This is a genomic window from Micrococcus luteus, assembly GCF_022664405.1.
In the GTDB taxonomy this organism is placed as follows: domain Bacteria; phylum Actinomycetota; class Actinomycetes; order Actinomycetales; family Micrococcaceae; genus Micrococcus; species Micrococcus luteus.
Map to the genome: position 1 here is coordinate 1 of NZ_JAKRLB010000001.1, position 110,949 is coordinate 110,949.

Consider the following 110,949-nt stretch of genomic DNA (forward strand, 5'->3'; position numbering starts at 1 on the left):
GTTAGCGTGAGTCATGAGTGGGTCTTTTCGGGCAGGTGGGTTGTTGAGGAACTTCCATCCTGCGGGAGAGGCCCGCTCGTCTCATCTCAGCCCGGCCCTCGTGCCAAGAACCTCATGACCCACAACACCTAGGCTGGCCCGCGTGAACCCCCTGCGCCGCCTCGACCAGTGGACGCGCCTGCACCCCGTGCGCACCGACGTGATGGCCGCCGCGGCACTGTTCACCGTGCTCGTGGCGCTGCCGTGGATCGCGCTCGGGCCGATGGTCGCCCCGGACCCCCAGGGCCGGCAGACGGCCGTCTCCCTCCTGGCCGGGGCCGGCATGGTCCTGCCGTGGGCCGTGCGTCGGGTGCGCCCGGTGGCCTCGGCCGCCGTCGTGACGGCCGCGGCCGTCCTGCACCTGCTCGCCGGGCCCGAGTTCAGCCTGTCCCTGCTGATGGTGCCGCTCACCGTCTACAACCTCGCCGCGAACGCGCCCCGGAGCATCTCCGTGGCCGGGCTCCTCACGGGGCTGGTCGGCGGCGTGGCCAACGGGGTGAAGGTGTGGCTGTTCCCGGCGCAGTTCGTCACCCCCGACGGCCTCACCGTCCGCTCCCCCGCGGAGCCGCTGGCCATGGTCATCATGGCGATCGGCTGCGGACTCATGGTGCTCACCGCGTGGGCGTTCGGCGACGTCGTGCGCAACCGCCGCCTCACCGTGCGCGCCCTCGAGGACCGCGCCCACCGCCTCGAGGTGCAGTCCCGGCAGGAGCGCGAGCTCGCCGCCGCCGACGAGCGCAGCCACATCGCCCGGGAGATGCACGACATCGTCGCCCACTCCCTGCAGGTGATCATCTCCCAGGCCGACGGTGCCCGGTACGCCGCCGCCGCCAAGCCCGCGCTCGCGGTCACCGCGCTCGAGACCATCGGCCAGACCGGCCGCTCCGCGCTCGCGGACATGCGCCAGCTGCCCGGCGTGCTCCGCGAGACCGGCGAGACCGTGGCCGGGGTGCCCGGCGTGACGGACGACGACACCCGGCGACCCGCCGACCCCGCCCCGGACCGCGCGGACCCCACCGGGACGCGTCCCGACGTCGTCGCCGCCCCCGACGGCCGCGGCGCCCGCCTGCCCCCGGGCCGCCGGCCCCAGCCGCGGCTCGCGGACCTGCCCGCGCTCGTGGAGACGATGCGGCTGTCCGGACTCGAGGTGTCCCTGCTGGAGACCGACACGCCCCGCCGTGCGCTGCCGGCGGGCGGTGAGCTGGCCGCGTACCGGATCGTGCAGGAGGCGCTCACCAACACGCTGCGCCACGGCGGGCCGGACGCGGATGCGTTCGTCACGCTCGCCTGGACGGCGCGCGGCCTGGACCTGCAGATCGACGACGACGGCCGCGGCGCCGCCGCCGACCCCGCCACCCGGGGCAGCGGCCAGGGTCTGCGGGGGGCCGCCGAGCGGACGGCCCTGTTCGGCGGGACGCTCGAGACGGGGCCGCGCGTCGGGACCGGGTACCGCGTGTCCGCCCACCTGCCGTACTCGGCGGTGTGAGGGGTGGCCGCCCCCGCCCGACTTGAGAGGATGACCCCATGAGCTCCGAGGAGACCGCCCCCGTCCGCGTGGCCCTGGTGGACGACCAGGCGTTGATCCGGTCCGGGCTGGCCATGCTCGTGGACTCGCAGCCGGACCTGACGGTCGTGGCGGAGGCGGGCAGCGGGCGCGAGGCGGTGGCGTCGGTGTCCGTGGCGGGCGCCGACGTCGTGCTGATGGACGTGCGCATGCCGGAGATGGACGGCATCGAGGCCACCCGCGCGCTGCTGCGCCGGCCGGATGCCCCGCGCGTCGTGGTGCTGACCACCTTCGACCTGGACGAGTATGCGTTCGACGCGATCGAGGCGGGCGCCAGCGGCTTCCTGCTCAAGGACGCCCCTCCCGAGGAGCTGCTCGCCGCGATCCGCACGGTGCACCGGGGCGACGCCGTGATCGCCCCGTCCACGACGCGCCGGCTCCTGACGCACATGGCCCCGCGTCTGCGCTCGGACCAGGTCCGCAGCGCCGAGTGCGAGGAGCAGCAGGCGGCCGTGGCGTCGCTGACCCCGCGCGAGCGCGAGGTGCTGGTGCTCATGGCGCAGGGCGCCGCGAATCTGGAGATCGCCGCCGAGCTCGTGCTCTCCGAGGCGACGGTGAAGACGCACGTGGGCCGGGTGTTGGCCAAGCTCGGCGCCCGCGACCGCGTGCAGGCCGTGCTCATCGCCCACCGCGCGGGCCTCGTGCAGTTCTGACCCGCCGTTCCGGCACGCCCTGCAGCCCCCGCCCTAGCCCCTGCCCCACCCCTCGTCGAGGCCCGCAGACGCGCCGCTACGCCGTCGTCGTAGCGGCGTGTCTGCGGGCCTGGGCGGCGGGCCTCGACGGCCGGCCTCGGCGGTCGGCCGGGGCGGCCGGCCTCGGCGGCCGGCCTGGGCGGCGGGGCCCTTCCCTGAGCCTCTCCCCAGGCGCCTGTCAGCACAATCACAGGTCATACCTGGGTATGAGTCGGACGCCCCGAGGTTCATCCTCATGGCCCTGCCGGTGCGCCCACCCCCTCCGCGATGCTGGACGCAGGCCCCGCAGCGGGTCCGCCGCCGCGGTGCACGCGCCGATGGCCGCCCCGGCCCGACGCGCACTGGAGGAGAGGCACCATGACCGGCAGCATCCTGGACCACCCCACCCCGACGACGTCCCGCGCCTCCGACCCAGCCGCCGAGCAGGCGCAGCGGGACAGTGAATGCGTGGCCTTCTTCGTGGCGCTGGTGACGGCCGCCGTCGTGATGCTGGGCCTGAGCCTGTTCACGGGCGTCGAGGGGCTGCTCCGCCTGGCACTCACCGCGGGCGCCGGCCTGCTCGCCGGCGCCGTCGCGTGGGCCACCGCCCGCCCCGCCCTGGAGGACGACACCCCGGGCGACTGACCCGGCCGCGCCCTCAGGGCCGCAGACCGCGCAGGTACGTGTCCAGCAGCCAGCCCCGCTGGTCCGGGCCGTGGCCCAGCAGCTCGCACTCCGGCGACCGGGTGACCATGAGCAGGCCGAACAGGTAGTCCGCCCCGGTCACGTCCGGGCCCACGAGCCCGGCCCGCCGCGCCTCGGCCACCACCTGGTCCGCGAGCTCGAGGATCACACGCTCGGCCTCGGCGATGAGGGCCTCGGGCGGCCGGTCGGCTGGGTCGAAGTCGTCCCGGGCCGCCGCGAGCGAGGCCAGGTTCACGGCCCCCAGGTCCTCGGCGAGCCGCCGCCACCGCGCCTCGGCCCCGCCGCCGTGCTCGTCCCCGCCCACCCCGTCGAGGAAGGCCTGCAGGATCCCCCCCGGTGCGGGCCACGACGTCCTCGAGCACGGCGTCCAGCAGATCCCGACGCGTGGGGAAGTGCCGGTACAGCGTCCCCACGCCGACCCCGGCCTCCTGCGCCACCCCGCGCAGGGACATCGCCGCCCCCTGGGTGGCGATGAGACGGCCGGCGGCCGCCAGCAGGTCCTGGCGGTTGGCGCGGGCGTCGGCTCTCATGTCCCCATCATCCCACTCCGCCCCGCACCGCCCGGCGGCGGGGGCCTGACGCCCTCGGGTCCACGCCTCGCCGGCCCGCCTCATCCCCGGGCATGACCCGCCGCCCGCGGAGGTGGTCCCGTCCTCCGATCCGCTCCGCCGGGTCCGCGCGGGAGAGTGGCCGCCATGGACACCGCTTCCCCCGCACACCCCGCCTCCCCCACGACCCCCGGCCCCGTCGCGCCGGGGCCGGGCACGCCGTCGTCGTCCGCCACCACGACGACGGCGCCCGCCGTCTGCGCCCGCGGCCTCACCCGCGCCTACGGGCGCGGTGACGCGCAGGTGCACGCCCTGCGCGGGGTGGACGTGGACTTCGCCTCGGGCGCGTTCACCGCGATCATGGGGCCCTCGGGGTCGGGCAAGTCGACGCTCCTGCACTGCCTGGCCGGGCTGGACGCGCGGACCTCGGGCTCCGTGAGGATCGGCGGCACGGAGATCACAGGACTGGACGACACCGCCCTGACCCGCCTGCGCCGCGACCGCGTGGGCTTCGTGTTCCAGGCCTTCAACCTCGTGCCCACGCTCACGGCCGAGCAGAACATCGTGCTGCCGCTCGAGCTGGCCGGCCGCACCCCGGACCGTGCGTGGCTGGACGAGATCACCCGGGCCCTGGGCCTCGCGGACCGGCTGGGCCACCGCCCGCACGAGCTCTCGGGCGGTCAGCAGCAGCGCGTCGCCGTCGCCCGCGCCCTGCTCACCCGACCGGACGTCGTGTTCGGGGACGAGCCCACCGGCAACCTGGACACCGCCACCTCCGCCGAGGTGCTCGGCCTGCTGCGCCGGTCCGCGCGGGAGATGGGCCAGACCGTCATCATGGTCACCCACGACCCCGTGGCCGCCTCCGCCGCCGACCGCGTCGTGCTGCTCGCGGACGGCCGGCTGGCCGGCGAGCTCGTGGACCCCACGGTCGAGTCCGTCACCGCGGCCCTGACCGCCCTGTCCGCCCCGGCCGAGGGCGGGGTGCGCTGACCATGTGGACCGTCGCCCTCTCCCAGCTGCGCACCCAGCCGCGCCGCTACGTCTCCCTGGTGCTGGCCATCCTGATCGGCACCCTGTTCCTCGCGGCCTCCTTCCTCGTCTCCTCGACGGCGCAGGCCACCCTGCGCGCCACGCTCGGCAGCACCTACGCCGGCGCCGACCTCGTGGTCCTGCCGGGCGGGTCCGAGGACGTCTGCGACCTCGCCGGCACCGGTGCCGAGCCCGGCCCGCTGGCCCGCCTGGACGGCGTCGAGGAGGCGTACGCCCTGCGGATGGCGTGGGCGACGGCCCGCGCCGCGGACGCCGAGTTCGGCACCACGGTGATGCCCCTGCCCCGCGACCCGGCCCTGGCGGGCCTGACCGTGACCGCCGGCACCCTGCCCGCCGCCGACGACGCCCGCGGCGTCACCCTCGACGCGCAGACCGCGGACCGGCACGGGGTGGCCGTGGGCGACGTCGTCACGCTGGCGGGCGAGTCCGGGCCCGCCCCGGCCACCACGCCGCTCGACGCGGTGGTCACGGGCCTGACCCAGCCCTCCCCCGACCCGATGCTCTCCGGGCAGGCGCAGGTGTGGGCCTCGTCCGCGGCGCTGACCGCGGTGCAGGGCCAGGACGGGGAGGCCGGGTTCACCCCCCATCTGCTGCTGCGCCTGGCCGACGGGGCGGACGTCCCCGCCGTCGCCGAGGCCGCCCGCGCCGAGGCCGCCGCGGCCGGGGTGGACGTCGACGTCGCGACCCCGGACGAGGCCGTGCGCTCGGCGGTGACGCAGCTGAGCGGCGGCACCGACCTGCTGGGCTGGGTGCTCGGCGGCTTCGCGGCGCTGGCCCTGCTGGTGACCGCGCTGGTCATCGCGAACACCTTCCAGGTGCTCGTGGCCCAGCGCACCCGTGACCTCGCGCTGTTGCGCACCATCGGCTCGACGACGGCCCAGGTGCGGGCCTCCGTGCTGACCGAGGCCGCCGTCGTGGGCGTGGTGGGCTCCGTGCTGGGCGCCGGGCTCGCCGTGGCGATCGTGGCCGGCGTGGCCGCGGCCGCCCGCGCGATGCTGGACCTGCCGTTCCTCACGTTCGGGCTGCACCCGGCAGGGCTCGCCGTCTCGGTGGCCGTGGGTGTGGCGGTGACGGTCCTGGCCGCGCTGGCCCCCGCGGTGGCCGCGACGCGCGTCGCCCCGCTCGAGGCCCTGCGGCCCAAGGACGAGGTGACCGCCGGATCGCGCGGCGGCCGGGTCCGCGCGGCGATCGGGCTGGTGCTGGCCGTCGGCGGCACCGCGCTCATGCTGGGGGGTGTGTCCGTCCGGGAGCCGGTCTCAGCGATCGGCGGCGGCGCGCTGTGCTTCGTGGGCGTGCTCCTGCTGGCACGGCTGTTCGTGCCCGCCGCGGTGCGAGGGGCGGCCGTGCTGGCGCGTCCGGCCGGCGTCCCCGGGCACCTGGCCGGGCTGAACGCGGTGCGCCACCGGTCCCGGACCGCTGCCACCGCCGCGGCCCTGCTCGTGGGCACCACCCTCGTGGCGCTGTTCCTCACCGGCGGGCGCACCGCCCAGGAGCAGACGGCCCTCGCCCTGGACACCGCCTACCCGGTGGACCTCGTGGTGCAGCTGCCCGCCGACGCGGACCCGGCCCGCGCGGCCGAGGCCGTCGCCGCGACGGAGGACGTGCAGGCGGTGGCCCTGGCCACCCCCGTGGGCACCACGGAGAACGGGTCCCCCGTGCTGGCGACGCCGGCGGCGGACCTGCGCGCCGTCGTCGCGCGCCTGCCCGAGGGCGTCACCGGCCTCGGCGACCCCGGCACGGCGCTCGTGCCCGACTGGGTCGAGGCGGATCCGGTCCGCGCGGAGGTGGCGGGGGCCGCGCAGACGTTCGCCCCGGTGCGCGCCGGCTCGCTGAGCTCCGGCGTGTACGTGGCGGCCGAGCCGCTGCGCGAGGCCGGGTGGGACGGAGCCGCGGACGCCGCCGTGCCGGGCCAGCTGCTCGTCGCCCTCGACCCCGGCGTCCCCGTCGACCGCCTGCAGGGCCTGAGCGAGGACGTGACCCGGGCCGCGGGCGACGGGGCGGCCGTGATCGACGGCGGGGCCGGCGAGCGCGCGCTCTACGCCCGGATCATCGACGCGATGCTCGGGATCGTGGTGGCGCTGCTGGCGGTGTCCGTGCTGATCGCGCTGATCGGCGTGGCGAACACGCTGAGCCTGTCCGTAATCGAGCGGACGCGCGAGAACGCGCTGCTGCGGGCCCTCGGCCTGACGCGAGGCGGACTGCGCGGGGCGATCGCGATCGAGGCCGTGCTGATCGCGGCCGTGGCCGCCGTGCTGGGCTGCGCCCTCGGGGTGTGCTACGGCTGGGCGGGGGCGCAGCTGGTCCTCGCCGACCTCTCCGCGACCGCGGGCGCCGGGACCGCGGTGCGCCCGGTCGTGCCGTGGCTCGAGCTCGGGCTGGTGGTGGCCGTGGCGGCGCTGGCCGGCCTGGCGGCGTCGCTGCTGCCCGCGCGTCGGGCGGCCCGGCTGAGCCCCGTGGCGGGCCTGGCCGCGGTGTGAGCGAGCGGGGCGCGGTGTGAGCGGGCGGGCCACGGTGTGAGCCGGGCCACGCCACGGCCCTCACTCGCGCGCTGCCCGGCGGCCGGCGTCGTCGTCGACCGTCCGGAATCGTCTGCGGAACTGACCCTTCTGGGGGGTCTGATCCCGCCTCAGAAGGGTCAGTTCCGCAGACGATTCGCCGGGGCCGAGCCGGGGGCGCCCGCGGCCCTGCGGCCGTCCGCACGGCGGTAGGCCATCGCGAGCACGGCCCCGGAGAGGTTATGCCAGATCGAGAACACGGCGCCCGGCAGGGCTGCCGCCGGCGAGATGTACTGCGCGGCGAGGCCCGCGGCCAGGCCCGAGTTCTGCATGCCGACCTCGATCGAGACCGTGCGCGCCACGGGCGTGGGCAGCCGGAACAGCTTCGCCGCGCCGTAGCCGAGCAGGTAGCCGAGCCCGTTGTGCAGCACCACCGCAGCGAACACCAGCAGGCCCGCCGACAGCACGCGCGAGGCGCTGTTCCCGACGACGGCGGCCACCACCAGCGCGATGAACACCACCGAGACCCACGGCAGGGCGGGCAGCACGCGGTCGACGACGCGGCGCAGCAGCAGGCGCACGACGAGTCCGCCCAGGACCGGCAGGAGCACGATGTTCACGATGGACTTCGCCATGGCGCCACCGTCGACGGCCATGTACTGGCCTGCCAGCCACAGGGTGAGCAGCGGCGTGAGCAGCGGAGCCAGGAGCGTGGACACGGAGGTCATGGCCACGGACAGGGCGGTGTCGGCGCGGGCGAGGTAGCTGACCACGTTCGAGGACGTGCCGCCCGGGGCCGAGCCCACGAGGATCACGCCCGCCGCGAGCTCGGGTGGCAGCTGGAGCACGACGGCGACGCCGAGCCCCAGCAGCGGCATGATCGCGTACTGCGCCACCACGCCCAGCAGCACGGGCAGCGGTCGGCGGGCGACGAGGCCGAAGTCCGGAAGGGTCAGCGTCAGGCCCATGCCGAACATGATGATCCCGAGGAACAGGTTGACCTGGGGCAGCAGCGTCTTCGCGGCGGTCGGGGCGAGGAAGCCCACGAGCGCGGCGGCGAGCACCAGCAGCGGGAAGACGGTGACGGCGATGCGTGCGGAGCGGTCTTCCGCGCGGCGGGCGTCGGTGGGGGCGGGATCCGGTGCGGTCATCCCGTCATGGTAGGAGCGCGACCGCGGTGCGTCGTCGCGTGACGCGGCGCCGTCGTCGGCCTTCCGGAATCTTCTGCGCCTCTGACCCTTCTGGACGTCCGCTCCCGCCCCAGAAGGGTCAGGTCCGCAGACGATCCTCCGCGCCACCGGCGTCGAGACCGCCTCGCTCCGCGATCGCGGCCCGCACCAGCGCCACCGTCTCGACGAATCCCCGCCACCGGTCCGTCCCCGCCACCCGGATGTTGAGCCAGCCCTGACGCAGGAACACCGCGTCCCGGCGGGTGTCCTTGCCGACCTGCGCGGCGCCGTCGTGGGTCTTGCCCTCGTAGTGGATCGCGATCCGCCACCGCCGGTAGCCGAGGTCCGCGCTTGCGGGGTGCCACAGCGAGTAGTCGGGGTCCCAGAGCTCGATCTGCAGGTCCGGCTCGGGCAGCCCCGCGGCCATCAGCGCCAGGCGCAGCTCGGTCTCGACCGGGGAGTCGGACCCGGTGCGCACGAGCGCCAGCGCCTCCCGCGCCCGCACGATCCCGGCCTCGCCGGTGTGCCGCTCGAGCGCGGCGCCGAGGTCGCGGCGGGTGGCCAGCGCGACCTTCCCCCGCCGCTCGTCCTCCCGTGCCAGCCGACCCCCCACCGCCACGAGCGCGTCCCGGTCCAGGACGGTGGCCAGGTGGAACCAGGTGTCGGCGTGCGAGGTCCATCGCAGCCCGTGCAGCCGGTCCCTCCGCACGAGGACGCGGTCCAGGTCCACGAGCCGGGTGCGCACGCCGGGCTCCCGTAGCACCCGGCGGGTGCGGGACCGCAGGACGGTGGGACGCACCCGGGCCTTCACGTCGTCCGGGAGGGGCCAGCCCAGCAGCCGGGCCACGGACTCTCCGGTCACCACGACGTCGGGACGCATCGCCGCCAGGTCCTGCAGCCGGGACAGCTCGGTGGCGAGGGGACGCGCGGGCGGCGTCGCCCCGGTGACGGGGCCGATCCAGCGGTAGTGGCCGTGCGTGACGCGTTCGACGTCCCGGCTGCGCAGCCGCGACCCGGACACCCCGGCGGCCAGCGCCTGCGCCCGCGTGAACGGGGCGTCCTGGAGGTGGGCGGGGAAGGGTCCGGGCACGCGCATGGCCCCGATCCTGCTCGCTCCCGACGTCGGCGGGTCGGGTTGTCCACAGGCCATGCGGCGGAGTCGGGGCGACGTCGTCGTGGGCGTCCTGCCGCGCGCGGGGAATCCGTTGCACATCTGACCCTTCCGGGCCGCCGCGCAGCGCTCGGAAGGGTCGGATCCGCAGAAGATTCCGGGATCACCCGCTCAGCCCGTACTCCTTCAGCATCTTCCGGGCCTCCTGGGTGCCGGCCCTCTGCAGCTCGAGCAGCTGCGCGTAGATCCCGCCGGACGCGGCCAGCTCGGCCGGGGTCCCGATCTCCTGCACCTGCCCGCCGCGCAGCGTGACGATCCGGTCCACGGACGCGATCGTGCTCAGCCGGTGCGCCACGATCAGGCTCGACCGCCCCACCATCAGGTCCTCGAGGGCCGCCTGCACGAGCCGTTCGGACTTCGTGTCCAGTGCGGAGGTGGCCTCGTCCAGCACAAGGATCGGCGCGTCCTTCAGCACGGCCCGCGCCACCGCGATCCGCTGCCTCTGCCCGCCGGACAGCCGCAGCCCCCGCTCGCCGATCACCTGCTCGTAGCCGTCGTCGAACGCCTCCACGAACCCGTCCGCGAACGCCGCCTTCGCCGCGGCCCGGACGCGTTCGTCGGAGGCGTCGGCGTCCGCGTAGGCGATGTTCTCGCGCACCGTCCCGGAGAACAGGCTCGGCTCCTGGAACACGGTGGCGATCCGCCCGCGCAGCGCGGCCAGGTCCAGCCCGGCGACGTCCTGTCCGAACACCTCGATGCGTCCGCTCGTCACCGGGTACAGCCCCAGCAGCAGGTGCGCGATGGTCGACTTCCCGCCGCCCGACTCGCCCACGAGCGCCACCCTGGCACCCTGAGGGATGTCGAAGGACACGCGGTCCAGCACGGGGCGGGAGGCGTCGGCGTCGTAGGCGAAGGAGACCTCGTCGAAGCGGACTGCCGGCACGTCCGCGGGGACGTCCGGCGCACCCGCCACGACGTCGGCCCGCGGCTCCGCCGGCGCGCGCGGTGCGTCCGCGCCCGCCACCGCGAGCGCCGCCCCGCCGGCCCGCTCGCGCTCCTCGGCGAGCACCTCGAAGTAGTCCTTCGACCCGGCGACGGCCCGCTGGGCGGAGTCCACGAGGAAGCTCATGGAGAAGATCGGCTGCCGGGCCATGTTCATCAGCTGCAGGAGGATCACCATGTCGCCCACGGAGAACAGGCCCTGCGCGGTGCGGACGAACACGATCAGGTACATCGCGCCGAAGGCCACGTTCAGGGCGAGCCGGCGCCCGGCGTCCATGCCGTGCCAGAACCGGGACTGCTGCCGGGTGATTCCCACGGTCCGCAGGAACCGGTCGCGGAACCCGCTGAGCTCGTGGTCCTGCCGGTTGTAGGCCCGCACCACAGACATCTGGGAGACCACCTCGGCGAACCGCCCCGAGGCGATGTCCACCTCCGTGTTCTTCTCCCCCTCCCACACCTGCCACTTCGTGGAGGTGCGCGCGGTGAGCCACATGTACACGGGGAAGACGACGGCCAGCAGGATCGCCAGCGGCCACCAGTAGAACGCGGTGATCACGAGCACCGCGGCGGTGGTGATGAGCATGGTGAACGCGTTGTTCGCGAAGAACTGCAGGAACTGGGTGAGCTCGTTGATGGTGCGGTTCAACCGGTTGACGACCCGCCCGGTGATCGCGGTGTCGAAGTACCGCTGGGGCAGGTGCAGCAGCTGCTCGAAGTACCGCGTGGAGAGGATGGTGCGCATGCGTGCGGCCATCACGTCGCCCCAGTAGCCGCCGACGCTCACCACCAGGGTGGTCGCCACCTCGACGGCGAGGAACGCGACCGCCAGCCAGGTCACCGCGGTGACGGCCTCGGCCACGTCGGTCTCCCCCGCGACGGCGGCGACGATCCGGTCCGTGGCCGCACCGATCAGGAACGGGGTGGCCAGGGCCAGCACCGCGGCCAGCACGGAGCTGACGGCGATGCCGAGGTAGAGGCGGTTGAGCTGGGGCGCGAAGCGCAGGATGCGGAGCAGCGACGTCACCGGGCCAGGCTAGTGGCCGGGGCGGACGTCAGCGCGGGCCGGTCGGCCCGCGCTGACGTCAGAACGGGGGCGTGGCGGCGACGGCGGCCAGCACGGGGTGCAGCAGCGGGGCCACGCCGTGCCCGCCCGGTGCGGCCGGGGCGGCGGGGTCCATCCAGTGCAGCGCGACGATCTCGTCCGTCGGCTCGGGGACCTCGTGCCGGGCGACGGGCCGCCACAGCGCGAACACCTCCGAGTGCAGGGCGGCGCCGGGCTCGTTGGCGGCGGCGGTGTCCCACGCGCCGAGGCGGGTCAGCTCGTCCGGGCGCAGGCGCAGCCCGGTCTCCTCGGCCACCTCGCGGACGGCGGTGTCCACGGGGGCCTCGCCGGGCAGGTGCTTGCCGCCGGGGAACATGAACATGGCGGTGCCGGCCTTGCGGACGGTCAGCACGCGGCGGTCCGGGCGGGCCAGCACGACGGCGGAGACGCGGATGACCTCCCCGGCCGTGACGGTCGGGGTGCGGGCGGAGTCGGAGGGGGAAGGACTCATGCCCCCATCATCCTCCCCGCGCGGCTCAGAGGAGCGTGAGCCCCACCTTCACGGCGATTCCCAGCATGAGCACGCCCACCACGGCGTCCACGATCCGCCACGTCCGCGCCGAGTCCATGGACGGGGCGAGCTTGGTGCCGCCCCAGCCGAGCGCGGTGAACCACACGAGCGAGGCCGCCACCGCGCCGCCCACGTACGCCCACTTCGCTGCCCCGAATGTCTGCGCGAAGGTGCCCATCATGACCACGGTGTCGAGGATGGCGTGCGGGTTCACCAGGGAGACGGACAGCGCCAGCAGGATGATCCGCGGCAGCGGCGTCTGCGGGCGGTCCAGCGCCACGCGGCGCGGCTGCACGCGCTGCCGCACCGTCACCGACCCGCCGCCCGAGGGGGCGCCGAAGCCGGGCGCGCCGTCGTCGTGATGCCCGACGCCGGCCCCGGCCGGCTCGCGCTCGGCCAGGCGGCCGGTCACCGGGTCGATCAGCGGCAGCTCACCGGTGAGGACCGCGAGGTCGATGCGGTCGGGGCCGTGCCCGGTCCCCTCGACGTCCGCGGCCGCGGTGCTGAGGGTCCGGTCCCCGCGCCAGGCGGAGCGCAGCGCGCCCGCGGCGAACCCGAGGAGGTAGACCACGCCGGCCACGGTCAGCGCGGGCACGAGCCACGGCCAGCGCTCGGCCACCACGCCCACGCCGCCGGCGCCGAGCACGAGCAGCGCCACATCGGCCACGAAGCACACGGTCAGGACGGTCCACACGCGGTCGCGTCGGACGATCTGGCGCAGCAGGAACAGGGTCTGCGCGCCGATGGCGACGATGAGGGCGAGGTAGGTCAGGAATCCGGTGGCGAAGATGGTCACCGAGCGAGGATAGGAGCCGTCCCACGTCCGTGCCATCGCGATCTTCTTCAGGATCTGAAGACATCCGTCATGGCCACCCCTACCCTGGACCGCATGAACTCCGACCACCTGCGCGCCCTCGTCGCGGCCGTCGACCACGGCACCTTCGACGCCGCCGCGGACTCCCTGCGGATCTCCGGCTCGGCCTTCTCGCAGCGGATCAAGGCCCTGGAGCGGCAGGTGGGCCAGGTGCTCCTGGCCCGCACCGTCCCCGTCCGGCCGACCGCGGCCGGAGAGCGCATGCTCCGTCTCGCCCGGCAGACCCTCGCGCTCGAGGACGAGACGCTCGCCGCGCTCGGCCGGGGTGACGGCGGCCGCGTGCCGCTGCGCGTGGCCCTCAACGCGGACTCCCTCGACACGTGGTGGGAGCCCGTGCTGCGCGAGGCGGCGACGTGGGACGACGTCGTCCTGCAGATGCAGTCCGAGGACCAGGAGCACACCGCCGTCCTGCTGCGGGACGGCGCGGTCGTGGCCGCCGTGACGGACGACCCCACGCCCGTGGCCGGGTGCACCTCCACCCCGCTGGGCACGATGCGCTATCACGCGGTGTGCGCGTCCTTCCTGCTGGAGCTGCACCGCGACGCGCGGGGCCGGGTGGACTTCGGCTCGCTGCCGATCGTGGACTACGGCCCCCGTGACGGCCTGCAGCACACGGTGCTGCGCCGCGTCACCCGCGGCCGGCCCGTGGCCGACCCGCCGACCCACCTCGTGCCGTCCGTGCACGCGTATCTGCGGGCGGTGGAGCTCGGGCTGGGCTGGGGCATGCTCCCCTCGGTGCAGATCCCGCCGGGCGTGCTCGAGGGCCGGCACCCCGACCTCGAGACGATCCCGGCCCTCGGCGCGGCCGACGTGCACCTGCACTGGCAGCGCTGGACGGCCGGGACCGCGGCTCTGGACCGCCTCACGGACGCGGTGCTGCGCGCCGCGCCCTCGGCGGGGGACACCGCGGACTGACGGGCGCATTCGAGACCCGCCCCGGACACACCGCGACCCCCGCCGGAGGGGCGGGGGTCGCGGTCACGGGCCGCTCGGGGCGGCCGGGGTCGGGTCAGCGGGCGTCGCCGGTGCCCGGGCGGCGGGTGGCGTCGCCCAGGGTGCCGTCGGCCTCGCGACGGCGGGCGTCCGCGCCCTCGGTGCGCACGTCGCCGGCGCGGTCGTCCACGCGGTGCACGTCATGGTCACGGTGCGCGCCGGCCACGTGGTGGTCGCGGCGCACGGGCTCGGCGTGCACCTCACGCTTGCGGCGACCGGCCAGGCCCGCGAGGCCCAGCAGGCCGGCCAGGCCCCACAGGCCCCAGTTGCCGTTGTCGTCCTTCTCCTCCTCCTGGGGGGCGGGCGACTCGGAGGCCGGTGCCGTGGTGGCGGTCTCGGTGGCCGGGGCCGTGGTCTGCGCGACGGCGGCGGGGGCACCGAGGCCGGTGACGACGGCGGCGCCGAGGGTCAGGGCGGTGGCGGTGCGGCGGATGTCAGTCATGATCGTGCTCCTCTCACCGGCGGCCTGCGCCGACCGGCGTCGGGGTGGATCGGCCGGAAGTCCCGGACGACCCTGTCGGTCATACACAGGCACCGTACGCATAGGGGGGTGGGGATACGTCAACGGTTGCCGTCCCGGGGTCAGGGCCGGCCGGCCCGGGCGGAGCCGCAGCAGGAGCCCGCAGCCCCCGGCCCGGCGCGCCCCGGGGTGCAGGGCACGACGACGTCGAAACGCGTCCACCCGCCCTCGGACGCCACGGTCACGTCCCCGCCGTGGCTGCGCGCGATCGAGCGCACGATGGCCAGACCCAGACCCGTGGACGGCTCCGTGCCCGGGGGGCCCGTCCGGCCCTTCCCGGGGCCGCGGACGAAGCGGTGGAAGAGGGTGGCGTGTCGGTCGGCCGGGATGCCGCCGCCGTCGTCGTGGACGCTGACGAGCATGAAGCCGGGCCGGGGCTGGTCCTGCCGCACGGAGGCCGTGACGGTGGTCCCGACGGGGGTGTGCTTGGCCGCGTTGGAGAGCAGGTTGCCGACCACGCGGGCCAGCTGCGACCGGTCACCGGTGACGGACCGCTGGGTGCCCGGCTCCACCCCCTCGGGCAGGTCCACCACCCACGTGTGGTCCGGCCACGCCGCGCGGGCGTCCATCACCCCCTCGAGGACCACCTCGGACAGATCCACCCGTTCGGCCAGCGCCACCTCCTCGGAGGGCTCCAGGCCCATGGCCCGGCCGCGCGAGACGGACTCGAGCCGTTCGAGCAGGAGCATGTCGTCCACGAGGGCGGCCATCCGGTCGGCCTGGAACAGCACCCGGTCGAGCGACCGCCGGCCGGTCGCGGAGAGCTCCTCCGTCATCGCGATCATCTCGGCGTAGCCGCGCACCGAGGCGAGCGGCGTGCGCAGCTCGTGGGAGGCGTCCGCCATGAACCGGCGCATCTGCTGCTCCTGCACGCGGCGCTGCTCCAGGGCCGCCTCGACCGAGCCGGTGAACCGGTCGAGCGCCTGGGCGACGACGGCCACCTCGTCCGGCCCCTGCAGGAGCCGAGGCGGCATGCGTGAGTCCTCCGGATCGAGCCCGGCGCGGGCCATGTCCACCTGGGCGACCCGCTCGGCGACGGCGGCGACCTCGCGCAGCGGGGCCAGTCCCCGACGCAGCCACAGGGTCACCAGGATCGCGGTGGTGAGGACGGTGACGGACAGTCCGACGGCGACCGCGAGCAGCGCCTGCCGTGTGACGTCGGACATGGCGCCCGTCGGCGCCCCCACCACGAGCACCTGGTCCGCGGCCACCCAGGGGCCCGGCGCGGTCAGGGTCTGGGCCTGGACGCGATAGGAGACGTCGCCGACGACGGCGTCCAGCATCGGCCCGCCCGGCCGGTCCCGGAGGGCGTGCAGAAGGTCGTGGGCCTCCCGCGCCGTGAGCGGCACGGACTCCCCGGCGTCACCGACCCGGTGCCCGATGAGGGCGTCCTGCTGATGCTCCTCCAGACCGGAGAGCGGGACGAGCGCGACCACCGTGCCCTCGGGCTGGCCGAGGGTGCCCGGCACGCGGAGGTCCCCCTGCCCCGGGCCGCCGTCGCCCCCTCCGCCCGGCGAGGGGGCCGTCAGCTGCTCCGAGGCGCGGATCCATGCTTCGGAGGCGTCCCGGGAGGCGGATTCGGTCAGCAGGGCCTTCGTGATGCCGGCCGCGTAGAACGAGTAGGCCAGGATGGTGGCCATCAGGATCAGAAGGACGCCGGCGCCGATGCGTCGGGCCAGCGACGTGGGCCGCCTGCGGCGGGTGCTGCCGTGCCCCGACGGGACCGCGGCGGTCTCAGGCAGGCCGGATGACATACCCGGCGCCGCGGATGGTGTGGATCATGGGATCCCGGTCCGCGTCGATCTTCTTCCGCAGGTAGGAGATGTACAGCTCGACGATGTTCGCGCGGCCGCCGAAGTCGTAGCCCCAGACGTCCTGCAGGATGCGCTCCTTGGAGAGCACCGTGCGGACGTTGGCCATGAGGAACTTCAGCAGGTTGTACTGCGTGGCCGTCAGCTCGATCTCGTCGCCGCCGCGGGTCACCTCGTGGGTGCGGGTGTTCATCACCAGGTCGCCGACCACGAGCACCTCGGAGCCGCCCGAGACCACGCCGGAGCGCTGCACGAGCCGGTGCGCGCGGATGAGCACCTCCTCCATGGAGAAGGGCTTGGTCACGTAGTCGTCGCTGCCGGCGGCCAGGCCCGCCACGCGGTCCTCGGTCGCGTCCTTGGCGGTGAGGAACATGGCGGGCATCTCCGACCAGTGGGCGCGCAGGCGATCCAGGACGTCCAGGCCGTCCATGTCCGGCAGCATGACGTCCAGGATCGCCAGGTCCGGACGGCCGGCGGTGCCCAGCTCGGCGGCGGTCGCGCCGTCGTGGGCCACGATCACCTCCCAGCCGCAGAGGGTGAAGCCCATGGAGAGCAGGTCGGCGATCATCGGCTCGTCGTCCACGACGAGCACCCGCACCGGCGCGCCGTCCGGGTGCGAGAGCTCGGGCAGGACCTTCTTCAGCTCCGCCATGGATGACGGGCCGGTGGTGCTCTGGATGGGGCTCACAAGGTTCCTCTACGTTCAAGAGACGGTTCACGGTGCCCACGCGGACGTCGCGGGCTGCGGGGGACGAGCGCCTCGCGACGGAGGGGCGACGCCGTTCCGGGGGATGGCGGACGGGCGGCGACCGGAGGCCGGGGGGTGCGCGGATCCCCCCTCGACGGAGCCCCATGCTACGCGGATCAGCCGGGTCGGCCCAGAGTCTTCTCGGATTGCGGACATCAGCGTGACTCGTCACAGCCCTGACGCATCCGGCGGCGCCACCGGGGCCGCCCTGTGCTGACGCCGCGCCGCGTGGCCCGCGTCAGTCGACCGGCTTCATGGCCCAGTGCGTGGCCAGGGTGCCGAACATGTGGGTCTCGTGCCCGATGTTCACGAAGCCGGCCTCGGCGAAGAGGTCCGCGACCTCGTCCGGCGTGTGGAACGCCTTCGTCGAGGAGGACAGGTACGCGTAGGCCTCCGGCCGGTCGGCGATCAGCTTCGCCAGCTGTGGCATCACCCGGTGGATGTAGAAGGAGGAGAAGGGCTTGAGCACGTTGTCCGGCGCCGGCGACGTCTCGAGGGCCGCGACCCAGCCGCCCGGGCGCAGCACACGGAACTGCTCGGCGAGGGTCGCCGGGATGTCCGCGACGTTGCGCAGCAGGTAGCCGTGGGTCACGGCGTCGAACGAGCCGGCCTCGAACGGCAGGTCCGTGGCGTCCGCGACGACCCACTCGATGCGGTCCCCGCCCGCGCGGGCACGGCCGACCTCCATCATCTCGGCGGCGATGTCGGCGCCCACCACCTGCGCGTCGGGGTGCTGCTTGAGCACCTCGAACGCGAGGTCCCCGGTGCCGGTGGCCAGGTCGAGCACGCGGGCCTGCGCGGGGATGTTGGCCCGCGCCACCGTGCGGCGCACCAGGCGCGGCTCCTGACCCCATGTCATGACGGCGTTCATCAGGTCGTAGCGGCCGGCGATGGCGTCGAACATCGCGGAGACCCGGTCGTGGTGGTCGGCGGCGCCGCGCTGCGCGTCGCCGCGCGGGGCGGGGAGGGGGTTCTGGCTCACCAGGCCACCGTATCCCGCCCACCTCCCCCGACGACGCCCCTCACCGGGATTGCACAGGGGAGTTAGGTTGCCCTAATCTTCCAGAGTTACCTCACGTCGGTGTTTGCTAATACCGGCCCGGCAGGGCCGACGCATCCTCCGACCGCAGACCCGACCCCCTCCGCCCGGCGCCCGCGCGTCGCGACCGTGAAAGGCCACCACCATGGCACCGTCCCCCCTGTCCCGCCGCTCCCTCCTCGCCAGCGGGGGAGTCGGGCTCACCCTCCTGCTCGCCGCGTGCTCCACCGGCCCGGCCGGAGGCTCGGCCTCGTCCTCGTCGGCCGGTGCGTCGTCGTCAGACGCCGCGGGCGGGGACGCCGCGTTCCCCCGCAGCATCGAGCACGTCTACGGCACCACCGAGATCCCGCAGCGCCCGACCCGCGTGGCCACCGTGTCCTGGGTGAACCAGGACGTGACCCTCGCCCTCGGGGTGGTGCCGGTGGGCATGGCCGCCGTGGAGTTCGGGGGGAACGCGGAGAAGTCCACCGACTGGTTCGACGCGAAGCTCGCCGAGACCGAGGGCGCCCAGAAGCCCGTGCAGTGGTCCGAGGCCTCCGGCATCGACGCCGAGGCGATCGCCGCCGTGAAGCCGGACGTCATCCTCGCCGTCTACTCCGGCATCACGCAGGAGGACTACGACCGCCTCTCGAAGATCGCCCCCACCGTGGCCTACCCGAAGGACGTCCCCGCCTACGGCACCTCGTGGCAGCAGTCCACGGAGGTCATCGGCCGCGTGCTCGGCAAGGAGCAGGAGGCGGAGGAGCTCATCGCGGACCTCGAGCAGCAGATCAAGGACGCGGGCGAGAAGCACGCGGACCTCCAGGGCGCGTCCTTCGTCTACGGCACCATCGACCCCGCCGCCGCGGACCAGATCAGCATCTACACGGACGTGGACAACCGCCCGAAGTTCCTCGAGCTGCTCGGCATGGAGCAGGCGCCGGTGGTGACGGAGAACTCCCCGGAGGACCAGGCGTTCTTCTTCACGTGGTCGCCCGAGCGCGCGGACGAGCTGGAGTCGGACGTGTTCGTCTCCTGGGCCGCCCAGGACTCGGTCCGCGAGGCCATCGAGTCCGACCCCCTGCTGGGCTCGATCCCGGCCGTGAAGGCCGGCGCCCTCGTCCTGCAGACGGACGAGCAGGAGGTCCTCTCCGTCTCCGCGATCTCCCCGCTGTCCATCCCGTTCGCGCTCGAGAAGGTCGTCCCGCCGATCGCCGAGGCCGCGAAGACCGCGCAGGGCTGATCCCTCCCCATGCCGTCCACGGCCCTGGCCTCCCCGGCCCGCGTCCGCGCGGGCGTGCTGATGGGCGCCCTGCCCGCGGCGCTGCTGCTGGCGGCGCTCGTGGCCGGCGTCGCCCTCGGCGCGCGCACCGTGCCGGCGACGACGGCGCTCGACACCCTGGGCGCGATCCTCACCGGGCACCCCGTGCCGGAGGGCATCGAGGCGGCGGCCGTGGCCTCCCGCGTGCCCCGCGTGGTGACGGGGGCGCTCGTGGGGGCGGCGCTGGCCGTGGCCGGCGCCGCCCTGCAGGGGGCCACCCGCAACCCGCTCGGCGACCCGGGGCTGCTCGGGCTCTCCGCCGGCGCGGGGCTGGCCGTGGCGGCGGGCATGGCGCTCGGCGTCGCCGGCTCCACGTTCGGGGTGCTGGCGCTGGCCGCCGTCGGGACGCTGGTCGCGGCCGCGCTCGGCTACGCGGTGGCGGCGGCCGCCACACGGAGTGGCCGGACGCCCGGCGCCCCCTCCCCCATGGCGCTCGTGCTGGCCGGCGCGGCGCTCACCGCCGGCGCCACCGCCGGCACCACGGCGCTGCTCGTGCTCTCCCCCACGGTCCAGGACCGACTGCGGTTCTGGGCCGTGGGCACGGTGGCCCGCGCCGACCTCGGCGAGGCGCTCGCCCTGGCGCCCGTGATCGCCGTCGGGCTGCTCGCCGCCGTCGCCGTGGCCCCCGGGCTCGACGCCCTCGCCCTCGGCGACGACCTCGCGCACGGCCTGGGCGGGCGCCCGGAGCGGGTGCGCGCGGTGCTGCTGGGCGCGGTCGTGCTGCTCACGGCCGCGGCGGTGGCGCTGGCCGGGCCGGTCGGGTTCGTGGGACTGCTCGTGCCCCACGCGCTGCGCCGTCTGCGGCCGCCGAGCACGCGGGCCCTGATGGTCGGCTGCGCCCTGTGGGGCGCCGTCCTCGTGATCCTCGCGGACCTCGCCGGGCGGCTCGTCGTGGCGCCCGGGGAGATCCACCTCGGGGTGACCACCGTCCTGCTCGGCGTGCCCGTGCTGCTGGCGCTGCTGCGCCGCCCGGGGGTGGCCGCATGAGCCTCCAGTGCACCGCCCCGGACGACGTCGTCGCCCGCCTGCGCCGCGCCGACCGGCGCCGCCTCGGAGGGGCCTGCGCGGGCCTCGCCGTGGCCGTGCTGGTCCTCGCCCTGCTGCGCGTGGTGTGGGGCACGTACCAGGTGACCGTCCCGGACCTCGTGCGGATCCTGGGCGGGGAGACGATCCCGGGAGCGAGCTTCATCGTGCTGGAGGAGAAGCTGCCCCGCGCCGTGGCCGCAGTGCTCACCGGCGCCGCCCTGGGCGCGGCCGGCGCGCTCTACCGGCGCACGCTGCGCAACCCCCTGGCCTCGCCGGACATCCTGGGCGTCACCCAGGGCGCCGCGGCGGCGGTCGTGCTGGGGATGCTGGCGACCGCCGGGCAGACCGGCGGAGGATCGGACCTGATGCGCGCCGCCACGGCACTGATCGGTGGCCTCGCGGCGGTGGTCGCCGTGTTCGCCACGGCCCGCTCGGTGGGGGGCGAGCGGTTCGTCGTGGCCGGCATCGCGGTGGCGGCGGCGGGCCAGGCCGTGGTGGCCGGGGCCATGCTCTCGCTGGCCCAGCACGACCTGCAGTCGGCCACCGTCTGGATCGCCGGCTCGCTCAACGGGGTCACGTGGGGCCGCATCGCGCTGCTCGCGGGCGTGCTCGTGGTCGCCCTGCCGCTGGCGGGGGTGCTCCACGCGCGGCTGGCCCCCGCCGACGTCGGCCCGGACCTCGCGCACGCCCTCGGCGCCCGGCCGCGTCCCACCTCGGCCGCGGCGCTGGGGCTCGGCGCGGTGCTGGCCGCCGTGGCGACCGCCGTCGTGGGGCCGCTGGCGTTCGTGGCGCTGCTGGCCACCCCGGTGGCGCGCGGGCTCACCCGCGGCCTGCCCTCCCTGCCCGCGGCGGCGCTCACGGGCGCCGCGCTCGTGCTGCTCGCGGACCTCGTGGCCGGCGAGGCCGTCCCCCTGCTCACCGGCGCCGCCCTGCCCACCGGTGTGCTCACCGGCGCCGCCGGCGCCCCGCTCATGCTCTGGCTGCTGCTGTGCCAGGGCCGGACCCCAGGAGGCGTGCGCTCCGCATGACCGCTCCCCCGCTCACCGTCCCGTCCCCCGCCGCACCGCGCGCCGGGGCCGCCGACGACGTCGCGATCCGCCTGCGCGGCCTGACGCTCGGCTACGGCCCGGCCTCGGCGCCGCCGATCGTCGCGGACCTCGACCTGGACGTGCCCGCCGGGCGCGTCACCGCGATCATCGGCGCCAACGGCTGCGGCAAGTCCACGCTGCTGCGCGGCCTGACCCGCCAGCTCGCCCCGCGCGCCGGGAGCATCGAGGTGCTCGGTCGGGACGCCGCCCGCGTGTCCGCGCGCGACTACGCCCGCACCGTGGCGCTGCTGCCCCAGCATCCCGTGGCGCCCGAGGGCATGACGGTGGCGCAGCTCGTGGCGCGCGGCCGTCACCCGCACCGCGGGCTCCTGGGCGGCCGGGCCGCCGGCGACGACGCCGCGATCGCCTCGGCGCTCGAGCGCACCGACCTCGTGGAGCTCGCCGACCGCGAGGCCGGCACGCTCTCCGGCGGGCAGCGGCAGCGGGCGTGGCTCGCCCTCGTGCTCGCCCAGCAGACCCCGGTGGTGCTCCTCGACGAGCCCACGAGCTACCTCGACCTCAGCCATCAGGTGGAGGTGCTGGACCTGGTGCGCGCGCTCCCGGACCCGCGCGGCGGGGGCCGGGCGACCGTCGTCGCGGTGCTGCACGAGCTGAACCTGGCGGCGCGCAGCGCGGACCACATCGTGGCGATGGCCGCGGGCCGGGTGGTGGCGCAGGGCACGCCGGGCGAGGTGATCGTGCCGGAGGTGCTGGCCGAGGTGTTCGGCCTGGACGCGGACGTGGTGGCCGACCCGCTGCTGGGCCACCCCGTGGTGCTGCCGCGCGGGGACGGGGACCGCCGATGAGCGCCGACGGCATGATCGTGGCGCACACGCGCGTGGTGTCCGTGGAGCAGCCGTGCCGCGGGTTCCGGCGGATCGTGCTGGCGGGCCCGGACCTGGAGGCCGCCAGCGGGGACCTGCTGGGACTGCTGCCGCCCGGCGTCGCCGACCTGCACGCCCTGTACCGGGGCGCGCGGCCGCGCCGGGACGCCTATGTGAAGCTGCTGATCCCCCCGCCGGGCGGGACGTCGGCGGACCCGGACCTGTCCGCCGGGTTCCGCGCCGGGTTCCTGGCCATCCCCGAGGAGGAGCGCGGCTGGATGCGCACGTACACGGTGCGCTCGGCCGGGCTCGTGCGGCTCGACGGGCGGCAGGTGCCCTCGCTGACCGTGGACGTGGTGCTGCACGGCGACCCGGACGACCCCGCCGACCCGCATCAGGGGCCGGGCCTGCGCTGGGCGCGCGCCGTCCAGGCGGGGGACGCGGTGAACGTGCTGGTGCCCTCGGCGGAGGCGCCGGCGTGGTCCGGGTGGCGGCAGACGGGGGCGCGCCGTGTGCTGGCCGTGGGCGACGAGACCGCCGTCCCCGCCCTGGTGTCCGTGGCGGAGGAGCTCGCGGACCCGTTCGGCGGGTTCGACGGCGAGGCGGACCTCGTGCTCGAGCTGCCCCACGACGGGCAGGCCGCCGACCTCATCGCCGAGCGCCTGGCCGTCCCCGAGCCGTGGGACTGGCGGGCCGTGACGGAGCTGGCGGACCGGGGCCGCGTGCGCCTGCACGTGGGCCGCCGGGCGCCGGGGGCGCCGTCGGGGTCCTGGGCGCACGCCCGCCTCGCCGCCCTGCTGGGCGTGGACCCCGACGACGCCGGCGGGCCGGTCGCGCCGCCCGCGGCCTCCGTCGAGCGCGAGTGGACCGTCGCCGCCCTCGAGGCCGACGAACGGCCCGAGGCCTACGTGTTCCTCGCCGGGGAGTCCGCGATGGTGCGCGCCCTGCGCCGGCTCAGCGTGGGCCCCGGCGGCGTGCCGAAGAAGCACGTCTCCTTCATGGGCTACTGGCGGGAGGGTCAGGCGGAGAGCTGAGGAGTGGGGTGGCGGTCGCGCGCCGCTCCACCCTCGCACCGGCGGCGGGCTCTCCCTACTGTGGAAGTCCAGCACCCGATCGAACCGAAGGAGAGATCCCCATGACCCGCACCGTGATCATCGGCGGCCACGGCAAGGTGGCCCTGCTCGCCGCACCCCTGCTGGCGGAGGCCGGCCACGACGTCGTCTCCCTCATCCGCAACCCCGACCACGCCGAGGACGTCCGCGCCGCCGGCGCCGAACCGCTCGTCCTGGACATCGAGAAGGCGGATCAGGAGGAGCTGCTCCACGCGCTGCGCGACGCGGACAACGTCGTGTTCTCCGCGGGCGCCGGCGGCGGGGACGCCCAGCGCACCCGGGCCGTGGACCACGACGCCGCCGTCGCCAGCATGCGCGCCGCCGAGGCCGCGGGTGTGCGGCGCTACGTGATGGTGTCCTACCTCGGCGCGTCCCTGCACCACGACGTGCCCGAGGACGACCCCTTCTACACGTACGCGCAGGCCAAGGCCGAGGCGGACGAGGCACTGCGGGACTCCGGGCTGGCCTGGACCATCCTCGGCCCCGGCGCCCTGACCGAGGAGGAGGCGTCCGGCCGCATCACCGTGGACCCGGACCTGTCCGACTCCGACGCCTCGCAGCGTGAGGCCAGCCGCGGCAACGTCGCTCGGGCGATCGTGGCCGTGCTCAACGAGCCGGGCACGGTGGGCCGCAAGATCGACTTCGTGGACGGCGACGTGCCCGTGGCCGAGGCCGTCCGCGGCGACTGACGCGCCGCCGCCGTCGTCGGCCCCTCCCACCCGCGCTTTCGAACGTGAAAGGGGGCGAATGGGGGCTTTCGAACGTGAGATAGGCCCTCTCTCACGTTCGAAAGCGCCGGGGACGGCCCCTCAGGCCAGGCCGAGGCGGCGGTCCACGGTGCCGAGCACGCCCATGAGCCCGGTGAAGCCGGCCAGGATCCCGGCGAGCACGACGCCCACGCTGCGGCGGCCGAGCCGCGGCACGTCGAGGAACGGGTACGGGTACCAGTCGATGCGGGGCCCGCGCGCCATGGTCACCGCCGCCCACATCAGCGGGATGACCGAGGCCAGCCCGGCGCGCCGCGGCGTGATCTGCCCGCGGGGGTCGAACAGCGCCCACACCGCCGGGGCGAGCACGGGGTTGACGATGTGCTGCAGCGCGTCGTTGAACCGGTAGAGGAAGGTGTCCTGTTCGCGGCCGCGCAGCACCGCGTTGTAGACGATCCCCGTGACCATCACCGAGCCGAGGCCGGCGGTGCGCACGGCCCAGAACGCGTCCGACGTGGGCGCCTCACGACGCGCGGCCAGCGTCAGCGACGTGCCCGCGACCAGCGCGTTGGACAGCCACGTGAAGTACGCCGGCTGGTTGAGGGCGTGGGACCAGCCCGCGGGGAAACCGCCCTGATAGCCGACGCCCGGGATCACCATGGAGTCCTTGGACATCCCGATGGGGAACGAGGTCAGGCACCCGATCAGCGGCAGTGCCCCCGAGACCTGCCACGCCAGGCGGCTCCGACGGTCCACCGGCGGCACGGGACGCGGCTGCAGCCGGGACACGACGGCGTGCGCGATCCGCCCACGGACCCCCTGCGGGGCGGGGCGGGTGCGGCGGACGGAGGGCAGGCTGACGCGGAGGGTGGAAAGGGGCATGGGGGGTCGTCCTCGAACGGCGGGGTCAAGGGATGAGACCGCCCATTCTCACATGAACAGCAGTTGAACGAAAGGGGGCGAGACGGAGAACACCGCCGCGCCCCCCCTCCTGCCCGCCCCGCCGCCTCAGTGGGCGCCGGCCTCCTCCAGCGGCAGGATGCGCTCCGGATCCTCGACCTCCACGCGCACGCCGTCGGCCTGCAGCCGGCGCACGCCCTCGGCGATCAGCCGTCGGCCGACGTCGTCGATCCAGTCCACCCGCGTGAGGTTGAGCACCACGGTGCGGATGGGCCCGTCGTTCTCATCTCGGGCGGCCACGGCGGCGGCCTCGTGCACCGCCCCGCCGCCGGTCGCGGCCGAGAGCGCCGCTCTGTCCGCCGCGGCCTCCTGCCACCGCGGGTAGACGGCGGCGTCCCACCCGGTGCCGGGCTTCTCCGCACCGGTGCGCAGGTCCGTGAGCGCGTCCAGCACCGCCTCGGCGCCGCCGAACCGGATCACGCCCTGCAGGTGCAGGAACACGCGGTCACCCTCGCGTTCCACGAAGCGCACGGCGGTGCCGCCCAGGCTGTCCCCGTCCATGAGATGCAGCCGGAAGTCCTCGGAGAGGCGGCGGCACGCCAGCACGCCGCGCGCCGAGTTGCCCACCTCGTCCAGGCGCGGCGAGAACACGCCGATCCCCACGCGGCCCGGCAGCGCGCCGAGCACACCGCCGGCCACCCCGGACTTGGCCGGGATCCCGACGTCGGCGAGCCACTGCCCGGCGGCGTTGTACATGCCGGAGGAGGTCATCACGGACACCACGCGCCGCACCACGATGGACGGCAGCACCCGCTCGCCCGTCATCGGGTGGATGCCGCCGGTCGCCAGACACGCGCCCATCACGGCGAGGTCCTTGACGGTGACGCGCACGGCGCACTGCGCCACATACCCGGCCACGATCTCCTCGGCGGAGTCCTGCAGCACCCCGTAGCTGCGGAGCATGTGCGCCAGGGCGAGGTTGCGGTCCGAGACCGCCATCTCGGATTCGTACGTCTCCCGGTCCACCGAGAGCCGACGCCCGGCGAGCAGGGACATGATCTCCACGGCCCGGTCCAGCCGCTCCTCCCGGCTCGCCTCCGGTCCCACGAGCAGCTGGTGCACCGCGAGCGCGCCGGCGTTGATCATGGCGTTGTCCGGGCGGTGCGACTCCGCCTCGAGGGAGAGCTCGTTGAAGGCCTCGCCCGAGGGGTTCAACCCCACCTGCCGGTCCACGGCGGCGAAGCCCCGGTCCACGAGCGCGGCCGCGTACGTGAACGGCTTGGACGCGGACTGGATGGTGAACTCCACGTCCGCGTCCCCCGCGCAGTGCAGCCGCCCGGTGGGGGTGGCCAGCGCGATGCCGAAGCGGTCCGGGTCCGCCTCCGCGAGCACGGGGATGTACTGGGCCGTCTCGCCCGGGTTCACGGCGCCGAGCTCGGTGATCAGGCTCGCCAGGTAGTCGGGGATCGGGTGTCTCATCTCAGGCCTCCCAGCGCAGGCAGGTCAGGGGCTCGCCCCCGGGCACGGGCACGTGGCCGGTGGCACGGAAGCCGAGCCGCTCATAGAACGGGACGGTGGCGGGCACGGACGCCTCGAGGTGCACGGGCAGGCCCGACGCGCGGCGCTGGCCATGGCGCACCAGCGCACTCGCCGCCCCGCGTCCGCGGGCGGACGGGACGGCGCCGACCTCCTCAAGGTACCAGTGCCGGCCTGCCGGGCGGGCACGCTCGCAGGCGGCCTGGATCCGCTTCAGGGCGAGGGTGTGGCGGCCGTGGACGGCGACCGCGGTGGGCAGCCCCGCCAGCAGGCCCGGCACGTCGACCCCGCGGGGGGCGGCGGGGGAGGTCCACACGGCGGCGCCGAGCAGCGTGCCGTCGTCGGCGTCCACGGCAACGTCCACGGCGCCGAGCGGGGCGCCGTCGGCCCCCGTGCGCAGCCCGTGGCGCACGGCGGCGGTGAACTTGCGCTCGAGGCGGGCCTCGCGCCGGTCCTCGGGCACGAGCCCGAGCGTGTACGGGTCCGTGGCGAAGGCCTCGGCGAGGACGATGCCCACACGGCGGGCGGTGTCCTCGCGGGCTCCATCCGGGCGCAGGGTGAGCACGTGGACGCGGGGGCGCGGGGGCGCGGGGTCCGGGGAGGTCATGGCCCCCAGTCTAGGGACGGGGCCGGGCGCGTCATCGGACCGGCCGACGCACGTTCCGCCCCGTGTGATCGGCGACACTGGTGGGCATGGACTTCTCCGCGCCCCTCGACCCGACCCCCGCCGCCCCGCCTGCCGCGGACGCCCCGCCCGCCGACGTCGTCGCCCGTCTGCAGGCGGAGCTGCCCGGCCGCGTGGACGTCTCCGCCGCCGCACTCGAGGCCGCCCGGGCGGACCGCTCGGGGCATCGCTCCCCCGCCGCGCCGCTGGCCGTGGTCCGCGCGCGGACGGTGGAGGACGTGCAGGCCGCGTGCCGGATCGCGCACGGGACCCGCACCCCGCTGGTCACCCGCGGAGCGGGCACGGGGTTGGCCGGCGGCGCCGTCGCGGGGGCGGGCGAGATCGTCCTGGACATGACCGCGATGGACCGGATCCTGGAGGTCTCCCCCGCGGACCGCGTGGCCGTCGTCGAGCCGGGGATCCTCAACGGGGCGCTGAACGCCGCGCTCGCCGAGCACGGGCTGTGGTGGGCCCCGGATCCCGCGTCGAAGGACATCTCCACGGTGGGCGGCAACATCGCGATGAACGCCGGCGGGCTGCTGTGCGCCAAGTACGGCGTCACGCGCGAGGCGGTGCTGGGCCTGGACGTGGTGCTCGCGGACGGCACCCTGCTGCGGCTGGGCCACCGCACCGTCAAGGGGGTGACCGGCTACGACCTGGTCGCGCTGATGATCGGCTCGGAGGGCACGCTCGGCGTGATCGTGGGCGCGACGCTGGCGCTGCGGCCGGCCGTGTGCGGCGTGCCGGTGACGCTCGGCGGGTTCTTCCCGGACGTCGTCGCGGGCGCCGCCGCGGCCGAGGCGATCACCGGGGCCGGTCACGTGCCCGCCCTGATGGAGCTGATGGACGAGGCGACGCTCGCCGCGGTGCGCGCGCACGCGGGGCCCGAACGCGGGGCCGCCCTGCCCGAGTCCGGCGCGTTCCTGCTGGTGCAGGCCGACGGCGCCGGCGCCGAGGCGGACGGGGAGGCCATGGCCGCCCTCATGCGCGCCCACGGCGGGGACGTCACCGTGACCGTGGACCCCGCCGAGGGGGAGGCCCTCATGGCCCTGCGCCGCACCGCGTTCCCCGCGCTCGAGCGCCTCGGCACCCCGCTCGTGGAGGACGTGGCCGTCCCGCGCAGTCGCATGGCCGAGATGTTCGCGCGGATCCGTGAGATCGAGGCACGCACCGGCGTCGCCATCCCCACCACGGCCCACGCCGGGGACGGCAACCTGCACCCGATCCTGCTGTTCGGCGCCGCGGCGCAGGTGGGCGGCGCGGCCGAGGACGCCGCGTCGATCCCGGCGGACGTGTGGGAGGCCGCCGGCGAGCTGTTCCGCGCGGGCCTGGAACTCGGCGGCACGCTCACCGGCGAGCACGGCGTGGGCCTGCTCAAGCGCGCGTTCCTGCGGGACGAGCTCGGCGACGCCCAGCACGACCTCCAGCAGCGCATCAAGGCCGTGTTCGACCCGCACGGCATCCTCAACCCAGGAAAGGTGTTCACCCCGTGACTCAGCCGACCACCCCCGAGACCCCCGCCGACGCCGGCACGCCGACCCCGTTCGAGGTCGGGCTGCAGCTGCGCTGGTCCGACGAGGACCGCTACGGCCACGTCAACAACGCCCGCCTGCTCACCCTCACCGAGGAGGCGCGCGTGCGCGCCCTGGCCGCGTGGGCCACGACGACGGCGTCCCCGGACGTCCAGCGCGTCGTGCGGTCCATGGAGGTCCAGTACGAGGCGCCCGTGGTCTACGCCGGGCCCGAGGTGACGGCGCGGGTGTGGATCCTGCGGATCGGCCGGACGTCCTTCACGCTGCGCCACGAGCTGTGGCAGGACGGGCGGCGCTGCGTGCTGTGCGACGCCGTGTTCGTGCAGGTGGACCCGGCGGCCGGGCGGCCCGTGGCCGTCTCCGACGAGGAGCGCGCCGCCTTCGAGCGCGTGCTGATCCCCGCCGAGGACTGACGGGCCGCCGTCGGGCCTGTGGACGGCCAGCCGTCTCGCAGGATCCCGCCGTAGGCTCTGAGGCCATGGAGCAGGACCCTTCCCCGGACGCGCCCGTGCCCTCGGCGGACGTCGAGGCGCTGCGCAGCACCCCCGTGTCCGAGTTGACGCAGCTCACCCCCGCGGCGTCAGGGGCGCTGGAGCGGCTGCGCCGAGACGTCGAGCGCTTCGACCTCGAGTACCGCTCGGCCCTGCTCCAGGTGGAGGCGCGGCTCGAGGTGCTGCGGGACGAGTTCACGCACCTGCACGACTACAACCCCATCGAGCACATCGTCACGCGGGTGAAGTCGCCGGAGTCGATCCTGCGCAAGGCCTCCGCCCGCGGGCTGTCCCTGGACCTGGACGCGCTGCGCACCAACGTCACGGACATCGCCGGGGCGCGCGTGATCGTCAGCTTCGCCCGGGACGTGTACCGCGTGTTCCGCCAGTTCACGCAGCAGCCGGACATCCGGGTGCTCGAGGTGGAGGACTACATCTCCCGGCCCAAGCCCTCCGGCTACCGCAGTCTGCACTGCCTCGTGCAGGTGCCGATCCACCTGTCCACCGGCACGATCCCGGTGACCGTGGAGATGCAGTTCCGCACGAGCGCCATGGACTTCTGGGCCACGCTCGAGCACAAGATCAACTACAAGTTCGACGGCGGCGTGCCCCCGGACATCGCGACCGAGCTCGTGGCCGCCGCCCGCGTGGCCGCGGATCTGGACACCCGCATGGAGCGCCTGCACGACCAGGTGCAGGAGACCGACAGGGACGACGACGCCGCCGCGGCCTGGGAGGACGACGGCGGTCCCGCCTTCGAGGACGAGCCGACGGTGGAGCCGGGCGAGGCGCGGCCGGGCGACGCGGAGCCGGGCGACGACGCGCCCGGCGCGTCCACCGTCTGAACCCCTCCGTCCACACCCGGCGGGCCGCGTGCACAGGGTTCTCCACAGAGTTGTCCACAGGTGTGGATGAGTCACACGCGTGTGATCCAGCGAAGCAGAGCAGGGCGTGACCGCAGACCAGGGAGGACATGCGGAGGGAGCGGCTGCCGGTAGCCTGAGCCGATGCCCTCCACCGCCGTGCCGCCGCGCGACTCCGGCGCCGCCTCCACCCTGCCCGCCCGCACCGGGCACCGCGGGGTGTCGAGCCTGCGCACCGCCGCCCTCGTCCTCGTGGTGGCGGCGTTCGTGTGGCTCGCGCTCACCGTGCGCCTGCCCGGCGTGGACGAGCTGCGCGCCCAGCTGGACGGCTTCGGCTGGTGGAGCTGGCTCGCGTTCACCGTGCTGTACGCGGCCGTGGCGCTCACCCCCATCCCCGTGACGATCATGGCGGTCACCGCCGGTGTGCTCTTCGGCGCGATCGAGGGGACGGTGCTGTCCGTCGTCGGAGCCCTGCTGGGCTCGCTCGGGGCGTACGGCATCGCGCGCGCGGTCGGACGCGAGGTGGCCCTGCGCTGGCTCGGCCGCCACGCCGAGACCGTGGAGCGGCGGCTCGAGGACACCGGGTTCCTCGCCCTGCTGACCCTGCGCGTCGCCCCGGGGCTGCCGTACTGGCCCGTGAACTACGGGGCGGGCGCGCTCGCCGTGCCGCTGGGGATCTTCGCCGGCTCCACCGCGGTCGGGGTGATCCCCGGACAGCTCTCCCTCGTGGCGATGGGGGCGTTCGCGGTGCGCCCGGGCGTCGTGAACGGCGTGCTGCTCGGGGTGGGCTGGCTCACCGTGGGCGGTCTGACCCTGTGGGCGGTGCGCCACTGGCGACGGGCGGCCCGGTCCGCGGAGGAGCCGGCGGGCTCGGAGGGGCCGGAAAGCCCGCGGAGTGGTCACGACACGCCGTCTCCCCGTACGCGACGCGGCGTGTCGTGACCACTCTGCGCCGGACGTCAGCCGACGGCGCGGCGCACCAGATCGGCGATCCGGGCCCGGGCGTCGTCGTCGAGGGCGGTCAGGGCGAACGACGTCGGCCACATGACGCCGTCGTCGAGCTTCGCCCCCTCGTTGAAGCCGAGGGTCGTGTACCGCACGCCGAACTTGCTGCTGACCTGCAGGAACACGAGCACGTCCGTGCCGCGCGTGTAGGCGGGCATGCCGTACCAGGTGCGGGGTTCGAGCTCCGGGGCCACCTCCGTGACGATCCGGTGCACCCCCACTGCCATGGCGCGGTCCTGCTCGGGCATCTCCTCGATCGTCGCCAGCAGGTCCTGCAGGGCGTCGGCCTTCTTCTTGCCGCCGCGCTGGGCGCGCAGCTCCTGCGCGCGCTCGGCGATCGCGGCCTGCTCCGCAGCGCTGAAACCGGTGGACTCGCTCACGGTGCCTCCTGGGGTGCGGGGACGGGTCCTGCCCGGGTCTCAGCTCCGACGGCCCAGGCGCCCGAGCAGGCGGGTCTGCCGGTCGGCGTCGTCGGCCACGGGGACGGGCTCGCCCAGGATGCCGGGCGTGTAGGCGGCGTCGCCGAACAGCTCCAGCGACTCCTCCACGCAGTCGATCTCCGCGTCCGTGAACTGCGCGTCCACGCCCTGCGAGCGGGCCAGGTCCCAACGGTGCACGATCAGGTCGAACGCGTGGAAGCGGATCAGCGCCTCGCCCACGGTCATCTCCCCCAGCGCGGTCTTCATGGGCCGCAGGATGAACTCCTCGTCACCGGCGAGGGCGGACATGGCGGCGGCGTGCTTGGCCCACTGGGTGGCCAGCTGCTGGCGGGAGCCGTCGAAGAGGGGCACCTCCCGGCCCTGGCGGGCGGCGAAGTCGCGCTGGCCGGCGATCACGTGGTCCAGCAGGTCCAGCGCGTCCCAGCCCTCGCACGGGGTGGCTGCGTCCCAGTCCCGCACCTCCCGGACGACGGCGGTGAACGGCTCGGCGGCCGCGTTCCAGCGGGCCTCGACCTCGGTGGCGGGGATGGACATGGTGCTCTCCTCAGGGTCGCGGGGTTCTCGGGGCCGCGGCGGACGACGACGGCGCCGCGCTCGGCTTCTTCGGGCCGCGGATGGACTCGGGGCGGGCCGGGTCCAGGACGGACCGGGGGTCGAAGAACTCCTCCAGCACGGGCCGCTCGCCCGAGACGGCCGCGGCGAGGCTGATGCCGTCCACGTTGATGCGCGAGCCGCGGTAGTAGCCGGGCTCGAGCTGGCCCCACGCCTTGGAGGTGCCGTCCACGAGGAAGAAGGAGCGGTAGCCGAGCTCACGGAAGTAGCGGTACCGCTCGTTGTCCGCGGTGTACTTGCCGGGGCCGGTGACGTCCGCGCCGAACGGGTAGATGAGCATGTCCGTGGGGCCGAGGATCGGCTCCACCTCGGCGTGCCACAGGTCCATGTCGAACTCGAGGTCCTCCCTGTCCAGCTTCGGCACCGTCCGGTGGCCCCACGTGTGCGAGGCGAACTCCCATCCGCTGTCCTTGAGCGCGTCGGCGACCTCGGTGGCGGCCGCGACGTCGGCGTCGAACGTGGGGCTGTCCCCGAACTCGCGGGCCGAGGTGCGGTAGCCGAACACGCCGTCGTAGCCGGTCATGGCCAGCACGCCGCGGGCGCCGTTGAGGCTGAAGTCCGGGTGCTCGGCGAGGAAGTCGTCCAGGCGCGGGACGACGTCGAACGCCCCGACGTGCGTGGTGCCCTCGGCGTCCGTGTACTCGTTGCGGACGCGGCCGTCCTCGGCCACGATCAGGCGGTCCGCGAAGCCGTCGCCGTCCATGTAGAGGTAGTACGAGCAGTCGTCCAGGGAGAGGATCAGCGGGGTCCGGCCCTCGGGGACCATGAGGGTCTTCGGGCGGACGACGTCGTCCTCGCCCACCTCGTACAGCTCGTGCGGGGAGACCAGCACGTAGCCGCGCTCGTAGACCTGCCGGATGACGGCGTCGAACTCGTCCACCGTGACCATGAAGTCCAGATAGCCGCCGGCCTTGTCGTCGCCGTCGAAGGCGCGGGCCGGGTCCACCACGAGGGAGTGGAAGAACAGGTGCGGCACCCGGGCCACGTCCGGCCAGGCCACCGGGTCGCCGGCGGGCGGCGGTCCAGCGGGGGCGGCGGAGGTGGGCGCGGACGAGGCGGGCTCGGACGACGACGACGGCGCGTCCTCCCCGTCCTGCCCGCAGGCGGTCAGCAGTCCCGATCCGAGCAGGGCGGAACCGGCCAGGAGCATCTGTCGGCGGGTCAGCTGCGGCACGGGCGGGGGCATCGGGCACCTTTCTCCGGGGGCACCCATCATGCCAAGGCCGCCCGGCCCGGGACCACCCCTGCCGGGCGTGGGGCGGGCGGTGGGGACGGCGCGGCATGGGAGGCCGGCCGGCGGCGGGGGCTCGATCCGCCGCAGACGGCCCAGAGTGGTCACGCGGACGACCCGAGCTCGGCGCGGACCGTGTTCGACCGCTTCGTGTTCAGCAACCACATCCGCAGCTTCAGCGTCGACTGAGCCCCGGCTGGGAGGCGCCTTCGACGCGCGCCGACGCACGCGCCCCTCGCGCCGTGCCGCGTGCCACACTGGCGAGCGTGACCCGACGTCCGGATGCACCGCCCCCGGCCGACCCGCGCACGCGTGCGGCCCTGCGCGCCGTGCTCACGGTCCTGGCCGTGATGGCGGTGCTGTTCGCCGCCGTCGTGCTGACGCTGGCCTACGGACCCGCCCGCTGAACCCGCCCTTCCCCGATCCAGGAGCAGCCATGTCCCCCGCGGACCCCACCGCCGACGTCGCGGCCCGACCGACCGGCCCCGCCGCGGTGGCCGAAGCCTTCGCGGCCGCCTGGAACGCCGCCGACGCCGACGCGCTCGCCGAGCTGTTCGCCGAGGACGCGGACTTCGTGAACGTGGTGGGCGTGTGGTGGAGGCGGCGTCGGCAGATCCGGGTGAACCACGCGCTCGGCTTCCGCTGGATGTTCCCGCACTCGCGGCTCGAGCTCGGGCGCGTGCGCGTGCGCGAGCTCGGGGACGTGGCGGTGGTGCACGCGCCGTGGACCATGACGGGGCAGACCGCGCCCGACGGCGACGAGGTCGGCGAGCGCACCGGCGTCCTGCTGCTCGTGGTGCGCCGCACCGAGGCCGGGGCGTGGGAGGCGGTGGCCGGACAGAACACGGACTCCGTGCCCGAGGCGCAGACCCACCTGGCCGACGACGACGGGCTGGCCGCGGTGCACTACCACCCGTCGGCGTGGATCGATCCCGACGACGACCCCGACGGCCCGGAGGCCTGCTGAGGCCGGACGACCGGCCGCACCCGGCGCTGCGGACGGTCAGGGCGCCACACAGTGGTCACGACACGCCGTCTCCCGGAGAGCCACACGGCATGTCGTGACCACTTTCCGGCAGTCCGCGGTGGTCGCCGCCGGCGTTCCCGCCTCACTCCAGGCTCTTCAGCCGCACCCAGTCGTCCTCGACCCGCTCCCCGCCGACCACGAACTGCCGCGCCCCGATCGTCGCGAAGCCGAGACGCTCGTAGAACCGGTTGGCCCGCGCGTTCTGCGCGTTCGTGCCGAGCCACACGTGCCGGAACCCCAGCCGCCGCAGCCGCTCCACGCCGTCGTGCACGAGGGCCTCGGCCAGCCCGGTGCCGCGCCCCTCGGCGAGCACGTACAGCTTCGAGAGGTGGCCGGCCAGCACGTCGCCGAGCCGCTCCGTGACGGGTGCCTCGGGGGTCGCGGCGGTCTCGTACATGGCGTAGCCGAGCAGGGTCTCCGGGGCGTCGGCCGCGGCGCCCACGAGCACGATCCGCTCCGGGTCCGCGATCCACGCGGCCACGGCGGCCTCGCTCAGGTGCAGCGCGATGTGCGCGTCCACCGCGGCACGCGGCAGCGAGGCCGGGGAAGCGTCCGGGAAGGTGGCCGCGGCGATCGCGGCGATCGCGGGCGCGTCCTCGGGGCGGGCCGGACGGACGACGGCGGCGCGGGGTGCGGAAGTCATCCCCGCTCAGGCCTGCAGCGCGGGGTGCAGGTCCTTCATGCGGAACCGACGCCGGCGCCGCACCACGAGCACGTCCAGGGCGAGCGCCGCCGCCCCGATGCCCATCAGCACGACCACCGGCACCCAGAAGCGCTGGTCCGGACCGCCGGAGATCGCGTTGCGGAACGCCTCGATGGAGTAGCTCATCGGCATGAACGGGTGCAGCGCCTGGAAGAAGCCGGGCAGCACCTCGGCCGGGTAGGTGCCGCCGGTGGAGGCCAGCTGCAGGATCAGCAGGACCAGCAGCAGCGCCGAACCGGGGGTGCCGAGCGCCGTCTGCACCAGGTGCGCGATGAGGGAGAACACCACGGCCACGAGCACCGTCAGGGCCACGGCCCGCACCGGGTGGACGGGGGCCAGGCCCAGCGGCAGCGTGGCGGCCAGCATGAGCAGACCGCCGCCCACGGCCACGATGCCCACGGGCAGCCACGCGGCCAGCGCGATCGCCACCGGGTTGCGGCGCCCGGCCAGCAGCCGCCCGCTGATGGGCCGCATGATGTTGAATGCGGCGATGCCGAACACCCACAGCGCGATGGAGAAGAACATCGGCGCCATGCCGCGGCCGTAGACCTCTGCGGAGTTGTCCACCTGCATCACGGCCTCCACGGGCCGGGACATCACCAGGGCGGCCTCGTCCCGCTGATCCTCGGTCAGGGCGGGGACGCGGTCGACGCCGTCGGAGAGCCCGGAGGCGAGCTCGTGGGCGCCGTCGTCGAGGGTGCCGAGGCCGGCGCGCAGCTCCCCGGCGCCGTCCTGGAGCTGGGCCAGGCCGCCGTCGAGCTCGGTCGCGCCGGACTCCAGCTGCCCCGCACCGTCCTGCAGGGTCAGCGCCCCGTCGTGGAGCGCGGCGTTGCCCTCGGCGAGGGTGGTCGCCCCGTCCGTCAGCTCGCCGAGGCCGGACTGCAGCTCCCCGGCGCCGTCCTGGAGCTGGGCCAGGCCGCCGTCGAGCTCGGTCGCGCCGGAGCCCAGCTGCTCGAGGCCGTCCGCGAACTTCCCGGCGCCGTCGGCGAGGGAGTCGGCCCCGTCCTTCGCCTCACCGATCCCGCCCTGCAGCTTCTCGGCGCCCGCGGCCACGGCGTGGGCGCCGTCGTTGAGGTCCGTCAGATCCGCCTTGGCGGAGGCGGCGACGTCGTCCTCGACGAAGCCCTGGACGCGCTCGTTGGCGGCCGCGGAGGTCGCGGCGGCCTCCTCGGCGCGGCCGGCGACGGCGGTCACCCGCTCGTCCGCGCCGGTGAGCGCCTCCTGGAGCGCGGCGTACTGCTCGGACTCGGCGAGCGTCGGGTCCTCTTCGGCGAGCTCGGCCAGGGCGGCCTGCGCGTCGGCGATGCGGGCGCCCGCGCCGTCCTCGGCCGTGCCGGCCACCTCGGCGACCCGCTGGACGTCCTCGTCCACCGCGGCGACGTCGGCGGCCACCGCGTCCTGCCGCTCGATCACCTGGTCCAGGCCGGGGATCACCGTGTCGTAGAGCTGCTGGGTGCCGTCGGCCACCTGCGTGGCGCCGTCGGTGAGCTCGGCCGATCCGGTCTGCAGTTGGGCCAGCCCGTCGGAGAGGTCCGTGGCGCCCTGACGCAGGGCGGGGGCGTTCTCGGCGAGCTGCCCGGCACCGTCGGCGAGGGCCTGGGAGCCCCCGCGCGCCTGGTCGAGCCCGTCGGCCAGGCGCCCGGCCCCGTCCTGCGCGGACGCGGCGCCCGCGGCGAGTCGCTGGGCGCCGTCGTCGGCCTGGGCGGCGCCGTCCGCGAGGTCACCCGCACCCGTGGCGAGCTGGCCCGCGCCCTCGGCCAGCTTGCCCGAGCCGTCGTGGGCCTGGACGATCCCGTCCTCCAGCTGGCTCGCGCCGTCCTCCGCGGAGGCCGTGCCGTCGGCCAGCTGCGCGGCGCCGTCGGCGGCGTCCACCATGCCCGACCGCAGCTCGCCGAGGCTGGAGAAGACGGCCTCGAAGTACGCCTCGATCGCGGACCGGTTCACGGCGGCCTCGACCTTGGCCTGGCTCGCGTTCGTGACGGAGCCGATCACGAAGCCGTTGGCGTCGTCTCGGCGCAGGGTGATCTGCGCCTGCTGCGGTGTCCCGCCGCCCTCGGGGCTGACGAGGTCACGGCTGAGCTCGGCGGGGATCTCCAGGACGAGGTAGTACCGGCCCTCCCGCAGTCCCTCCTCGGCCTCCTCGCGCGTGGTCTCGCGCCAGTCGAAGGCGCGGTCGTCCTTGAGGCGTTCGGTCATGTCCGCGCCGGTGCGCAGCGTGGTGTCGCCGCGCTGGACGGGCTCGTCCTCGTTGACGATCGCCACCGGCAGCCGGTCCATGGCCCCGTAGGGGTCCCAGTTCGCGGACAGGTACAGGGCGCCGTAGATGGCGGGGACGAGGAAGATGAACAGCAGGGCGAGCAGGGGCAGGCCACGGCGGAAGCGTCGCAGCTCGTAGCGGAACAGCATCAGTTCTCCCGGACGGGGGGCAGGGTGAGGACGACGGCGTCGCGCGGCACGGGCGCGGAGGCCACGGCGCTCACCGCGAACGGGTGGCCGTGGTCCTTGAGGACGTCCAGGGCCGCGTGGAGCGCGACCAGCTCATCGATGGTCAGGGTGGCGTCCACGTCGTCGAAGGTGACGAGGCGGGCCGGGCGCAGGCAGGCGACGACGGCGGCCAGCAGCGCGCGCTCGGGTGCAGGCAGCTCCCCGACGACGGCCTCCGGCGCCACGCTCAGCCTCACCGCGTCCGCGAGGAGGGCGAAGCGCGCGCGGCCGGCGCGGCGGCGCACGCCGTCGGCGAGGCAGCGCTCGTCCACGACCTCGGCCGCGGTCAGCGCCGGCTCGAGCTCCACCACGTCGGTGGTGTGGGCGACGGCGGTGCGGGCGCGGAGGGCGTGCGGGTGGCGCGCGGCGTCGATCGGGGGCCGGTACGCGCGGGCGGCGGGCCGCTCCGGCCCGTCCAGGGCGACGTCCACGGGGCCGCCGGTGAGCACGAGCTCGCCCCGCACGCCCTGCAGGCGCCCCGTGAGGGCGAGCAGCAGGGCCGAGCGGCCCGAGCCCTGGGTTCCGAGCACGGCCAGGTGGGTCTGCGGGGGCAGCACGAGGTCGAGGGGGCCGAACACCGGCCCGCGACCGCCGCGCAGGGTCAGACCGCGCGCCACGAGGGTGGCGGGCGGGAGGTCGTCGAGGTGCGCCGGGACGGGGGCGGGCCCGGGGCCATGGTGATCGGCGTCGGTGGGAGTGGAAGACATAGGCCCTCTTTGCCGAGTCGAGGCGGATTCAATACCATCGGTATTCAATACCATCGGCATCGAGAGGGCAACATGGCCACCCGACCCCGCCGCGAGGATGTCCGCGCGGCCATCCTCGACCACGCGGCCCGGGTGTTCGGACGGGAGGGCTACGCGCGCTCCTCCCTCGCCCGCATCGCGGCGGAGGCCGGCTACACGAAGGGCGCCGTCTATTCCGGCTTCGCGGGGAAGCCGGACCTCTTCGCCGCCGCCTGCACCGTCCAGTTCGAGCGGGCGACCACCCGAGCCATGGACGGCGTCGCCGACGCCCTGGACGACCCCGACCTGCCGCGCGAGGACCTGGTGGCCCGCGTGGCGGAGGCTCTGGCCGACGTCGTGCTCGAGACCACGGGCTCCTGGCCCCTGCTCCTCCACGAGTTCCAGGCCGTGGGCCTGCGCGAGCCCGCCGTGGGGAGAGCCTACCGGACGCTCACCGTCCGGCGGCGGGACTTCCTGGCCGGCCTGCTGCGTGAGCACCGCGTGCTGGCCGACGTCCCGGACGAGCAGGTCACGCACACCGCGGCCATGCTCCTGATGCTCGTGCACACGCTGTCGGTCGAGCGGCACCTGGCCCCGGAGGACCTGACGGTGGACGACGTGCGGGACACGCTGGCCGCGGCCGTGCGCTCCCTCCTGCCCTGACGCCTGCGCGCCGGCCCCGCCTCAGCCCAGAGTGCCGGCCACACCGCGCACCAGCGCCACCGTGCCCCCGACGCCGGCCAGGCAGATCGCGAGGACGCGCGCCTTCTCGGGGTCCACCCGGCGGGCCACCACCGAACCGAGCAGCACACCCAGCGGGCCGCCCGCCACGACGGCGACCCACACCGGCCACGGCACGTGCAGCCCCGCGGGCACGGCCGCGCCGAACAGCGACTTGGTGACCAGCGAGGTGAGATTGGCCAGCAGGAACACGGGCTGGAGGGTGGCCGCCCACGAGCGCTGGTCCCACCGGCTCGCCACCGCGTAGACCGCGAGCGCCGGCCCGGCGATGCCCGCGGTGGTGTTCATGAACCCGGCCACGGCGCCGGAGGCGAACACGGCCCCGTTCCCCTGGGCGGTGAAGCGCTGCTGCAGGCCCAGGACGGCGGCCACGGCCACCAGCACGGAGGACCCCAGGAGGATCTCGAGGGCGTGGGCGTCCAGGACCCGCACGGCCCACGCCCCCGCGAACGAGCCGGCCACGAGCAGGGGTGCGAGGCGGACGAAGCGCGGCCAGTCCACGTGCCTGTGGAGCACCGCGAACAGCAGCACCGCGGACACCGAGGCGGCCACGTTGGACAGCGTCACCCCCGCCACCGGGCCCAGGAGCAGGGACAGCGTGGGTGCGGCGATCATGCCGACGCCCATGCCGCTCACCCGCTGGAGCGTGCCGCCCACGGTGATCGCGGCCAGCGCGACGACGGCCGGCAGCCACACCAGGGAGGGGTCCATGCGGGCAGTATGCCGGAGCCGGGGGTGTCCGTCGGCCCTGGCTTCCGCCCGTGACGGGTGCGCATGCTGGCCGTATGGCCCAGCACAGCTCCACCCCGTTCCCGCTCGTGATCGTGGGCAGCGGCCCCGCCGGGGTCAGCGCGGCCCGCGCCTACCTGGACGCGGACGGCCCCGGGCCCGTCTTGATGCTCACCTCGGACGCCGACCACCCGTACGAGCGCCCGCCCCTGTCCAAGGAGGTGCTGCGCGGCATGGCGGCCCCCGAGGGCACGCCGATCGCCGGGGAGGAGCTGCCGGACGGCGTCGAGCTGCGCCGCGGCACCACCGTCACCGGCGCGGACCTCGCCGCGCGGACGCTGCGGGCCGGCGAGGAGCCGGTCCGCTTCGAGCGCCTGATCCTCGCCCTCGGCGCGCACCCGAAGCCCCTGCCCGTCGCGGACGACGACGCCGAGGTGCACCTGCTGCGCTCTCTCGACCACGCCCGCCGCCTGGTGGCCTCCGCCGGGCACGCGCGCTCCGCCGTCGTGATCGGCTCGGGGTTCATCGGCTGCGAGGCGGCCGCGTCCCTGGCCCTGCGCGACGTGGCCACCACGCTGGTCACCCCGGACGAGGTGCCGCAGCAGAAGCGGCTCGGCCGCGAGGCGGGCGAGCGGATTGCGCGGTGGCTGGTCGGCGCCGGCGTCGAGCTGCGCACCGGCGTGCGGGTGGGGCAGGTGCGCGCCCCGCGCACCGTCCACCTCGACGACGGCGCCACGCTCGCCCCGGACCTGATCCTCGCCGCGGTGGGGGTCGAGCCCGGCGGCGGCTGGCTCGAGGACTCCGAGCTGACCGTGCACGAGGGGCGGATCGTGGCGGACGAGCACCTGCAGGCGGCCCCGGGCGTGTGGGTGGCCGGGGACGTGGCCCGCGCCCACCACGCCGTGGCCGGCCGGCCGATCCCCGTGGAGCACTGGGGCGACGCCCTGGGCATGGGCGAGGTCGCCGGGCACAACGCGGCCCGCACCGAGGTGAGCGTCCCGGACGGCGCCGGCCAGGCCTCCGCGCAGGCCCACGCGGCGACGGCGGACCCGGAGTCGCTGCGGCGGTGGGAGGCCGTGCCCGGGTTCTGGAGCACCATCGGCGAGCACACGCTCAAGCACGCCGCGTGGGGCGACGGCCACGAGCAGGCCCGCATGGTGGAGCGCACCGGCGGGTTCACTCTCTGGTACACGGACGCGCAGGACCGCGTGGTGGGCGTGCTGACCTACAACGCGGACGAGGACTACGAGCGCGGGCGGGAGCTGGTGGCGGGCCGGGATGCCGTGGGCGAAGGCCGGGGCCGTCCCGACCCTGCATGACAGACTGAGGGGATGACCACCCCGACCCCCGGCGCCGGCTCCCCGGGCAGCGGTGTGGCCGGGGGCGTGCTGGCCGCGGTGGGGGCGCTGGCCCTGATCGCGACCGTCCTGGCGCTGGTCCTCGCGTTCGGTCCGGCCGGCCGGGACGACGCCGGCGCGGGCGCCGAGCGGCGGCGCTGGAACGGCGGCTTCACCCCCGCCCCGCCCACGGTGAACACGCAGGGGTACGCCGAGCCCGTGCAGGGCCGCGTGACCTCCCGCTTCGGGCCCCGCCCCAACCCGTTCGGCGAGGGCGTGGTGCCCTCGGGGGTGTCCGAGGAGGCCCTGACCCGCCACGACGGCGTGGACCTCGGCGGGGTGCCGGAGGGCACGCCCTTCCACTCGGTGTCCGACGGCCGGGTCCTGTTCGTGGAGGCCGGAGGGGACGCGGGCGGCAACCTGCTCGCCGTGGACGCCGGGGACGGCCACGTGTGGCGCTACCTGCACGCCGCCCCGGACTCCACCGTGGTGGACGCGGGCCAGCGCGTCTCCGCCGGGGACCACCTGGCCGGCGTCGGGCAGACCGGCGCCGCCACCGGCGTGCACCTGCACCTGGAGCTGCGCGTGGACGGCGAGCCGGTGGACCCGGAGGCCTACCTGGCCGAGCGGGGCGTGGAGCTCGGCGGCTCCTACCCGGAGCGGCGCCGCGGCCTCAGCCGGTGACCGGGCCGCCGCCGTCGTCCACGGACCCGGCCCAGCGGACCTCCCCGTCCACGACCTCGTCCGTCGGCGCCAGGCCGATCGCCTGGGCGACCCGCTGGGAGGCCGTGTGCTCGGGGTGGACGTCCGCCACGAGGCGCCGCACCCCCCGGTCCCGCAGCTCGCCCTTGAGGAGGCCGGCGGCCTCCTTCGCCAGCCCGCGGCCCTGCCACGGCGTGCCGATCAGCCAGGCGATCTGCGTGGGTCCCCCGTCCACGGGGATGGTGGCCTGGACGTAGCCGACCGGCCGGCCCTCCGGCTCCAGCACCACGATCCAGTTGGCCCAGTCCTCCGCGCCGTCCTCGGAGCGACCGCGCGTGAAGATGGCGTACCGCTGCCGCAGCTCCTCCTCGCCCGGCGGCGTCCCGCCGGTGTACGTGTACAGGTCCGGGTCGGCGAGGACCGCGGCCATGGCCTCGGCGTCATCCACCCGCAACGGGCGCAGGGAGAGGGAATGCGGCATGGGCACAGTCGACCAGCCCGGCCCCGCGCAGACAAGAGGCGGGGCGCATCCGCCCGCCGCGCTAGCCTGGGCGCATGCCGCCCGCCCCCACCGCCCGTCTGCGCTTCCGCGAGATGGCCGACGCCGACCTCGACCACCTGGCCGGCCTCCTCGCCGATCCCGTGGTGATGCGCTTCTACCCCGCCCCGCGCACGCGCGCGGAGGCGGCGGCGTGGATCGCGGGCAACCGGCGCAGGACGGGCACGGGCTGTGGATCATCGAGACCCACGACGACGCCGGGCCCGGCTTCGTCGGGGACTGCGGCCTGACCTGGCAGGAGGTCGACGGGGAGCCTCGCCTGGAGGTCGGCTACCACGTGCGGTCCGACCTGTGGGGGCGCGGTTACATGACCGAGGCGGCCGCCGCCTGCCGGGACCACGCCCGGGACGTGCTGGGGCACCACGAGCTCGTGGCGATCATCCACCCGGAGAACACGGCCTCGCGGCGGGTGGCCGAGCGGATCGGGATGACCGTGGTGGGCGAGGACCGCACCGGCGCGCCCGAGGCCCGGGCGGCCCTGGGGATCGAGTCGCGGACCGTGCTGGGGATGGCGCTGCGGCCGGGCGCCTGAGGCCCGGGCCGTCCGCCTCAGCCCCGTCCGCTCACTTGGCGTGGCGGGCGAGCAGCTCGCGGGCGGCGTCCAGGCCGCCGGCCTCGACGTCGTAGGAGCCGGTGGACGCGTGGTGGGCCTCGACCGCGTCGGTGATCCGGTAGTGGTCCGGGTTGCCGGGCGGGTCGGAGGTCTCCAGCACGCGGATCAGGTAGGTCTCGCCGGCGGCCAGGGCCTGGCGGTCGTCGCGCTCGTGATGGGTCATGACGTCCTCTCGGGTCGGCGCCCGGCGGGTCTGTCCCACCGGGGCGTGCGCACCAGGGTGGCGCATCGACGGCGTCGGGGCCCAGCCCTGCCCGGCCGGCTCAGCGGTTGCCGGGGTGCTGCGGGTCGGCCGGGATGCCGCGGCTCAGGGGCTCCACGGGCGGGCCGCTCGTCTCCGGGGTCACGGGCGAGCCGGTGCGGGAGCCGCCGACCTCCGGGGTGTCCGGCACCTGATCGCCGGAGGGCTGGGCGCCGGAGCGCAGCGCCTCGAGCCGCGTCTCGAGGACCTGCACCACGGGCAGGCGGTCGCCGTGGGCGCGCTCGTAGGCGAGCAGCTGCTCCACCTGCGACTCGTCGAGGCCGGTGATCCGGGTCGGCAGCGTGCCGTTGGGGATGTGGTCGTAGTCCGGCAGGGGGAGCTCGTCGCGGTTCGGGGCGTTCGTCATGGCACTGTCCCTCTTCTCTCGTCGGGGTCCCTCGTCGGGATGCGTGGTCCACCCACGCTAGTGAAGGCCCCCGTCAGACGGCACCCCCTGCCGCCCCGCTCAGCCCACCCCGTCCCGCCGCGCCCGCAGCACGATCTCCAGGTCGAACCGCGCGTCGGGGTCCTCGAGGGCCTCCCCGAACAGCTCGCGCAGCCGGCCCACCCGGTACCCCACGGTCTGGGGGTGCACGCCGAGCTCCGCGGCGATCGGCGCCCGCTGGCCCCAGTGCGTGAGCCAGGCGAGCAGGGTCTCCTCCAGCACCGCCCGCTTCGCCTCGCTCACCTCGTCCAAGGGCGCCAGCACGCGTTCGGCCAGCTGCGTCACGACGCGCGGCTCGGCCCCCAGCACCACACGCGCCAGGTGGTCCGCGGCGAGGATCGGGGACGGGGCGCCGTCGTCGTCGTCCTCCCCCGGCGCGGGCTCCGCCGTCCGGCCCGCCGCCTCCTGGACGGCCAGCGTGCGGGCCACGCGGTAGGAGTGGGGCACGAGCGGCCAGTCCACGGCCGGCCCGACGACGGCGGCCGTCCCCGCCAGCAGGCGCAGCATGCGCTCGCGGCGGCCCTGGGAGGGGGTCGCGTCGATCACGGCGACCACCTCCGAGTCCCGCTCCACCACGAGCCCGGCGCGGCCCAGCCTCTCCCGGACGGCGACGCCGGCGTCCGCGGGCAGCACCACCACGGCGAGCCGGCGAGGCAGCCGCCAGTCCGCGAGCGCGGCCAGGCGCTGCACCTCCTTCTCGTCGGTGCCGCCGCGGACCAGGGCGGTCGCGAGGGCGGCGCGGTGCAGCTCGAGCACGCCGGCCTGCGCGGACTGCGCCTCCGCGTACGCCTGGGCGCTGACGGAGGAGAGCTCGTCGATGTACGCCCAGATGGACTCGCCCAGCTCGATCACCACGGACATCTCCAGGCCCAGGCGCGCGCACTCGGCGGAGAGCTCGCGGAACACGATCCGCGCGGAGGTGCGGTACGCGCCGAGCAGGGCGTCCATGGAGCGCCCCTCGCGGAACTCGCCGGCCCCCAGGCGGGCCATGAGGACGCGGGACTCGCTGTTCAGGGCCGGGCGGGTGGTGCCGGGCAGGCTCATCAGCTGCTCGAGGGCGGTGGTCACGCCGGCGGTGAGGTTCTTGCCGTAGTGGCCGTCGCGCGCCGCCGCGTAGGCGGGGATCTGGTCCGGGACCGTCTCGATGATGCGCTCCATGATCCCGGGGATCGCCGGGGCCAGGCGCTCCGCGAGGTCGTCCGGGAGGGACTGCCAGGGCGGGCGCCAGTCGGGGGCGGGGGTGGTCTGCGTCACACTCAATCTTGTCTCCTCGCGATGAAGTGATGGCCCAGATCGTACGCTGAAGACGAAGAACTGCGGCATGCCGAGCCATAGACTGGAGCCATGGTCGGCCGATCTCTGTTCTCCCGTCCGGCGTCGACGCTCCTGCACCCGCTCACCCCGCAGGACGTCCTCAGCCTGCTCGACCCCGTGCACTCCTCGCGGCAGCTGCGCGGCGTGGTCACCTCCGTGACGCGCGAGACGCCCGGCACCGCCACCATCGCCTTCCGCCCGGGCCCGGGCTGGCGGGCCCACGACGCCGGCCAGTGGGCCCGCATCGGGGTGGACGTGGACGGCGTGCGCCAGTGGCGCTCCTACTCGCTCTCCGCTCCCGCGGGCGCCGACCCCGAGATCACGGTGTCCGACATCGGCCTCGTCTCCGGCACGCTCGTGCGCCGCACGAAGCCCGGCGACGTCCTGTTCCTCGACGTCCCCGAGGGCGACTTCACCCTCCCGGACGAGCCGCGCGCCCTGCTGATGCTCACGGCCGGCTCGGGCCTGACCCCGGTGATGTCCATGATCCGCACGCTCGTGCCGGCCCGCGCGGACGCCGACGTCGTGCTCATCCATTCCTCCCGCACCCCCGAGGACGCCCTGTTCCGCGAGGAGCTCGCCGAGCTGGCCGACCAGTTCCCGGGCCTGCGCGTGGTGCACCGCCACACCGCGGACGAGGGCCGCCTGGACCTGTCCTCCCTCGCCGAGCTCGAGGACCTGTGCCCCGACTGGCGCGACCGGGCCGCCTACGCGTGCGGCCCCGCCGAGTTCCTCGACGACGCCGAGGACCTCTGGCGGCGCGAGGCCGGCGAGGACCTGCGCATCGAGCGCTTCCGTGCGGACTTCGCGGCGGGCGTGGCCGGCGCGGGCGGCCGCGTGGTGTTCGAGCACGCCGACGCCGAGGCCGACGCCCCCGGTGACGTGCCGCTGCTGATCGTGGCCGAGGAGGCCGGCGTCGCCGCCCCGTCCGGCTGCCGCATGGGCATCTGCCACGCCTGCCTGACCCCCTGCGCTCCGGCCAGGTCACCGACCTGCGCTCCGGCGAAGTCCACGGCGAGCCCGGCGAGCTGATCCAGACCTGCGTGAGCGCCGCCGCCGGACCCGTGAGCCTCGACCTCTGACCTCCCGCGCCCCGCGTTCCGGCCGACCGGACCGCGCCCCCGACCTTCCTCCCGCCTCCCGATCCCGAAGGAGCACCTCATGACACAGACCCTCCCGACCACCGATCGCCCCGGCGCCACCGCCCCGGACGACCTGCGCCTGGCCATCCCGGGCACCACGGTGCGCGGCCGCACCGCGCGCGTCCTGCCCGCGGACTCCCCCGCCGACGCCGCCACCGCCGACGTCGCCCCCAGACCCCCGACGCCGCCACCCGCCCGGCCGCGAACGCGAAGCCGGGCCTGCTGGGCGAGGTCGGCAGCCCGGCCGTGCGCCCCCCGGGCGCCGCGCACCTGACGGACGAGCAGGTGGCCGAGCTCGGCCGCGAGCTCGACGCCATCCGCGACGACGTCCTCTCCCGCCGCGGCGCCTCCGACGCCGCCTACATCCGCCGCGTCATCCGCCTGCAGCGCTGGCTCGAGATCGGCGGCCGCGCCGCCCTGCTGAACGCCAAGCACCCGGCCGCGTTCGTGGCCGGCACCGCGATGCTCACGGTCGCGAAGATCGTGGAGAACATGGAGATCGGGCACAACGTGCTCCACGGCCAGTGGGACTGGATGCGCGACCCGGACATCCACTCCACCACGTGGGAGTGGGACTTCGTGACGCCGTCGCGGGCGTGGCAGAACACCCACAACGACCTGCACCACCGCTGGACCAACGTGGTGGGCAAGGACCGCGACGTGGGCTACAACGTGCTGCGCATGGACGAGTCCGAGCCGTGGCGGCCCCGGCACCTGCTCAACCCCGTGATCAACGCGGGGCTGGCGCCGATCTTCGAGTGGGGCATCGCGCTCTACGACCTCGAGCTGGACCGGGTGCGCACCGGCGAGAAGTCCCGCGAGGAGCTGATGACGGATCTGCGCTCCGTGGGCGTCAAGGCCGCACGGCAGTTCGCGAAGGACTACGTGGCCACGCCGGCGGTCGCCGAGGTGCTGACGGGCTCGGGCAAGGCTGCGCTCGTGGGCACGCTGCTGGCCAACGGCCTGCGCAACATCTGGGCGCACTCGGTCATCTTCTGCGGGCACTTCCCGGAGGGTGCGGAGACGTTCTCCGAGGAGATGGTGGACGGCGAGACCCGCGGCGACTGGTACGTGCGGCAGATGATCGGCTCCGCGAACATCTCCGGTTCGAAGCTGATGCACTTCATGACCGGCAACCTCTCCCACCAGGTGGAGCACCACCTGTTCCCGGACCTGCCGTCCAGCCGGTACGCCGAGGTGGCGCCCAAGGTCCGCGAGATCTGCGCCCGCTACGGCCTGCCGTACACGACCGGCCCGCTGCTGCGGCAGGTGGGCTCCGCGTGGAAGAAGGTGTTCCGGCTGGCGCTGCCGTGAGGCGGGAGGGGCGGGCGCCCCTCCCACCGCCGTCGTCGGCTCAGCCCTTCACGCCGCCGGCCGTGAGGCCGGAGACGATGTACCGCTGCAGGAACAGGAACAGCGCCATCACGGGCAGGGCCGCCAGCACGGCGCCGGCCGCGAACACGCCCCAGTTCTCGGAGCGGGTCTCCGAGACGTAGCCGTAGAGGCCCACCGCGAGCGTCTGCGCGGACGGGTCCGTGAGCACTACGGAGGCGATCACGAACTCCGAGACCGTGGTGATGAAGGACAGCAGGGCCACCACCGCGAGGATGGGGGTCACCAGGCGCAGGATGATCGAGAAGAAGATCCGCGCGTGCGAGGCGCCGTCGAGCTTGGCAGCCTCGTCCAGCGACGGCGGGATGGTGTTGAAGAACCCGTACATCAGGTACGTGTTCACCCCGAGCGCGCCGCCCAGATACACGAGGATGAGGCCGAGCTGCGAGCCGATGCCCAGGACGGGCACCAGGTTGCCGATGTAGGTCAGCAGCAGGAAGATCGCCACCACCGCGAGCAGCTGCGGGAACATCTGCACCAGCAGCAGCGTCAGCAGCCCCACGCGGCGGCCCGTGAACCGCATCCGGGAGAACGCGTAGGCGGCCAGGGCACCGAGGAACACCGTCATCACGGACGTGATGACGCCGATGACCATCGTGTTGAGGAACCAGCGGCCGAAGGGCCGGTTCGGGTTGCTGAACAGGTCCACGTAGTTCTGGCCGCTGAACGAGGAGAACAGCCGGTTCGAGCTCGCCATCGTGCCAGTCGGGTCGAGCGACGCGGACAGCACGTACAGCAGCGGGAACAGTGCGAACGCGCTGGCCAGCACGCCCACCGCGTGGCGCCAGCCCAGCTCCCGCATCCAGCGGCCGAACGAGCGGCGGCGTCGTGGCGGGGCCGGGTCCTCCTCCCAGCGCAGCGGGTCCGTCTCCTGCTGCGCCAGGGCGGCGGCGAGGGGCGAGGTCGGGGCGTCCGGCCGGGGCCGTCCGGAATCCTGGGGGATGCTCACTTGTCGATCTCCTCGAGCGCCTTGGTCTGCCGGAAGCTGATCGCCGAGATGGTCGCCACGATCAGGAAGATCACGATGGACAGGGCGGAGGCCAGGCCGTAGTCGCGCCCCACCCCGCTGAACGCCGTCTTGTAGACGACCGTGATCAGCAGGTCCGTGGCGCCGATGTTCGAGCCCGCGTCCGGGAATCGCGGTCCGCCGCCGGTCAGCATGTAGATGATGTTGAAGTTGTTGAAGTTGAACGCGAACGAGGAGATCAGCAGCGGTGCCACCGAGACCAGCAGCAGGGGCAGCTTGATGGAGCGGAAGATGCGCCACGGGCCGGCGCCGTCCATGCGGGCCGCCTCGTCCACGTCCTCGGGCAGGGACTGCAGGGCGCCCGTGGTCACCAGGAACATGTAGGGGAAGCCCAGCCACAGGTTCACCACGAGCACCGAGAGCCGGGCCAGCCACGGGTCGGTGAGCCACGGGATGTCCGCGCCGCCGAAGAACACGGTGTTGACGAAGCCGAACTCCGGGTTGAGCAGGCCGGCCCACACGAGGCCGGACAGGAACGCCGGGAACGCGTACGGCAGGATCATCATCACCCGGTAGACCTTCTTGCCGCGCATGTCCGAACGGTTGAAGGCGATCGCCAGCAGCAGCCCGACGGCGAACGTCGTGGCCACGCTCAGGAACGCGAAGGCGAAGGTCCACACGGTGACCCGCAGGAGCGGGTCGCGCAGCTCGGGGTCGGTGAACGCGCGCGTGAAGTTGTCCAGGCCGACGAACACCCGCCAGCCGGTCTGCAGCGTGCTGCCGTCGTCCGCCTGGAACTGGCCCTCGCCGTTGTCCCGGTACTCCACGCCGCTCTCGAGGTCCGTGAAGGTGTCCCGGGCCTCGTCGTACTCCAGACGCGGCGCGTACACGTACCCGCGGGAGCCGTCGCGCGTCTCCAGGGTGCCGTCCGCGGCGTCGTCGCTCAGCGGGACCTTCAGGCGGGCGACCTGGTCCTGACGCTGCAGCAGGTCGCCGAACCGCAGGGTGGTGTATCCCTCCACCCCCACCGGCTGTCCGTCCTGCATCTGGGCCTCGACCGGCTCCAGCTCCTGGTCCGCGCCGCCGAGGACGGGCTCCCCGTCCCGCAGGGTCAGCAGGTAGAGGTCGCCGCCCTCCTCCAGCACCGTGATGTCGTACACCGGGGAGTCCGGCACGCGGATGGAGGAGGAGCGCTGGATGATCTCGATCGCCGCGGCCTTGTCCGAGTTGTGCCCGGCACCGTAGTTCGTGAAGGCGACGTAGGAGGAGTAGACCACCACGAACACCTGGAACAGCATCAGGAAGATCAGGCCGGGGGCGAGGTACTTGGCCGGCAGGCCGCCGCGGCGCAGGTAGATCCAGTTGATGCCGATCGTGACGGCCAGGGTCAGCGTGAACACCACCCAGTCCCCCGCGGCCGCGAGCTGGAACAGCAGGAACGCCGCGAAGGCGTCCACGAGGCCCAGCAGGACGATCTTGGCCAGCGTGCCACCGAGGCCGTCGGTACCCCGGGCGTCCGCACGACGACGGCGGCCCGGGCCGGTGCGGCGCGCGGCGTCGTCGAGGGCGGCGGTGGCGGCGTCGGACCGGTCCGACGCGGTGGAAGACGGGCTCATAGTTCCTCATCCGGCCCGAGGGCCTGCCGTGGAAGGGGGGTGCGCCCCGAGGGCGCGGGGCCACGGTCCGCCTCCGGCGTCCCCGCGGGGACGCCGGAGGCGGACCGCGCCGGATCACTGGCCGATGCGGCCCTCGATGTCGGAGATCATCTTCTGCCAGGTCTGGACCGGGTCGCCCTCGCCCTTGATGATGCTCATCTCGGCGCCGCCCCAGAACTCGAACACCGCGCCCATCTCGGGGGCCGCCGGCATGGGGACGCCGTTCTCGCCGATCTCGCCGAACGCCTTCACGGTCTCGTCCGAGGCCGCCTTGTCGAAGGAGGCGGTCAGCGCCGGGGGACGCTTGCCCTCGGCGTAGAGCGCGTCCTGGGCCGCCTCGGTGGAGAGGTAGTTGACCACGAACTCGTTCGCGGCCAGCTGGTTCTCGGACTCCGAGGAGACGAAGAAGGCATTGACGCCCACGAACGGCTGCGCCGGCTGGTCGCCCATGGACGGGATGGCCTCGACCTCGAAGTCGACGCCGGCCGCCTCGGCCTCCTCGACGTTCCACGGGCCGGTGACGAAGTAGGCCGCGTTGCCGGAGTTGAACTGCTCCTTGGCGATGTCCGCGGTCATGTTCGGGTTCAGCACCCCGGACTCGCCGTACTCGGCCAGCTTCTCGGCGAAGGCCTCACCCTCCGCCCCGCCCATGGCCAGCGAGCCGGTGTCGTACGAGCCGTCCTCGGCCTGCTTGAACACGGGGGCGCCCATGGAGGTCTGGAACGGGTACAGGTGGTACGGGTCGCCGTTGACGGGGTCGAGGCCCACCACGAACGGGTACTCGGCCTCGCCGGCGTCGACGGCCTTCCGGCCCTCCGCGATCATCTCGTCGAAGGAGGCCGGGGTGGACTCGGCCAGCTCGGTGTTGCGCAGGACGGCGATGTTCTCCACGGAGTACGGCACGCCCCAGGTCTGGCCCTCATAGGTGACGGCCTGCACGGAGGACTCCACGAAGTCGCCAGCTCTCTCGCCCAGCTCAAGGGGCTCGATGGTGCCGTTCTGCACGAGCGAGCCGATCCAGTCGTGGGCGCCGACGATCACGTCCGGGCCCTCGCCCGTGGGGTTCTGGGTGATGAAGTCGTCCTTCATCGTGGAGTTGTCCTTGACCACGAGCTCCACCGTGATCCCGGTGTCCTCCTTGAAGTCCTCCGCCACGGCCTGCAGCGGCTCCTGGCGGTTCTGGTCCACCCACATGGTGATGGTGGTGGCGCCGGCCTCGGAGAGGTCCTGGCTCGGGGACGCGGCGGCCGTGCCCTGCTCGGTGGCGCCGGCCGGGGAGGAGGACGCCGGGGCGGAGGAGCCGCCGCCGCACGCGGTGAGCGCGAGGGCGGAGAACGCCGCGGTGAGGGTCAGGCTGAGCGGGCGGCGGAGGAGGCCGGTCGTCGTCGACTGCATGGTGTGCCTTTCACGAGGGGTGGCGGCCCGCGGCATGCGCCGGCCGTTGCGTCGCCGACGTGGGCTCCGCGGTGAGACGGCGCCTGCCCCCGGCGGCTGAAGGAGTCAGTCCCCAGGAGTGTAAACGCTTCCACTGTGATGTGCCACACAGACGTGCACTCCCGCATGAACACGGCCATGCGGGAGTGAGGGCGGCGGTCAAGACCGGCTGAAACGGGAATGGAAGCGCTTCCACCACCGCGCCTGCCGTGCCGTACTCTGGTGCCACGCATCGACCCCCGGCCCGCCGCCGTCGTGCACCCGCCCCGCCGCAGAACCCCACGAACCGGGAGGAGGACCGCCGATGGTCGGCATCAAGGACGTCGCCCGCATGGCCGGGGTCTCCACCGCCACCGCCTCCCGTGCCCTCACCGGCTCCGGCCCCGTGGCGGTCGCCACGCGCACCCGAGTCCAGGAGGCCGTCGCCACGCTCGGCTACGTGGCGGACTCCGCCGCTTCTTCGCTCGCCTCGGGCCGCACCCGCAACATCGGGCTGGTGACCCCCTCCGTCCACCGGTGGTTCTTCGCCGCCGTGCTCGAGGGCGCCGCGGACGAGCTCGTGCGACACGGGTACGACCTCACGCTCTACGACGTCGGCCAGGACCCGGAGCGTCGGTCCACGGTCATCTCAGACCTGCTGCCTCGACGGCGGCTGGACGCCCTGATCACCCTCTCGTTCCGGCTGAGCATGTTCGAGCTCGCCGGACTCGAACGCCTCGACCTGCCCGTGATCGCCGTCGGCGGCCGCCTGCCGGCGGGTGAGACCCTGCCGGACTGGTTCACCGCCGTCCAGGTGGACCACGCCCGCGCCGCACGGATGGCCACCGAGCACCTGCTGGAGCTCGGACACCGGGACATCGCCTACGTGGGCCGCGTGGACGAGGACATCGAGTTCCAGGTCAGCACCGAGCGCACCCGCGGGTTCCTGCACGCCCTCGCCGCCACCGGGGTGCGCACGCCGGCCGACTGGATGGTGCCCGCGGACTTCACCATCGGCGGCACCTACCACCAGGCGCGCGCCCTCCTCGCCGACCCGCGGCGCCGGCCGACGGCGGTCATGTGCATCTCGGACGAGATGGCCATGGGCACCTGGATGGCAGCCCACTCCCTGGGGCTGCGTGTGCCCGAGGACGTGTCCGTGATGGGCCTGGACGGCCACCCCGAGGCCGCCCGCCTGGGCATCAGCACCGTGGACCAGAACCCGCTCGAGCAGGGCCGCCGCGCCGTCCGCCTGGCGCTCGGCGCCCTCGACGGCGCCGCCCACCCCCACCGGATCATGCACCACCTGGCCCTGCGGCCGAGAGCGAGCACCGCGCCGCCGTAGACCGTCAGCTCCGACCCTCACCCACCCCTCTCCTTCACCTTGGATCGTCGGGCACGTACCTGCCCGTGAAAGGAACCCCACCATGGCCTCCGTGACCTTCCGCTCCGCCAGCCGCCAGTACCCCGGCTCCCCCCGCCCCGCCGTCGACTCCCTCGACCTGGAGATCGCCGACGGCGAGTTCCTCGTGCTCGTGGGCCCCTCCGGCTGCGGCAAGTCCACCTCCCTGCGCATGCTCGCCGGTCTCGAGGAGCTCTCCCACGGCAGCATCCTGATCGGCGACCGGGACGTCACCGACGTGGACCCCAAGGACCGGGACATCGCGATGGTGTTCCAGAACTACGCCCTGTACCCGCACATGACCGTGGCGGACAACATGGGCTTCGCCCTGAAGATCGCCGGCGTCCCCGCGGACGAGCGGCGCCGCCGCGTCGAGGACGCCGCGAAGCTGCTGGACCTGACCGAGTACCTGGACCGCAAGCCGAAGGCCCTCTCCGGGGGCCAGCGTCAGCGCGTGGCCATGGGCCGGGCGATCGTGCGCGACCCGCAGGTGTTCCTCATGGACGAGCCGCTCTCCAACCTGGACGCGAAGCTGCGCGTGCAGACCCGCGCCCAGATCGCCAACCTGACCCGCCGTCTGGGCACCACCACCGTGTACGTGACCCATGACCAGACCGAGGCCATGACCATGGGCGACCGGGTGGCGGTCCTCAAGGAGGGCCGCCTCCAGCAGGTGGACACGCCGCGCAACCTCTACGAGCGCCCGATGAACGTGTTCGTCGCCGGGTTCATCGGCTCCCCCGCCATGAACATCTTCCGCATGCCCGCCACGCACGAGGGCGTGCACTGGGGCGAGACGGTCATCCCCGTGCCGCGGGAGGATCTGGCCGACGCCGGCACGGCGGTGGACCTCGGCGTGCGCCCCGAGAACCTGGTGGTCAGCGACGACGCCGCCGGCCTGCCCGTGGAGGTGGACACCGTGGAGGAGCTCGGCGCGGACGCGTACGTGTACGGTCACGCGACGATCGGCGGCGAGGAGCGGCTCATCACCCTGCGGACGGTGGGCTACACGGCGCCGGAGAAGGGGTCCGTGGTGCACGTGGTCCCGGACCCGGAGCGCGTGCACCTGTTCCACGCCGAGACCGGCGAGCGACTCAACCGCTGACGGCGGCGCGGGGCGCGCGACGGCGGCGGGCGGCGCCTGCCCTCAGCCCTGGCGCTCGGCCAGCTCCGCGAGCCGGTCGATCGACGCGCGGAGCTGCCCTTCGCCGGTCCGCAGCGCCTTCTGGACGCGCTTCGGGTCGGTGAGGGCGGTCCAGTCATAGGTGTGGGTGACGCGGCAGCCGCCCTCGTCGTCGCCCTCGACCTCCCACCGCCACAGCTGGCCGAACGGCTCCCCGCCGACCTCGGAGGGCTTCCAGGCGATGCGGCGGCCCTCCTCGAACTCGACCACGTGGTTCGCGCGGTCCACGCCCTTCTGCAGGGTCATGACGAACACGTCCCCGACGGCGGTCACCCGCTGCCCGGGGGCGGCCTCGGCCAGGTTGTCGTTGCCGTCCCACTCGGGCTGGCGGGAGGGGTCCGCGATCAGCTCGAAGACGACGCCAGCCGGCGCGTCGACGTGACGGGTCGCGGACACGACGCGGTCCTCAGGGGCGGGCAGGGCGGTCTCGTCGATGTGCTCCATGGGGAGAGCGTAGACCCCGGTGCGCGCCCACCGAGAGCGCCGGCGGGGCTCGCGCCGGGGGCGGCCCGACCTCAGATCAGGCCCAGCGCGGTGAGCTTGGCCGCGGTCTCCTCGTTGGTCGGCTCCACCTGGTGGTCGCCGTCGGGGAACACGACCACGGGGATGTTCTTCCGGCCGGAGATCCGCTCGGCGGCATCGGCCTGGGCCGGGTCGGCGACGAGGTCCACATAGTCGTAGGCGACGCCGAGCTCATCGAGCTGGCGCTTGGTGCGCAGGCAGTCTCGGCACCAGTCGGCGCCGTAGACGGTGACGTCGTTCTGACTCATCCGTCCAGCGTACTGAGGGGTGGGATGCTGGGGGCATGCCCGCCCAGCCCTCCCCCTCCGGCCGCACCGTCCACCTGTCCACGTCGGGCGTGGACGCCCGCATCGCCCCCGACGAGTTCGGCGGGTTCGTCCTGGAGATCGGCGGGGCCGTCCAGTCCCACGTGGACCTGGCCGACCCCTTGCGCATCCGCTACGAGTACCTGCGCCGCATGGCCCACGTGCTCGACGGCGTCGCTCCGGCGGGCGCGCCGGTGCGGGTCCTGCACCTCGGCGCGGGCGCGCTGACCCTGCCGCGCTACCTCCAGGCGACCCGACCCGGCTCGGAGCAGACGGTGGTCGACCTGGACCGGGAGCTCGTGTCCTTCGTGCTCGCCGAGCTGCCCCTGCCGGCGGGCACGGACCTCGTCTCCGTGGTCGCGGACGCGCGCCTGGCCGCCGTCGACCTCGCGATGGACGGGGAGCGGTTCGACGCCGTCGTGCTGGACATCGGCACCGGCGAGGAGGGCGCCGAGCACCTGCGCGGCGCCGCATTCTACGAGGAGCTGCTCGAGCTGCTGACGGCGGGCGGGGTGCTGCTGGTGAACATCGGCGACGACGCCGGCCTGCGTTTCCTGGGCGCCGAGCTGGGCGCCCTCGAGGAGGCGGCCGCCGAGGCCGGGGTGCCCGGCCCGTGGACGCTCGCGGACCAGAGGATGCTGGAGCGCCTGGACTGGGGCAACGTCGTGCTGGCCGCGGGGGCGCCGCTGGGAGAGGCCGGCTGCCCGGAACGCCTCGCCGCGGCGGGGCCGCATCCGGCGGCCGTGCTGGACCCGGCGGAGTCGGCCGCGCTGGCCTCCCGCATCCGTCGCGCCTGAGGGCGGGAGCGGTGCTCAGGGCCGGGGGTCCTCCGCACCGGGGCCCGTCTGCGGCCGGGGCCACGGGTGGCCCCGGCGCTCCTCCGCCCCCTCGTTGAAACGCCGCAGGAGCCTGCTGAACTCGACGACGTCCTCGGCGGGCCAGGAGGCGACGATCTGCGCCACGTTGTCCGCCCGGGAGCTCAGCTCCGCGGCAAGGCGGGCGCGTCCCTCCTCCGTGGGACGGTGCAGCCGGGCGGAGCCGCCGTCGGGGTCCGCCACCCGCTCGACGAGGCCGGCCTTCATGGCGGCGGCCACCTGCCGGTGGACGGTGGAGACGTCGAGGTCGAAGGCCTCGGCCAGCTCGGCGACGCTCATGGCCCCGCCCGCCTCCAGGCGGGCGAGCAGCACGGTGGCGCTGCGCTCCAGCGCGCTCGACCGGCCATAGGGGGCCACCCCCTGCGTGGCCACCCGCAGCAGGAGCATGTGCTCGTACATGATCCCGCGGACCGGGTCGACCCACGCCCCCTCAGATGATTGCATCATGCAAACGATGCTACCTTTTGCATCATGCAAATCGCCGAGCAGGAACGCATCGCCTCCCCCACCTTCGTCCTCGCCTGGGTGGTCTCCTTCCTCCAGTTCCTCGCGTTCTACGCCCTCGTCACCACCATGGCCGTGTACGCGGTCCGGCAGTTCGCCGCCTCGGACGCCGGGGCGGGGCTGGCCTCGAGCGCCTTCGTCATCGGCGCCACCCTCAGCCGCGTGGTCACCGGCCACGTGGTGGACCGCTTCGGCAAGCGCCGCGTCCTGGTGGCGGCCCTGGTCGCCGTCGCGCTGTCCTGCACGCTCTACCTCGTCGCCTCCTCACTGCCGGCCCTGGTGGCGGTGCGCATGCTCCACGGCGCCAGCTACGCCTTCGCCAGCACCGCCGTCATGGCCCTGGCCCAGGCGGCCATCCCCGACGGGCGACGCGCGGAGGCCACCGGCCACCTCGCGCTGGGCACCACCCTGGCCACCGCGATCGGCCCCGCCCTGGGACTCTTCCTCGCCGGCTCCATCGGCTACGCGTGGCTGTTCCGGGCGACTCTGGGGATCACGGTGGTCAGCCTCGTGCTGGGCCTGCTGCTGCGCGAGGCGCCCGCCGCGGCGGACGTCGACGGCGAGCGCGCCGCCGGCGAGGTCCCCCTGGAGCACCCCGCCCCCGCGGTGGGCTTCCGCCTGCGCTCCGTGCTGCACCCGGCGGTGCTGCCGATCAGCGGCTTCATGCTGCTGGTGGGCCTGAGCTACGCCGGGATCCTCACCTACCTGAACGCCTACTCGGTGGAGCGCGGGCTCACGGCCGGCGCCGGCCTCTTCTTCCTGGCCTACGCCGCGGCGATGCTCGTCATGCGCCTCACCCTGGGCACCCTGCAGGACCGCCGGGGGGACGACGCCGTCGTCTACCCCGCCCTCCTCTGCTTCACAGCCGCGCTCCTGGTGCTGGCCTTCGCCACGCGCGACTGGCAGGTGGTGCTGGCCGGGGCGCTGAGCGGCCTCGGCTACGGCACGCTCATGCCCGCGGCCCAGGCGATCGCCGTGAACGCGGTGCCCTCCCACCAGCTCGGCGCCGGCATCTCCACCCTCATGCTGTTCGCGGACGTGGGGCTGGGCCTGGGCCCCGTGCTCCTGGGCGGGCTCGTGGCCTCGGCCGGATACGGCACCATGTACGCGGCCCTGGCTGGCGTACTCGTGATCGCCGCCGGGTACTACTTCGTGATGCACGGACGGCGGGGAGCCGTGGCCCGCGCCTGAGGGCCGGGCGGCGGCGGCCCGTCGCCAGGCGGCGCTACCGCCGCCGTGCAGGCCAGGATGCGAGCGTGACGGCGGCGAGGGCGCCCAAGGTCCCCAGCACCGTCGTCATGGTGACCACGGATCCGTCAGTGGGGGCCACCAGGTCCACCACGAGAGAGCCCAGGAGGTTGCCCGAGACCAGGCCGAGAGTGGCGGCGAAGACACCCAGGCGCGGGACGACCATGGCGCCCACCCCGATGAACACGCACCCCAGCGGGCCGCCGAGGTAGAGCCGCCAGTCGTGCGGCAGCGCGGGCATGCCGTGGCCGGAGGCCAGGGTGATCCCGCCCCACACGATCCCGAGGAAGAGGACACCGGCGGTGAAGTTGACCAGGGTCGCCGGGATGGCGGTGCCGTAGGCCGTGGTCTGACGGGCGTTGAACACCTGCTGTCCGGCGGTGGCCAGGCCGGCCAGCAGGGGCAGCAGGGCCAGCAGCGCCCAGCCGGGCCCGCCGCCGGCCTCGCCGAGCGAGGGCCGCACCACGAGGGCGACCGCGGCCAGGGCGAGCGCCGCCCCCGTGAGGCGCCGCGGCGTCAGGCGCTGCACCCCGGCGGGGCTGAGCCCGAACCGGTCCACGACCATCCCGCCGACCACCTGCCCGGTGACCACGGCGACCGTGAACACGGCCACGCCGAGGGGGCCGATCGTCGCGGACTGGGTGAGCACCAGGAGCCCGCCGATCACGCCCGCCACCGCGTACCACGGGCGCACGGACCCCGCGGCGAGGGCCGGACGGATGCGGGCCAGGCCCCGGCGGCCCCGCGGCGTCAGCACGCTCACGAGCACCATGACGGCCAGGCCCGCCGCGAAGGAGCACAGCGCGGCGAGGACGGGGTCGCCCGTCAGGTGGGCGAGGCGGGAGTTGATGCGGCCCTGCAGCGGCATCACGGAGCCTGCGGCCACCGCGAGCGCGAACAGCAGGGCGGTCGCCCGCGGGGAAGGGACGTCCGGGCGGGCGGCGACGTCGGCCGGGCGGGGGCGGGCGGGTCCGCGCTCGGCCGACGGGGCAGAGGATTCGGGTGGCATCCCCCCGTTGTACACCTCTAGGCGGTCAGGCGCGCCTCGAGCCCGGCGCGCACCGCGGGCCACTCCTCGCGCACCACGCTGAAGTAGTCGACGTCGGCGATCGTGCCGTCCGCCGCCGGGCGGAAGCGGCGCAGAGTGCCCTCGAACGCCGCCCCCAGGCGGGCGATGGCGGCGTGCGAACGGGCGTTGCGGTGGTCGCAGCGCAGGGCCACCCGCTCCAGCGTCCATTCCTCGAACGCGTGCCCGAACAGCAGCAGCTTGCAGCCGGGGTTCACGGAGGTGCCCCACACCCGACGGGCGTAGACCGTGTGCCCCACCTCCACCCGCAGCCCCGGCACCAGGTCATAGAGGCTCGTGCGCCCCACCAGCTCCCCGCCCTGCTCGACGGCGAACGCGAAGGTGCCCTCCCGCTCGATCAGCTCGGCGAGGTGTGCGGACATGGCCGCGCCGTCCACCGGCAGGGGCGCACTGTTCCCCGCCCACATGGCCGCGTCGACGAGCTCGCGCAGGGCGGGGCCGTCATCGGGGGTGAGGGGGCGCAGGGTGAGGTCCCCGCGGGTGAGGACGATCTCGTGCTTCATGCACCCATCCTGTCAGCGGACTGGGGGCGATCTCCCGGCACGACGAGACCGAGCGCCACGGATGAGGGCGTCGCCTCCGGCGCCCGGCCGGCTCAGAGCGTGGCGGAACGGCGGGCGGAGGCCCTCATGGCCGCGACCCGCTGCGCCACAGGGGCCTCCAGAGCGCCCGGCTGCAGGGCCGGGGCGAGATCGGCGGCCACCTCTCGGGCGACCCCCTCGAGGGCGGAGGCGTCCTGGGCGACCCAGGCGCGCAGCGTCAGGTGCTCCCGCATCCACGCCGTGAGCGTCTCCTCGGACTCCGGGGTGAGGGCGAAGCCCACCCCCGCCGCACCCGGGCTGGTGCGCTCCACATCCAGGCCGAGCTCGCCCGCCAGCAGGGCGGCGAACGCCTGGCGCAGCGGTGAGACGCCGGTACGACCGGACTGGAAGGCGGCGCGCACCTCGCGGCACTGCAGGCTCTCGTCGGCCACGTCGACGGCGAGGACGTCACCGGCGGCGGGGGTGAGGCCCAGGGCGGCACGGGCTGACTCCTCGGCCACCACGGCCACGATGCCGGGCACTGCGGGGGCGGCGGTGAGGAACTCGGCGTACCGCATGCCCGGAGTGGCGGCGAGCACAGCGGCGGCCTCGGCGGTCAGGGACGGGGTGTCGACGGCGGTGATGGTCATGGATCCAGGGTGAATCGCGATTCACTGAGACGGGGAGCGGCGTCCATATTCTGAGATTTACAGCCACATGGTGAGACTCACGCCTCCCCCGACGTGCAGTACGCTGGCCCCATGCAGATGCACGCGCAGCAGTGGTGGACCGCCTGAGGGCGGCCCCGGTCATGCGCATCTGACACGACGAGCCGCTCGCCTGCCGGGCGACTCGGTCATGAGCGGCTCCGGCGCGCCCCATCCCAGGAGGACCCCCGATGACCCACCGCAACCCCGAGGACAACGCCCTGAGAGGCGCCGCCGAGCCCCGCACCCTCGCCGAGGCCTGCGACCTCGTCACCACCCCGGACCTGGACGTCTCCGCGGACGGCATGTTCGGCCAGTACGGCGGCGCCCACCTGCCCCCGCAGCTGGCCGGCCCCATGGCCGAGGTTGCCCGCGCGTACGCCGAGGCGCGCACCGACCCCGAGTTCTACGCTGAATACCGACGCCTGCTGCGCGACGCCGTCGGGCGTCCCTCCCCCCTGACCCCGCTGGACCGCCTCTCCGACGAGCTCGGCGGCGCACGGATCGTGCTCAAGCGCGAGGACCTGAACCACACCGGCGCCCACAAGATCAACCACACGATCGGCGAGGCGCTGCTCGCCAAGCGCATGGGCAAGCGCAGCCTGATCGCGGAGACCGGCGCCGGCCAGCACGGCGTGGCCCTGGCGACGGCGGCCGCGATGGTCGGCCTCGACTGCGAGATCCACATGGGCGCGATCGACGTGGCCAAGCAGCACCCCAACGTGGTGCGCATGCGCCTGCTCGGCACGAAGGTCGTCTCGGTGGAGCGCGAGGGCCGCTCCCTGAAGGAGGCCGTGGACTCGGCGTTCGAGGTGTACGCGGCGGACCCGGAGAAGTACCTCTTCGCGATCGGCTCCGTGGTGGGACCGCACCCGTTCCCCACGATGATCCGCGACTTCCAGTCCGTGGTCGGCCGCGAGGCCCGCGCCCAATTCCAGGAGCGGTTCGGGGCGCTGCCGAGCGCCGTCGTCGCCGCGGTGGGCGGCGGCTCCAACGCGATGGGCGCGTTCACCGCGTTCCTCGACGACGCCGACGTCGCGCTCGTGGGCGTCGAGCCCGGCGGCCGCTCCGCGACCAAGGGCGAGCACGCGATGACCATGACCCAGGGCCGCGACGGCGTCCTCCACGGCATGGCCACCCTCGTCCTCGCCGACGACGACGGCACCCCGGACCCCGTGCACTCGATCGCCTCGGGCCTGGACTACCCGGGCGTCGGCCCGCAGCACGCCCATTTCGCGCGCGTCGGCCGCGTCCAGTACGTGGCCGAGGACGACGCGGCCGTGCTCGACGCGTTCCAGCGGCTCACGAGGCTCGAGGGCGTCATCCCCGCGCTCGAGTCCGCGCACGCCGTGGCGCACGCGATCCGCCTCGCCCCGCAGATGGGACGGGACGAGCGGATCCTCGTCAACCTCTCCGGCCGCGGGGACAAGGACGTGGACTACGTGGCCGAGAAGCTCGGTCTCACGGGCGAGGCGGACGAGGTCGTGCGGTGAGCTGAGGCAGCGGCCCGGTGGCGGCACCGGTCAGCGCGTAGCCTGGCACGCGTGATGACCCTGATGTGGGGCGCCGTCGCCGCGTCCTCCCTGCTCGTGGGCGCCGTCCTGGCGACCCTGCGCCGCTGGCACATGGGCACGATCGGACTCGTGCTCGCCTTCGGCGCCGGCGCCCTGATCGCGTCCGTGTCCTTCGAGCTCGCGGAGGCGGGCGTGCAGGCGGCCGGACCTGCCGCCGTCGGCATCGGGCTGACGCTCGGCGCGGCCGCCTACTTCCTCGGCGACCGTGCGGTGGAGCGCTCCGCCGCGAGGTCCGGGGGCTCGTCCTCGGGTGCGGTGCTGACCGTGGGCGCGCTGCTGGACGGCATCCCGGAACAGCTCGTGCTGGGCATCGGGCTGGCCGCGGGCGAGGGCGTGTCCCTCGCGCTGCTCGTGGCGATCTTCATGTCCAACCTGCCCGAGTCCATCGCCGCCACGGCCGACTCCCTCGACGGCGGCAAGACGCGCCGCCACCTGCTGATCCAGTGGTCGCTCGTGGCGGTGGTCTGCGCCCTGGCGACGTGGGGCGGCGGGCTGATCGCCGACGTCGCCTCCCCTGCCCTGACCGGCGGCATCCAGGGCTTCGCGGCCGGCGCCCTGCTGGTCATGCTGATCGACACGATGATCCCCGAGGCTCGCGAGAAGGGCGGGGAGAAGGCCGGGCTGCTCACCGTGGTCGGCTTCGCGCTCGGCGCGTTCCTGTCCCTGGTGGTGTGACCGCCCAGGGACAGGAACGCCCGGCTCCGGTCACGGGGTGGGCATGCCGCCGGTCACCGGGATGGTCGCGCCCACCACATAGGAGGACTCCGGCGAGGCCAGGAACACGTACGCCGGGGCGAGCTCGGTGGGCTGCCCGGCGCGGCCCAGCGGAGTGGACTGGCCGAACTCCGGCAGGGCCTCCGGCTTCTGGCCGCCGGAGGGCTGCAGCGGGGTCCAGATCGGACCGGGCGCCACGGCGTTCACGCGGATGCCCTTCGGGGCCAGCTGCTGGCCCAGGGCCTTCGTGAAGGTGTTGATGGCGGCCTTCGTGGCGGAGTAGTCCACCAGCTGCTCCGGGGCCATGTAGGCGACCACGGAGGTGGTGTTGATGATCGTGGAGCCCGGCTTCAGGTGCGGCAGGGCGGCCTTGACCAGGCGGAACTGGGCCAGGATGTTGACGTCGAAGGTGGCCTCGAGCTGCTCGTCGTCGATGTCCTCGATCGAGTCCTGCGCCACCTGCTTGCCGGCGTTGTTCACCAGCACGTCCAGCCCGCCGAGCTTCTCGACCGCCTGGGCCACGAGGTCGGCGCAGAACGTCTTGTCGCGGAGGTCGCCGGGGATCCCGGCGGCGGTGCGCCCCTCCGCCTGCAGGACCTCGAGGACGTGCTGGGCGTCCTTCTCCTCCTCGGGCAGGTAGGTGATCACGACGTCGGCGCCCTCGCGCGCGAACGCGATCGCGGTGGCCGCGCCGATGCCGGAGTCGCCGCCGGTGATGAGCGCCTTGCGGCCCTCGAGACGGCCGGTGCCGCGGTAGGACTTCTCACCCAGGTCGGCCTTCGGCGTCATCTCCGCGTCCAGGCCGGTGCCGGGCAACGACTGCTCCGGCGGGCTGATCACGGGGTAGCGCTTCGTGGGGTCCTGCAGGGTGAGCTGGTCGGTGGTGGTGGTGTTCGCGTCGTCGTGCGCCACGGGGTGCTCCTCATGGTCTCGGGGCGGCGCGCGGTCTGCGCGCCGTCCTCCGAGCGTAGGGAGCAGCCCCCCGGCAGAGCCACGGCTGACCGCCGGGCCACCGGACATGCCCCACCCGCTCCCCTGGACGACGAGCCCTGCGATTTGGCCCCTAACCGGCGGGTTTAGGGGCCAAATCGCAGGGCTCGTCGCGGGGTGCCGGGTGTCGCGGGGTGCCGGTGCCGGGGCCGGGCGTCACAGCCCGCCGTGCACGAACTCCCCGCCCACGGCGGTGGCGACGACGTCGATCGCCGCGATCTGATCGCTCGGCACCGCGCGCGGGTCCTCGCTGAGCACCGTGAAGTCCGCGAGCTGGCCCGCGACGAGCCGTCCCTTGCGGCCGCCCCAGCCGGTCGCCTCCGCGGAGCCGACCGTATAGGCGTGCAGGGCTTCGGCCACCGTGAGCCGCTCCGCGTCCGGGCCGTACTGCTCGCCGGTCTCGGTGCGGCGCAGCACGAAGTCCTGGATGACCTCCAGCGGGCGGCCGCCGGCCACGGGCCGGTCCGAGCTGCCGGGCAGCACCAGGCCCGCGCGCAGCAGCCGCCCGGCCGGGTACGAGAGCGCGGCTCGCTCCGGCCCGATCCGCTCCCGCACCGACCCGCCGAACGCGCTGATGAAGTTCGGCTGGGTGGCCATCACGACCTCCAGCTCGGCCATGCGGGCCACCTGATCGTCGCGGACCACCCCGCCGTGCTCCACGCGGTGCGGCATCACGGGCCGCCCGAACCGGCCCCGCGCCTCGGCGATCACGTCGAGCGCGAAGTCGAGGGCGGCGTCGCCGATCGCGTGCAGGGCCAGCGCCCAGCCGGCGGCCGCCGCACCGAGGCACGCTCGGCGCATCTCCCCCGCGTCCTGCTGTAGGTAGCCGCGGCCGTGGCCGTGGCCGCAGTAGTCCTCGGTCATCGCGGCGGTCTGTCCGAGCATCGACCCGTCCGTGAACACCTTCGCCGGCCCGATCTGCAGCCACTCGTCGCCCACGCCCGTGCGCACGCCGGCGTCGAGGGTGAGGTGCGTGCCGTCGTCGGGATGGCCGTCCACCGGGCGCAGCGCGTCCAGGGTGACCATCGTCTGGAAGCGGGTGCGCAGCAGCCCCGCGTCCCGGGCGCGCTGATACGCGCCGAACTCGAGCGGGCTGTGCCCGATCCACCCGCCGGCCACCCCCGCATCCGTCACCGAGGTGATGCCCTCGGCCGCGTACTCCTGCGAGGCCCGCGCCAGGCACGCGCCGATGTGCTCGTGGGACTCCGGCTGCAGCAGCCGGGTCACCAGGCTCATGGCGGTCTCCTCCAACAGACCGGTGGGCCGGCCGGCGGCATCCGTGAGGATCCGTCCGCCCTCGGGCTGCTGCAGCACCTGCTCCCCCACGCCGGCCAGGACCAGCACCGCCCCGGACACCGTGACGGCGTGGCCCGTGTTGTGGCGGATGAGCACGGGGCGCCCTGAGGCGGCGGCGTCGAGGCTGTCCCGGTCCGGCTGCGGGCCGGTGAGGTGGCCGGGGTCGAAGCCGGTGCACGTCACCCAGGCGCCGGGGCCGAGCTCGGCGGCGCGGGCGCGGACCCGGCGGTGGACCTCCTCCGCGGTGCGCGCACCCTCGAGGTCCACGTCCAGCCGGGACTGGCCGAACCAGACGCTGTGCGCGTGGGCGTCGTTGAACCCGGCGAGGACGGTGCGCCCCCGCGCGTCGAGGCGTTCGCGCGCCGTCAAGCCGTCCAGCTCCTCGTCCACCCCGACGACGACGCCCCGCCACACCCCCAGCCGCGAGGCCGACGGGCGGGCGGGGTCGCCGGTGATGAGGCGGGCGTTCTCCACGATCAGGTCGAGCTGCATGGGGCGGGTCTCCTGGGGCGGGGCGGCGGGGACTGATTCGCGAGCGTAGCCGGGCCGGGCTCAGGCGGGCCCGGCCGCCGCGTCCAGCGCCCGGGCCAGGTCGGCGAGCAGCTCCGCCGTCGGCTCGACGCCCACGGACAGACGCACGAAACCGTCCGGGACGTCGTCGCCCCAGCGGGCGCGGCGCTCGGCCGCCGTGTGCGTGCCGCCGAAGCTGGTCTGCGGCACCACGTACTGCGCCGCGGCGATGAACCGCTCGGCCGCCGCCGCGTCCGCGAACCGCAGCCCGACGAGGCCGCCCGCCGCCGTCATCTGACGCGCCACGACCTCCGCGTCCGGGTGGTCCGCCAGCCCCGGGTAGACCACGGCGCGCACCGCCGGGTGGCCCGCGGCCAGCTCCGCGACCGCCTGCGCCGAGGCGCACATCCGGGCGAAGCGGACCTCGAGGGTCTCGAGACCGCGGTGGATGAGCCAGGCCTCGTGGGTGCCCAGGATCCCGCCGGCCAGGGTCCGCCAGCCGCGCACCCGCGCCATCACCTGCGGGTCCCGGCTGGCCACGTGCCCGCCGAGGGCGTCCGTGTGCCCGTTGACGGCCTTCGTGTCCGAGGCCACGACCACGTCCGCCCCCAGCTCCAGCGGGCGCTGCCCCAGGGGGGTCAGCAGCGTGTTGTCCACCACCACGAAGGCCCCCGCGCCGTCCCGGCGGCCGTTCGCGTGGGCGCGGGCGGCGACGTCCGCCAGGTCCGCCACGCGCAGCCCCGGGTTGGAGGGGGTCTCCACGAGCACCAGGTCGTAGCCGCTCAGGTCCGCATGGGCGAGCCCCTGGGTGGCGACCAGGTCCACGTGCACGCCTCGGGGCGTGAGGTGCTCGGCGGCGAGGGCGCGGGTGGGCCCGTAGCCGTCCGCGGGCAGGAGGGCGCGGTCCCCCGGGTGCAGCAGGGGCAGCAGGACGGCGGCGATCGCGGCCATGCCGGAGGGGACCACGGCGACGTCGGCGTCCTCCAGCGCGCCCAGGGCGGCCTCGAGCGCGGACCAGGTGGGCGTGGCCCAGCGCGCGTACTGGAAAGGCACGTCCGCGCCGGGGGCGGTGGGGGCGCCGTCCGGGTCCGCGCCGGGCAGGTGGAACGCGCTCGCGTGGACCAGCGGCGGGGAGATGGACTCCCCCGGGGCCATCCCGTGGGCGCGGTGGTGCAGGACGGTGCCGAAGGCGGGCGGCGGCGGGGCGGCGGACATGGCCCCGAGCGTAGTCCCGACCCCGGACGCGGCAGCGCGCCCCCTCCCTAGACTGGCGGACATGACCTCCGGCCCTCCCTCCCCCGCCCTGCCCGCCGGGCCCGCCGCCCACCTGCGCGGCGAGCACCTGACCGTCTCGCTCGGCGGGCACCGCGTGCTCACGGACGCCACGGTGCGGATCAACGCCGGCTCGCGGCTCGGGATCGTGGGTGAGAACGGGCGCGGCAAGACCACGCTGCTCCACGTGCTCACGGGCCGGATCACGCCCGACGTCGGCCGCGTGACGCGGGCGGGCACGCTCGCGTTCGTCCCGCAGGCGCTGCGGGCGCGGGCCGACGGGCGCTCCCGCACGGTGGGCGACCTGGTCCGCGACGCCCTCACGGGCCCGCACGCCGCACTCGAGGCCCTGGACGCCGCCGCGGCCGCCCTGGCCGAGGCCCCCGACGACGCCGGCGCCGGACACCGGTACTCCACCGCGCTGGAGCGGGCCCACCTCTACGACGCCTGGGACGCCGGCCGGCGCGTGGACATGGACCTCGAGGGGCTGCACGCGTGCACGGACCGCGAGCGCCCCCTCACATCGCTCTCGGTCGGCCAGCGCCACCGGGTGCGCCTGGCCGTCACCCTCGGCTCCCGGCCGGACCTGCTGCTGCTGGACGAGCCGACCAACCACCTGGACGACGTCGCCCTGGACTTCCTCACCCGCCGGCTGGTGGAGCACCCGGGCGGGGTCGCCGTCGTCAGCCACGACCGCGCCCTGCTGCGCGCCGTGTGCACCGACATCGTGGACCTGGATCCCAGCCAGGACGGGCGGCCGCGGCGGTACTCCGGCGGGTACGCCGGCTGGGCGAAGGGGCGCCGCCGCGCCCGGGCCGCCTGGGAGCAGGAGTACGCCGAGCAGAACGCCGAGCGCGAGCGGCTGGAGCTGGCCGTGGAGGACGCGCGGGAGCAGATGCAGGGCTCGTGGCGGCCCCCGAAGGGCACCGGCAAGCACCAGCGCTCGAGCCGGTCGGCGGGGATCGTGCAGATGTTCAACCGGCGCTTCGACGAGCTGGAGGCGCACCGGATCACCGTGCCCGAGCCGCCCCTGCGCCTGGACTGGCCGTTCGCGGACATGCCCGACGGCGACCCGCGGGACGGCGCGGACGCGGCGGCGGGCACGGCGGGCGGGCCGGGCACGGCGGGCGACGACGTCCTGCTCACCGCGGACGCCGTGCGCGTGGCCGGGCGGCTCGAGCAGCCGATGGGCGCGGCCCTCGTGCCGGGCGGCCGCGTGCTGGTGACGGGCCCGAACGGGGCCGGGAAGTCCACGCTGCTGCGCGTGCTCGCCGGGGACCTGGAGCCCACGAGCGGCTTGGTGACCGTGGGCGCCGACGTGCGCGTGCGCCTCGTGGCGCAGGAGACCCCCGCGTGGGACGAGGAGCGCACCGCCGCCGCCGTGTTCGAGGAGCACGTGCGCCGCGTCGGCGCGGACGAGGCCGGCGTCGACGACCTGGGCCGTCCCCTGCCGGCCCCCACGCTGCCCTCGCTCGGGCTGCTCACCGCCGAGGCCGCGGACACCCCGGTCGGACGCCTGTCCCAGGGGCAGCAGGCCCGTCTGCACCTGGCGATGGTGCTCATCGAGCGCCCCCACGTGCTGCTGCTGGACGAGCCGACGAACCACCTCTCCCCCGCGCTCGTGGACGAGATGACCGAGGCCCTGCAGGTCACGGAGCAGGCCGTCGTCGTGGTGACCCACGACCGGCAGATGCTCGCCGACCTCGCCGACTGGCCGCGCGTCGAGCTGCGGACCGACGCCGCGGCGGTGTGAGGCGGGCGGGGCCCCTGGCCACAGGCCCGGCCCGGCGGTCCGCCCTCAGAGGTGCGCCCGGCACAGCCGCCGCAGCGCCACGCGGGCCGGCAGTCGGTAGGCCAGGGCGACGACGGCGGGCCCGTGGACCGTCAGCCCCGCCCGGGTGCCGCGGGGGGTGGCGGTGAGGTCGTGCGTCATGGAGACCGCCGTCCCGGCCACCCGCACCGTCCACCGCCAGGTGCGGGCGTCGTCGTCGACCTCCTCGACCACGAACGGGACGCGCAGCCCCAGGGGCGCGTGGACCACGCCGCGAAGCCCGGCCCGCAGCCGGCGCCGTGGCGCCTCCACGGCGCGGATCTGCGGAGCCCACCGCGGCCACAGGCGCAGGTCGGCGTAGCGGGCCCAGGCCACGTCCACGGCGGCGGGCCCGGTCGTCGTCACGCGGCGGAACTGTCGGGGGCGGCGCGCGCGCCTCGCGCCGGCGGGGGTGCGGGTCCAGGGGGTCCGGATCATGGTGCCGAGCGTAGGGTCCGGACCGCCGGCCGGGACACGCCCGCCGGCCCGAGCGGCTCGGCCAGTGCACCGGGGGCGGCGTCGCGCTCCGGCAGGATGGGCGCATGACCCTCCCCACCCCCCTCCGGCCGCTGGACGACGACGGCGCGGCCTGCCTTCGCCGTCGCCGCGGCCCTGTCCCTGGGCGGCAACCTGCTCTCACTGTGGATCGGCTCGTGGAAGTCCTCGGACCTGCCGGCCGACGCGGGCTACGCGGGCGTGCTCGAGGGCGGCTGGGAGCACATGCTCAACCAGCCCACGTACTTCACGTTCCTCTCGAACTTCCTGGTGGGGCTGACGTCCCTGCTGCTGGCGCTGCGCCTGCACCGGCCGGGCACGCTGTTCCGGGTGCTGCGGGTGACGGGGGTGGTGTGCATCGTGATCACGGGCGTGGTGTTCAACGTGCTGCTGCGGGACGCCGACCCGATGACCGCCGTCGAGCGGTTCAACGACACCCTGCAGCACATCGTCACGCCGATCCTCACCCCGGTGCTGTGGGCGGTCTTCGGGCCGCGGCGGCAGATCACGTGGCGGGTGGTGTGGTTGTCCACGCTCATCCCGCTCGCCTGGCTGGCGTTCACGCTGCTGCGCGGGCCGTGGCTGGACTGGTACCCGTACACGATCCTGGACGTCCCGCGGCTGGGCTACGACGGCGTCGCCGTCTACGTGGTGGCGATCCTCGTGTTCTTCGTGGCGGTCGCCGCCCTGCTGCGGGTGGCCGACGGCCTGCTGGCGCGGGCCGGCGTCGGGGTGGGGGCGGGCGCCGAGGCGGAGGCCCGGGTGGAGGCCCGTCCCTCCCCCTGACCCCGCCTCAGTCCGACGCCGCGCGGCCCACCTGCACCGCCCACGCGCGGACGAGCGCCTCGGCGACCTCCGGCTGGTCCAGGTGCACGTTGTGGCCGGCGGCGTCGAGCGCCGCGTAGGTGGCGCGCGGGTAATGCTCCAGGAGCGCGGCCTGGTCCCGGTAGCCGACGAGGTGGTCCTCCCGGCCGGTGAGGATCAGGGCGGGCCCCTCGAACGGCGGCGCGGCCTCCTCCGGCACGGCGTCCAGGACGTAGCGCGCGGACAGGCGCTTCAGCGCCTCCTCGTCCACGGCGCGGACGCCCGGCAGCGCGTGCTCGCGGAACCGCTCCCACGTGTCCCGCGTCAGCCGCGGGGACATCTCGAGGAACGGGGCGGCGTCGTCGGGGTCGAGGGTAGACATGAAGGCGTCGTCGCGCTCGCGCACCACCAGGTCGGTGCGGGTGCGCCGGTCCTCGTCCGGGTCGACGACGGGCGCGAGCAGCCCCAGCCCCAACACCTGCGCGCCGAACTCGGCCGCCACGTGCCGGGCGAGCAGGCCGCCGAGGGAGTTGCCGAGCACCGCGAACGGCCGCTCGCCGACCTCCGCGCGGATCCAGTCCACGAGCCAGGCGGCGAGCTCGGGGAGGCCGCCGTCGTCCTGGAGGGCCGAGGTCCGGCCGAAGCCCGGCAGGTCCACGTAGATCCGCTCGACCTCCCCGGCCTCGGCGAGGGCGTCGTCGAGCGGCAGCAGCAGCCGGTGGTCCACGCTGTTGCCGTGCACCGCGATCAGCGGGACGCCGGAGCCGCGGCGGACGACGTGGGGGTTCTCGGGGGTGTGCTCGGATGTGTGCTCGGTCATGGGTCCGAGCGTAGGGCTGAGCGCGCGGTGCCGCCCTCTCCCCGCCGCCCTCTCCTCGCCGCCCTCTCCCCGCTGCCCCCTCCCCACCGCTTTGCGGGCCGAATGCGACGCTCCCGTGCCCGATTCAGGGGCTCATCCGTCGGATTCGGCCCACAAAGTGCTCGGCCGGGCCGCCCGGTGCCGGCCGGTCACCAGAGCAGCTGGTCCCCGCGGATCTGCGTCTGGAGTCCGTCGATGCGCCCGAGCACGGAGACCTGCAGCAGGGCCGGCCAGGCGTGCACCACGAGCCCCAGGGCCACCGCGACCACGCCCCAGACCGGATGCCCGACGGCCGCCAGCGCCACGCCCGCCACCGCGTGCAGACCCGCGGAGGCGGCGTGGCTGACGAGGGAGCCCACGGCGGCGGTGCGGATGCGCCGCAGGTCGGCCCGGCCGGTGATGCGGCGGCTGATGGCCGCGTTCCAGCCGACGGCGCCCAGCTGCCGGGAGAGCCAGTCGGTGCGGACCCGGCGGGCGAGATCGCGCCAGCGCGTGTCCCGCCTCCACGGCCGGTCCACGAGCTGCCGCGAGGGCTCCCCGTAGAACGGGCCGAACCCGAAGGTCCCCACCGTGAGCACGCCGACGAACAGCCCCGGCGCCGTCGGCGCCATCAGCACGAAGGCGGACATCAGGGCGGCGACGGTGAGGGCCAGACCGGCGAGCGAGCGGGGAGTCATCACCGCGGACGCTAGCGCACCGGGCCCGCACCCCGGGCGATCCCCTCGAGCCGCCGCACGTGCGCGGCCCACCGCTCGGCGTCCCAGCCGGGCAGGTTGTCCCCGGGGCCGCGCAGGCCGGCCTGCCCGTCGATCCCCTCGCGCAGGATGTCGGCGTGGCCGGCATGGCGGGCCGCGTCGAGGGCCACGTGGGAGAGGATCTGCGCCAGAGTCACCTCGGCCAGGTGCGCGGGCCACCAGGGGACCCGCCCCCGCGCGTCGAGGACGAGGGCCTCGATGGTCGCGTCCGCGTGCGCGAAGCATCGCCGCGCGTAGTCGAGGACGTCCTCGAGGGTCTCGTCCTCGGCGGCGAACAGGTCCGCGCCGTCCTCCTCGCCCACCCCCGGCGCGTCCCAGGGCAGGGGGATGCCGGCGGGGCGGCCGAAGACCTCGCCGAAGTACTCGAGCTCGCACGTGGCCGCGTGCTTGAGCAGGCCCAGCAGGTTGGTGCCGGTGGGGGTGCGGGGCAGGCGGACCTCCCGCTCGGGCAGGCCGTCCAGCTTCGCGAAGAGGGCGTCGCGCTGCCGGCGCAGCCCCTGATGGAGGATCTCCTTGTGGTCCATGGGGTGAGCCTGCCGGGATTCAGGCCGCGCGGACGGCCCTGGCCCGTGGCCCGACGTCGTCGCGGACGTCCGGCGCCCCGGGCCGCCGTCGTCGGTCCTCAGCCCTCCCGGCGCGGGACCACGGTGATGGCCCGGGTGTCCGGGGCGGTGTCGGCGACGTGCTCCATGGCGCGGTCGAGGTCGCCGGTCTGCTGGTACGCCGCGTGGATCTGTTCCCACAGGCGGGCGTTGCGGACGCCGATCGCGTGCGGATCCAGCACGGGTTCCTGGCCGGCGCGGCGCTGGCGGTCGTAGTCCTTGAGCAGCCGGATGGCCACGGGGCTCAGCAGGATGAGCGCCACGATGTTCACCCACGTGTAGAGGCCGACGCCGAAGTCGGCGAACGCCCACACGAGGGCCGAGCTCTGCACGGACCCGAACACCATGGAGCCGGCCAGCATCAGCCGGGCGATCGCGATGACCGCGCGCTGCGCCGTCTTGTTCGGGATGAGGTAGGCGACGTTCGTCTCCGCGTAGAACGCGAAGGAGAGCAGGGTGGTGAAGGAGAAGAGGAAGACGGCGATCGCCACGAAGGACGGGCCGAAGGCGGGCAGTGCCTCGTCGATGGCGATCTGGACCCATGCCGGGCCCTCCTCGACGCCAGGCACGTGCTCGGCGAGGAGGCTCTCCCCGTCCGGGCCCAGCACGTTGAAGCTGTTCGTGGCGAGGATCATCAGGCCGGTCATGGTGCAGACGAACAGGGTGTCCACGTAGGCGGAGAACGCCTGGGCCAGGCCCTGCTTCACGGGGTGGGAGACGTGGGCGGCCGCCGAGGCCTGGGCGCCCGAACCGGTGCCGATCTCGGTGGAGTACACGGCACGGCGCACGCCCCACGCGACGGCGGCGCCGAGGATGCCGCCGTAGACCGAGTCCAGGCCCAGCGCGCTGGAGAAGATCAGCCCGAACATCGCGGGGACCTGCTGCCACATCAGCCCGACGACGAGCAGCCCCACCAGGATGTACGCGCCGGCCATGAACGGGACCACGAGGCCCACCGTGCGGCCCAGGCGGTGCATGCCGCCGAACACGATCACGCAGAACAGCACGGCCATCCCGAGTCCCACCCACAGCGGGTCCCAGCCCCACGCCTCGGTCGTGGCGGCGGTGACGGCGTTGGCCTGGATCTGCGGGCCGGTGAAGACCGTGGCGAATACGGTGGCCGCGGCATACGCGACCGCCAGCCACCGCCAGTTCCGGCCGAGCCCCTCGAGGATGTAGTACGCGGGCCCGCCGCGGTACTCCCCGCGGACCTTGTGCTTGTAGAGCTGTGCGAGCGAGCTCTCCACGAGCGCCACGGGGGCGCCGAGGATCGCCGTCACCCACATCCAGAACAGCGCGCCCGGGCCGCCCAGGTAGATCGCGGCCGCGACGCCCGCGATGTTGCCGACCCCGATGCGCCCGCCCAGGGCCATGGCGAACGACTGGAACGAGCTGATCCCCGCCGACGACGATCCTCCCCTGGCCAGCTGACCCACCATGTCCGTGAGCAGCCGCACCTGGGGAGCCGCCATGCGGATCGTGAAGTACAGGCCCAGGGCGAGGAGCCCGACGACCATGGGCAGGCTCCACATGATCGAGTTGGCGGCGGTGACGAACTGCTCCATGGTCACTTCCCAGGTCGTGGACAGGATCCGTGCACTCCATCACATTCGGGCCACCCCGGGCACCCCTGAGCCTCCCGGGGGTCTGCGCGGGACCGGCAGGGTCGGCCGGCCAGACACGCCGCGCCGTCCCCGCACCCCCGCCTCCCTCGAACCAGGAGAAAGTGGTCGCCTCACGAGGCGTGAGGCGACCACTTCCTCTGATTCGGCGTCGAGGGCAGCCCTCAGACGAGGCCCTTCTCCTTCAGCCACTCCCCCGCGACCTCTCGCGGCTGCTTCTTCTGCTCGCCCGAGTTCTCGGCGTTCATGGCCATGAGGTCCTCGGTGGTGAGGACCTTCTGCACGGACTCCACGGCCTCGCGGATCTGGTCCGTGACCCTGTCCTTGGCCATGAGCGGGACGATGTTCTGCGGGGTCACCATGCCCTCGGGGTCCTCGAGCATCACGAAGCCGTTCTCCTCGATGGCCGGGGTGGTGGAGAAGATGTTCGCCAGGTCCACGTCCCCGTCCTTGAGGGCCTTGACGGTCAGCGGGCCGCCGCCGTCGCTGATGGGGGTGAACTCCATCCTGTCCGCGGGCACGCCATAGACGGACTCCACGCGGGCGAGGCCGGCGCCGTAGTCGCGCTGGCTCATCTCCGGCGGGCCGCCCACGCGGAGGGTGCCGTCGTAGTCCTTCAGGTCCGCGTAGGAGGAGATGCCGTGCTGCTTGGCCCAGTCGCCGGCCGCGCACCAGGCGTCCTTGTTCTCCGCCTTCGCCTCGGCCAGGACCTCGAGGTCGTCCGGGAGGGCCTTCTGCAGGGCGGCGAACACCTCTTCGGACGTCTTCGCCTTCGCCTGCTTGTCATAGAAGGCCAGGAGGTTGCCGGTGTACTCGCCGATCAGGTCGATGGACCCGTCCTTGAGGGCACCGAGGTAGACCTCACGGGAGCCGATCTGCATCTTCCGCTCCACGGTGAGGCCCTTGGCCTCGAGGACCTGGGCGTAGAGCTCGCCGATGATCTCGGACTCCGGGAAGTTCGCCGAGCCCACGCGGACGGTCCCGCCGCCGCCCCCGCCGGAGCCGGAGCCTCCCGAGCCCTGCCCGCCGCCGTCGGAGGAGAGCGGGTCCCCGCCGCAGGCGGCCAGCAGGGGCGCGCCGGCGAGCAGGCCGATCACGGCGCGGCGCCGCACCAGCCGGTTCGGGGCGGCGGACGGGTTCGCTCCCGCCCGGGGATTCAGGGTGTGGTCGGTGGCAGCCATGGCAGCCGTCCTTTCGTGGGTCAGCCGCGGGCCCTCAGCCCAGCGGGGGTCAGGATGCGCTGCACCAGCAGCAGGAGGCCGTCGCACAGCAGGGCGAGCACGGCGATCAGCACGGCGCCGGCGAGCATGGTCACGTAGTCCTGCACGGCGAGCGCGTCGAAGAGGTAGCGGCCGAGCCCGCCGAGGCCGAGGTAGGAGGCCACGGAGGTCGTGGCGATCACCTGCAGGGTGGCGGACCGCAGTCCGCCGACGGCCATGGGCAGGGCGATCGGCAGCTCCACCTGGCCGATGAGCTGGCCGGTGGAGTGGCCGTTGGCGCGGGCAGCGTGGACCACCTCGCGGGGCACGGCCTGCAGTCCGGCGTAGGTGCCGGCCAGCAGGGGCGGGATCGCGAGGATCACCAGCACCATCACGGTGGGGATCAGCGCCTCCCGCAGCCTGATGTCCAGGACGATCGCGAGGAAGGTCAGCAGGCCGAGGGTCGGCAGGGCGCGCAGGGCGGAGGACAGCGCCACCACCACGCGCCGGCCCCGTCCGGTGTGGCCGATCCACACGCCCACCGGGAACGCGATGGCCGCGGCGATCGCCAGGGCGAGCACCGAGTAGCCGAGATGCTCGAGCACGCGGGCGGGCACGCCGTTCGGGCCCGCCCAGTGGGCGGGGTCGGCGAACCAGGAGAAGAGGGAGCTGATCATCGGCGACCCTCCTGCACCGCGAGGTCGGGCACGGTGGCGAGTGCCGTCGTCGTGGTGTCCTGTGAGGAACGACGACGGCCGCTCGCCTTCCGGACCTTCGCGCGCCTCGTCCACGGCATGAGGAGAGCGGCGAGGGCTACCAGGACGAGGTCGAAGACGACGGCGAGGATCACCGTGCCGACGATGCCGACGACGATCTCGGTGACGAAGCTGCGGGCGTACCCCTCGGTGAAGAGGGTGCCGAGGGACTGCACGCCGATCAGCGCACCGACAGAGACGAGGGACAGGGTGGAGGCGCTGACCACGCGGGTGCCGGCCAGGAGGGACTCGCCGGCCAGCGGCAGCTCCACCCGCCAGAACCGCTGCCAGGCGCTGTGGCCCTGGGCGGTGGCGGCGGTGAGGAGTTCGTCGTCCACGGCGTCGAAGGCCTCGGAGGCGCTTCGGGTCAGCAGGGCCACCCCGTAGAGGGTGAGGGCGATGACCACGTTGAGCGGGTCTAGGATCTTGGTGCCCACCAGGCCCGGGAGGATCACGAACACGGCGAGCGAGGGGATGGCGTAGAGCAGGCTGGAGCCGCCCACGATCAGCCTCCGACCCCAGCCGGTGGCGTTGGCCAGGCGGCCCAGGGGCACGGAGATCAGGAGGCTGAGCAGGACCACCGGGGAGGCGAGGGCGATGTGCCGCCAGGTCAGGGACAGGATGAAGTCCAGGTTGGCGCTGATCCAGGTCACGGCTGCACCAGCGTCCCGGCGACGCGGCCGGAGGCGTCCACCACGATGGGGGTGCCGGTGCGGTCCTCCACGTGGAGCTCGCGGCGGGCGCCGCCCACGAAGGAGCGGACGAAGTCGTCGGCGGGGCGCAGCAGGATGTCCTCGCCGGTGCCGTGCTGGGCCACGCGGGCGCCCTCGCGGAGGACCAGGACCTCGTCTCCGAGGAGGACGGCCTCGTCCACATCGTGGGTGACGAACAGGACGGTCTTGGACAGCTCGCGCTGGATGCGCAGCATCTCGGCCTGCAGGTCCGCGCGGACCACCGGGTCCACGGCGGAGAACGGCTCGTCCATGAGCAGGACGTCCGGGTCCGGGGCGAGGGCGCGGGCCACGCCCACACGCTGGCGCTGGCCGCCGGAGAGCTGGGAGGGGTATCGGGAGGCGACGGCCGCGGGCAGGCCGACGAGCTCGAGCAGCTCGTGCGCGTGGTCCCGGTCCTGGCGGGAGATCCGGCCGGTCAGGCGCGGCACGGTGAGCACGTTGTCCAGCACGGTGCGGTGCGGCAGCAGGCCGGCGTTCTGCATGACGTAGCCGATGCCGCGGCGCAGCTTCACGGGGTCCAGGGAGGCGACGTCACGGCCCTCGATGAGCACGCGGCCACCGGTGGGGTCTACCATCCGGTTCACCATCTGCAGGAGCGTGGTCTTGCCGCAGCCGGAGGAGCCCAGCAGCACGGTGGTGGTGTGCGGGGGGACCTCGAGGGAGAAGTCCTCCACGGCACGGGTGCCGTCCGGGAAGGTCTTCTCCACATGCTCGAAGCGGATCATGCGGTGGTGCTCCCTGAGGACTCGACAGGCGTGGACGCAGACGCCGCGCTCTTCGGGTGCGAGGCCTGATCGGCCAGCGTAGACCCCAGGTCAGGCCGGGTCGAGGGGCCGGGGCCGCAGAGGTGCGGAAAAGGTCATGGAGCCGGTGCGGAGGGTCGTCGGCATCGGGGTTTCCCGACGACGGCACTCGCCTCCGCATGTCAGGCCGTCGGGTCGAGGACGGAGATGTCAACAAGAACTCATCCGCACTCACACCTGGACAACGGTTTCGGCGACGGCACTCCCACTTCGACGTATGCACCGAGCGCGAGCCGCCGGGCCACACCGAGCCCACTGCGCTCCCGAGGCCGGGACGGACCGGACGCCGTAGAAGCGCAGCGCCTTCGCGCTCAGTCCGGTGGCGAGGGCGAATTCGCCGACGGTCATCAGGGGGCTCATGGGACGACCTTTCCCTCCGGTGTTCCCAGCGTGGGCGTTCCCCCAAGGGGAGGGTCAACCGTCGCCCAGCCTGCTCGAGACCGGCGGCCTCAGACCTCCAGCAGCACCTTGATCTCGCGGCGCTCGTCCATGGCCCGGTAGGCCTCCGCGGCGTCGTCGAGCGGCATGCGCGCGGTGAACACGCGGCCGGGCTGGATCTCGCCGGACTGGATGCGCTCGATCAGCTCGGGCAGGAAGCGGCGGACGGGGGCGGGCCCGCCCTCGAGGTGGATCTGCCGGCCGAAGAGGTCGGAGCCGTCGAGGGTCTGGTCGTGGGAGACGCCCACGAACCCGACGTACCCGCCGGGGCGCACCGAGGCCAGAGCTTGGTCCATGGAGCCCTGCGTGCCGACGGCCTCGCACACCCCGTGCGCGCCGTAGCCGCCGGTGAGCTCGCGCACCTGGGCGGCGCCCTCCTCGCCGCGCTCGGCGATCACGACGTCGGCACCGAACTCACGGGCGAGCGCGGCCCGATCCTCATGGCGGGAGAACACGATGACCTTCTCCGCGCCGAGGGTCTTGGCGGCCAGGACGGCGCACAGGCCGACGGCGCCGTCGCCGACCACGGCGATGGTCTTGCCGGGGCCGGCCTGCGCGGCGACGGCGGCGTACCAGCCGGTGCCGAGCACATCCGAGGCGGCGAGGTAGTCGGCCAGGCGGTCCGGGTCCGTGGGCTCGCCCCCGGGCACCTTCACGAGGGAGCCGTCGGCGAGCTCGACGCGCATGTACTGCGCCTGGCTGCCCGTGTACTCGCCGGCGTTGACGCAGCGGGACTGGTAGCCGGCCTGGCAGATCTCGCACGTGTTGTCCGAGAGCATGAAGGAGCCGATCACGAAGTCGCCGACCTCGAGGGTGGCGACGTCCTCGCCCTTCTCCACGATCGTGCCGACGTACTCGTGGCCCATGCGCCGGTGGTCGACGTCGTTGTGGCCGCGGTAGGGCCACAGGTCAGAGCCGCACACGCATGCGGCGGCCAGCTTCAGGACCACGTCCGTGGGCTGGGCGACGCGCGGGGTGTCCACCTCTTCGACGACGACGTCGCCCGGCGCGCGCATGACGACCGCCTTCATCGTCTCGGGGATGGCCGGGGTGGCGGGGGTCTGTGCGGTCATGGTCTGTCCTCCGGTCTGGCCCGGCGGCCCGGGCGGCGGTGTGCGGGGACCAGTCTTGCGCCCCTGAGCCGTGGAGACGACACATCGGCGTCGCAGGCGGGGCCGGTGGATGACCGCGCGCCAGCGACATCACCGCCGGGCAGAACCGCGGTGATGTCGCTGGCGCGAGGTCGGCCGACACACCCCGCTCGGCTCACAGCGAACGAGCACCGCCGGGCGTTAGGCTGTGGTTCCCATCACATCCGACTCCCCTCGGAGGCCCGTCGTGACCCTCACCCTGCCCGCCCGCCTCGAGCGCACCGCCGCCGAGCATCCGCACTCCACCGCCCTGATCCTCGGTGAGAACCGCATGACATACGCCGAGCTGCAGGACCAGTCCCAGCGCCTGGCCGGGCTCATGCGGCAGGAGGGCATCGGCCCCGGGGACCGCGTGGCGCTCATGGCGCCGAACATCCCGGCGTTCCCGGTGGTGTTCTTCGCGGCCCTGCAGCTGGGCGCCGTCGTCGTCCCGATGAACCCGCTGTTCAAGCGCCGCGAGATCGAGTACTACCTGGAGGACTCGGGCGCGTCGATGCTGTGGTCCGTGCCGTCCGAGGAAGCCGTGGAGGGCGCCCGCGAACGCGGTGTGCCGCTGCGCACCCTCGGCGAGGACGGCCTCGCCCCGCACCTCGCGGAGAGCCCCGGCCCGGTGACCGAGACCGTCGAGCGGGACCTCGAGGACGACGCCGTCATCCTCTACACCTCCGGCACCACCGGCCGCCCCAAGGGGGCCCAGCTGACCCACCGGAACATGGGCACCAACGCGGACACCGTGGCGGAGACGTTGATCCAGCTCCAGCACGGGGAGACCGTGCTCGGCTGCCTGCCGCTGTTCCACGTCTTCGGCCTCACGTGCGCGCTCATGGCGCCCGTGACGACGGGCGCCAGCCTGGCGTTGATCCCCCGCTTCGATCCCGCCGTGGCCGCGCAGACCGTCCGGGAGTGCGCGGTGGACGTGTTCATCGGCGTGCCCACCATGTACGGGGCCGTGCTGGCCGCGGCCAAGGACCATCCGGAGGACCTGGCCAGCCTGCGCCTGGGCGTCTCCGGCGGATCGGCCCTGCCCGTGGAGCTGCTGCGCCGCTTCGAGGCCACCTTCGACTGCGAGATCCTGGAGGGCTACGGCCTGTCCGAGACCTCCCCGGTCGCGTGCTTCAACCATCCGGGTGAGGCGCATCAGCCGGGCTCGATCGGACGCGCCGTCCGCGGGTGCGAACTGCAGCTGGTGACGCCGGACGGGGCCGTCGTGCCCGAGGGCGACGAGGAGACCCTGGGCGAGGTGTGGATCCGCGGGGAGAACGTGATGAAGGGCTACTGGGGCAAGCCGGAAGCCACTGCCCAGGCCATCACCGAGGACGGCTGGTTCCGCTCCGGCGACCTCGCCCGGCGCGATGCCGCGGGCAACTACTACATCGTGGACCGCACGAAGGACATGATCCTGCGCGGCGGGCTCAACGTGTACCCGCGCGAGATCGAGGAGGTGCTCTACGAGCACCCGGCCGTCGCGGAGGCCGCCGTGGTGGGGGTGCCCCACCCGGAGCTCGGCCAGGAGGTCGCCGCGCACGTGGTGCTCGCCCCCGGCGCGCACGCCACGGAGGAGGAGCTGATCCAGCACGTGAAGTCCCAGGTGGCCCCCTATAAGTACCCGCGCACCGTGAGCGTGCGGGACGGACTGCCCAAGACCGCCACCGGTAAGATCCTCAAGCGGGAACTGACGCCGGCGGAGTGAGCTCGGGGTGACCGCCCGGGCCCGCGTGTGGGCCGAGGTGCTCGCGGAGGTGGGCGCCGTCGTCGCGCCGGGTGGCGGTCGGCGCCCCGGGGCAGGTGCACGCGCTGCTGCCGGACTGCGGATGCGACGCCTGCGACCCCGGGTCGGACGAGCTGCTCGAGGCCGTGGCCGGGTGCCGCCGCTCAGAACAGTGCCGCCACCCCCCGAGCGGCGAGCGGGACGAGCCGCACGGCCCGCACCACGGTGAACGCGGTGACCACCGAGACGAGCGCCCACTCCCGCCAGGACCCGGTCCGGCCGAGCAGGGGAAGCCGGAACCGTCCGGAGGACTGCCACCACCACAGGCGCGCGGGAGGCTCCGGGCTGAGCGGCCAGAGCAGGGCCACCCCGTTGTTGGTGAGGGCGTCGCCGAGGATGTGCACGCTCACGCCGACGGCCACGGAGGCGGGGATCCACCACAGCCCGTCGCTGAGGACGGTCGCCGACACCGCGACCAGGATGCCGAGTGCCCACGCGGCCCTCCATCCCCGGTTCGGGAGCAGTCGGAGGGCCTTGGCGGCCACGGCCGCCAGGAACGCGGCGATGACCCCCTGCCCCGGTGTGTAGACGTGCCCCGCGATCGGCACCTGGATGGAGGCGGCCGCCGTCGCGACGGCGGTGAACGCCGCGATCCCCACCAGCGAGTGTGTGCCGCGCCGATGCCCGCCGGCCACGTGGCGGATGCCGCGGCTCAGCCACTCGGTCAGGGGCGGCAGGGCGTGGACGACGGTGGCGCGGGGGTGGTCCCAGTCGCTGATCATGGCCGCGCCGGCGGTGGTCACGGCGCCGAGCAGCTGGAGTTCGGCGGGCAGGTGCAGCACGGCGATCGGCGACTGCCAGTGCGTGAGCGCCAGCCAGGCCGCGGCGCCGGTGGCCGCGTGGGACGGGCCCATCATGGGTGAGGTCCTCTCGTTCGCAGGACCGGGCCGCGTCACCGCGCCTGTGCGGGCCGGCGGGCGGCCCGCGGGGAAGGAAGAGGACCAGGGTGGCAGGCGGGGCGGACACGGTAAGGAGGCCGCCGCGGCCGGAGCGGGTCGAGGCGGCTGCCCGGCCGGGGGCGGCCGCCCGGCCCCTCACCCCGTCATCGCCAGCACCAGCGGGGCCAGCAGGGCGGTGAGCACGCCGGAGCAGGCCATGGCGAGGGCGGAGAACGCGCCGGTCTTCGGCCCCTCGGCGAGGGCGCGGGCGGTGCCGATGCCGTGGGAGCTCACGCCGATGGCCAGGCCGCGCACGCGGGGGTCGCGCACGCGCAGCAGGTCGAGCACCCAGGGGGCGAGCACGGCGCCGAGCACGCCGGTGAGCACGGGGAGCACGGCGGCGAGGGAGACGATCCCGCCGCCGGCGTCGGCCACCGCCATGGCGATCGGCGTCGTCGCGGACTTGGGGGCGAACGTGGCGGCCAGCGCGGCGTCCCCGCCCATCATCCGCACGATCAGCACGGCGCTCACCATGGCGGTCAGCGAGCCGACGGTGACCCCGACGGCGACCGGCAGCAGCAGCTTCCGGATGTCAGGGCCGGCCCGGTACAGGGGGACGGCGAGGGCCACGGTGGCGGGGCCGAGCAGGAAGGTGAGGTAGCTGCCGCCGATCATGTAGGTCTCGTAGTCGATGCCGGTCAGGGCCAGGAACGCGGCCACCAGCACGATCGTCACGAGCACGGGCGTGAGCAGGGCGGTCTGCCGGGCGGCGAGCCACAGGCGGCGGGCGAGCACGGCGACGGCGAGGGTCAGCGCGATGCCGAACAGCGGTGTGTGCAGGAGCGCGTCCCAGGCCTCGGCAAGGGAGTCGGTCAGTTCGGCGGCGTTCACTGTGCGTCCTCCTTGTCCGTGAGGCGGCGGGCGAGCGGGGCGGCGACGCCGGCGGTGACCACCAGCCCCAGCAGCCAGGGCACCACGAAGCCGACCAGCATCAGCGCCCGGTGTTCCCCGATGAGGCCCAGCACCGCGACGACGCCGACGCCCGCCGGGACGAACAGCAGCGGCAGGTGCTGGAGCAGGTGATGGCTCGCCGTCATCACCGGCGCGTCCTCGGCCGGCCGGCGCCACGCGAGCAGGCCGAGCAGCAGGAGCATGCCCAGCACGGCCCCGGGGATCGGCAGGTGCAGCGTGTCGGCCACGAGCGTGCCCGCCAGCTGGCAGAGCAGCAGGATCAGCAGGCCCTCGATCATCGGGGTTCACCTGCCTCGGACGGGCCCACGGGCGGCAGGCCGGGGACGACGCCGCTCCCCGCGGCGTCGAGGTGCGCCTGCAGGGCGCGCTGGGCGTCTGCGGCGCGCCCGGCGGCCAGCTGGGCGCAGATCTCGGCGTGCCCATCGAGGAGGCGGCGGGCGGCGTCGACGGATCCGCCGGTGGCGGCGTGGATCAGGCGTGCCAGGCGGGGGGCGAAGGTGCGCACGACCTCGTCGAAGGCGGCGTTGCCGCACGTGGCGATCACGTCCCGGTGGAAGCGCACGTCCAGCGCGGAGAAGGCAGCGAGGTCGCCGGCGTCCAGGGCGGCGCGCTGCTGCTCCAGGTTGGCGGTGAGCGTGGCGACGAGGGGCCCGACGGCGTCGGGCCGCGCGGCGACCGTGGCGAGGGCGGTGGACTCGAGGAGGCCGCGCAGGGCCGTGAGGTCGGCCACGCTCTGCGGCGTGAGGGCCTGCACGGCCGCGCCCTTCTTGGGGAGGAGCCGCACCAGGCCCCAGCGCTCGAGCTGGAGGAGGGCCTCCCGGGCCGGCGTCCGGGAGATGCCGGCCTCCGTGGAGAGCTGGACCTCGGTGAGCATCTCCCCCGCGGCGATCTCACCGCGGACGATGCGCCAGGCGACGTCGTGGGCCAGGCGGCCGGCAGCCGTGGCACGACTGCCCCATAAGGGGTCGGAGAGTGGAGTCATGCGGGCCAGAGTAATCGGATGCATGCATGGATGTATGCATTGTGTCGGACTCGGAAGGGGTCCGGGTGGGGAGGCGCCCATGATGCCGGCGCCCACCCTCGCCCCATGACCGTCGCCATCACCCGTCTCGACCCCGCCGGCGCGGACCGCGCGGAGCTCATTGCGCTGCTCACCGGCAACGCGTGGCCCTTCCCTGTGCGCCCCACGTCACCCGGCCGGTGGCGAAGGAGGCCATCGAGGACGGCGGCAGGCACCACACACTGTCGGGTCACCAGCTCCCGATGTAGTCCTCCGGGCCGATGAGACCCCGGGTGTCCGCCCAGGCTCCCCAGCGGTCGAGGAGGAGGGGGATGGCCTGGTCCTCCCACCAGGGCAGATGGACGAGGCCCTGACTCATGCCTCCGCGGTTGAACCGCTCCACATTGACCTTGTCCTCGTCGTAAGGCTCGGCCCCCTCGAGGGAGCGATCGAGCGCATCGCGCAGGAGCCGGCCGAGTTCATACTCACTGGTGGGCATGGGGGTGTCGTCGAGCCGTTCAGCGAGCTCCTCCCAGAGACCGACGCTTCCCCGCAGCCCGTACTGGCGGGGGCGGCGGCGGAACAAGTCGCCGACGGTCGCGCGCGCCGACGAATCGGCCCCCACCACGTCCACACCACGCTTCGCCTGCTCCGCCATGGCCGTGCGGGCCTTCCGGATGCGCTGGCGGAGCAGCTGTGCTTCGGGGCTGGTGCCGCCGTAGGTGAGGTTCAACGGCGGGGTGTGCGTGTCGATCACAGGCTTCTCAATGTCTCCGAGCGGTGTCACTTCCGCGAACCCGGCGGGTGCCTGCCACACGCGGACGGCGAGGTGACGCCGCATCCAGGTGGTCAGCTGCTCGCCGCTCTCCGGGGTGAGGGTGAATCGACCCGCGGAGGCGACGGCGACCGGCTCCAGGTCCAGCCGATCCACCAGGAGTGCGGCCAGGGTGCGGCGCAGAGTGGAGTGCGCGGTGCCGCCGTCCGCGAAATGCTTGCGTTCCAGGCGGGCCCGCAGGCTGCCCTCGGCCTTGCCGATGTAAAGCACATCGCTTCGACTGACAGACGTGTCCAATCGCAGCTCGGCTCGCGCCGCGTCAGGATCCTGCGCGACAACCGCGTATAGCCCGGTCGAATCCGGCACGACCTCGCCGCTACGCCCACCGATGACCACACCGCCGTCCTCGACGCGTGCGAACAGCTGGGGACCGTTCTGCAGAGCATGGGAAGCGGCCGCGATGAACCCCACCTTGGTGGTCATGCCAATGTCCTCTCTTCGTCCGGGACATCTACCCCGGCTGCGCCTCGAGCCTACGGAGGGCCCTGGACACGGTAGGCGCCCTTGCGATGGATCGCTGAGCCCTCACCGCGCCAAGATCCACCGGTCCTCTGGGCCGAAATTGTGGAGGTCGTCGCAGACGAAGCCGCGTAGCCACGGGACGTGGTCCACGACGCGCCGGTACAGGCCGCGGTGCACGCCGGACTCGTCGCCGATCAGCTGCTCAGCGGACACGTTCATCTCGACGCCAACCGCGCACAGGCGGGCGGGGCTTCACGCCTCGTCGGGCGCCCGGTCCTCCGCGTCGGCGATGACGTCCTCCAGAGCCTGCAGGTGGGGCTCGGCGTCGTCCCCGGCGCCCAGGTCGGCCAGCGCGAGGCGGAGGGCCTCGAGCAGCTCGCCGGCCTCCGGGTCCGCGGCGGCGGAACTCCAGCTCTCCCGCCAGGGCTCCTGGGTGGAGTCCTGCTGCTGGAGGAAGATGAGCCGCTCGACGTCGTCGGCCGGGATCTTGAGTTCCTCACCCCACGCCTGCATGGTCTCCACGTACGTGGCGTACTTGCGGGGGCAGGTCCAACCGCCGCCGATCCGGACGTCGACGTCCTTCACATGCTCGGCGAACCAGGCGCGCACCACGGAGTCGAGGACGGGGGCGATGTCGGACTCCCGGTGGGCCTTGGTGAGGAAGTAGAGGTACTTGGTGCCGAAGGCCGCGCCGAGGTGCTTGAGGCAGCCGACCCCGCTCTTGCGCTGCTGCCGGATGTGCTCGAAGGCCGCGGGCCCGCCCTGCTCGAGGGTGATGCGGGTGACGTCGGCGAGCTGCTCCTCAAACCCGGGCTGCGCCATGATGCGCTCCACCCGGGAGGGGCCGTAGCCGACCCGTCCGTATCCCCACACCATCGCGGCGATGAAGGCGTCCCGCTGCACGGCGCGGTCCTCGGCGGTCACCTTCGCGGCGTAGCCGGTGACGACGGCGCGGGTCAGCGGCTCGCACTCGAGGCAGGCGGGCAGGTCGGGGACGTGGGCCGTCCAGTGATCGAAGGACCAGCGCGTGGGCTCGTCGGCGGGCCTGCCGGCGGCAGCCCACGCATCGAATGAGCGCTGGAGGGCAGGGGGTACGGCGGCAGCGGGAGTACTCGTCATGGCCACACCGTAGGCCAAGGACCGGCACGGGAGGCATGTGCCTTCAGTTCCGGCCCGGCCCGCCACTCCCCTCCGCGATGGCGGTCAGACGGTCCACGTGGGCGGCCCAGCGGTCGGCGTCCCACGGGGGCAGGTTGTTCCCCGGGGCGCGCAGGCCGGCCTGCCCGTCGATCTGCTCCCGCAGGATGTCCGCGTGGCCGGCGTGCCGGGCCTCGTCCAGGGCGACGTGCGCAATGATCTGCGCGAGCGTCACCTCCGCCTTGTCGTCGGGCCACCACGCCACCCGCCCGGGGGCGTCGGCGCCGAGGGCCGTGATGGTCGCGTCCGCGTGGGCGAAGCAACGGCGGGCGAACTCGAGGACGTCCTCGAGGGACTCACCCTCGGCGGCGAACATGTCCACGTTGTCCTCCTCCGGCTGCCCCGCCGCCGCCCAGGGCAGCTGCACCTCGGCGGGGCGGCCGAACGTCTCGCCGAAGTACTCCAGCTCGACGACGGCGGCGTGCTTGACCAGTCCCAGCAGGTTGGTGCCGGTGGGAGTGCGCGGCAGGCGGGCGTCGCGCTCGCTGAGGCCCTCGAGCTTCTGGAGGAGGGCCGCACGCTGGCGGCGCAGCCCGTCGTGGAGGATCTGCTTGTGGTCCATGGGGGGATCCTGCCCCAGATCAGTCAGGCCGCGAACCCCCGCACGAGCTCAGCCACCCGCTCCGGCGCGTCCAGGTGCACGTCGTGCCCCGCGCCGGGCACCTGCACGTGCCGCACATCCGGGCGCCGACGCCGCATCTCGTCCAGCTCTCCGGCGGGCACGTACCCGTTCTCCCCGGTGATCAGCAGGGTTGGCGCGGCGATCTGCCCCCATTCCTCCCACCGGGGCCGCTCGTGGACGGGCCGCAGGGCGGCCTCCAGCACGTCGACGTTGAAGCGTGGCACCCAGCCGGCGTCGACGTCCCGGGTGGAGCGCGGGGAGGGCGCGATTGCGGGCGGCCCCGCCCCTGACTGGCCGTTGCGCACCGCGCGCCTGACGCTGCGCCCACCCCGGGAGGACGACCTTGGCTGGCCCTGCCGGATCGGTGTCTCTGGTGGTGGGGAACGTGGGCATGCCCGTGGGGACGTGATCCTGTGGCTGACGGACCGCGAGTCATCCCGCGGGCCTCACCTCGTGTGTTCGCCTGACCATGGCCGGGACACTACACGCGGCATGAGGCTGGTCAGCCCGGTAGTCCACACCCGGTCAACCCCGCCGGCCCGCACGCGCGGCGAACTCGTCCAGACAGGCGAGCACCTCGGTGGCCAGCCACACCCGGTTCCGACGCTGAGCGGACGCGGCCTGCAGAGCGCCGGCCTCGACAAGCTGGTCCACGGCCCGCTGGGCGGCCGGGCGCGAGACACCCAGCGCCTGGGCCAGATGGTCCACGGTCACGGCGGGTTGCGCGATGATCACCGCGAGCGCCCGCCAGACCGCCGCGTCCCGCCGGGCGGTGAGCCGCTCGCGCCAGCCGGTCAGGGCCTCGTCCAGGTCCGCGACGAGCTCTCGGCCGTTGCCGACGGCGGCCAGGGCGGCCTGTGCGAAGCGGCGCACGATGGGCGCGGGGTCGCCGTCGCGGTAGGCGGTGAGGGCGTCGAAGTATCCGGCCGTGTCCGTGAGGAGTCCCGATGAGAGGGGCACCCCCATACGGGTGATCGCGCCGGCCCGATGCAACACGGCGTGCACGAGGACGCGCCCGGTGCGGCCGTTGCCATCCGCGAACGGGTGGATGGTCTCGAACTGAGCGTGCGCGATGGCGGCCTGCACGAGGGCGGGTACGTCCGTGCGGCGCAGATAGGCGAAGAGATCGTCCATCCCGGCACGCAGGCGCTCCGGGTGGGGCGGGACGAACTGCGCCGTGTGCGGCGTGGGCGCCCCGCCCCCGATCCACCCCTGCGCATCGCGGTAGGCACCCGGCCGGGCATGCTCCTGACCGTCCATGAGGGCACGATGGGCGGCCAGCAGGGCGGGCTCGTCCAGGTCGGCGGCCAGCCGGGAAGCAGCGCCCATGGCCCTCACGTTCGCCGCCACGAGCGCTGCGTTCGGGCGGGTGCGTTCGCCGAGAGTCGCCAGGGCGAGGGCTCGCGCGCCCGCGGTGATGTGCTCGATCTGCGAGGAGGACGCGGACTCAGTGCGCAGGAGCACCGCGTCGATCGGGGCGATCTCGCCGGTGAACCCCGGGAGGGCGTGGCTGATCTCAGCGTCGAAGCGCACGACGGCGGCCGTCGCCTCCTCGACCTCGGTCGCCAGATCGGAGGGCAGGTCGAACCCGAGTCGGGCGATACGGGCCGGGAGCGCGGCTCGATATGGGCCTGCTGCACGCACGCGAGCGCTGCGGGAGCGCAGCCCGGCGTCATCCGGGCCCGCGGCCCAGGGGCGCTCTTCCCAGCCGACGGCCCACGGGGTCGGGCGCGGATCGTTGCTCATGCCGCCACCTTACGCAACGTTATGTCTAGAGAGTTGCGTAATTCTGGGCGTCGTGAGGTGGAAAGCCGTCAGCCCCGGGCCCGATGCTCCGAGGCGAGCATCGCGTAAGTGACGCCGTCCACCCAGCCGCGGGTGCGGTGCAGTGCCTCCTCCTTGAAGGTGCCCTCGTGGCGCAGGCCGACCTTCTCCATCACGCGCAGGATGGGCGCGTTGTCCGCGAAGGCGTGAGCCTCCACGGGTCGGACGCCGAGGCCTGCGAAGGCGAGGTCCAGCAGGGCACAGGCCAGCTCGGTGGCGCGGCCCCGGCCGGCGTGGGCCTGGACTATGGTCCAGCCGATCTCGGCCTGAGCGTCCCGGGCTTCCTCGCGCGGTGCGCCGCGAGGTCGAGGAGGGGCGTGGCCATGGGGTCACGGCAACGGGCGGCGGTGACGTCCCCTCCCCTACTCTCGGCCCCATGGACGTCACCTTCACTCCGCTCGACCCGGCAGGCGCCGACCGGGACGCGCTCGTCGCCCTGCTCACCGAGAACGCGTGGCCGTTCCACACGCGCCCGCGCGTCACCCGGCCGGAGGCGGAGAAGGCCGTCGATGGCGGCGCCTGGGAGGATGAGGACCACCGCACCTTCTGGATCGAGCATCCCGAGCACGGCCGCGTCGGCGTGGTGCGCCTGGAGGACCTCACGGACCCCACCCCCTTGTTCGACCTGCGCGTGGCGGAGCGGTTCCGCGGGCGCGGGCTCGGCGCGCAGATCCTCACCGCGCTCACCCGGCACGTCTTCGAGACGATGCCCGCGGTGGACCGCTTCGAGGGCCAGACCCGCGAGGACAACGTCCCCATGCTGCGCACCTTCCGCCGGGCCGGCTGGGTCAAGGAGGCGCACTACCGGCGCGGCTGGCCCGTGGACGGCGGCGAGCCGCTCGCGTCCGTGGCCTACGCAATGTTGCGCCAGGACTGGGCGTCCGGCACGACGACGCCGGTCCCCGCCGACGTCGACGCCCCGCCTCCGGCGGGGCGCAAGGAGGGCGCGGCTGCGGGCGGCCGCGCCCCTGACTGGCCGTTGCCCACCGCGCGGCTGACGCTGCGGCCGCACCGGGAGGACGACCTCGGCTGGTTGCAGGAGATGTACATGCAGCCCGTGGTGGTGCGCCACCTGCTGGACGAGCCCTGGGACGAGGCGACCGCGCGAGCGAAGCTGGCCAAGCGGATCACGTGGGACGACCTCGGCGGCCCATCCGGGGCGGTGTCCCTGGTGGTGGAGCACGCGGGCGTCCCCGTGGGTGACGTGATCCTGTGGCTGACGGACCGCGAGCGCGGTGTCGCGGAGATCGGCTGGGCACTGGATCCGCGGCATGCCGGTCAAGGCTTCGCCCGGGAGGCCGCGGCTGCGCTGCTGGACCTGGGGTTCGAGACGTCTGGCCTGCACCGGGTGGTGGCACAGATGGATGCCCGCAACACGGCGTCCGCCCGACTGGCCGAGACGCTCGGGATGCGTCGAGAGGCACACCACCGGCAGGACCTGTGGAGCAAGGGCGAGTGGACGGACACCCTCGTCTACGCGATGCTCGCGAGCGACCGGGGGGTGAGGGGCCATCTATGACGACGAACGGACTTCTACGCTCACCCCATGCAGCTCGAGACCGTGAGGGGGTGGACTCGCGAGGCTCACCAGGTGTGCGGACCGAGGTCCTCGAGGATCTCCAGGTCGAGAAGCCACTCGTCAGGGCGGGGAGTCTCGGGGAGCACCGGCTCGTAGGCGCCGACGTAGACGACCTCCCCCAAGCCGAGGCCGGTGGCCTCCTCCGGCTCCAGGATCGTCAGGTCAGCGTGGCCGGGGACGCGGTCGATCTCGGCGAGCCGCCCCGAGGGCCACACCTCGTGTACCGCCCTCACAACGGCCCGCACACGACGCAACGGGATCGACCCGGCGGGGCTGCCGTCGTCGTGATGGGTGACGACCCAGCCTGCAGAGGCCAGGGGCCCAGCCTGACTCACTCCCCGGGAGGGCAGCAGGATCAGCTCGTGGACTTCCCCCACGGCGATCGGGTCACCGCAGCATTCCTGCTCCCAGTCCGAGAGCGAGGCGCGGCCGACGGCGCCGACGGTGATGTCCATGGTCGGAGTGTAGGGGCGGGGCCTCACCCGTGGGTACGCGTCACCCGGGGCGCTCCGCCCTCGTTCCAGCGGAACAGGGTGAGGTGCCACAGTCCGGGGACCGTGCGAGACGGGCCACCTCCACGCGCACCGACGTGGCCCTGTGCGAGCGGCTCGGGTTCCGCGAGACCGTACCCGACGCCTGCATACCCGCGGCCCGGGAGTGACATCATGGACCTCGGCTCGCGCTGATACCGGATCTCGTGACATGACACCAGGTATCGTGAGCCACGCCACTACACTGTGCCTCCACCGATAAAGGAGCAACCCCTCCATGCCGACCCTGCGAACCGTCTCCCTCTCCGCCGCCACGCGAGAGGATCACCTCGCCCGCCTCCGGGCCACCAGCCCGGAGGCCCCCCTCGACATCCTGATCGTGGGCGGCGGCTCCACCGGCGTGGGCGCCGCGTTCGACGCGGCCACCCGCGGCCTCGACGTGGGCATCGTCGAGGCCCGCGACTGGGCCTCCGGGACGTCGTCCCGCTCCTCCCGCCTCATGCACGGTGGCCTGCGCTACCTCGAGATGCTGGACGTCAAGCTGGTGTACGAGGCGCTGCGTGAGCGCGACCTGCTGCTCACCCAGACCGCGCCCCACCTGGTGCGCCCCCTGCGCTTCGTCTTCCCGTTCTTCCACAAGGTGATCGACCGCGGCTTCATCGGCGCCGGGGTCACCATGTACGACGCCATGCAGTCGCTCGGACGTCGCCGCGCGATGGGCGCGCACCGCCATCTCAGCCGCCGCTCCATGGCCGCGACCTTCCCCTCCCTCGACGACGAGAAGATCGTCGGCGCGGTCGAGTACGCCGACGCCCAGTTCGACGACGCCCGCCTGGCCATGATGCTCGTGCGCTCCGCCGTGGACCACGGCGCCGTGGCCGCCAACTACACCGCCGTCACCGACTACCTGCGCGGCGACGACGGCCGTGTGCAGGGCGTGCGTGTCCGCGAGGAGACCTCCGGCGAGGAGTTCGACGTGCACGCGCGCGCCGTCATCCTGGCCGGGGGCGTCTGGACCCAGGAGCAGCAGGAGCTGGCCGAGGCCGACGGCGGCCTCGAGGTGCTCGCCTCCAAGGGCGCCCACATCACCGTGCCCCGCGACCGCATCCGCGCCGACGCCGCCACCGGCGTGATCACCAAGACGGAGAAGTCCGTGCTGTTCCTCATCCCGTGGGACGAGTACTGGGTGATCGGCACCACGGACACCCCGTGGGCGGAGGACGTGGCCCATCCGGCCACCACCGCGGACGACATCGACTACATCCTCGAGCACGCCAACGCGGTGCTGAAGGAGGACCTCACGCGAGACGACGTGATCGCCACGTACGCCGGCCTGCGCCCGCTCCTGCAGCCGGTCACCGGGTCCGACGGCGGCTCCACCAAGATCTCCCGTGAGCACACCGTCACCGAGGTGGCCCCCGGCCTCACCGCCGTGGCCGGCGGCAAGTGGACCACGTACCGGGCCATGGCCGAGGACGTCGTGGACTTCGTGGTGCGCGAGACCCACCCGACCCGTCCCAGCCTCACCGAGCGCATCCCCGTGCTCGGCGGCCTCGGCTACTCGGAGATCGAGGCGGAGGCGGACCGCATCGCCGCCGACTACGGCCTGGACGAGGCCCGCGTGGACCGGCTCCTGTTCCGTTACGGCACCGTCCTGCGCCATGTGCTCGACCTGATCGACGCCGACCCGTCCCTGAGCGTCCCTCTCGCCGAGGCGCCGCGCTACCTGCGCGCCGAGATCGTCTACGCGGCCCGAGCCGAGGGCGTCGTCCACCTGGACGACGTCATCGAGCGCCGCACGCGCCTGTCCACCGAGGTCCGCGACCGCGGCGTCGCGGCGGCCGAGGAGATCGCGTCCCTCGTGGCCCCCGAGCTGGGCTGGGATGAAGAGCGCATCGCCGGTGAGATCCGGGCGTACAAGAACCTCGTCGCCGCACGCCTCCGCGGCGAGACCGCCCACGACGACGTCACCGCCGCCGCCGCGCTCGCGGCCGCCGACGCCGCCCCCACCCCCTGAAAGGAGCCCGTCCATGGGCACGATCTTCCTGTATGAGATCGCCGGCACGGCGATCCTCCTCCTGCTGGGCGTCGGCGTCGTCGCCAACGTCGTCCTGACGAAGACCAAGGGCAACGGCGGAGGCTGGCTGCTCATCAGCTTCGGCTGGGGGCTGGGCGTCTTCGCGGGCGTCTACGTCGCTGCCGCGACCGGTGCGCACCTGAACCCCGCCGTGACCGTCGGCCTGCTCGTCAGCGGCGCCGAGGAGTACGCCCCCGGCATCGCCGTGACCCTCGGCACCACGCTCGCGTACTTCGCGGCGCAGCTGATCGGCGCCTTCCTCGGCGCGGCCCTGGCCTGGCTGGCCTACCGCGACCACTACCAGGCGGAGACGGACCAGGGCGCGATCCTGGGCACGTTCGCCACAGGTCCCGAGATCCGCAACCCGCTGTGGAACATGGTCACCGAGGTGATCGCCACGTTCGTCCTGGTGTTCGTGATCCTGCTCTTCGGCTCCACCCCCTCCGGGCTCGGCCCGCTCGCGGTGGCCCTGCTCGTCGTCGCGATCGGCGCGAGCCTGGGCGGCCCCACGGGGTACGCCATCAACCCGGCGCGCGACCTGGGCCCCCGCCTGTTCCACGCCGTCGCGCCGATCCGGCACAAGGGCGGCTCGGACTGGGGCTACGCCTGGGTGCCGATCGTCGGCCCGCTCGTCGGCGCCGTCCTGGCCGGCCTCGCCGCGCCTCTGTTCGTCTGAGCGGTCTGCCCGTCCAACCCCGGCGGGCACGTTCCCCGTCGGGAACGTGCCCGCCACCCCCACACCCCCGTGACCACCTCCGAAGGAGTAGGACATGACCACCCCCCGCTACGTGATGGCCATCGACCAGGGCACCACGTCCACGCGCGCGATCCTCTTCGACCACAGTGGGGCCATCGTGTCCACTGGTCAGCGCGAACACGAGCAGATCTTCCCGCGCGCCGGCTGGGTGGAGCACGACCCGGTGGAGATCTGGACGAACACCCGCGAGGTCATCGGCGAGGCCCTGGCCCGCGCCGAGGTGACCCGACACGACGTCGCCGCCGTGGGCATCACGAACCAGCGTGAGACCACCGTGGTGTGGGACCGCAACACCGGCAAGCCGGTGTACAACGCCATCGTGTGGCAGGACACCCGCACCGACCGCCTCTGCGAGCGCCTGGCCGGCGACGTCGGCGCGGACCGCTACAAGGAGCGCGTCGGGCTGCCCCTGGCCACGTACTTCTCCGGCCCCAAGGTGGCCTGGATTCTGGAGAACGTGGACGGTGCCCGGGAGGCCGCCGAGAACGGCGACCTCATCTTCGGCACCACGGACTCGTGGCTCGTGTGGAATCTCACCGGCGGCGGGGAGGGCGGCCGGCACGTCACCGACGTCACCAACGCCTCCCGCACCATGCTGATGAACCTGGACACCCTCGACTGGAACGAGGAGATCTGCGCGGACATGGGCATCCCGATGTCCATGCTTCCGGAGATCGTCAGCTCCTCCGCCGAGGTGGGCACCGTATCCGGCCAGCAGCTGCTGCGCGAGACGCCGATCACCGGCATCCTGGGCGACCAGCACGCGGCGACCTTCGGCCAGGCGTGCTTCGAGGTCGGCCAGGCCAAGAACACGTACGGCACCGGCAACTTCATGCTGATCAACACCGGCGAGGAGCCGGTGCACTCGGACAACGGCCTGCTCACCACGGTGGCGTACCGCATTGGCGACCAGAAGCCGGTGTACGCGCTGGAGGGCTCGATCGCCGTCACCGGCTCGCTGATCCAGTGGCTGCGGGACAACCTCGGGATGATCGGCAGCGCCCCGGAGGTCGAGACCCTGGCCGCCGGCGTGGAGGACAACGGCGGCGTGTACTTCGTCCCCGCGTTCTCCGGCCTCTTCGCCCCGCACTGGGACGCCGCGGCCCGCGGCGCCATGGTGGGCATGACCCGTTACGTCAACAAGGGGCACATCGCCCGCGCGGCGCTCGAGGCCACCGCCTTCCAGAGCCGCGAGGTCCTGGACGCCATGAACGCGGACTCCGGCGTGGACCTCACCGAACTGAAGGTCGACGGTGGCATGGTCGCCAACGAGCTGCTCATGCAGTTCCAGGCGGACCTGCTGCGCGTGCCCGTCGTGCGCCCCAAGGTCATCGAGACCACCGCTCTCGGCGCCGCCTACGCCGCAGGCCTGGCGGTGGGGTTCTGGGCGTCCCAGGACGAGCTCGTGGCCAACTGGGAAGAGGACAAGCGCTGGGAGCCCACCATGGACGAGGAGGAGGTTGAGCGCACCCTGCGGCTGTGGAAGAAGGCCGTGGAACGCTCCCGCGACTGGGTCGACGAGGACGTCGAGTCGGCCCAGGGCTGACCGTCCGGTCCGTAGGCCGGTCCGGCCGGCCCCGTGCGCCCCGTGCGCCCGGGCCGGTCCGGGCCGACCCGGCCCCTCCAGAAGGACCCCGAGCAGCACTACCCCCTCGTCGGCCGCCTGCGCGCGGAGCGGGGCGGAGTCGGTGCCGTTGCCATCGGCGCAGTGGCCAGGCCCGAGGTGCCCGGCTGCTCCGACGTCAAGCTGTCCTTACCCAGGGCGTCCTCTTCCCCCGCCGCTTCCGCCCAAGGCGGCGGTGGCCAGGCAGGCGAAGTAGTCCGCATCCACGTGTCGGCCGTCCTTGGTGGCGCTCCGATGTGGAATCTCCTCGGAGAGGTTCTCCTCGTCCGCGTTGTTCGCCGTGGCCACCACCTTTTCGAGGCCGGCCACCTCGGGCCGGAGCTCGCGCGCCCGTCGTCGCATCCTGCCCTCGCCGGTCCACTCATGGGTGCGTTCGGTGAAGGCGTCGAATGGGTTCTCACACGCCGACATTCGGTGTGCTCGTTCGACGACGTTGGACGCCAGGATGTCCCCGAGCATCGTCGTCTTGCCGGTTCCGGGGAGGCCGTTCACACCCATCAGACCTGGCCCGCCCGCCTCGACGACGTCGGCCCGCGCGGCGACATCAATGCGGGCGGCTTGCGGATGCCCCGTGTGCTCGTGGGCAGTCACATTCGAGGAACTCAGCGATGGCTGCTGTGCCTGGATGGCGCACTTGCCCTCCTCCCCGAGGCTCGGCGCGGGCAATCCATCCCCCGTCTGACCTTCGCCCCCCAGGACAGCGACGTCCGTTCAGTTCCGGTTCAGTCCGAACCGGCGCGTCATCAGAGCCTCCTTGTAGTGCTTCTCCGCGGCGTCGATCTGGGCCGGCGGGGTATTGGAGCCGAACACGCGCAACAAGCTGAACGTGTACCGCTCCGGCTGGTCGGGGTCGAGCTCCAGGGCATCCCGGAGGGCGACGTTCCCGCCATGCCCGTCACGGGCGTAGGCCTCCCACCGTCCGAGCACACCACGCTCACCGTCGGCCTTGCCCACGTAGCACTGGCCCGCGGTCTCGTCGGCGATCAGGTAGATCCCGCGTACGGCCTCCAGGGCGGTGCGCCAGCCTGCGTAGCGGGTCTCGGTCACCATTGACTGCAGGTCCCCGTAGCTGAGCAGCACGTGGTCGAAGCCGGGGAACGCCTCGGTGGTGGGGTCGGCGATCTCGAGGACGGGGAACCGCGCCGCCAGGTGGCCGCGCTTGGCCCAGTTCACGGGGTCTGCGGACCACTCCACCACCAGTCGCTCTTCGAGGGAGGCCAGCAGCGGCACCGGCGCAACGTCGTAGTACCGGTACCGCTCCGTGCGCTCAGCCACAGCCTCCCCGCGATTCTGGTACACGGCGGTGAGGCGAGAACGCCGTCCGCCCTCCCCCATGAAGATCAGCCAGTGGCGGGCGGGCTCCTTCGGGAACTTCCCCACGTGGTGCTGCTCCCGCGTGTAGGCGAGCACGCGCTCCGGCGTGGCTGCCGCCCGCGATGGCAGCCCCGACTCCTTGTAGGTGTGACGGATGGCAAGAACCTCGTGCGGGTCCAGGCCAGCGGCGTCGAGCACCGACCCAAGAGTCAGGACGAACGGCTCGGGAACCGGATCAGAGTGCGGCATAGGACCTCATTCTGCTCATGGGACGGATCCACATCGACAGATTGACACTTCAGACTCACAGTCGACCACCAAAGGGGGCTCTCAAGAGCGGCAGTGTCAGTCTCCCGCCCCTCTGGCCGACACCAGTCGGTACCGGGTGTCCTTGTGGCCCTGACCGCCGGTCATCTCCACCAGCCCGTCGAGCAGCGGCTGGCGGAGCGCGTAGCGGATCTGCCGCGCGGTCAGCGCCGTGGCCTGCTCCAGGTCGCGGATGCCCACCGCCTCCCCCGCGTCCAGGGCACCGAGGACGCGCCCCTCGTGGCGGGTGGGCGCGGAGCTGGGCGGCACGGCCGATGACGGCGCGTCCGCCTTCACGTCGGGCACCTCCTCCACGGGGGGTGTCCGCGCAACCTCCACGGCGGGCTCCCGCCGATGCGGCCGAGCCTCGTCGGGCCGCGGCCGCCAGAGGAGGGCCTTGAACTGGACCCCCGTGTCGATGAGCTGGGGCCGGCCCAGCCCCCACTGACGAGCGGACCGGAACACCTCGTGGATGCCGCCGCCCTCGCCCTCGATGACGGAGGCGCCGTCCGGCGTCGTGAGCTTCTTGGCGATCTGGTACAGCCGCTGATTGACGGCGGCCTGGGCGTGTTCGTCACTTTCGAGCTGGGTGAGTGACACTCCGCGCAGTCCGCCCGGGCTCTGGATGAACAGGGCCCGGTCCGTGAGCCGCACCTGGATGGCCTTGCCCGCGCCGAGGGTGTCGGGGCCGAGGTCGCGGTGCACGAGGGCGTTGCCGAGGAGTTCACGGACGGCGGCGAGCGGGAGCTCGGGGCGGCGCTCGAGCTGACCGTCGGGGCGGTACACGTGCTCGGTCCCGAGGTTCTGGCGCACCCAGGCCATCACCTCGTCGAGCAGCACGGGGACGGGGCCGGTGAAGTCCGTGAGGTTGCGGCTGCGCGCCTGCCCCTCTCCCCCGCGCACCTGGACGGCGGCGGTGACGGTGAGCCCCGGATAGCGGCCCTGCGGGTAGTCGCCGAGGGCGTAGAGGCCGGCCAGGGTGGGCTCCCCGGCGGCGGTGAGGACGTTGGTCTGGCGGAGGATCTCCTGGTGCGTGCGGTCACGGAGGCGGCTGTCCCGCTCGCGCACGGCCGCCACGTAGTCGGTCACGAGCTCGGGGACCAGGTCCTCCTCGCTCATCCCGGTGACGGGCTTGACGTCGTAGTCCACGCGCTCGTCGGCGTGGAGCTTGGCGACCTCCAGCATGCGCAGCTCGTGCGCGTGCATCACGTAGTCGCCGTCGGACTGGCGGAGATAGGCCTGCCCTCGCACCGTGGCGGGCCGGTCCGTGAGGCGCAGGGGCACCACGTGGGCGACGAGCACGTCCTTCCCGTCCAGGTGGAAGACCTGGGGCAGGAGGGTCGGACTGGGCGTGACGGCCTCGCGCGCCTGGGCCACGAGCCCCGCCTCCAGCACGGCGACGTCGGGCACGCCCACCACGCGGAACTCGCCGTGCGCCTCGTCGACGCCGCAGACGACGGTTCCACCGGCGGGCATGTTGGCGAAGGCGCAGAGCGTCTCCGGCATGGAAGGGACGCCGCCCGTCGCCCGCTTGACCTCGACCGAGGTGGTGTCGCCACGGCGCGCGCGGAGGGCTTCGAGGGTGGCCGTCAGATCATCAGAGGACCAGTTCACAGTGACAACTGTAAGTCATGGTGTCAGTGTCATGGGGTGGCGCTTTCTTCGAGGGCCGCTCAACCTGGACCCCGGCGACGTCGAAAACCTGGACGAGGTGCGCCTCCGCAGCGGCATGGACGTGTACCTGCGCAGCGTCGTGGTGATGGACAGGCTCCCTAAGACGGCGACGAGGAAGATCCTCAAGCGGGAGGTGAAGGGGATGAGGTGAGAGGAACACCAGAGGAACCCCCGGGCGGGCAGGTAGCGGCATGTCGGGCCCCTCGAACCCGTCAGAAGGCCCGGCTGTAAGCCGGGATCTGTGCTCGTCACTCAGCCGTGCGCGCCGCCGCCCACGCCTCCCAGCGCTCGAGGATCAGCGGCACGCCGGTCTCCCTCCACCACGGGCGGTGAACCAGTCCCTGGCTCATGCCGCCCACGTTGTAACGGTCCATGTGCACGCTGCCCCGGTCGTATGGGGTGGCTTCTACGAGGATCTCCTCGATCGCCTCGTCGACGAGGCTCTTCAGCTCGGCGCGCGCCGCCGGCATGGGCTGATTCGTGAACCGCACCCGAAGTTCGGTCCACAGGCCCGCATCCCCGCGGAGCCCGTACTGGTCGGGGCGCACGCGGAAGAGGTCCCCGACCGACGTCGGCTCCCACCCCGCCGGCGGCGCAGCCTCCTGCTGCGCGGCGGCCAGGGCGACCATCCAGGCGCGCGCCGCCTCGATGTGGGAGCGTTCACCGGCGTGGGTGAGGTTCAGGGGTGGCGTCCATTCCTGGATCAGCCGTTTCTCGACCTCGCCGAGGCTGACGGGCGCGTCGGGGACCCAGACGCGCAACACCAGGTGCTCGACCATCCAGCGGGTCAGCGCCTCCTCCGACCGCTCGCTCAGGGCGAAGGTCGCCGGGCTCTTGCTCGAGGGCTTCTTCCCCGCACGCGGCACCGGCCAGAGCAGGGCGGAGTGCTCCAGCAGGGCTGCGAACGTCCTGCGGACGGTGGAGCGGCCGGTCTTGCCGGTGCCGAAGTGTTGCGCCACGTCCCTCTCGGCCAGGCTCGTCTCGGCCTTCCCGATGTACAGCAGCCCGTCCTCACCTACCGGCACGGCGGGCCCAAGCTCACGACGGACCCTCTCCAGGGCCTTCGCGTAGACGGCGTAGAGCCCCGGTGCGTCGGGGACAGGACCGAACCCGTCTGCCCAGGCGGCCACGCCCCATTCCGGGCCGCCGTCCCCAGTGAGCCGCAGCTCGAACACCGGGCCGTGGTCGAATGTGTGTGCCACGTCCTGGGCAGTCGCGTCCAGCCGCGCGGGGGTCAGTGCATGCGTCATGGCTCCATGATGGCGAACACATCGGACACGTTTGCCCGCGAACGGACACATACTTCACGGATCAACCGGCGCTGGGGCATCCTGAGCGCATGCCCGAGCAGCACAAGAAGCAGCAGCCCAAGACGCCCCCAGGGGCGCGTTCACGCGACCGCCTGGACCCGGAGGACTGGCGCCTTTACCTCAAGAACGCTGGTGACCTGCCCTCTAGCCTACGCGAACTGCTGGACACAGTGCGCGAGCAGTCGAAGGATGCGCTCGACGCAAACCGGGAGGGAGGCAGCACCCATGACTATCTTCTGAGAAAGAAGATGGACCTCATCGAGATGAAGCTGACGAAGCCCGACCTGACGCGGCAGGAGGAGGAACACCTCATGGCCATGGCAGATGAGCTCATCCACCTCGCCAGAGAAAAAGAGGCGGAGAATCGCCGATTCATCGCCGCACTACACCAGGCGAACGGGAAGATCATCCTCACGGGACTCGGCGTGGTCGCCGCCACAGTGGGCGCCGTCGGCATCGCTGCCGTCGCTGGACCAGAGGGGCTCAAGCAGGTTGGACAGCTACTGCCGCAAGTCGCCCAGCGGGCTATCCGGAAGTAGCCTCGGTTAGCCAATACTCCCGGCATTCGCGCACCCGACCATCTCGGCTCAGGCCTGCGCATCGGCCAGTACGGCGCCGACCTCGTCCGCGACCTCCCTGGATACCCGGCATCCACGATGTATGTGCATGAAGCGACTCTGCTGGGCGGTCCAGCAGCCCTCAGCGAGGAAGGGGGACGGGGCCTCCTCGAGCTTGCCGCGTTCCACTGGCCGTCACCACCAGCCAGGGCACGCCCCCGCCGTAGCGCCCCGCGGCCCTAGATGAGGTCCAACACCGCGAGAACGCCGACGCCCGCCGGGATGAACACGGTAGGTGCTGCGATAGGCGGCGCCCGGTGGTGATGACGGGTGCATCCTCGAACGGCCGACGCCACACCAACAGGCCGAACACCACCCCGGGATCGACAGGTACACGACGGAAGAGACGAGCCTGCCCGCGGACTGGCGGAGCAACAGGATCAGGTAGCACTCTACCATCGGGCGACCTCGCCGATGGCGGTCTTGATCACAGATAAATCAGCGACCTCTGCAAGATATCTGGCTATCTGCTCCATAAATCTCCGCGCCACCCACCCACCACCACCCCGGCCATCGACACCCGGTGACCAAAAGGGCGAGGGAAGTCCGATGCCCCTCGACAGCACGCATGAGTCGAATATCCCCTACCAATTAAAATCCACCGGCCGGATTATCGCAGAAAATGTCGCAGGAAGCATCTGATGCAGATTTCAAACGATTTCCATTAGGTCGCCGCGTGAGCACTAAATCCCGCGGTTCAGAATAAACGCATTAATCTGCAATCTGACGAATTAGGTCAGCCCTCTCTTCTTCGATAGACCCGCCAATCTGCTCGTCACTCTCCCTCGACACCTCCTCAACCTCATCACACCAATTCTCGTCCACCGGACCAAGAGGCCTTTCGCGAGTCTCCAAGTACGGAGCAAGGTACTCCTCGAGTGCAGCGTCTCTCTTGACTCGATTCAACCGGTCACTGGCAGCATTTGAAACCGCCGTCATATAAGTATGGGCAAGAACCTCACTGTCCGAGGAGGCGAAACCGGCGATTCGCTGGTAGTTATCAGGAGTGCTGCGCGCATCACTAACCAGATCGCCGAATTCAATAATTTTGCGCTTGAAATTCTCTGCAGCCGCACCACCCGGCTCCGGTATTACTTCGGCCCTATTTGCCAAGTAGATAATCAGCGTGTATGCGTCAGATTTGTTTTTGAATCGGCTGCGGCGAAATTCCGTAGAATACGTACCCAAGAAGGAGAATGCGCGCCCGAGTCGACGCACAAGGTCGGCTCTATCCTCAGGCCTCATCCCTAGCTTCTCCTTCACTGCGAAGAATTTATCAAGACCCTCCTTTTTATTGGGAAAGGATCTGGAGTCGAGAGAAAAGAGGATCTCTGCAACAAACTCATCATTCCTACGCCGAAGGTAGTCCTTGGGTGAAAAGAGGCCGATTGACCGAAGCGCCTCACTTGCCCCCGCAGTCTCCACAAGTTGAATCAACTCACCAGAAAATGCCGCATGCCGGAGCTCCTGCGGCTCCAGGGCCTCCACGGTCTTATTGAGGCGCCTAAAGATTTCCCGAAGCACGCCTTCATCCTGCTTTTGGAGGGTGCGAGCCACAAACCTAAAAGAACGGAACTTTTCCTTTAGGGAATCAGGAAGCTCAGAGAACCTTTTTCCACGCCAGTCAGGATGAATGTCCTCCTCGTCTCTGGACTCAAGGACGAATCGATCATCAATGAAGTCAATACACGCAGAAATTCTCTGCTGACCATCTACGACAATGAGCTGCTCATCACCTTCTGCGGACGTGAATGATTGAATGTACACTTCGGGGACTGGCAGCCCCCGCAAAATCGAGTCCACAAGAAAAGCCCGCTGGTCATCCCTCCAAACCATGTTGCGCTGAAACGCCGCGCGCAACACCAGGGAGGGGGGTTCGGAAACAGCCCTCTTGTAGAAAGAATTTACTGTCATACCCTCAGCATTAGTTCCTACCGGGGGGTCGAAAACATACTCACTCATTAGAGGATCCCTCCAATCTCGCGACGGCCACAGCGCCCTCCGCAACGTAGTTTCTTACACTCCAATAGTCTCGGTATATCCAAAGACCAATTTCCACCTCTCGCCCCAATTCTACAGAAACCATCTGTGCCAACTGGGACATGCCGCGGAGCCAGACTTCTCCATATGGCAAATACTCCACGAAATGGTTGACGAGAATCGCACCATCAAATAGACGCTTCTTTTGCCATTTGATGTTCTCGCGGAATTCTTTATCGAGCGCCTCTTGGGCTGGGTGGGAGATCGACCTCAGATGCCTCCAAGAGTCCTCGAAATACCTGTGAGAGATTATGGCAAGATCTATATCAGATTTTTCATCAAAGAGCTTGGGCTTACTTCTGCGCATTTTTTCCGGGCTCAGCGAGTACCCCAACGCCCCCGATCCGATGCAATACACACCATTTGCCTCCACACCCAGAAGGCGGGAACACTTGAGAGTGAATTTTCTCCAGAATTCTTCACTGAATGCAAAAGGGTCCGGGCGAAGGAAGTTTTCATCCACCCAGTCGAGTACGTCTCCGTTTCGGGGAATGGTATCCCACTGTGCGTAGATAATCATCACCTCAGAAAAGAGTTTTAGAACCCCCCACCCCCGCCATCCTGTGCGAGGTTGCTGAACCGACTGTAGTGCCCCTGGAACCCCACCACAATGGTTTTCGTGGGCCCGTTCCTGTGCTTGGCCACGATCAGGTCCGCCTCGCCGGCGCGCGGGGACTCCTTGTCGTACACGTCCTCGCGGTGCAGCAGGATGACCATGTCCGCGTCCTGCTCGATCGAGCCGGACTCGCGCAGGTCGGACACCTGCGGCCGCTTGTCCGTCCTCTGCTCACTGCCACGGTTCAGCTGGCTCAACGCGATCACCGGCACGTCGAGCTCCTTGGCCAGCAGCTTCAGGGCACGGGAGAACTCGGCGACCTCCTGCTGACGGGACTCGACCTTCTTGCCCGAGCTCATGAGCTGCAGGTAGTCGAGCACCACCATCTTGAGGTTGTTCTTCTGCTTGAGTCGCCGGCACTTGGCGCGGATCTCCATCATCGTCATGTTCGGGGAGTCGTCGATGAAGAACGGCGCCTCGTTCAGCCGCCCCACGGTCGCGGCGATCTTGGACCACTGGTCGTCCCGGATGGTGCCCTTCCGCAGATCCTGCAGCGCGATCGTCGCCTCGGCGCTCAGGAGCCTCATGGCGATCTCGTTCTTGCCCATCTCGAGGCTGAAGAACACGGTGGCCATGTTGTGGTGGATGGCCGCGGCCCGCGCGAAGTCGAGCGCGAGCGTGGACTTGCCGACGGCGGGGCGCGCCGCGATCACGATCATCTGCCCGCCGTGCAGGCCCTGCGTCAGCTCGTCGAAGTCGTAGAAGTCGGTGGGGACGCCCGTCAGGCCCTCCCCCTGGTTGCCGGCCGCCTCGATCTCGTCGACGGCGTGCTCCATGATCTCCGCGAGGCGCACGTAGTCCTCGGACTGGCGGTTCTCCGCCACCTTGTAGATCTCGGACTGCGCCTCGTTGACGATCTCCTCGACCTCGCCGTCGCCCTGATACCCCAGCTGGGTGATCTTGGTGCCGGCGGTGACGAGGCGCCGCAGGACGGCCTTCTCCGCCACGATCTCCGCGTAGAAGCTCGCGTTGGCGGCGGTGGGCACGGACTGGATGAGCTCGTGCAGCACCGCGGGGCCGCCCACGCGGCTGAGCTCCTGGCGCTTGTTCAGCAGGTCCGCGACGGTGACGGCGTCCGCGGGTTCACCGCGGCCGTAGAGGTCGATGATCGCCTCGTAGATCATCTCGTGGCTCGGCCGGTAGAAGTCGTGGCCGCGCAGCAGCTCCACCACGTCCGCGATCGCGTCCTTGGAGAGCATCATGCCGCCCAGCACCGAGCGCTCCGCCTCCAGGTCCTGGGGCGGCAGGAAGCGTTCAGAGGAACGGCCGCCGTCGTAGGAGCCCGAGTCTCCGTAGTTCTCAGTCAACGTCCGGAGACTCCCTTCCCACAGCCCGCACGACGGCGGCCCTCGCCGGTCTTCCCGGCCCTGATTCCTCTGTTGTCACCGCCCGTGCCGCCGCACCCTCCTGCAGGCGGACGGTGCGACGGTCCCCGGGGCGACGGTCCGAGCGGATGCGCGCCTGTCAGTGGTCACCTGCGGCCAATACCCGCCCTCGCGTTGGGGATACCACGCGACACTACGCGCGCCGTGGAGGCTGGGCAACCGCGTTTCCCACAGGCCTTGTGGACAACGTGTGGATTCGGCGGCGTGTCGTGTGGATCGCCTGGGGACCACGCTGGGGACAACTGCGCGACCACTCCCAGAATCCGGCTCTGACCTGGGACGATGCGATCCCCGGGTCTGTGGAGGAAGATTCTCCACCCCCCTTTCGGCCCCATCGGTACAACTTGACAGCACCCCCGTTTGCGCCCTCATCACACCGCCTGGTACATGCCTATCCACACCGTCGTCCACACCCTCCACAGCTGTGGACAACTCCTGTGGACAAGGTGCCCGGATCTGGGGACGGCGAAGTTGACAGCCTCTGCCCGCGGCCCCGGGACCTCCCCGCGCCCACCGCTCCCAGCCGCCCCGGACCGCCCGGCACCGATGACTCACGCACGCCAGTGACCCGCCCCAGAGTCAGTGGACGGAACGCGAGCACGGTGCTTGGCTGGAACCCGTCGTCGTGTCGTCCGCCACAGTGAGGAGTCCGCCGTGCCCCCGGCCACCACCGCCCCCTCCCCGGCCTCGCTCCCCCTCGACGGCGTCCTCGTCGCCGACTTCTCCCGCGTCCTCGCCGGCCCGCTCGCCACCATGACGCTGGCAGACCTCGGGGCGCGCGTCATCAAGGTGGAGCACCCCGAGCGCGGCGACGACACCCGCGGCTGGGCCCCGCCCCGCTCGGCGACGGGCGCCACCTACTTCGAGTCCGTGAACCGCAACAAGGAGTCGGTCGGCTGGGACCTGAAGGACCCCGAGGACCAGCGGCGGGCCGCCGCCCTGGCCGCCCGGGCCGACGTCGTGGTCCACAACCTCAAGCCCGGCACCATGGAACGCCTCGGCCTGGGCTACGACGACGTCGCGCGGGAGAACCCGTCCGTGGTCTATGCCGCCGTCTCCGGCTTCGGCGACCGCGAGGGCCGGGACCTGCCCGGCTACGACTTCATCGTCCAGGCCGCGGGCGGACTGATGAGCATCACCGGCGAACCGGACGCCCCGATGAAGGCGGGCGTCGCCCTCGTGGACGTGCTCACGGCCAAGGACCTCACCGCCGGCGTGCTCGCCGCCCTGCTGCGCCGCGAGCGCACCGGGGAGGGCGCGCACCTGCGGCTGAACCTGCTCTCCTCGCTGCAGGGGGCGCTCGCCAACCAGGGCCAGGCATGGCTCGGCGCCGGCGTCGTCCCGCGGCGGATGGGCAACGACCACCCCTCGATCGCCCCCTACCAGCTGCTGGCGTGCCGGGACGCGCCGCTCGCCGTCGCCATCGGCAACGACGCGCAGTTCCGCACCTTCGCCGCGGCCCTCGGCGTCCCCGAGCTCGCCGAGGACCCGCGCTTCACCACGAACACGGACCGCGTCGAGCACCGCGAGGAGCTGCGCACCGCCCTGGAGGACGCGCTCTCGGCGCAGACGGCCGCCCACTGGCGGGACGTGCTGCAGGCCGAGCGGCTCCCGGTCGGCCTCGTGTCCACCGTCGCCGAGGGCGTCGAGCTGGCCGAGTCCCTCGGCCTCGAGCCGACCATCGAGGTCCAGGACCGCTCCGGCACCCCCGCCGGCCGGCAGTTCCGCCACCCGGTGCAGTGGGACCCGCCCGTCGCGCACCCGCGCCACGCGCCGCCCGCGCTCGGCGCGGACACGGCGGCCGTCAACACCTGGCTCGACGCCCGCTGACCACCCCGCAGAGAGGACCCCCGCCATGACCACCCCGTTCCACGCCGAAGCCGACTCGTTCCTCGGCCGCGCCGACGTCGTCGGCCTGGACTCCCTGTTCTCCGCCGAGGAGAAGGCCGTCGCGCTGCAGGTGCGCGGCTTCGTGGACGAGCACATCCGCCCGCACATCGCCCGCTGGTACGACGACGCCGTGTTCCCGCGCGAGATCGTCCCCGAGCTGGGCCGCCTCGGCGTGCTCGGCATGCCCTACGAGGGCCACGGCATGCCCGGTCGCTCGGCGGTGGAGTACGGCCTCGCCGCCCAGGAGCTCGAGGCCGGCGACTCCGGCCTGCGCACCTTCGTCTCCGTGCAGGGCTCGCTCGCGATGGGCGCGATCCACAAGCACGGCTCCGAGGAGCAGAAGGCGCAGTGGCTGCCGCGCATGACCACCGGCGAGGCGGTCGGCTGCTTCGGCCTCACCGAGCCGGGCGCCGGCTCGGACCCGGCCTCCATGACGACGACGGCCCGCCAGGAGCCCGGCGGCGACTGGGTGCTCGACGGGGTCAAGCGCTGGATCGGGCTGGCCACCCTGGCCGACGTCGCGATCATCTGGGCGCAGACCGGCGAGCCCGGCGACGGGCGCGGGGTGCGCGGCTTCGTGGTCCCCACGGACACCCCCGGCTTCCGCGCCGAGGCGATCACCCAGAAGCTGTCCATGCGGGCCTCGGTGCAGTGCGAGATCCACCTCGACGGCGTGCGCCTGCCCGCCTCCGCGATGCTGCCGGCCGACTCCGCCGTCGGGCTCAAGGGCCCCTTCCAGTGCCTCAACGAGGCCCGCTACGGGATCATCTGGGGCGCGATGGGCGCCGCCCGCGACTCCTTCGACGCCGTCCTCGACTACGCGATGCAGCGGCAGCAGTTCGGGGTGCCGCTGGCCTCCCACCAGCTGACGCAGGCCAAGCTCGCGGACATGGCCGTGGCCATCGGCAAGGGCTACCTGCTGGCGCACCAGATCGGCCGCGCCAAGGACGCCGGCCCGCTCACCCCCGCCATGATCTCCGCCGGCAAGCTGGATAACTGCCGCGTGGCCATCGGCATCGCCCGGGAGGCCCGCGAGATGCTCGGCGGCAACGGCATCACCCTGGAGCACTCGCCGCTGCGGCACGCGAACAACCTCGAGTCCGTGCGCACCTACGAGGGCACGGACGAGGTCCACCAGCTCACGCTCGGCCGGCACCTCACGGGCATCGGCGCGTTCGCCCCGGCCCGCTGAGCCCCGCGCCCGGGCTCAGGCGTCGTCGGCGGGCGCCTCGGGCGCCGGGGCTTCCTCGGCGACGGAGGCGAGGATCGGGGTGGCCGGCAGCTTCCGCACGCGCTTGGGGCGGCGGGCGCGGGCGGGGATGAGGGCGCGCATGTTCTCGGTCTTGCCGAAGCAGAGCAGCCGGTCGCCCTCCTCGAGGACCTTGGTGTCCGCGGGGTTGGGGAACACGCAGGTGCCGCGGTGCAGGGTGAGCACCTGCAGGTCCTTCGCGAGCAGCCCGGAGTCCTCGATGGACTGGCCCACCCAGCCGGAGCCGGCGTGCACGGTGATCTCACCGACGCCGTACCCGGTGGACACGGCCAGGCGCTGGCGCACGTCGATGTCCGGGAAGCCGGCCTGGTCCGCCACGTAGTCGATGATCGCGCCGGCCACGTCCAGGTCCGTGGCGGCCTCGATGCCCTGCAGCCCCGGGGAGGAGTTCACCTCCATGACCAGCGGGCCGTGCTCGCCCTCGAGCATGTCCACGCCGGCCACGCGCAGGCCCATGATGTGGGCGGCGCGCACGGCGGTCTCCGCGTACGCGGGCGACAGCTCGACGCGCTCCACGGTGCCGCCGCGGTGCACGTTGGAGCGGAACTCGTCCCCCTGGGCCCGGCGGCGCATCGCGGCCACCACGCGGTCCCCCACCACGAGCGCGCGGATGTCCGTGCCCTTGGACTCCTCCACGAACCGCTGGATGAGCACCTGCTGGTTGGTGCCGTGCAGCGTCTCGATGATCGCCTCGGCCACCTTCTTGGTCGGCGCCAGGATCACGCCGATGCCCTGGGTGCCCTCGAGCAGCTTGATCACCACGGGTGCCCCGCCCACCATGTCGATCGCCGTGGAGACCTCGCCGCGGTTGCGCACGAACACGGTGGCGGGCATGTCGATCTCGTGCCGGGAGAGGATCTGGGTGGCCCGCAGCTTGTCCCGCGAGTTCATGATCCCGGCGGCCGTGTTGGGCGTGTAGACGTCCATCTGCTCGAACTGGCGCACCACGGCGGTGCCGAAGTAGGTCACCGAGTTGCCGATGCGCGGCAGCACGGCGTCGTAGCCGGAGAGGGGGCGGCCGCGGAACATCAGATCGGGCTCGTCCGAGCTGAGGTCGATGCCGAAGCGCAGGGTGTCCAGGACCTTCACCTCGTGGCCGCGCTCGAGCGCCGCGGTCTTCAGGCGCTGCGTCGAGTAGGCGCGCAGGGAACGGGAGAGGATGGCGAGCTTCATGACCGCTTTCCTGGGAGGATGAGGGGCGTGTCTGAATCTAAGCACACGGCCCCGGCCCCCCACGGCGTGCCCCCCACCGACGACGGCGCCGCTCGCCCGGGGCTGGTGGGCTGGCGCGAATGGGTCGGCCTGCCCGCCGCCCACACCCCCTGGATCAAGGCCAAGATCGACACCGGCGCCCGCACCTCGGCGCTCCACGCCTTCGGCATCGAGCGGTTCACCCGCGACGGCGCCGCCTGGGTCCGGTTCGAGGTGCACCCGTGGCAGACCTCGGCCGCGGACGCGCGGACGGCCGAGCTGCCGGTGGCCGACCTGCGCACGGTCCGCTCCTCGAACGGCAAGGCGCAGGAGCGCGTCGTCGTCGTGATGCCGCTGACCCTGGCCGGCCACACGATCGAGGCGGAGGTGACCCTGACCCACCGGGACGAGATGGGCTTCCGCATGCTCGTGGGCCGCACCGCGCTGGCCGCCGGCGGCCTCCTCGTGGACCCCGCCGCCTCGTACGTGGGCGGGCAGCCGCCGCGCGGCGTGCGCCGCCGGAACCGGGGACGCGCGTGAGCCCTCGCCCCGCCCGCGCCCCCTTCGCGTTCGGCGGGGTCGAGATCCCGGCCGGCCGCCGCCACGAGCTGTCCCTGCCGATCTCCCAGCTCATCACCGGCGCGGACGTCACCCTGCCCGTGCACGTGCTGCACGGCCGCGAGGACGGGCCCACCGTGTGGGTCTCCGCCGCGATCCACGGGGACGAGGTGGCCGGCGTCGAGATCGTCCGCCGCGTCCTGGAGCGGCTGCAGCCCAAAAACCTGCGCGGCACCCTGCTGGCCGTGCCCATCGTCAACGTGCTCGGCGTGATGGCCGGAGACCGCTACCTGCCGGACCGCCGCGACCTGAACCGCTCCTTCCCCGGCTCCGCCCGGGGCTCGCTCGCCTCGCGCATCGCGCACCTGATGATGACCGAGGTGATCGGCCGCTGCACCGTGGGCATCGACCTGCACACCGGCGCGGACCGCCGCTCCAACCTGCCGCAGATCCGCTGCGACCTGGAGGACCCCCAGACCCGCGCGCTCGCCGAGGCGTTCGGCGCGCCCGTGCTCTTCCACGCCCGCCTGCGGGACGGCTCCCTGCGCGCCGCGGCCCGCGAGACCGGCGCGCGCGTGCTGCTCTACGAGGCCGGTGAGGCCTGGCGGTTCGACGAGTACGCGATCGCCCCCGGCGTGGACGGGGTCCTGCGCGTGCTCGCGGCCCTGGACATGGTGGATCCCGCGGACGTCGGGCTGACCCCCGGCGACGACGAGGTGCCCCCCGCCGTCGACGCCACCGGCGAGAACGCCGAGTCCGTGGAGACGGACCCCGGCACCCACGTGGTGTGGCGCTCCGGGTGGGTGCGCGCCCGCGCCGACGGCCTGCTACACCTGGACGTGGCGCTCGGGCAGACCGTGCGCGCGGGCGAGCGGATCGGCGCGCTCTACAACTCCTTCGGCCGCCGCCTGGCCCACGTGAGCGCCGAGCTCAGCGGCGTGGTGGTCGGCCGCGCCGAGGCCCCGCTGGTGCACCGCGGGGACGCGCTCGTGCACATCGGCGAGCTCGACGGCCGGCCGACCACCACGCTGCCGGCGGCCGAGCCCGTGCGCTCCGGCGTGCGCGGAGGCCGGCCCTCCCACTACGAGGAGCGGGCCGAGCGCCTGCCCTGAGCGGCACGCGGCGTCCTGCGCGCGACTCAGACCTCCGGCGAGACGAACGCCGCGGTGTCGTAGTACGTGGCGAAGCGCTGCACCAGGTCCCCGGAGAACTCCAGCAGGGATACCCCCGCGTAGGAGACCTCGCGGCCCGTGGTGAGGGTGCCGGTGGAGGTCCACTCGAGGACGCCGAGGTCGCCCTCCTCGCGCACGGAGACGAACTCGGTGGAGAGGCTGGAGAAGACCTCGCGGTACTGCCGCCAAAACTCCTCGGGTCCCTGGTCGGCGCCGGAGGCGTCCTTCTCGGGGCGCTGGAGGGTGGCGCCCTCGGCGAACAGCTCCAGCAGCGGGGCGGCCTCGCCCTCGTCCATGCGGTGCAGGGCCTCGACGAAGCGGTCGGTGCGGGTCTCAGCGGTCATGGGTTCCTCCTGGGGTTCGGGCGGCCCGGGGCGGGAGGCCCGGGGTCCGCGGTGGTCGCCAGCGCATCACTGATCCGCCGCTGTGCCCACCCCTGGGGCGCGCCCAGGATGCGAGAGGAAAAAGTCCTCGCTCAGTGGCGGCTGATCCCTGGACACGGGGGGTGCCGTGGCGGTCCGATGGGAGGTGTCGTCAGGCGGGCATGTGGAGCCGCCCGACGGCCGATCGTTCCACCCCTCCTCCGAAAGGCATCATCATGCTGAAGGCCATCTCCTCCATGGGCATCAAGTCCGACCACATGTACACCGCCGGCCTGGCCTCCGTCGGCCTGTCCTGGGTCGCCTGGGCCGTCTCCCGCTTCGGCGCCGACGAGCCCAAGCCCCAGGCCGACCGCTGGGGCCTGTTCACCGGCGAGTGGGCGCCCACCTTCATCGCCCTCGGCACCGCGCTCAAGCTCGAGGAGCAGAACGCGCGCTCGCTGACCAAGTGACCCGCTGACCCGTGGGACCGCCGGCACGGCGGCTCCACGGACTCCACGGCCCCGTGCCGTCCGGCGAGAGCCGACGGCGCGGGGCCGTCCCGTGTCCCGGAGCCCTAGGCCGAGGGCCGCCGGGCGATCTCGCGACGGCCGTGCACGAGGGCGTAGTACCCGGCCAGGGCCGCCACCAGCCCCGCACACGTCAGGAACATGACGGGGATGCCCGCCGCGGCCACCAGCACGCCCAGCACCACCGGACCCAGCCCGGTGCCCAGGTCCAGCAGCAGGAAGTACGTGCCCATCGCCACCCCCACCGACGACGGCGGCACCACCTGCGCCGCGATCGTCTGGAACACGCTGATCCCCGGCCCGTAGCTCAGTCCCAGCACCGCACGGCCAACGATGGTCCCGGCCGCGAAGAGCACGAAGAACAGGCCCGGCAGCGTCGGGGCCAGCCCCTGGCCGGAGGCGTAGACGCCCACGAACGTCAG

At 73.4% G+C, this 110,949-nt stretch carries 107 protein-coding genes and 5 pseudogenes (1 of these 112 only partly in view); 43 read left to right on the plus strand and 69 right to left on the minus strand.

What is annotated here, in order from left to right; translation table 11 throughout:
* The first annotated feature begins 142 nt into the window (after positions 1–142).
* From MF605_RS00005 to MF605_RS00015, 3 genes are all read left to right on the plus strand, one after another.
* On the plus strand, positions 143–1,525 hold the full coding sequence (locus tag MF605_RS00005; RefSeq protein WP_044659311.1) for a sensor histidine kinase: 1,383 nt from the start codon (positions 143–145) through the stop codon (positions 1,523–1,525).
* 38 nt (positions 1,526–1,563) lie between these two features.
* Positions 1,564–2,256 carry a response regulator gene (locus MF605_RS00010; protein WP_012751126.1) on the plus strand — a complete coding sequence of 231 codons (693 nt, stop codon included), beginning with the start codon at positions 1,564–1,566 and terminating at the stop codon, positions 2,254–2,256.
* Positions 2,257–2,652: 396 nt separating this feature from the next.
* A complete protein-coding gene (locus MF605_RS00015; protein ID WP_134416243.1) occupies positions 2,653–2,919 on the plus strand; it encodes a hypothetical protein in 267 nt (88 codons plus the stop codon).
* Positions 2,920–2,932: 13 nt separating this feature from the next.
* Here MF605_RS00015 and MF605_RS00020 read toward each other — a convergent pair whose 3' ends face one another.
* Positions 2,933–3,283 (minus strand): SbtR family transcriptional regulator, encoded by a 351-nt coding sequence (locus MF605_RS00020; protein ID WP_242821208.1) that lies wholly within the window; start codon positions 3,281–3,283, stop codon positions 2,933–2,935.
* 115 nt (positions 3,284–3,398) lie between these two features.
* Positions 3,399–3,593 (minus strand): annotated as a pseudogene (locus MF605_RS12050) (hypothetical protein); the annotation flags it as partial.
* Positions 3,594–3,674: 81 nt separating this feature from the next.
* Here MF605_RS12050 and MF605_RS00030 point away from each other — a divergent pair.
* Positions 3,675–4,517, plus strand: coding sequence for an ABC transporter ATP-binding protein (locus tag MF605_RS00030; RefSeq protein ID WP_134416241.1), 843 nt, complete (start codon positions 3,675–3,677; stop codon positions 4,515–4,517).
* A 2-nt stretch (positions 4,518–4,519) separates the two neighbouring features.
* Positions 4,520–7,054: an FtsX-like permease family protein gene (locus MF605_RS00035; RefSeq protein ID WP_242821209.1), complete on the plus strand. Its 2,535-nt coding sequence runs from the start codon at positions 4,520–4,522 to the stop codon at positions 7,052–7,054.
* Between the two features lie 158 nt (positions 7,055–7,212).
* Here the strand turns inward: MF605_RS00035 and MF605_RS00040 are convergent, their stop codons facing one another.
* The 5 genes from MF605_RS00040 to MF605_RS00060 form a co-directional block, all read right to left on the minus strand.
* The gene (locus MF605_RS00040; protein WP_134416239.1) at positions 7,213–8,223 is read right to left on the minus strand and encodes a bile acid:sodium symporter family protein; all 1,011 of its coding nucleotides are present in this window, start codon (positions 8,221–8,223) and stop codon (positions 7,213–7,215) included.
* Positions 8,224–8,341: 118 nt separating this feature from the next.
* A complete protein-coding gene (locus tag MF605_RS00045) occupies positions 8,342–9,337 on the minus strand; it encodes a putative endonuclease domain-containing protein (RefSeq protein WP_134416237.1) in 996 nt (331 codons plus the stop codon).
* Between the two features lie 178 nt (positions 9,338–9,515).
* Positions 9,516–11,378 carry an ABC transporter ATP-binding protein gene (locus MF605_RS00050; protein ID WP_134416235.1) on the minus strand — a complete coding sequence of 621 codons (1,863 nt, stop codon included), beginning with the start codon at positions 11,376–11,378 and terminating at the stop codon, positions 9,516–9,518.
* 58 nt (positions 11,379–11,436) lie between these two features.
* Positions 11,437–11,907: an NUDIX hydrolase gene (locus MF605_RS00055; RefSeq protein ID WP_078025661.1), complete on the minus strand. Its 471-nt coding sequence runs from the start codon at positions 11,905–11,907 to the stop codon at positions 11,437–11,439.
* 25 nt (positions 11,908–11,932) lie between these two features.
* Complete coding sequence (locus tag MF605_RS00060; protein ID WP_227717951.1) at positions 11,933–12,763, minus strand: LysE/ArgO family amino acid transporter; 831 nt, start codon at positions 12,761–12,763, stop codon at positions 11,933–11,935.
* Between the two features lie 69 nt (positions 12,764–12,832).
* Between MF605_RS00060 and MF605_RS00065 the strand changes: the two genes are divergently transcribed.
* Positions 12,833–13,756 carry an ArgP/LysG family DNA-binding transcriptional regulator gene (locus MF605_RS00065; RefSeq protein WP_078025660.1) on the plus strand — a complete coding sequence of 308 codons (924 nt, stop codon included), beginning with the start codon at positions 12,833–12,835 and terminating at the stop codon, positions 13,754–13,756.
* Between the two features lie 94 nt (positions 13,757–13,850).
* On the opposite strand, the gene MF605_RS00070 is transcribed toward MF605_RS00065, so the two are convergent.
* The 4 genes from MF605_RS00070 to MF605_RS00085 form a co-directional block, all read right to left on the minus strand.
* A complete protein-coding gene (locus MF605_RS00070; RefSeq protein ID WP_061866758.1) occupies positions 13,851–14,276 on the minus strand; it encodes a WGxxGxxG family protein in 426 nt (141 codons plus the stop codon).
* Between the two features lie 140 nt (positions 14,277–14,416).
* Positions 14,417–15,994: a HAMP domain-containing sensor histidine kinase gene (locus MF605_RS00075; RefSeq protein WP_225348784.1), complete on the minus strand. Its 1,578-nt coding sequence runs from the start codon at positions 15,992–15,994 to the stop codon at positions 14,417–14,419.
* Positions 15,995–16,088: 94 nt separating this feature from the next.
* On the minus strand, positions 16,089–16,817 hold the full coding sequence (locus tag MF605_RS00080) for a response regulator transcription factor (RefSeq protein WP_036314541.1): 729 nt from the start codon (positions 16,815–16,817) through the stop codon (positions 16,089–16,091).
* A gap of 334 nt (positions 16,818–17,151) precedes the next feature.
* Complete coding sequence (locus MF605_RS00085; RefSeq protein WP_036314489.1) at positions 17,152–17,895, minus strand: ubiquinone/menaquinone biosynthesis methyltransferase; 744 nt, start codon at positions 17,893–17,895, stop codon at positions 17,152–17,154.
* 202 nt (positions 17,896–18,097) lie between these two features.
* On the opposite strand from MF605_RS00085, the gene MF605_RS00090 reads away from it, so the two are divergent.
* The 6 genes from MF605_RS00090 to MF605_RS00115 all read left to right on the plus strand — a co-directional run bounded on the left by MF605_RS00090 (position 18,098) and on the right by MF605_RS00115 (position 23,991).
* Positions 18,098–19,174 carry an iron-siderophore ABC transporter substrate-binding protein gene (locus MF605_RS00090; protein WP_078025658.1) on the plus strand — a complete coding sequence of 359 codons (1,077 nt, stop codon included), beginning with the start codon at positions 18,098–18,100 and terminating at the stop codon, positions 19,172–19,174.
* A 9-nt stretch (positions 19,175–19,183) separates the two neighbouring features.
* Entirely contained in the window at positions 19,184–20,239 is a 1,056-nt protein-coding gene (locus MF605_RS00095; protein WP_078025657.1) for a FecCD family ABC transporter permease, read from the plus strand.
* A complete protein-coding gene (locus MF605_RS00100) occupies positions 20,236–21,306 on the plus strand; it encodes a FecCD family ABC transporter permease (protein WP_078025656.1) in 1,071 nt (356 codons plus the stop codon). The genes MF605_RS00095 and MF605_RS00100 overlap by 4 nt, the downstream gene beginning before the upstream one ends.
* The gene (locus MF605_RS00105) at positions 21,303–22,172 is read left to right on the plus strand and encodes an ABC transporter ATP-binding protein (RefSeq protein ID WP_078025655.1); all 870 of its coding nucleotides are present in this window, start codon (positions 21,303–21,305) and stop codon (positions 22,170–22,172) included. The genes MF605_RS00100 and MF605_RS00105 overlap by 4 nt, the downstream gene beginning before the upstream one ends.
* Complete coding sequence (locus MF605_RS00110) at positions 22,169–23,224, plus strand: siderophore-interacting protein (RefSeq protein WP_134416233.1); 1,056 nt, start codon at positions 22,169–22,171, stop codon at positions 23,222–23,224. The genes MF605_RS00105 and MF605_RS00110 overlap by 4 nt, the downstream gene beginning before the upstream one ends.
* 101 nt (positions 23,225–23,325) lie before the next feature.
* Entirely contained in the window at positions 23,326–23,991 is a 666-nt protein-coding gene (locus tag MF605_RS00115) for an SDR family oxidoreductase (protein ID WP_102708656.1), read from the plus strand.
* Between the two features lie 120 nt (positions 23,992–24,111).
* Here MF605_RS00115 and MF605_RS00120 read toward each other — a convergent pair whose 3' ends face one another.
* The 3 genes from MF605_RS00120 to MF605_RS00130 all read right to left on the minus strand — a co-directional run bounded on the left by MF605_RS00120 (position 24,112) and on the right by MF605_RS00130 (position 27,052).
* Positions 24,112–24,891, minus strand: coding sequence for a Pr6Pr family membrane protein (locus MF605_RS00120; protein WP_069941201.1), 780 nt, complete (start codon positions 24,889–24,891; stop codon positions 24,112–24,114).
* A 126-nt stretch (positions 24,892–25,017) separates the two neighbouring features.
* Positions 25,018–26,388, minus strand: coding sequence for a glutaminase A (gene glsA, locus MF605_RS00125; RefSeq protein WP_069941202.1), 1,371 nt, complete (start codon positions 26,386–26,388; stop codon positions 25,018–25,020).
* A 1-nt stretch (position 26,389) separates the two neighbouring features.
* A complete protein-coding gene (locus MF605_RS00130; protein ID WP_078025653.1) occupies positions 26,390–27,052 on the minus strand; it encodes a GNAT family N-acetyltransferase in 663 nt (220 codons plus the stop codon).
* Positions 27,053–27,138: 86 nt separating this feature from the next.
* Between MF605_RS00130 and MF605_RS00135 the strand changes: the two genes are divergently transcribed.
* From MF605_RS00135 to MF605_RS00150, 4 genes are all read left to right on the plus strand, one after another.
* The gene (locus MF605_RS00135) at positions 27,139–28,602 is read left to right on the plus strand and encodes an FAD-binding oxidoreductase (protein WP_268260351.1); all 1,464 of its coding nucleotides are present in this window, start codon (positions 27,139–27,141) and stop codon (positions 28,600–28,602) included.
* Positions 28,599–29,054, plus strand: a complete 456-nt coding sequence (locus MF605_RS00140; RefSeq protein WP_041104105.1) for an acyl-CoA thioesterase — start codon at positions 28,599–28,601, stop codon at positions 29,052–29,054. Before MF605_RS00135 ends, MF605_RS00140 begins: the two co-directional genes overlap by 4 nt.
* 65 nt (positions 29,055–29,119) lie before the next feature.
* Positions 29,120–29,977, plus strand: a complete 858-nt coding sequence (locus tag MF605_RS00145) for a GTP pyrophosphokinase (RefSeq protein ID WP_041104107.1) — start codon at positions 29,120–29,122, stop codon at positions 29,975–29,977.
* 162 nt (positions 29,978–30,139) lie between these two features.
* Entirely contained in the window at positions 30,140–30,937 is a 798-nt protein-coding gene (locus MF605_RS00150) for a TVP38/TMEM64 family protein (RefSeq protein WP_134416231.1), read from the plus strand.
* Positions 30,938–30,954: 17 nt separating this feature from the next.
* On the opposite strand, the gene MF605_RS00155 is transcribed toward MF605_RS00150, so the two are convergent.
* Genes MF605_RS00155 through MF605_RS00165 form a run of 3 tightly spaced genes read right to left on the minus strand, consistent with a single transcriptional unit; the run spans position 30,955 to position 33,238 of the window.
* Entirely contained in the window at positions 30,955–31,380 is a 426-nt protein-coding gene (locus MF605_RS00155) for an iron chaperone (RefSeq protein WP_134416229.1), read from the minus strand.
* A 39-nt stretch (positions 31,381–31,419) separates the two neighbouring features.
* On the minus strand, positions 31,420–31,974 hold the full coding sequence (locus MF605_RS00160; RefSeq protein ID WP_134416227.1) for a TIGR03086 family metal-binding protein: 555 nt from the start codon (positions 31,972–31,974) through the stop codon (positions 31,420–31,422).
* A gap of 10 nt (positions 31,975–31,984) precedes the next feature.
* Entirely contained in the window at positions 31,985–33,238 is a 1,254-nt protein-coding gene (locus tag MF605_RS00165; RefSeq protein WP_134416225.1) for a polysaccharide deacetylase family protein, read from the minus strand.
* Between the two features lie 311 nt (positions 33,239–33,549).
* Here MF605_RS00165 and MF605_RS00170 point away from each other — a divergent pair, with 311 nt between their 5' ends.
* Positions 33,550–33,690, plus strand: a complete 141-nt coding sequence (locus MF605_RS00170) for a hypothetical protein (protein WP_017488522.1) — start codon at positions 33,550–33,552, stop codon at positions 33,688–33,690.
* A 29-nt stretch (positions 33,691–33,719) separates the two neighbouring features.
* Positions 33,720–34,250, plus strand: coding sequence for an SgcJ/EcaC family oxidoreductase (locus MF605_RS00175; RefSeq protein WP_134416223.1), 531 nt, complete (start codon positions 33,720–33,722; stop codon positions 34,248–34,250).
* 142 nt (positions 34,251–34,392) lie between these two features.
* Here the strand turns inward: MF605_RS00175 and MF605_RS00180 are convergent, their stop codons facing one another.
* Genes MF605_RS00180 through MF605_RS00190 form a run of 3 tightly spaced genes read right to left on the minus strand, consistent with a single transcriptional unit; the run spans position 34,393 to position 38,204 of the window.
* Entirely contained in the window at positions 34,393–34,953 is a 561-nt protein-coding gene (locus MF605_RS00180) for a GNAT family N-acetyltransferase (protein ID WP_134416221.1), read from the minus strand.
* Positions 34,954–34,959: 6 nt separating this feature from the next.
* Positions 34,960–37,419: a YhgE/Pip family protein gene (locus MF605_RS00185; RefSeq protein ID WP_134416219.1), complete on the minus strand. Its 2,460-nt coding sequence runs from the start codon at positions 37,417–37,419 to the stop codon at positions 34,960–34,962.
* The gene (locus MF605_RS00190; protein ID WP_069941208.1) at positions 37,419–38,204 is read right to left on the minus strand and encodes an ATP-binding cassette domain-containing protein; all 786 of its coding nucleotides are present in this window, start codon (positions 38,202–38,204) and stop codon (positions 37,419–37,421) included. The genes MF605_RS00185 and MF605_RS00190 overlap by 1 nt, the downstream gene beginning before the upstream one ends.
* Before the next feature lie 72 nt (positions 38,205–38,276).
* On the opposite strand from MF605_RS00190, the gene MF605_RS00195 reads away from it, so the two are divergent.
* Positions 38,277–38,885 carry a TetR/AcrR family transcriptional regulator gene (locus tag MF605_RS00195; RefSeq protein ID WP_020624715.1) on the plus strand — a complete coding sequence of 203 codons (609 nt, stop codon included), beginning with the start codon at positions 38,277–38,279 and terminating at the stop codon, positions 38,883–38,885.
* 21 nt (positions 38,886–38,906) lie between these two features.
* Here the strand turns inward: MF605_RS00195 and MF605_RS00200 are convergent, their stop codons facing one another.
* Positions 38,907–39,674 (minus strand): sulfite exporter TauE/SafE family protein, encoded by a 768-nt coding sequence (locus MF605_RS00200; RefSeq protein ID WP_036382325.1) that lies wholly within the window; start codon positions 39,672–39,674, stop codon positions 38,907–38,909.
* Between the two features lie 74 nt (positions 39,675–39,748).
* On the opposite strand from MF605_RS00200, the gene MF605_RS00205 reads away from it, so the two are divergent.
* Entirely contained in the window at positions 39,749–41,011 is a 1,263-nt protein-coding gene (locus tag MF605_RS00205) for an NAD(P)/FAD-dependent oxidoreductase (protein WP_095353531.1), read from the plus strand.
* A gap of 12 nt (positions 41,012–41,023) precedes the next feature.
* On the plus strand, positions 41,024–41,713 hold the full coding sequence (locus MF605_RS00210; RefSeq protein ID WP_020624712.1) for a M23 family metallopeptidase: 690 nt from the start codon (positions 41,024–41,026) through the stop codon (positions 41,711–41,713).
* Here the strand turns inward: MF605_RS00210 and MF605_RS00215 are convergent.
* Positions 41,703–42,212: a GNAT family N-acetyltransferase gene (locus MF605_RS00215; protein ID WP_098094037.1), complete on the minus strand. Its 510-nt coding sequence runs from the start codon at positions 42,210–42,212 to the stop codon at positions 41,703–41,705. The genes MF605_RS00210 and MF605_RS00215 overlap by 11 nt on opposite strands.
* Positions 42,213–42,286: 74 nt before the next feature.
* Between MF605_RS00215 and MF605_RS00220 the strand changes: the two are divergent.
* Positions 42,287–42,822, plus strand: a pseudogene (locus tag MF605_RS00220) (GNAT family N-acetyltransferase).
* A gap of 31 nt (positions 42,823–42,853) precedes the next feature.
* On the opposite strand, the gene MF605_RS00225 reads toward MF605_RS00220, so the two are convergent.
* From MF605_RS00225 to MF605_RS00235, 3 genes are all read right to left on the minus strand, one after another.
* A complete protein-coding gene (locus MF605_RS00225) occupies positions 42,854–43,066 on the minus strand; it encodes a hypothetical protein (protein ID WP_098094033.1) in 213 nt (70 codons plus the stop codon).
* 100 nt (positions 43,067–43,166) lie between these two features.
* A complete protein-coding gene (locus MF605_RS00230) occupies positions 43,167–43,511 on the minus strand; it encodes a DUF8129 domain-containing protein (protein WP_010079880.1) in 345 nt (114 codons plus the stop codon).
* Between the two features lie 99 nt (positions 43,512–43,610).
* Positions 43,611–44,843, minus strand: a complete 1,233-nt coding sequence (locus MF605_RS00235) for a PucR family transcriptional regulator (protein WP_134416249.1) — start codon at positions 44,841–44,843, stop codon at positions 43,611–43,613.
* 90 nt (positions 44,844–44,933) lie between these two features.
* Here MF605_RS00235 and MF605_RS00240 point away from each other — a divergent pair.
* A pseudogene (locus tag MF605_RS00240) lies at positions 44,934–45,985 on the plus strand (ferredoxin reductase).
* 79 nt (positions 45,986–46,064) lie between these two features.
* A pseudogene (locus MF605_RS00245) lies at positions 46,065–47,359 on the plus strand (fatty acid desaturase family protein).
* Positions 47,360–47,399: 40 nt separating this feature from the next.
* On the opposite strand, the gene MF605_RS00250 reads toward MF605_RS00245, so the two are convergent.
* The 3 genes from MF605_RS00250 to MF605_RS00260 form a co-directional block, all read right to left on the minus strand.
* The gene (locus MF605_RS00250) at positions 47,400–48,296 is read right to left on the minus strand and encodes a sugar ABC transporter permease (protein WP_225348928.1); all 897 of its coding nucleotides are present in this window, start codon (positions 48,294–48,296) and stop codon (positions 47,400–47,402) included.
* An 86-nt stretch (positions 48,297–48,382) separates the two neighbouring features.
* Positions 48,383–50,020, minus strand: coding sequence for an ABC transporter permease subunit (locus MF605_RS00255; RefSeq protein ID WP_134416217.1), 1,638 nt, complete (start codon positions 50,018–50,020; stop codon positions 48,383–48,385).
* A gap of 114 nt (positions 50,021–50,134) precedes the next feature.
* The gene (locus MF605_RS00260) at positions 50,135–51,454 is read right to left on the minus strand and encodes a sugar ABC transporter substrate-binding protein (RefSeq protein WP_134416215.1); all 1,320 of its coding nucleotides are present in this window, start codon (positions 51,452–51,454) and stop codon (positions 50,135–50,137) included.
* A 343-nt stretch (positions 51,455–51,797) separates the two neighbouring features.
* Here MF605_RS00260 and MF605_RS00265 point away from each other — a divergent pair, with 343 nt between their 5' ends.
* Entirely contained in the window at positions 51,798–52,817 is a 1,020-nt protein-coding gene (locus tag MF605_RS00265) for a LacI family DNA-binding transcriptional regulator (RefSeq protein WP_134416213.1), read from the plus strand.
* Between the two features lie 82 nt (positions 52,818–52,899).
* Positions 52,900–53,979, plus strand: coding sequence for an ABC transporter ATP-binding protein (locus tag MF605_RS00270; RefSeq protein ID WP_020624545.1), 1,080 nt, complete (start codon positions 52,900–52,902; stop codon positions 53,977–53,979).
* 42 nt (positions 53,980–54,021) lie between these two features.
* Here the strand turns inward: MF605_RS00270 and MF605_RS00275 are convergent, their stop codons facing one another.
* Together MF605_RS00275 and MF605_RS00280 are read right to left on the minus strand one after the other, a co-directional pair.
* Positions 54,022–54,501: an SRPBCC family protein gene (locus MF605_RS00275; protein WP_078025646.1), complete on the minus strand. Its 480-nt coding sequence runs from the start codon at positions 54,499–54,501 to the stop codon at positions 54,022–54,024.
* 71 nt (positions 54,502–54,572) lie between these two features.
* Entirely contained in the window at positions 54,573–54,827 is a 255-nt protein-coding gene (locus MF605_RS00280) for a glutaredoxin family protein (protein WP_070708580.1), read from the minus strand.
* Between the two features lie 35 nt (positions 54,828–54,862).
* Between MF605_RS00280 and MF605_RS00285 the strand changes: the two genes are divergently transcribed.
* Positions 54,863–55,681, plus strand: a complete 819-nt coding sequence (locus MF605_RS00285) for a spermidine synthase (RefSeq protein ID WP_095695107.1) — start codon at positions 54,863–54,865, stop codon at positions 55,679–55,681.
* A gap of 15 nt (positions 55,682–55,696) precedes the next feature.
* On the opposite strand, the gene MF605_RS00290 is transcribed toward MF605_RS00285, so the two are convergent.
* A complete protein-coding gene (locus tag MF605_RS00290; protein ID WP_095695108.1) occupies positions 55,697–56,206 on the minus strand; it encodes a MarR family winged helix-turn-helix transcriptional regulator in 510 nt (169 codons plus the stop codon).
* A 24-nt stretch (positions 56,207–56,230) separates the two neighbouring features.
* Between MF605_RS00290 and MF605_RS00295 the strand changes: the two genes are divergently transcribed.
* Positions 56,231–57,454: an MFS transporter gene (locus MF605_RS00295; protein ID WP_134416211.1), complete on the plus strand. Its 1,224-nt coding sequence runs from the start codon at positions 56,231–56,233 to the stop codon at positions 57,452–57,454.
* 34 nt (positions 57,455–57,488) lie between these two features.
* On the opposite strand, the gene MF605_RS00300 is transcribed toward MF605_RS00295, so the two are convergent.
* The 3 genes from MF605_RS00300 to MF605_RS00310 form a co-directional block, all read right to left on the minus strand.
* Positions 57,489–58,520: a DMT family transporter gene (locus MF605_RS00300; protein ID WP_095695110.1), complete on the minus strand. Its 1,032-nt coding sequence runs from the start codon at positions 58,518–58,520 to the stop codon at positions 57,489–57,491.
* A gap of 17 nt (positions 58,521–58,537) precedes the next feature.
* Positions 58,538–59,101 (minus strand): GNAT family N-acetyltransferase, encoded by a 564-nt coding sequence (locus MF605_RS00305; RefSeq protein WP_095695111.1) that lies wholly within the window; start codon positions 59,099–59,101, stop codon positions 58,538–58,540.
* Positions 59,102–59,193: 92 nt separating this feature from the next.
* A complete protein-coding gene (locus MF605_RS00310; RefSeq protein ID WP_069941221.1) occupies positions 59,194–59,769 on the minus strand; it encodes a hypothetical protein in 576 nt (191 codons plus the stop codon).
* A gap of 248 nt (positions 59,770–60,017) precedes the next feature.
* Here MF605_RS00310 and trpB point away from each other — a divergent pair, with 248 nt between their 5' ends.
* Together trpB and MF605_RS00320 are read left to right on the plus strand one after the other, a co-directional pair.
* Positions 60,018–61,319 carry a tryptophan synthase subunit beta gene (gene trpB, locus MF605_RS00315; protein ID WP_208857711.1) on the plus strand — a complete coding sequence of 434 codons (1,302 nt, stop codon included), beginning with the start codon at positions 60,018–60,020 and terminating at the stop codon, positions 61,317–61,319.
* A gap of 54 nt (positions 61,320–61,373) precedes the next feature.
* On the plus strand, positions 61,374–62,075 hold the full coding sequence (locus tag MF605_RS00320; protein WP_166795249.1) for a ZIP family metal transporter: 702 nt from the start codon (positions 61,374–61,376) through the stop codon (positions 62,073–62,075).
* 30 nt (positions 62,076–62,105) lie between these two features.
* On the opposite strand, the gene MF605_RS00325 is transcribed toward MF605_RS00320, so the two are convergent.
* The 3 genes from MF605_RS00325 to MF605_RS00335 all read right to left on the minus strand — a co-directional run bounded on the left by MF605_RS00325 (position 62,106) and on the right by MF605_RS00335 (position 66,125).
* A complete protein-coding gene (locus MF605_RS00325) occupies positions 62,106–63,026 on the minus strand; it encodes a glucose 1-dehydrogenase (protein ID WP_095695114.1) in 921 nt (306 codons plus the stop codon).
* 234 nt (positions 63,027–63,260) lie between these two features.
* Entirely contained in the window at positions 63,261–64,892 is a 1,632-nt protein-coding gene (locus MF605_RS00330) for an amidohydrolase (protein ID WP_122054757.1), read from the minus strand.
* A 60-nt stretch (positions 64,893–64,952) separates the two neighbouring features.
* Positions 64,953–66,125, minus strand: a complete 1,173-nt coding sequence (locus MF605_RS00335; RefSeq protein WP_134416209.1) for a cystathionine gamma-lyase — start codon at positions 66,123–66,125, stop codon at positions 64,953–64,955.
* A 61-nt stretch (positions 66,126–66,186) separates the two neighbouring features.
* On the opposite strand from MF605_RS00335, the gene MF605_RS00340 reads away from it, so the two are divergent.
* Positions 66,187–67,935: an ABC-F family ATP-binding cassette domain-containing protein gene (locus MF605_RS00340; RefSeq protein ID WP_036315586.1), complete on the plus strand. Its 1,749-nt coding sequence runs from the start codon at positions 66,187–66,189 to the stop codon at positions 67,933–67,935.
* A 45-nt stretch (positions 67,936–67,980) separates the two neighbouring features.
* On the opposite strand, the gene MF605_RS00345 is transcribed toward MF605_RS00340, so the two are convergent.
* Positions 67,981–68,430, minus strand: coding sequence for an SRPBCC family protein (locus tag MF605_RS00345; RefSeq protein WP_020627043.1), 450 nt, complete (start codon positions 68,428–68,430; stop codon positions 67,981–67,983).
* Between the two features lie 282 nt (positions 68,431–68,712).
* Between MF605_RS00345 and MF605_RS00350 the strand changes: the two genes are divergently transcribed.
* Positions 68,713–69,273 carry a Pr6Pr family membrane protein gene (locus tag MF605_RS00350; RefSeq protein WP_242821210.1) on the plus strand — a complete coding sequence of 187 codons (561 nt, stop codon included), beginning with the start codon at positions 68,713–68,715 and terminating at the stop codon, positions 69,271–69,273.
* A 7-nt stretch (positions 69,274–69,280) separates the two neighbouring features.
* On the opposite strand, the gene MF605_RS00355 is transcribed toward MF605_RS00350, so the two are convergent.
* The 9 genes from MF605_RS00355 to MF605_RS00395 all read right to left on the minus strand — a co-directional run bounded on the left by MF605_RS00355 (position 69,281) and on the right by MF605_RS00395 (position 78,131).
* The gene (locus MF605_RS00355; RefSeq protein ID WP_020627045.1) at positions 69,281–70,111 is read right to left on the minus strand and encodes an alpha/beta fold hydrolase; all 831 of its coding nucleotides are present in this window, start codon (positions 70,109–70,111) and stop codon (positions 69,281–69,283) included.
* Between the two features lie 188 nt (positions 70,112–70,299).
* Positions 70,300–70,827: a hypothetical protein gene (locus MF605_RS00360; RefSeq protein WP_036315583.1), complete on the minus strand. Its 528-nt coding sequence runs from the start codon at positions 70,825–70,827 to the stop codon at positions 70,300–70,302.
* Positions 70,828–70,838: 11 nt separating this feature from the next.
* A complete protein-coding gene (locus MF605_RS00365) occupies positions 70,839–71,429 on the minus strand; it encodes a DinB family protein (RefSeq protein ID WP_010079843.1) in 591 nt (196 codons plus the stop codon).
* 98 nt (positions 71,430–71,527) lie between these two features.
* Positions 71,528–73,072, minus strand: a complete 1,545-nt coding sequence (locus MF605_RS00370; RefSeq protein WP_095695778.1) for an alanine/glycine:cation symporter family protein — start codon at positions 73,070–73,072, stop codon at positions 71,528–71,530.
* 221 nt (positions 73,073–73,293) lie between these two features.
* The gene (locus MF605_RS00375; RefSeq protein ID WP_049159728.1) at positions 73,294–74,310 is read right to left on the minus strand and encodes an ABC transporter substrate-binding protein; all 1,017 of its coding nucleotides are present in this window, start codon (positions 74,308–74,310) and stop codon (positions 73,294–73,296) included.
* Between the two features lie 20 nt (positions 74,311–74,330).
* Complete coding sequence (locus MF605_RS00380; protein WP_049159725.1) at positions 74,331–75,005, minus strand: ABC transporter permease; 675 nt, start codon at positions 75,003–75,005, stop codon at positions 74,331–74,333.
* A complete protein-coding gene (locus MF605_RS00385) occupies positions 75,002–75,736 on the minus strand; it encodes an ABC transporter permease (protein WP_049159722.1) in 735 nt (244 codons plus the stop codon). Before MF605_RS00385 ends, MF605_RS00380 begins: the two co-directional genes overlap by 4 nt.
* Entirely contained in the window at positions 75,733–76,542 is an 810-nt protein-coding gene (locus MF605_RS00390; protein ID WP_060774840.1) for an ABC transporter ATP-binding protein, read from the minus strand. Before MF605_RS00390 ends, MF605_RS00385 begins: the two co-directional genes overlap by 4 nt.
* Before the next feature lie 527 nt (positions 76,543–77,069).
* Complete coding sequence (locus MF605_RS00395; RefSeq protein WP_134416207.1) at positions 77,070–78,131, minus strand: zinc-binding dehydrogenase; 1,062 nt, start codon at positions 78,129–78,131, stop codon at positions 77,070–77,072.
* Between the two features lie 265 nt (positions 78,132–78,396).
* Between MF605_RS00395 and MF605_RS00400 the strand changes: the two genes are divergently transcribed.
* Entirely contained in the window at positions 78,397–79,899 is a 1,503-nt protein-coding gene (locus MF605_RS00400; RefSeq protein ID WP_095695119.1) for a long-chain-fatty-acid--CoA ligase, read from the plus strand.
* Positions 79,900–80,081: 182 nt separating this feature from the next.
* On the opposite strand, the gene MF605_RS00405 is transcribed toward MF605_RS00400, so the two are convergent.
* The 11 genes and pseudogenes from MF605_RS00405 to MF605_RS00455 all read right to left on the minus strand — a co-directional run.
* Positions 80,082–80,834, minus strand: coding sequence for a metal-dependent hydrolase (locus MF605_RS00405; protein ID WP_044659363.1), 753 nt, complete (start codon positions 80,832–80,834; stop codon positions 80,082–80,084).
* Positions 80,835–81,011: 177 nt separating this feature from the next.
* Entirely contained in the window at positions 81,012–81,746 is a 735-nt protein-coding gene (locus MF605_RS00410) for an LrgB family protein (RefSeq protein WP_095695120.1), read from the minus strand.
* Positions 81,743–82,105 carry a CidA/LrgA family protein gene (locus MF605_RS00415; protein ID WP_002855541.1) on the minus strand — a complete coding sequence of 121 codons (363 nt, stop codon included), beginning with the start codon at positions 82,103–82,105 and terminating at the stop codon, positions 81,743–81,745. The genes MF605_RS00410 and MF605_RS00415 overlap by 4 nt, the downstream gene beginning before the upstream one ends.
* Positions 82,102–82,809 (minus strand): GntR family transcriptional regulator, encoded by a 708-nt coding sequence (locus tag MF605_RS00420; RefSeq protein WP_041104849.1) that lies wholly within the window; start codon positions 82,807–82,809, stop codon positions 82,102–82,104. The genes MF605_RS00415 and MF605_RS00420 overlap by 4 nt, the downstream gene beginning before the upstream one ends.
* Positions 82,810–83,077: 268 nt before the next feature.
* The gene (locus MF605_RS00425; RefSeq protein WP_078025311.1) at positions 83,078–84,085 is read right to left on the minus strand and encodes a GIY-YIG nuclease family protein; all 1,008 of its coding nucleotides are present in this window, start codon (positions 84,083–84,085) and stop codon (positions 83,078–83,080) included.
* 102 nt (positions 84,086–84,187) lie between these two features.
* Positions 84,188–84,343 carry a hypothetical protein gene (locus MF605_RS00430; protein WP_155643142.1) on the minus strand — a complete coding sequence of 52 codons (156 nt, stop codon included), beginning with the start codon at positions 84,341–84,343 and terminating at the stop codon, positions 84,188–84,190.
* A gap of 33 nt (positions 84,344–84,376) precedes the next feature.
* Positions 84,377–85,243 carry an 8-oxoguanine DNA glycosylase OGG fold protein gene (locus MF605_RS00435; protein ID WP_134416205.1) on the minus strand — a complete coding sequence of 289 codons (867 nt, stop codon included), beginning with the start codon at positions 85,241–85,243 and terminating at the stop codon, positions 84,377–84,379.
* Positions 85,244–85,286: 43 nt separating this feature from the next.
* The gene (locus MF605_RS00440; RefSeq protein WP_044659366.1) at positions 85,287–85,883 is read right to left on the minus strand and encodes a DinB family protein; all 597 of its coding nucleotides are present in this window, start codon (positions 85,881–85,883) and stop codon (positions 85,287–85,289) included.
* A gap of 23 nt (positions 85,884–85,906) precedes the next feature.
* Entirely contained in the window at positions 85,907–86,248 is a 342-nt protein-coding gene (locus MF605_RS00445; protein WP_166795246.1) for an alpha/beta fold hydrolase, read from the minus strand.
* A 220-nt stretch (positions 86,249–86,468) separates the two neighbouring features.
* Positions 86,469–87,689, minus strand: a complete 1,221-nt coding sequence (locus MF605_RS00450; protein ID WP_134416201.1) for a Fic family protein — start codon at positions 87,687–87,689, stop codon at positions 86,469–86,471.
* Positions 87,690–87,757: 68 nt separating this feature from the next.
* A pseudogene (locus MF605_RS00455) lies at positions 87,758–88,033 on the minus strand (GNAT family N-acetyltransferase); the annotation flags it as partial.
* Between the two features lie 110 nt (positions 88,034–88,143).
* On the opposite strand from MF605_RS00455, the gene MF605_RS12055 reads away from it, so the two are divergent.
* A complete protein-coding gene (locus MF605_RS12055) occupies positions 88,144–89,286 on the plus strand; it encodes a GNAT family N-acetyltransferase (protein ID WP_078025307.1) in 1,143 nt (380 codons plus the stop codon).
* Between the two features lie 65 nt (positions 89,287–89,351).
* Here the strand turns inward: MF605_RS12055 and MF605_RS00470 are convergent, their stop codons facing one another.
* Entirely contained in the window at positions 89,352–89,801 is a 450-nt protein-coding gene (locus MF605_RS00470) for a hypothetical protein (RefSeq protein ID WP_134416197.1), read from the minus strand.
* A 313-nt stretch (positions 89,802–90,114) separates the two neighbouring features.
* On the opposite strand from MF605_RS00470, the gene MF605_RS00475 reads away from it, so the two are divergent.
* The 3 genes from MF605_RS00475 (at position 90,115) to glpK (ending at position 94,217) form a co-directional block, all read left to right on the plus strand.
* On the plus strand, positions 90,115–91,854 hold the full coding sequence (locus tag MF605_RS00475) for a glycerol-3-phosphate dehydrogenase/oxidase (RefSeq protein WP_134416195.1): 1,740 nt from the start codon (positions 90,115–90,117) through the stop codon (positions 91,852–91,854).
* Between the two features lie 13 nt (positions 91,855–91,867).
* A complete protein-coding gene (locus MF605_RS00480) occupies positions 91,868–92,590 on the plus strand; it encodes an MIP/aquaporin family protein (RefSeq protein WP_041104833.1) in 723 nt (240 codons plus the stop codon).
* Between the two features lie 94 nt (positions 92,591–92,684).
* Complete coding sequence (gene glpK, locus MF605_RS00485; RefSeq protein WP_134416193.1) at positions 92,685–94,217, plus strand: glycerol kinase GlpK; 1,533 nt, start codon at positions 92,685–92,687, stop codon at positions 94,215–94,217.
* 207 nt (positions 94,218–94,424) lie between these two features.
* On the opposite strand, the gene MF605_RS00490 is transcribed toward glpK, so the two are convergent.
* The 4 genes from MF605_RS00490 to MF605_RS00505 all read right to left on the minus strand — a co-directional run bounded on the left by MF605_RS00490 (position 94,425) and on the right by MF605_RS00505 (position 98,839).
* Complete coding sequence (locus MF605_RS00490) at positions 94,425–94,886, minus strand: hypothetical protein (RefSeq protein ID WP_242821211.1); 462 nt, start codon at positions 94,884–94,886, stop codon at positions 94,425–94,427.
* Positions 94,887–95,006: 120 nt separating this feature from the next.
* Positions 95,007–95,858 carry a GIY-YIG nuclease family protein gene (locus MF605_RS00495; protein WP_134416189.1) on the minus strand — a complete coding sequence of 284 codons (852 nt, stop codon included), beginning with the start codon at positions 95,856–95,858 and terminating at the stop codon, positions 95,007–95,009.
* Between the two features lie 96 nt (positions 95,859–95,954).
* Complete coding sequence (locus tag MF605_RS00500) at positions 95,955–97,529, minus strand: RNA/DNA-binding domain-containing protein (RefSeq protein WP_134416187.1); 1,575 nt, start codon at positions 97,527–97,529, stop codon at positions 95,955–95,957.
* A 308-nt stretch (positions 97,530–97,837) separates the two neighbouring features.
* Positions 97,838–98,839, minus strand: coding sequence for a GIY-YIG nuclease family protein (locus MF605_RS00505; protein ID WP_052007105.1), 1,002 nt, complete (start codon positions 98,837–98,839; stop codon positions 97,838–97,840).
* An 89-nt stretch (positions 98,840–98,928) separates the two neighbouring features.
* Between MF605_RS00505 and MF605_RS00510 the strand changes: the two genes are divergently transcribed.
* On the plus strand, positions 98,929–99,438 hold the full coding sequence (locus tag MF605_RS00510) for a hypothetical protein (RefSeq protein WP_134416183.1): 510 nt from the start codon (positions 98,929–98,931) through the stop codon (positions 99,436–99,438).
* Positions 99,439–100,227: 789 nt separating this feature from the next.
* Here the strand turns inward: MF605_RS00510 and MF605_RS00515 are convergent.
* Genes MF605_RS00515 through dnaB form a run of 3 tightly spaced genes read right to left on the minus strand, consistent with a single transcriptional unit; the run spans position 100,228 to position 103,479 of the window.
* Complete coding sequence (locus tag MF605_RS00515; protein WP_134416181.1) at positions 100,228–101,478, minus strand: DUF262 domain-containing protein; 1,251 nt, start codon at positions 101,476–101,478, stop codon at positions 100,228–100,230.
* Entirely contained in the window at positions 101,471–102,076 is a 606-nt protein-coding gene (locus MF605_RS00520) for a hypothetical protein (RefSeq protein ID WP_134416179.1), read from the minus strand. Before MF605_RS00520 ends, MF605_RS00515 begins: the two co-directional genes overlap by 8 nt.
* A 17-nt stretch (positions 102,077–102,093) precedes the next feature.
* Entirely contained in the window at positions 102,094–103,479 is a 1,386-nt protein-coding gene (dnaB, locus tag MF605_RS00525) for a replicative DNA helicase (protein ID WP_041102462.1), read from the minus strand.
* 732 nt (positions 103,480–104,211) lie between these two features.
* On the opposite strand from dnaB, the gene MF605_RS00530 reads away from it, so the two are divergent.
* Both MF605_RS00530 and MF605_RS00535 read left to right on the plus strand, forming a co-directional pair.
* Positions 104,212–105,387, plus strand: a complete 1,176-nt coding sequence (locus MF605_RS00530) for a CaiB/BaiF CoA transferase family protein (protein WP_134416177.1) — start codon at positions 104,212–104,214, stop codon at positions 105,385–105,387.
* A 25-nt stretch (positions 105,388–105,412) separates the two neighbouring features.
* Positions 105,413–106,639 carry an acyl-CoA dehydrogenase family protein gene (locus MF605_RS00535; RefSeq protein ID WP_060974275.1) on the plus strand — a complete coding sequence of 409 codons (1,227 nt, stop codon included), beginning with the start codon at positions 105,413–105,415 and terminating at the stop codon, positions 106,637–106,639.
* A 15-nt stretch (positions 106,640–106,654) separates the two neighbouring features.
* Here the strand turns inward: MF605_RS00535 and rimK are convergent, their stop codons facing one another.
* Positions 106,655–107,890 (minus strand): 30S ribosomal protein S6--L-glutamate ligase, encoded by a 1,236-nt coding sequence (gene rimK, locus MF605_RS00540; RefSeq protein ID WP_134416175.1) that lies wholly within the window; start codon positions 107,888–107,890, stop codon positions 106,655–106,657.
* A gap of 27 nt (positions 107,891–107,917) precedes the next feature.
* On the opposite strand from rimK, the gene MF605_RS00545 reads away from it, so the two are divergent.
* Complete coding sequence (locus MF605_RS00545) at positions 107,918–108,448, plus strand: ATP-dependent zinc protease family protein (RefSeq protein WP_134416173.1); 531 nt, start codon at positions 107,918–107,920, stop codon at positions 108,446–108,448.
* On the plus strand, positions 108,445–109,578 hold the full coding sequence (locus MF605_RS00550; RefSeq protein WP_242821212.1) for a succinylglutamate desuccinylase/aspartoacylase family protein: 1,134 nt from the start codon (positions 108,445–108,447) through the stop codon (positions 109,576–109,578). Before MF605_RS00545 ends, MF605_RS00550 begins: the two co-directional genes overlap by 4 nt.
* Before the next feature lie 26 nt (positions 109,579–109,604).
* On the opposite strand, the gene MF605_RS00555 is transcribed toward MF605_RS00550, so the two are convergent.
* Positions 109,605–109,982, minus strand: coding sequence for a nuclear transport factor 2 family protein (locus tag MF605_RS00555; protein ID WP_134416171.1), 378 nt, complete (start codon positions 109,980–109,982; stop codon positions 109,605–109,607).
* 254 nt (positions 109,983–110,236) lie between these two features.
* Between MF605_RS00555 and MF605_RS00560 the strand changes: the two genes are divergently transcribed.
* Positions 110,237–110,470, plus strand: coding sequence for a hypothetical protein (locus tag MF605_RS00560; RefSeq protein ID WP_134416169.1), 234 nt, complete (start codon positions 110,237–110,239; stop codon positions 110,468–110,470).
* 104 nt (positions 110,471–110,574) lie between these two features.
* Here the strand turns inward: MF605_RS00560 and MF605_RS00565 are convergent, their stop codons facing one another.
* A protein-coding gene (locus MF605_RS00565) for an MFS transporter (protein ID WP_242821213.1) crosses the window boundary here: on the minus strand, positions 110,575–110,949 show its 3' portion. It continues 345 nt past the right edge of the window; 375 of the gene's 720 nt are visible here — the last part of the coding sequence; the start codon falls outside the window, past its right edge — the gene reads right to left on this strand; it ends in the stop codon at positions 110,575–110,577.

Coding starts and splice junctions, on each gene's coding strand:
- MF605_RS00010 (WP_012751126.1), top strand. CDS start 1,564: ATGAGCTCCGAGGAGACCGCCCCCGTCCGCGTGGCCCTGGTGGACGAC.
- MF605_RS00015 (WP_134416243.1), top strand. CDS start 2,653: ATGACCGGCAGCATCCTGGACCACCCCACCCCGACGACGTCCCGCGCC.
- MF605_RS00030 (WP_134416241.1), top strand. CDS start 3,675: ATGGACACCGCTTCCCCCGCACACCCCGCCTCCCCCACGACCCCCGGC.
- MF605_RS00035 (WP_242821209.1), top strand. CDS start 4,520: ATGTGGACCGTCGCCCTCTCCCAGCTGCGCACCCAGCCGCGCCGCTAC.
- MF605_RS00040 (WP_134416239.1), bottom strand. CDS start 8,223: ATGACCGCACCGGATCCCGCCCCCACCGACGCCCGCCGCGCGGAAGAC.
- MF605_RS00045 (WP_134416237.1), bottom strand. CDS start 9,337: ATGCGCGTGCCCGGACCCTTCCCCGCCCACCTCCAGGACGCCCCGTTC.
- MF605_RS00055 (WP_078025661.1), bottom strand. CDS start 11,907: ATGAGTCCTTCCCCCTCCGACTCCGCCCGCACCCCGACCGTCACGGCC.
- MF605_RS00065 (WP_078025660.1), top strand. CDS start 12,833: ATGGCCACCCCTACCCTGGACCGCATGAACTCCGACCACCTGCGCGCC.
- MF605_RS00070 (WP_061866758.1), bottom strand. CDS start 14,276: ATGACTGACATCCGCCGCACCGCCACCGCCCTGACCCTCGGCGCCGCC.
- MF605_RS00075 (WP_225348784.1), bottom strand. CDS start 15,994: ATGGCCACCATCCTGGCCTACTCGTTCTACGCGGCCGGCATCACGAAG.
- MF605_RS00080 (WP_036314541.1), bottom strand. CDS start 16,817: ATGGCGGAGCTGAAGAAGGTCCTGCCCGAGCTCTCGCACCCGGACGGC.
- MF605_RS00090 (WP_078025658.1), top strand. CDS start 18,098: ATGGCACCGTCCCCCCTGTCCCGCCGCTCCCTCCTCGCCAGCGGGGGA.
- MF605_RS00095 (WP_078025657.1), top strand. CDS start 19,184: ATGCCGTCCACGGCCCTGGCCTCCCCGGCCCGCGTCCGCGCGGGCGTG.
- MF605_RS00100 (WP_078025656.1), top strand. CDS start 20,236: ATGAGCCTCCAGTGCACCGCCCCGGACGACGTCGTCGCCCGCCTGCGC.
- MF605_RS00105 (WP_078025655.1), top strand. CDS start 21,303: ATGACCGCTCCCCCGCTCACCGTCCCGTCCCCCGCCGCACCGCGCGCC.
- MF605_RS00110 (WP_134416233.1), top strand. CDS start 22,169: ATGAGCGCCGACGGCATGATCGTGGCGCACACGCGCGTGGTGTCCGTG.
- MF605_RS00115 (WP_102708656.1), top strand. CDS start 23,326: ATGACCCGCACCGTGATCATCGGCGGCCACGGCAAGGTGGCCCTGCTC.
- MF605_RS00120 (WP_069941201.1), bottom strand. CDS start 24,891: ATGCCCCTTTCCACCCTCCGCGTCAGCCTGCCCTCCGTCCGCCGCACC.
- glsA (WP_069941202.1), bottom strand. CDS start 26,388: ATGAGACACCCGATCCCCGACTACCTGGCGAGCCTGATCACCGAGCTC.
- MF605_RS00130 (WP_078025653.1), bottom strand. CDS start 27,052: ATGACCTCCCCGGACCCCGCGCCCCCGCGCCCCCGCGTCCACGTGCTC.
- MF605_RS00135 (WP_268260351.1), top strand. CDS start 27,139: ATGGACTTCTCCGCGCCCCTCGACCCGACCCCCGCCGCCCCGCCTGCC.
- MF605_RS00145 (WP_041104107.1), top strand. CDS start 29,120: ATGGAGCAGGACCCTTCCCCGGACGCGCCCGTGCCCTCGGCGGACGTC.
- MF605_RS00150 (WP_134416231.1), top strand. CDS start 30,140: ATGCCCTCCACCGCCGTGCCGCCGCGCGACTCCGGCGCCGCCTCCACC.
- MF605_RS00160 (WP_134416227.1), bottom strand. CDS start 31,974: ATGTCCATCCCCGCCACCGAGGTCGAGGCCCGCTGGAACGCGGCCGCC.
- MF605_RS00165 (WP_134416225.1), bottom strand. CDS start 33,238: ATGCCCCCGCCCGTGCCGCAGCTGACCCGCCGACAGATGCTCCTGGCC.
- MF605_RS00175 (WP_134416223.1), top strand. CDS start 33,720: ATGTCCCCCGCGGACCCCACCGCCGACGTCGCGGCCCGACCGACCGGC.
- MF605_RS00180 (WP_134416221.1), bottom strand. CDS start 34,953: ATGACTTCCGCACCCCGCGCCGCCGTCGTCCGTCCGGCCCGCCCCGAG.
- MF605_RS00185 (WP_134416219.1), bottom strand. CDS start 37,419: ATGCTGTTCCGCTACGAGCTGCGACGCTTCCGCCGTGGCCTGCCCCTG.
- MF605_RS00190 (WP_069941208.1), bottom strand. CDS start 38,204: ATGTCTTCCACTCCCACCGACGCCGATCACCATGGCCCCGGGCCCGCC.
- MF605_RS00195 (WP_020624715.1), top strand. CDS start 38,277: ATGGCCACCCGACCCCGCCGCGAGGATGTCCGCGCGGCCATCCTCGAC.
- MF605_RS00200 (WP_036382325.1), bottom strand. CDS start 39,674: ATGGACCCCTCCCTGGTGTGGCTGCCGGCCGTCGTCGCGCTGGCCGCG.
- MF605_RS00205 (WP_095353531.1), top strand. CDS start 39,749: ATGGCCCAGCACAGCTCCACCCCGTTCCCGCTCGTGATCGTGGGCAGC.
- MF605_RS00210 (WP_020624712.1), top strand. CDS start 41,024: ATGACCACCCCGACCCCCGGCGCCGGCTCCCCGGGCAGCGGTGTGGCC.
- MF605_RS00215 (WP_098094037.1), bottom strand. CDS start 42,212: ATGCCGCATTCCCTCTCCCTGCGCCCGTTGCGGGTGGATGACGCCGAG.
- MF605_RS00225 (WP_098094033.1), bottom strand. CDS start 43,066: ATGACCCATCACGAGCGCGACGACCGCCAGGCCCTGGCCGCCGGCGAG.
- MF605_RS00230 (WP_010079880.1), bottom strand. CDS start 43,511: ATGACGAACGCCCCGAACCGCGACGAGCTCCCCCTGCCGGACTACGAC.
- MF605_RS00255 (WP_134416217.1), bottom strand. CDS start 50,020: ATGAGCCCGTCTTCCACCGCGTCGGACCGGTCCGACGCCGCCACCGCC.
- MF605_RS00260 (WP_134416215.1), bottom strand. CDS start 51,454: ATGCAGTCGACGACGACCGGCCTCCTCCGCCGCCCGCTCAGCCTGACC.
- MF605_RS00265 (WP_134416213.1), top strand. CDS start 51,798: ATGGTCGGCATCAAGGACGTCGCCCGCATGGCCGGGGTCTCCACCGCC.
- MF605_RS00270 (WP_020624545.1), top strand. CDS start 52,900: ATGGCCTCCGTGACCTTCCGCTCCGCCAGCCGCCAGTACCCCGGCTCC.
- MF605_RS00275 (WP_078025646.1), bottom strand. CDS start 54,501: ATGGAGCACATCGACGAGACCGCCCTGCCCGCCCCTGAGGACCGCGTC.
- MF605_RS00280 (WP_070708580.1), bottom strand. CDS start 54,827: ATGAGTCAGAACGACGTCACCGTCTACGGCGCCGACTGGTGCCGAGAC.
- MF605_RS00285 (WP_095695107.1), top strand. CDS start 54,863: ATGCCCGCCCAGCCCTCCCCCTCCGGCCGCACCGTCCACCTGTCCACG.
- MF605_RS00290 (WP_095695108.1), bottom strand. CDS start 56,206: ATGATGCAATCATCTGAGGGGGCGTGGGTCGACCCGGTCCGCGGGATC.
- MF605_RS00295 (WP_134416211.1), top strand. CDS start 56,231: ATGCAAATCGCCGAGCAGGAACGCATCGCCTCCCCCACCTTCGTCCTC.
- MF605_RS00300 (WP_095695110.1), bottom strand. CDS start 58,520: ATGCCACCCGAATCCTCTGCCCCGTCGGCCGAGCGCGGACCCGCCCGC.
- MF605_RS00305 (WP_095695111.1), bottom strand. CDS start 59,101: ATGAAGCACGAGATCGTCCTCACCCGCGGGGACCTCACCCTGCGCCCC.
- MF605_RS00310 (WP_069941221.1), bottom strand. CDS start 59,769: ATGACCATCACCGCCGTCGACACCCCGTCCCTGACCGCCGAGGCCGCC.
- trpB (WP_208857711.1), top strand. CDS start 60,018: ATGACCCACCGCAACCCCGAGGACAACGCCCTGAGAGGCGCCGCCGAG.
- MF605_RS00320 (WP_166795249.1), top strand. CDS start 61,374: ATGACCCTGATGTGGGGCGCCGTCGCCGCGTCCTCCCTGCTCGTGGGC.
- MF605_RS00330 (WP_122054757.1), bottom strand. CDS start 64,892: ATGCAGCTCGACCTGATCGTGGAGAACGCCCGCCTCATCACCGGCGAC.
- MF605_RS00335 (WP_134416209.1), bottom strand. CDS start 66,125: ATGTCCGCCGCCCCGCCGCCGCCCGCCTTCGGCACCGTCCTGCACCAC.
- MF605_RS00340 (WP_036315586.1), top strand. CDS start 66,187: ATGACCTCCGGCCCTCCCTCCCCCGCCCTGCCCGCCGGGCCCGCCGCC.
- MF605_RS00345 (WP_020627043.1), bottom strand. CDS start 68,430: ATGATCCGGACCCCCTGGACCCGCACCCCCGCCGGCGCGAGGCGCGCG.
- MF605_RS00350 (WP_242821210.1), top strand. CDS start 68,713: ATGCTCAACCAGCCCACGTACTTCACGTTCCTCTCGAACTTCCTGGTG.
- MF605_RS00355 (WP_020627045.1), bottom strand. CDS start 70,111: ATGACCGAGCACACATCCGAGCACACCCCCGAGAACCCCCACGTCGTC.
- MF605_RS00360 (WP_036315583.1), bottom strand. CDS start 70,827: ATGACTCCCCGCTCGCTCGCCGGTCTGGCCCTCACCGTCGCCGCCCTG.
- MF605_RS00365 (WP_010079843.1), bottom strand. CDS start 71,429: ATGGACCACAAGGAGATCCTCCATCAGGGGCTGCGCCGGCAGCGCGAC.
- MF605_RS00370 (WP_095695778.1), bottom strand. CDS start 73,072: ATGGAGCAGTTCGTCACCGCCGCCAACTCGATCATGTGGAGCCTGCCC.
- MF605_RS00375 (WP_049159728.1), bottom strand. CDS start 74,310: ATGGCTGCCACCGACCACACCCTGAATCCCCGGGCGGGAGCGAACCCG.
- MF605_RS00380 (WP_049159725.1), bottom strand. CDS start 75,005: ATGATCAGCTCCCTCTTCTCCTGGTTCGCCGACCCCGCCCACTGGGCG.
- MF605_RS00390 (WP_060774840.1), bottom strand. CDS start 76,542: ATGATCCGCTTCGAGCATGTGGAGAAGACCTTCCCGGACGGCACCCGT.
- MF605_RS00395 (WP_134416207.1), bottom strand. CDS start 78,131: ATGACCGCACAGACCCCCGCCACCCCGGCCATCCCCGAGACGATGAAG.
- MF605_RS00405 (WP_044659363.1), bottom strand. CDS start 80,834: ATGATGGGCCCGTCCCACGCGGCCACCGGCGCCGCGGCCTGGCTGGCG.
- MF605_RS00415 (WP_002855541.1), bottom strand. CDS start 82,105: ATGATCGAGGGCCTGCTGATCCTGCTGCTCTGCCAGCTGGCGGGCACG.
- MF605_RS00420 (WP_041104849.1), bottom strand. CDS start 82,809: ATGACTCCACTCTCCGACCCCTTATGGGGCAGTCGTGCCACGGCTGCC.
- MF605_RS00425 (WP_078025311.1), bottom strand. CDS start 84,085: ATGACCACCAAGGTGGGGTTCATCGCGGCCGCTTCCCATGCTCTGCAG.
- MF605_RS00430 (WP_155643142.1), bottom strand. CDS start 84,343: ATGAACGTGTCCGCTGAGCAGCTGATCGGCGACGAGTCCGGCGTGCAC.
- MF605_RS00435 (WP_134416205.1), bottom strand. CDS start 85,243: ATGACGAGTACTCCCGCTGCCGCCGTACCCCCTGCCCTCCAGCGCTCA.
- MF605_RS00440 (WP_044659366.1), bottom strand. CDS start 85,883: ATGGACCACAAGCAGATCCTCCACGACGGGCTGCGCCGCCAGCGTGCG.
- MF605_RS00450 (WP_134416201.1), bottom strand. CDS start 87,689: ATGAGCAACGATCCGCGCCCGACCCCGTGGGCCGTCGGCTGGGAAGAG.
- MF605_RS12055 (WP_078025307.1), top strand. CDS start 88,144: ATGGACGTCACCTTCACTCCGCTCGACCCGGCAGGCGCCGACCGGGAC.
- MF605_RS00470 (WP_134416197.1), bottom strand. CDS start 89,801: ATGGACATCACCGTCGGCGCCGTCGGCCGCGCCTCGCTCTCGGACTGG.
- MF605_RS00475 (WP_134416195.1), top strand. CDS start 90,115: ATGCCGACCCTGCGAACCGTCTCCCTCTCCGCCGCCACGCGAGAGGAT.
- MF605_RS00480 (WP_041104833.1), top strand. CDS start 91,868: ATGGGCACGATCTTCCTGTATGAGATCGCCGGCACGGCGATCCTCCTC.
- glpK (WP_134416193.1), top strand. CDS start 92,685: ATGACCACCCCCCGCTACGTGATGGCCATCGACCAGGGCACCACGTCC.
- MF605_RS00495 (WP_134416189.1), bottom strand. CDS start 95,858: ATGCCGCACTCTGATCCGGTTCCCGAGCCGTTCGTCCTGACTCTTGGG.
- MF605_RS00505 (WP_052007105.1), bottom strand. CDS start 98,839: ATGACGCATGCACTGACCCCCGCGCGGCTGGACGCGACTGCCCAGGAC.
- MF605_RS00510 (WP_134416183.1), top strand. CDS start 98,929: ATGCCCGAGCAGCACAAGAAGCAGCAGCCCAAGACGCCCCCAGGGGCG.
- MF605_RS00515 (WP_134416181.1), bottom strand. CDS start 101,478: ATGAGTGAGTATGTTTTCGACCCCCCGGTAGGAACTAATGCTGAGGGT.
- MF605_RS00520 (WP_134416179.1), bottom strand. CDS start 102,076: ATGATTATCTACGCACAGTGGGATACCATTCCCCGAAACGGAGACGTA.
- MF605_RS00535 (WP_060974275.1), top strand. CDS start 105,413: ATGACCACCCCGTTCCACGCCGAAGCCGACTCGTTCCTCGGCCGCGCC.
- rimK (WP_134416175.1), bottom strand. CDS start 107,890: ATGAAGCTCGCCATCCTCTCCCGTTCCCTGCGCGCCTACTCGACGCAG.
- MF605_RS00555 (WP_134416171.1), bottom strand. CDS start 109,982: ATGACCGCTGAGACCCGCACCGACCGCTTCGTCGAGGCCCTGCACCGC.
- MF605_RS00560 (WP_134416169.1), top strand. CDS start 110,237: ATGCTGAAGGCCATCTCCTCCATGGGCATCAAGTCCGACCACATGTAC.